The organism is Sinorhizobium sp. 22678 (assembly GCF_052044265.1).
Lineage (GTDB): Bacteria > Pseudomonadota > Alphaproteobacteria > Rhizobiales > Rhizobiaceae > Sinorhizobium > Sinorhizobium meliloti_A.
On the sequence record NZ_JBQEMS010000010.1, the window covers coordinates 54,974 to 170,316 of the forward strand.

The 115,343-nt window shown below is 61.0% G+C and carries 96 protein-coding genes, 7 tRNA genes and 2 pseudogenes (2 of these 105 running past the window's edge); 49 read left to right on the forward strand and 56 right to left on the reverse strand.

Features of this window, described 5'->3' with window-relative positions; translation table 11 throughout:
• On the forward strand, positions 1 to 116 hold the final stretch of the coding sequence (locus tag ACTJKL_RS16475) for a competence/damage-inducible protein A (protein WP_018094962.1). It extends 646 nt beyond the left edge of the window; only the last 116 of its 762 coding nucleotides appear in the window; the start codon falls outside the window, past its left edge; the stop codon is at positions 114 to 116.
• Positions 117 to 285: 169 nt separating this feature from the next.
• Positions 286 to 783, forward strand: a complete 498-nt coding sequence (gpt, locus tag ACTJKL_RS16480; protein ID WP_015007526.1) for a xanthine phosphoribosyltransferase — start codon at positions 286 to 288, stop codon at positions 781 to 783.
• 115 nt (positions 784 to 898) lie between these two features.
• Here the strand turns inward: gpt and ACTJKL_RS16485 are convergent, their stop codons facing one another.
• Positions 899 to 2,383 (reverse strand): NAD(P)H-hydrate dehydratase, encoded by a 1,485-nt coding sequence (locus ACTJKL_RS16485; protein ID WP_440853329.1) that lies wholly within the window; start codon positions 2,381 to 2,383, stop codon positions 899 to 901.
• A gap of 346 nt (positions 2,384 to 2,729) precedes the next feature.
• Here ACTJKL_RS16485 and ACTJKL_RS16490 point away from each other — a divergent pair, with 346 nt between their 5' ends.
• The 3 genes from ACTJKL_RS16490 to hspQ all read left to right on the forward strand — a co-directional run bounded on the left by ACTJKL_RS16490 (position 2,730) and on the right by hspQ (position 5,070).
• Complete coding sequence (locus ACTJKL_RS16490) at positions 2,730 to 3,068, forward strand: P-II family nitrogen regulator (protein WP_003528058.1); 339 nt, start codon at positions 2,730 to 2,732, stop codon at positions 3,066 to 3,068.
• Positions 3,069 to 3,150: 82 nt separating this feature from the next.
• The gene (glnA, locus tag ACTJKL_RS16495; RefSeq protein ID WP_100674228.1) at positions 3,151 to 4,560 is read left to right on the forward strand and encodes a type I glutamate--ammonia ligase; all 1,410 of its coding nucleotides are present in this window, start codon (positions 3,151 to 3,153) and stop codon (positions 4,558 to 4,560) included.
• 180 nt (positions 4,561 to 4,740) lie between these two features.
• Positions 4,741 to 5,070, forward strand: coding sequence for a heat shock protein HspQ (gene hspQ, locus ACTJKL_RS16500; RefSeq protein WP_003528052.1), 330 nt, complete (start codon positions 4,741 to 4,743; stop codon positions 5,068 to 5,070).
• A gap of 163 nt (positions 5,071 to 5,233) precedes the next feature.
• On the opposite strand, the gene ACTJKL_RS16505 is transcribed toward hspQ, so the two are convergent.
• Positions 5,234 to 5,863, reverse strand: a complete 630-nt coding sequence (locus ACTJKL_RS16505) for an invasion associated locus B family protein (RefSeq protein WP_100674227.1) — start codon at positions 5,861 to 5,863, stop codon at positions 5,234 to 5,236.
• Positions 5,864 to 6,182: 319 nt separating this feature from the next.
• Here ACTJKL_RS16505 and ACTJKL_RS16510 point away from each other — a divergent pair, with 319 nt between their 5' ends.
• Both ACTJKL_RS16510 and ACTJKL_RS16515 read left to right on the forward strand, forming a co-directional pair.
• Positions 6,183 to 7,997 carry an extracellular solute-binding protein gene (locus tag ACTJKL_RS16510; RefSeq protein WP_338283044.1) on the forward strand — a complete coding sequence of 605 codons (1,815 nt, stop codon included), beginning with the start codon at positions 6,183 to 6,185 and terminating at the stop codon, positions 7,995 to 7,997.
• A gap of 81 nt (positions 7,998 to 8,078) precedes the next feature.
• Positions 8,079 to 8,744, forward strand: coding sequence for a DsbA family oxidoreductase (locus ACTJKL_RS16515; protein WP_100674225.1), 666 nt, complete (start codon positions 8,079 to 8,081; stop codon positions 8,742 to 8,744).
• 98 nt (positions 8,745 to 8,842) lie between these two features.
• Here ACTJKL_RS16515 and ACTJKL_RS16520 read toward each other — a convergent pair whose 3' ends face one another.
• Positions 8,843 to 9,763: a helix-turn-helix transcriptional regulator gene (locus tag ACTJKL_RS16520; RefSeq protein ID WP_440853408.1), complete on the reverse strand. Its 921-nt coding sequence runs from the start codon at positions 9,761 to 9,763 to the stop codon at positions 8,843 to 8,845.
• A gap of 260 nt (positions 9,764 to 10,023) precedes the next feature.
• On the opposite strand from ACTJKL_RS16520, the gene ACTJKL_RS16525 reads away from it, so the two are divergent.
• The 5 genes from ACTJKL_RS16525 (at position 10,024) to ACTJKL_RS16545 (ending at position 14,181) form a co-directional block, all read left to right on the forward strand.
• Positions 10,024 to 11,466, forward strand: a complete 1,443-nt coding sequence (locus ACTJKL_RS16525; RefSeq protein WP_379941119.1) for a DUF1254 domain-containing protein — start codon at positions 10,024 to 10,026, stop codon at positions 11,464 to 11,466.
• Between the two features lie 98 nt (positions 11,467 to 11,564).
• Positions 11,565 to 12,815 carry an alpha/beta hydrolase gene (locus ACTJKL_RS16530; protein WP_440853330.1) on the forward strand — a complete coding sequence of 417 codons (1,251 nt, stop codon included), beginning with the start codon at positions 11,565 to 11,567 and terminating at the stop codon, positions 12,813 to 12,815.
• 172 nt (positions 12,816 to 12,987) lie between these two features.
• Positions 12,988 to 13,164, forward strand: coding sequence for a hypothetical protein (locus ACTJKL_RS16535; protein ID WP_018094971.1), 177 nt, complete (start codon positions 12,988 to 12,990; stop codon positions 13,162 to 13,164).
• Between the two features lie 4 nt (positions 13,165 to 13,168).
• Complete coding sequence (gene xth, locus ACTJKL_RS16540) at positions 13,169 to 13,963, forward strand: exodeoxyribonuclease III (protein WP_440853331.1); 795 nt, start codon at positions 13,169 to 13,171, stop codon at positions 13,961 to 13,963.
• Positions 13,960 to 14,181 (forward strand): hypothetical protein, encoded by a 222-nt coding sequence (locus tag ACTJKL_RS16545; RefSeq protein WP_029964259.1) that lies wholly within the window; start codon positions 13,960 to 13,962, stop codon positions 14,179 to 14,181. Before xth ends, ACTJKL_RS16545 begins: the two co-directional genes overlap by 4 nt.
• A 72-nt stretch (positions 14,182 to 14,253) precedes the next feature.
• Here ACTJKL_RS16545 and mfd read toward each other — a convergent pair whose 3' ends face one another.
• Both mfd and ACTJKL_RS16555 read right to left on the reverse strand, forming a co-directional pair.
• Entirely contained in the window at positions 14,254 to 17,769 is a 3,516-nt protein-coding gene (mfd, locus tag ACTJKL_RS16550) for a transcription-repair coupling factor (protein ID WP_440853332.1), read from the reverse strand.
• Positions 17,770 to 17,771: 2 nt separating this feature from the next.
• Positions 17,772 to 18,077 carry an FAD assembly factor SdhE gene (locus ACTJKL_RS16555; protein ID WP_338283042.1) on the reverse strand — a complete coding sequence of 102 codons (306 nt, stop codon included), beginning with the start codon at positions 18,075 to 18,077 and terminating at the stop codon, positions 17,772 to 17,774.
• A 116-nt stretch (positions 18,078 to 18,193) separates the two neighbouring features.
• Between ACTJKL_RS16555 and recG the strand changes: the two genes are divergently transcribed.
• Positions 18,194 to 20,299, forward strand: a complete 2,106-nt coding sequence (gene recG / locus ACTJKL_RS16560) for an ATP-dependent DNA helicase RecG (protein ID WP_440853333.1) — start codon at positions 18,194 to 18,196, stop codon at positions 20,297 to 20,299.
• 18 nt (positions 20,300 to 20,317) lie between these two features.
• Here recG and ACTJKL_RS16565 read toward each other — a convergent pair whose 3' ends face one another.
• The 5 genes from ACTJKL_RS16565 to ACTJKL_RS16585 all read right to left on the reverse strand — a co-directional run bounded on the left by ACTJKL_RS16565 (position 20,318) and on the right by ACTJKL_RS16585 (position 26,763).
• The gene (locus ACTJKL_RS16565; RefSeq protein WP_003537698.1) at positions 20,318 to 21,010 is read right to left on the reverse strand and encodes a DUF502 domain-containing protein; all 693 of its coding nucleotides are present in this window, start codon (positions 21,008 to 21,010) and stop codon (positions 20,318 to 20,320) included.
• Positions 21,011 to 21,028: 18 nt separating this feature from the next.
• Positions 21,029 to 21,526 carry a GNAT family N-acetyltransferase gene (locus ACTJKL_RS16570; RefSeq protein WP_100673227.1) on the reverse strand — a complete coding sequence of 166 codons (498 nt, stop codon included), beginning with the start codon at positions 21,524 to 21,526 and terminating at the stop codon, positions 21,029 to 21,031.
• Positions 21,523 to 23,349, reverse strand: coding sequence for a glutamine--fructose-6-phosphate transaminase (isomerizing) (gene glmS / locus ACTJKL_RS16575; RefSeq protein ID WP_100673226.1), 1,827 nt, complete (start codon positions 23,347 to 23,349; stop codon positions 21,523 to 21,525). The genes ACTJKL_RS16570 and glmS overlap by 4 nt, the downstream gene beginning before the upstream one ends.
• 243 nt (positions 23,350 to 23,592) lie before the next feature.
• On the reverse strand, positions 23,593 to 24,963 hold the full coding sequence (glmU, locus tag ACTJKL_RS16580; protein ID WP_018094979.1) for a bifunctional UDP-N-acetylglucosamine diphosphorylase/glucosamine-1-phosphate N-acetyltransferase GlmU: 1,371 nt from the start codon (positions 24,961 to 24,963) through the stop codon (positions 23,593 to 23,595).
• Between the two features lie 153 nt (positions 24,964 to 25,116).
• Positions 25,117 to 26,763 (reverse strand): Na/Pi cotransporter family protein, encoded by a 1,647-nt coding sequence (locus tag ACTJKL_RS16585; protein WP_100673224.1) that lies wholly within the window; start codon positions 26,761 to 26,763, stop codon positions 25,117 to 25,119.
• 351 nt (positions 26,764 to 27,114) lie between these two features.
• On the opposite strand from ACTJKL_RS16585, the gene ACTJKL_RS16590 reads away from it, so the two are divergent.
• From ACTJKL_RS16590 to ACTJKL_RS16610, 5 genes are read left to right on the forward strand one after another with little or no spacing between them, the layout of a single operon-like run.
• Positions 27,115 to 29,007, forward strand: a complete 1,893-nt coding sequence (locus ACTJKL_RS16590) for a peptidylprolyl isomerase (protein WP_440853334.1) — start codon at positions 27,115 to 27,117, stop codon at positions 29,005 to 29,007.
• A gap of 18 nt (positions 29,008 to 29,025) precedes the next feature.
• Positions 29,026 to 30,039, forward strand: coding sequence for an anthranilate phosphoribosyltransferase (trpD, locus tag ACTJKL_RS16595; protein WP_440853335.1), 1,014 nt, complete (start codon positions 29,026 to 29,028; stop codon positions 30,037 to 30,039).
• 9 nt (positions 30,040 to 30,048) lie between these two features.
• Positions 30,049 to 30,864 (forward strand): indole-3-glycerol phosphate synthase TrpC, encoded by an 816-nt coding sequence (trpC, locus tag ACTJKL_RS16600; protein ID WP_440853336.1) that lies wholly within the window; start codon positions 30,049 to 30,051, stop codon positions 30,862 to 30,864.
• Positions 30,864 to 31,358, forward strand: a complete 495-nt coding sequence (moaC, locus tag ACTJKL_RS16605) for a cyclic pyranopterin monophosphate synthase MoaC (RefSeq protein ID WP_440853337.1) — start codon at positions 30,864 to 30,866, stop codon at positions 31,356 to 31,358. The genes trpC and moaC overlap by 1 nt, the downstream gene beginning before the upstream one ends.
• Complete coding sequence (locus ACTJKL_RS16610; RefSeq protein WP_440853338.1) at positions 31,358 to 32,578, forward strand: molybdopterin molybdotransferase MoeA; 1,221 nt, start codon at positions 31,358 to 31,360, stop codon at positions 32,576 to 32,578. Before moaC ends, ACTJKL_RS16610 begins: the two co-directional genes overlap by 1 nt.
• A 59-nt stretch (positions 32,579 to 32,637) precedes the next feature.
• On the opposite strand, the gene ACTJKL_RS16615 is transcribed toward ACTJKL_RS16610, so the two are convergent.
• The 9 genes from ACTJKL_RS16615 to pcsA all read right to left on the reverse strand — a co-directional run bounded on the left by ACTJKL_RS16615 (position 32,638) and on the right by pcsA (position 42,850).
• Positions 32,638 to 33,228 carry a hypothetical protein gene (locus ACTJKL_RS16615; RefSeq protein ID WP_440853409.1) on the reverse strand — a complete coding sequence of 197 codons (591 nt, stop codon included), beginning with the start codon at positions 33,226 to 33,228 and terminating at the stop codon, positions 32,638 to 32,640.
• A 125-nt stretch (positions 33,229 to 33,353) separates the two neighbouring features.
• Positions 33,354 to 34,646, reverse strand: a complete 1,293-nt coding sequence (locus tag ACTJKL_RS16620; RefSeq protein ID WP_440853339.1) for a hemolysin family protein — start codon at positions 34,644 to 34,646, stop codon at positions 33,354 to 33,356.
• Positions 34,647 to 35,315: 669 nt separating this feature from the next.
• On the reverse strand, positions 35,316 to 36,065 hold the full coding sequence (locus ACTJKL_RS16625; protein ID WP_018094988.1) for a FadR/GntR family transcriptional regulator: 750 nt from the start codon (positions 36,063 to 36,065) through the stop codon (positions 35,316 to 35,318).
• Between the two features lie 176 nt (positions 36,066 to 36,241).
• Complete coding sequence (locus tag ACTJKL_RS16630) at positions 36,242 to 37,312, reverse strand: BMP family ABC transporter substrate-binding protein (protein WP_440853340.1); 1,071 nt, start codon at positions 37,310 to 37,312, stop codon at positions 36,242 to 36,244.
• Between the two features lie 46 nt (positions 37,313 to 37,358).
• A complete protein-coding gene (locus ACTJKL_RS16635; protein WP_018094990.1) occupies positions 37,359 to 38,279 on the reverse strand; it encodes an ABC transporter permease in 921 nt (306 codons plus the stop codon).
• Entirely contained in the window at positions 38,279 to 39,373 is a 1,095-nt protein-coding gene (locus ACTJKL_RS16640) for an ABC transporter permease (protein ID WP_100673214.1), read from the reverse strand. Before ACTJKL_RS16640 ends, ACTJKL_RS16635 begins: the two co-directional genes overlap by 1 nt.
• A complete protein-coding gene (locus tag ACTJKL_RS16645; RefSeq protein ID WP_100673213.1) occupies positions 39,363 to 40,949 on the reverse strand; it encodes an ABC transporter ATP-binding protein in 1,587 nt (528 codons plus the stop codon). The genes ACTJKL_RS16640 and ACTJKL_RS16645 overlap by 11 nt, the downstream gene beginning before the upstream one ends.
• Positions 40,950 to 41,093: 144 nt before the next feature.
• Complete coding sequence (locus tag ACTJKL_RS16650) at positions 41,094 to 42,071, reverse strand: quinone oxidoreductase family protein (RefSeq protein WP_100673212.1); 978 nt, start codon at positions 42,069 to 42,071, stop codon at positions 41,094 to 41,096.
• A gap of 53 nt (positions 42,072 to 42,124) precedes the next feature.
• Entirely contained in the window at positions 42,125 to 42,850 is a 726-nt protein-coding gene (gene pcsA / locus ACTJKL_RS16655) for a phosphatidylcholine synthase (protein ID WP_100673211.1), read from the reverse strand.
• A gap of 343 nt (positions 42,851 to 43,193) precedes the next feature.
• On the opposite strand from pcsA, the gene ACTJKL_RS16660 reads away from it, so the two are divergent.
• The gene (locus ACTJKL_RS16660; protein WP_338283025.1) at positions 43,194 to 44,405 is read left to right on the forward strand and encodes a UbiH/UbiF family hydroxylase; all 1,212 of its coding nucleotides are present in this window, start codon (positions 43,194 to 43,196) and stop codon (positions 44,403 to 44,405) included.
• Here ACTJKL_RS16660 and ACTJKL_RS16665 read toward each other — a convergent pair.
• Positions 44,373 to 45,335: an AEC family transporter gene (locus ACTJKL_RS16665; RefSeq protein ID WP_440853341.1), complete on the reverse strand. Its 963-nt coding sequence runs from the start codon at positions 45,333 to 45,335 to the stop codon at positions 44,373 to 44,375. The two genes, ACTJKL_RS16660 and ACTJKL_RS16665, sit on opposite strands and share 33 nt — an antisense overlap.
• Before the next feature lie 198 nt (positions 45,336 to 45,533).
• Positions 45,534 to 46,277: a cytochrome c biogenesis CcdA family protein gene (locus ACTJKL_RS16670; protein ID WP_026168597.1), complete on the reverse strand. Its 744-nt coding sequence runs from the start codon at positions 46,275 to 46,277 to the stop codon at positions 45,534 to 45,536.
• Positions 46,278 to 46,517: 240 nt separating this feature from the next.
• Between ACTJKL_RS16670 and ACTJKL_RS16675 the strand changes: the two genes are divergently transcribed.
• A tRNA-Lys gene (locus tag ACTJKL_RS16675) sits at positions 46,518 to 46,593 on the forward strand.
• A gap of 122 nt (positions 46,594 to 46,715) precedes the next feature.
• On the opposite strand, the gene ACTJKL_RS16680 is transcribed toward ACTJKL_RS16675, so the two are convergent.
• Positions 46,716 to 47,012: a hypothetical protein gene (locus ACTJKL_RS16680; RefSeq protein ID WP_100673208.1), complete on the reverse strand. Its 297-nt coding sequence runs from the start codon at positions 47,010 to 47,012 to the stop codon at positions 46,716 to 46,718.
• Positions 47,013 to 47,192: 180 nt separating this feature from the next.
• Here ACTJKL_RS16680 and ACTJKL_RS16685 point away from each other — a divergent pair, with 180 nt between their 5' ends.
• The 6 genes from ACTJKL_RS16685 (at position 47,193) to ACTJKL_RS16710 (ending at position 49,635) form a co-directional block, all read left to right on the forward strand.
• Complete coding sequence (locus ACTJKL_RS16685) at positions 47,193 to 47,438, forward strand: membrane protein (RefSeq protein ID WP_018094998.1); 246 nt, start codon at positions 47,193 to 47,195, stop codon at positions 47,436 to 47,438.
• Between the two features lie 379 nt (positions 47,439 to 47,817).
• Positions 47,818 to 48,123 carry a hypothetical protein gene (locus ACTJKL_RS16690; RefSeq protein WP_026168598.1) on the forward strand — a complete coding sequence of 102 codons (306 nt, stop codon included), beginning with the start codon at positions 47,818 to 47,820 and terminating at the stop codon, positions 48,121 to 48,123.
• Positions 48,124 to 48,142: 19 nt separating this feature from the next.
• Entirely contained in the window at positions 48,143 to 48,322 is a 180-nt protein-coding gene (locus ACTJKL_RS16695; RefSeq protein WP_275597898.1) for a hypothetical protein, read from the forward strand.
• Between the two features lie 158 nt (positions 48,323 to 48,480).
• Complete coding sequence (locus ACTJKL_RS16700; RefSeq protein WP_379941155.1) at positions 48,481 to 48,645, forward strand: hypothetical protein; 165 nt, start codon at positions 48,481 to 48,483, stop codon at positions 48,643 to 48,645.
• A 39-nt stretch (positions 48,646 to 48,684) separates the two neighbouring features.
• Complete coding sequence (locus ACTJKL_RS16705) at positions 48,685 to 48,948, forward strand: hypothetical protein (RefSeq protein WP_018095002.1); 264 nt, start codon at positions 48,685 to 48,687, stop codon at positions 48,946 to 48,948.
• A gap of 447 nt (positions 48,949 to 49,395) precedes the next feature.
• On the forward strand, positions 49,396 to 49,635 hold the full coding sequence (locus tag ACTJKL_RS16710) for a hypothetical protein (RefSeq protein WP_018095003.1): 240 nt from the start codon (positions 49,396 to 49,398) through the stop codon (positions 49,633 to 49,635).
• 73 nt (positions 49,636 to 49,708) lie between these two features.
• Here ACTJKL_RS16710 and ACTJKL_RS16715 read toward each other — a convergent pair whose 3' ends face one another.
• On the reverse strand, positions 49,709 to 50,008 hold the full coding sequence (locus ACTJKL_RS16715; protein WP_440853342.1) for a hypothetical protein: 300 nt from the start codon (positions 50,006 to 50,008) through the stop codon (positions 49,709 to 49,711).
• A gap of 217 nt (positions 50,009 to 50,225) precedes the next feature.
• Here ACTJKL_RS16715 and ACTJKL_RS16720 point away from each other — a divergent pair, with 217 nt between their 5' ends.
• The 3 genes from ACTJKL_RS16720 to ACTJKL_RS16730 all read left to right on the forward strand — a co-directional run bounded on the left by ACTJKL_RS16720 (position 50,226) and on the right by ACTJKL_RS16730 (position 52,576).
• Positions 50,226 to 50,627 (forward strand): DUF1236 domain-containing protein, encoded by a 402-nt coding sequence (locus ACTJKL_RS16720; RefSeq protein ID WP_100673203.1) that lies wholly within the window; start codon positions 50,226 to 50,228, stop codon positions 50,625 to 50,627.
• Between the two features lie 905 nt (positions 50,628 to 51,532).
• Entirely contained in the window at positions 51,533 to 51,940 is a 408-nt protein-coding gene (locus tag ACTJKL_RS16725; RefSeq protein ID WP_003530981.1) for a DUF1236 domain-containing protein, read from the forward strand.
• Between the two features lie 324 nt (positions 51,941 to 52,264).
• A complete protein-coding gene (locus ACTJKL_RS16730; protein ID WP_018095009.1) occupies positions 52,265 to 52,576 on the forward strand; it encodes a hypothetical protein in 312 nt (103 codons plus the stop codon).
• 214 nt (positions 52,577 to 52,790) lie between these two features.
• Here the strand turns inward: ACTJKL_RS16730 and ACTJKL_RS16735 are convergent, their stop codons facing one another.
• Positions 52,791 to 53,786 carry a GlxA family transcriptional regulator gene (locus tag ACTJKL_RS16735; protein ID WP_100673202.1) on the reverse strand — a complete coding sequence of 332 codons (996 nt, stop codon included), beginning with the start codon at positions 53,784 to 53,786 and terminating at the stop codon, positions 52,791 to 52,793.
• Positions 53,787 to 54,052: 266 nt separating this feature from the next.
• Here ACTJKL_RS16735 and ACTJKL_RS16740 point away from each other — a divergent pair, with 266 nt between their 5' ends.
• A complete protein-coding gene (locus ACTJKL_RS16740) occupies positions 54,053 to 54,700 on the forward strand; it encodes an outer membrane protein (RefSeq protein WP_100673201.1) in 648 nt (215 codons plus the stop codon).
• Positions 54,701 to 54,854: 154 nt separating this feature from the next.
• A complete protein-coding gene (locus tag ACTJKL_RS16745; RefSeq protein ID WP_440853343.1) occupies positions 54,855 to 55,118 on the forward strand; it encodes a hypothetical protein in 264 nt (87 codons plus the stop codon).
• A gap of 16 nt (positions 55,119 to 55,134) precedes the next feature.
• On the opposite strand, the gene ACTJKL_RS16750 is transcribed toward ACTJKL_RS16745, so the two are convergent.
• The 10 genes from ACTJKL_RS16750 to ACTJKL_RS16795 all read right to left on the reverse strand — a co-directional run bounded on the left by ACTJKL_RS16750 (position 55,135) and on the right by ACTJKL_RS16795 (position 67,035).
• Complete coding sequence (locus ACTJKL_RS16750; protein WP_440853344.1) at positions 55,135 to 55,992, reverse strand: PCC domain-containing protein; 858 nt, start codon at positions 55,990 to 55,992, stop codon at positions 55,135 to 55,137.
• Positions 55,989 to 56,750, reverse strand: a complete 762-nt coding sequence (locus ACTJKL_RS16755; RefSeq protein ID WP_440853345.1) for an SDR family NAD(P)-dependent oxidoreductase — start codon at positions 56,748 to 56,750, stop codon at positions 55,989 to 55,991. Before ACTJKL_RS16755 ends, ACTJKL_RS16750 begins: the two co-directional genes overlap by 4 nt.
• The gene (locus ACTJKL_RS16760; RefSeq protein ID WP_440853346.1) at positions 56,747 to 58,396 is read right to left on the reverse strand and encodes an acyl-CoA synthetase; all 1,650 of its coding nucleotides are present in this window, start codon (positions 58,394 to 58,396) and stop codon (positions 56,747 to 56,749) included. Before ACTJKL_RS16760 ends, ACTJKL_RS16755 begins: the two co-directional genes overlap by 4 nt.
• Positions 58,393 to 59,562 (reverse strand): acetyl-CoA acetyltransferase, encoded by a 1,170-nt coding sequence (locus ACTJKL_RS16765; RefSeq protein WP_440853347.1) that lies wholly within the window; start codon positions 59,560 to 59,562, stop codon positions 58,393 to 58,395. The genes ACTJKL_RS16760 and ACTJKL_RS16765 overlap by 4 nt, the downstream gene beginning before the upstream one ends.
• Complete coding sequence (locus ACTJKL_RS16770; protein ID WP_440853348.1) at positions 59,559 to 60,407, reverse strand: IclR family transcriptional regulator; 849 nt, start codon at positions 60,405 to 60,407, stop codon at positions 59,559 to 59,561. The genes ACTJKL_RS16765 and ACTJKL_RS16770 overlap by 4 nt, the downstream gene beginning before the upstream one ends.
• Before the next feature lie 3 nt (positions 60,408 to 60,410).
• The gene (locus ACTJKL_RS16775) at positions 60,411 to 61,214 is read right to left on the reverse strand and encodes an SDR family NAD(P)-dependent oxidoreductase (protein ID WP_275597888.1); all 804 of its coding nucleotides are present in this window, start codon (positions 61,212 to 61,214) and stop codon (positions 60,411 to 60,413) included.
• 108 nt (positions 61,215 to 61,322) lie between these two features.
• Positions 61,323 to 62,333, reverse strand: coding sequence for a TRAP transporter substrate-binding protein (locus ACTJKL_RS16780; protein ID WP_440853349.1), 1,011 nt, complete (start codon positions 62,331 to 62,333; stop codon positions 61,323 to 61,325).
• 48 nt (positions 62,334 to 62,381) lie between these two features.
• Complete coding sequence (locus ACTJKL_RS16785; protein WP_275597886.1) at positions 62,382 to 64,250, reverse strand: TRAP transporter large permease; 1,869 nt, start codon at positions 64,248 to 64,250, stop codon at positions 62,382 to 62,384.
• Positions 64,251 to 64,673: 423 nt separating this feature from the next.
• Positions 64,674 to 65,549 (reverse strand): MBL fold metallo-hydrolase, encoded by an 876-nt coding sequence (locus ACTJKL_RS16790; RefSeq protein ID WP_440853350.1) that lies wholly within the window; start codon positions 65,547 to 65,549, stop codon positions 64,674 to 64,676.
• Positions 65,536 to 67,035 (reverse strand): aminotransferase class V-fold PLP-dependent enzyme, encoded by a 1,500-nt coding sequence (locus tag ACTJKL_RS16795; protein WP_440853410.1) that lies wholly within the window; start codon positions 67,033 to 67,035, stop codon positions 65,536 to 65,538. The genes ACTJKL_RS16790 and ACTJKL_RS16795 overlap by 14 nt, the downstream gene beginning before the upstream one ends.
• Positions 67,036 to 67,134: 99 nt before the next feature.
• Here ACTJKL_RS16795 and ACTJKL_RS16800 point away from each other — a divergent pair, with 99 nt between their 5' ends.
• Both ACTJKL_RS16800 and ACTJKL_RS16805 read left to right on the forward strand, forming a co-directional pair.
• Positions 67,135 to 67,617: an Lrp/AsnC family transcriptional regulator gene (locus ACTJKL_RS16800; RefSeq protein WP_440853351.1), complete on the forward strand. Its 483-nt coding sequence runs from the start codon at positions 67,135 to 67,137 to the stop codon at positions 67,615 to 67,617.
• A 181-nt stretch (positions 67,618 to 67,798) separates the two neighbouring features.
• Entirely contained in the window at positions 67,799 to 68,965 is a 1,167-nt protein-coding gene (locus ACTJKL_RS16805; protein WP_440853352.1) for a BCCT family transporter, read from the forward strand.
• Positions 68,966 to 69,514: 549 nt separating this feature from the next.
• Here ACTJKL_RS16805 and ACTJKL_RS16810 read toward each other — a convergent pair.
• Together ACTJKL_RS16810 and ACTJKL_RS16815 are read right to left on the reverse strand one after the other, a co-directional pair.
• Complete coding sequence (locus ACTJKL_RS16810; protein WP_440853353.1) at positions 69,515 to 69,955, reverse strand: YybH family protein; 441 nt, start codon at positions 69,953 to 69,955, stop codon at positions 69,515 to 69,517.
• A 189-nt stretch (positions 69,956 to 70,144) separates the two neighbouring features.
• Entirely contained in the window at positions 70,145 to 70,309 is a 165-nt protein-coding gene (locus tag ACTJKL_RS16815) for a hypothetical protein (protein WP_018095026.1), read from the reverse strand.
• A 95-nt stretch (positions 70,310 to 70,404) separates the two neighbouring features.
• Here ACTJKL_RS16815 and ACTJKL_RS16820 point away from each other — a divergent pair, with 95 nt between their 5' ends.
• Entirely contained in the window at positions 70,405 to 71,199 is a 795-nt protein-coding gene (locus ACTJKL_RS16820; RefSeq protein WP_440853411.1) for a class I SAM-dependent methyltransferase, read from the forward strand.
• 172 nt (positions 71,200 to 71,371) lie between these two features.
• Here the strand turns inward: ACTJKL_RS16820 and ACTJKL_RS16825 are convergent, their stop codons facing one another.
• The 6 genes from ACTJKL_RS16825 to ACTJKL_RS16850 form a co-directional block, all read right to left on the reverse strand.
• Entirely contained in the window at positions 71,372 to 72,616 is a 1,245-nt protein-coding gene (locus tag ACTJKL_RS16825) for a calcium-binding protein (RefSeq protein ID WP_440853354.1), read from the reverse strand.
• A gap of 363 nt (positions 72,617 to 72,979) precedes the next feature.
• Positions 72,980 to 73,056 (reverse strand) — tRNA-Arg (locus ACTJKL_RS16830).
• 17 nt (positions 73,057 to 73,073) lie between these two features.
• A complete protein-coding gene (locus ACTJKL_RS16835; RefSeq protein WP_003530925.1) occupies positions 73,074 to 73,379 on the reverse strand; it encodes an ETC complex I subunit in 306 nt (101 codons plus the stop codon).
• 52 nt (positions 73,380 to 73,431) lie between these two features.
• Positions 73,432 to 73,508 (reverse strand) — tRNA-Pro (locus ACTJKL_RS16840).
• Between the two features lie 80 nt (positions 73,509 to 73,588).
• Positions 73,589 to 74,080, reverse strand: coding sequence for a DUF192 domain-containing protein (locus ACTJKL_RS16845; RefSeq protein ID WP_440853355.1), 492 nt, complete (start codon positions 74,078 to 74,080; stop codon positions 73,589 to 73,591).
• On the reverse strand, positions 74,080 to 74,658 hold the full coding sequence (locus ACTJKL_RS16850; RefSeq protein ID WP_003530922.1) for a cold-shock protein: 579 nt from the start codon (positions 74,656 to 74,658) through the stop codon (positions 74,080 to 74,082). The genes ACTJKL_RS16845 and ACTJKL_RS16850 overlap by 1 nt, the downstream gene beginning before the upstream one ends.
• 196 nt (positions 74,659 to 74,854) lie before the next feature.
• Between ACTJKL_RS16850 and ACTJKL_RS16855 the strand changes: the two genes are divergently transcribed.
• From ACTJKL_RS16855 to ACTJKL_RS16880, 6 genes are all read left to right on the forward strand, one after another.
• Entirely contained in the window at positions 74,855 to 75,295 is a 441-nt protein-coding gene (locus ACTJKL_RS16855) for a VOC family protein (protein WP_018095031.1), read from the forward strand.
• Positions 75,296 to 75,686: 391 nt separating this feature from the next.
• Positions 75,687 to 77,000, forward strand: a complete 1,314-nt coding sequence (locus ACTJKL_RS16860; RefSeq protein ID WP_440853356.1) for a D-Ala-D-Ala carboxypeptidase family metallohydrolase — start codon at positions 75,687 to 75,689, stop codon at positions 76,998 to 77,000.
• Positions 77,001 to 77,161: 161 nt separating this feature from the next.
• Positions 77,162 to 77,237: transfer RNA gene (locus ACTJKL_RS16865), tRNA-Glu, on the forward strand.
• A gap of 216 nt (positions 77,238 to 77,453) precedes the next feature.
• Positions 77,454 to 77,529 (forward strand) — tRNA-Glu (locus tag ACTJKL_RS16870).
• Between the two features lie 57 nt (positions 77,530 to 77,586).
• A tRNA-Glu gene (locus ACTJKL_RS16875) sits at positions 77,587 to 77,661 on the forward strand.
• 183 nt (positions 77,662 to 77,844) lie between these two features.
• A tRNA-Glu gene (locus ACTJKL_RS16880) sits at positions 77,845 to 77,920 on the forward strand.
• 73 nt (positions 77,921 to 77,993) lie between these two features.
• Here the strand turns inward: ACTJKL_RS16880 and recJ are convergent.
• From recJ to ACTJKL_RS16900, 4 genes are all read right to left on the reverse strand, one after another.
• The gene (gene recJ, locus ACTJKL_RS16885; RefSeq protein ID WP_440853357.1) at positions 77,994 to 79,796 is read right to left on the reverse strand and encodes a single-stranded-DNA-specific exonuclease RecJ; all 1,803 of its coding nucleotides are present in this window, start codon (positions 79,794 to 79,796) and stop codon (positions 77,994 to 77,996) included.
• 129 nt (positions 79,797 to 79,925) lie between these two features.
• Positions 79,926 to 81,248 (reverse strand): homoserine dehydrogenase, encoded by a 1,323-nt coding sequence (locus tag ACTJKL_RS16890; protein WP_100673182.1) that lies wholly within the window; start codon positions 81,246 to 81,248, stop codon positions 79,926 to 79,928.
• A gap of 80 nt (positions 81,249 to 81,328) precedes the next feature.
• Positions 81,329 to 82,546, reverse strand: coding sequence for an LL-diaminopimelate aminotransferase (locus ACTJKL_RS16895; protein WP_010969423.1), 1,218 nt, complete (start codon positions 82,544 to 82,546; stop codon positions 81,329 to 81,331).
• Positions 82,547 to 82,669: 123 nt separating this feature from the next.
• A complete protein-coding gene (locus ACTJKL_RS16900) occupies positions 82,670 to 82,975 on the reverse strand; it encodes a hypothetical protein (protein WP_018095035.1) in 306 nt (101 codons plus the stop codon).
• A gap of 211 nt (positions 82,976 to 83,186) precedes the next feature.
• Here ACTJKL_RS16900 and phaC point away from each other — a divergent pair, with 211 nt between their 5' ends.
• The 6 genes and pseudogenes from phaC (at position 83,187) to ACTJKL_RS16930 (ending at position 92,385) form a co-directional block, all read left to right on the forward strand.
• Positions 83,187 to 85,022, forward strand: a complete 1,836-nt coding sequence (phaC, locus tag ACTJKL_RS16905) for a poly(3-hydroxyalkanoate) polymerase subunit PhaC (protein WP_440853358.1) — start codon at positions 83,187 to 83,189, stop codon at positions 85,020 to 85,022.
• A 20-nt stretch (positions 85,023 to 85,042) separates the two neighbouring features.
• Positions 85,043 to 85,762 carry a DNA/RNA nuclease SfsA gene (gene sfsA / locus ACTJKL_RS16910; RefSeq protein WP_440853359.1) on the forward strand — a complete coding sequence of 240 codons (720 nt, stop codon included), beginning with the start codon at positions 85,043 to 85,045 and terminating at the stop codon, positions 85,760 to 85,762.
• A gap of 28 nt (positions 85,763 to 85,790) precedes the next feature.
• Positions 85,791 to 86,630: a type I methionyl aminopeptidase gene (gene map / locus ACTJKL_RS16915; RefSeq protein ID WP_003537051.1), complete on the forward strand. Its 840-nt coding sequence runs from the start codon at positions 85,791 to 85,793 to the stop codon at positions 86,628 to 86,630.
• Positions 86,627 to 87,271, forward strand: a pseudogene (locus ACTJKL_RS16920) (JAB domain-containing protein); the annotation flags it as partial. The gene map and the pseudogene ACTJKL_RS16920, both read left to right, overlap by 4 nt.
• Before the next feature lie 190 nt (positions 87,272 to 87,461).
• Complete coding sequence (locus ACTJKL_RS16925; RefSeq protein ID WP_440853360.1) at positions 87,462 to 88,703, forward strand: tyrosine-type recombinase/integrase; 1,242 nt, start codon at positions 87,462 to 87,464, stop codon at positions 88,701 to 88,703.
• A gap of 289 nt (positions 88,704 to 88,992) precedes the next feature.
• Positions 88,993 to 92,385, forward strand: a complete 3,393-nt coding sequence (locus ACTJKL_RS16930) for a TM0106 family RecB-like putative nuclease (protein WP_440853361.1) — start codon at positions 88,993 to 88,995, stop codon at positions 92,383 to 92,385.
• 116 nt (positions 92,386 to 92,501) lie between these two features.
• On the opposite strand, the gene ACTJKL_RS16935 is transcribed toward ACTJKL_RS16930, so the two are convergent.
• The 7 genes from ACTJKL_RS16935 to ACTJKL_RS16965 form a co-directional block, all read right to left on the reverse strand.
• Entirely contained in the window at positions 92,502 to 93,239 is a 738-nt protein-coding gene (locus tag ACTJKL_RS16935) for a hypothetical protein (protein WP_440853362.1), read from the reverse strand.
• A 34-nt stretch (positions 93,240 to 93,273) separates the two neighbouring features.
• Positions 93,274 to 94,386: a ScoMcrA-related endonuclease gene (locus tag ACTJKL_RS16940; RefSeq protein ID WP_440853363.1), complete on the reverse strand. Its 1,113-nt coding sequence runs from the start codon at positions 94,384 to 94,386 to the stop codon at positions 93,274 to 93,276.
• Between the two features lie 420 nt (positions 94,387 to 94,806).
• On the reverse strand, positions 94,807 to 97,845 hold the full coding sequence (locus ACTJKL_RS16945; RefSeq protein ID WP_440853364.1) for a toll/interleukin-1 receptor domain-containing protein: 3,039 nt from the start codon (positions 97,843 to 97,845) through the stop codon (positions 94,807 to 94,809).
• 108 nt (positions 97,846 to 97,953) lie between these two features.
• Positions 97,954 to 98,982, reverse strand: coding sequence for a hypothetical protein (locus ACTJKL_RS16950; protein ID WP_440853365.1), 1,029 nt, complete (start codon positions 98,980 to 98,982; stop codon positions 97,954 to 97,956).
• Complete coding sequence (locus tag ACTJKL_RS16955; RefSeq protein WP_440853366.1) at positions 98,979 to 100,013, reverse strand: toll/interleukin-1 receptor domain-containing protein; 1,035 nt, start codon at positions 100,011 to 100,013, stop codon at positions 98,979 to 98,981. Before ACTJKL_RS16955 ends, ACTJKL_RS16950 begins: the two co-directional genes overlap by 4 nt.
• A gap of 278 nt (positions 100,014 to 100,291) precedes the next feature.
• Entirely contained in the window at positions 100,292 to 102,949 is a 2,658-nt protein-coding gene (locus ACTJKL_RS16960) for a patatin-like phospholipase domain-containing protein (RefSeq protein WP_440853367.1), read from the reverse strand.
• 67 nt (positions 102,950 to 103,016) lie between these two features.
• Positions 103,017 to 104,918, reverse strand: coding sequence for a peptidoglycan-binding domain-containing protein (locus ACTJKL_RS16965; RefSeq protein ID WP_440853368.1), 1,902 nt, complete (start codon positions 104,916 to 104,918; stop codon positions 103,017 to 103,019).
• Between the two features lie 543 nt (positions 104,919 to 105,461).
• Here ACTJKL_RS16965 and ACTJKL_RS16970 point away from each other — a divergent pair.
• From ACTJKL_RS16970 to ACTJKL_RS16980, 3 genes are all read left to right on the forward strand, one after another.
• The gene (locus tag ACTJKL_RS16970) at positions 105,462 to 109,094 is read left to right on the forward strand and encodes a toll/interleukin-1 receptor domain-containing protein (RefSeq protein ID WP_440853369.1); all 3,633 of its coding nucleotides are present in this window, start codon (positions 105,462 to 105,464) and stop codon (positions 109,092 to 109,094) included.
• A 201-nt stretch (positions 109,095 to 109,295) separates the two neighbouring features.
• Positions 109,296 to 112,451 carry a hypothetical protein gene (locus ACTJKL_RS16975; protein ID WP_440853370.1) on the forward strand — a complete coding sequence of 1,052 codons (3,156 nt, stop codon included), beginning with the start codon at positions 109,296 to 109,298 and terminating at the stop codon, positions 112,449 to 112,451.
• Between the two features lie 159 nt (positions 112,452 to 112,610).
• A complete protein-coding gene (locus ACTJKL_RS16980; protein ID WP_440853371.1) occupies positions 112,611 to 112,901 on the forward strand; it encodes a hypothetical protein in 291 nt (96 codons plus the stop codon).
• Here the strand turns inward: ACTJKL_RS16980 and ACTJKL_RS16985 are convergent.
• The 3 genes and pseudogenes from ACTJKL_RS16985 to ACTJKL_RS16995 form a co-directional block, all read right to left on the reverse strand.
• A pseudogene (locus ACTJKL_RS16985) lies at positions 112,861 to 114,218 on the reverse strand (IS5-like element ISRsp18 family transposase). The gene ACTJKL_RS16980 and the pseudogene ACTJKL_RS16985 overlap by 41 nt on opposite strands.
• A gap of 473 nt (positions 114,219 to 114,691) precedes the next feature.
• Complete coding sequence (locus tag ACTJKL_RS16990) at positions 114,692 to 114,967, reverse strand: hypothetical protein (RefSeq protein ID WP_440853372.1); 276 nt, start codon at positions 114,965 to 114,967, stop codon at positions 114,692 to 114,694.
• Between the two features lie 6 nt (positions 114,968 to 114,973).
• Positions 114,974 to 115,343, reverse strand: the 3' portion of a protein-coding gene (locus ACTJKL_RS16995) for a LysR family transcriptional regulator (RefSeq protein ID WP_440853373.1). 521 nt of this gene lie beyond the right edge of the window; 370 of the gene's 891 nt are visible here — the last part of the coding sequence; its start codon lies beyond the right edge, outside the window — the gene reads right to left on this strand; its stop codon occupies positions 114,974 to 114,976.

Sequence of the window (115,343 nt, forward strand, 5' to 3'; positions counted from 1 at the left end):
TCTCGACGGATATCGTGATCCGGGCCCGCGATGCCGCGGTCCTTGGCGCCGCCGAAGCCGGGGTGATCGCGATGATCGAGGCGATAGGCAGCTCGCGCGAGAAAAACCAGCCCTGAACTCCTCGGCCGCGAAATCATCGCAGATCGCGGTGCTCGCGGCCGCACTGGCTCTTGCACTTTCGGCTTCATTGCCGCTATTGCATCAGGCATGAACAAGTGTCGGCGGCGTGGCCGTCGAACTGCAGCAACGCTTATCGCCGACAGTGCAAGAGAGCCGGAGTCCGCCATGTCTCTTCCCGAGAAAGCCTTTCCTGTATCCTGGGATCAGTTCCACCGTGACGCCCGCGCCCTGGCCTGGCGGTTGGCCGACAACGGACAGGAATGGCGCGCGATGGTCTGCATCACGCGCGGCGGCCTTGTTCCGGCGGCTATCGTCAGCCGGGAACTCAACATCCGGATGATCGAAACGGTCTGTATCGCCTCCTATCACGACTACGACACGCAGGGTCAGATGAAGGTGCTCAAGAGCATCTCACCTGAGATCGCGAAGGATGGGGGCGAAGGCGTTCTCATCGTCGACGATCTGACCGATACCGGCAAGACTGCCGCCGAGGTTCGTGCGATGCTGCCGAAGGCGCATTTCGCCGCGGTCTACGCAAAGCCGAAAGGTCGCCCCCTCGTCGATACTTTCGTGACCGAGGTCAGCCAGGATACCTGGATCTACTTCCCCTGGGACCTCGGTTTCACCTACCAGGAACCGATCGCCAAGGGCACCCGCGGCTAGCGCAGATCGTTTCACCGTTCATTAGCGTAGTGAAACACTTTAGCACTTTGAAAGTGGGCGATTCCCGACGGAAACGTTACACGCTTTCCTGGAAGTGTGCAGAACGCTCGGCGTTCTAAGCATTCTCTCCAAGCGGCGCTATGCACTCGACAAGGCTTTCGGCCGTTGCCGCGCGGCCGGCCACGATGCCTGCCTGGCCATGGCGCCAGACTGCGGCCGCTGCCGCCTCGAAGGCAGGCATTCCCTGTGCCAGATGGGCGCCAATGATCCCCGCAAGCACGTCGCCCGAACCTGCTGTCGCGAGCCAGGGCGGCGCGTTGACATTGACAGCGGCCCGGCCGGACGGCGCGGCAACGACCGTATCCGCACCCTTATAGACGATCACGGCATGGCTGAGCCTTGCTGCGGCCTGCGCCTTCTCGATCTTGGACAGCGCCGCATCTTCGGCGATATCCGGGAAGAGCCGGGCGAACTCCCCTTCGTGCGGCGTCATCACCACCTGGCCGCCCTCTGCCGCGATCCTGTCGAAAAGTTGCTCCCTGCCCTCTCGAAACGAACTTATCCCGTCGGCATCGAGCACCAGCGCGCGGCCGCAGAGCATGAGCACGAAATCCCGCGCCTTTTTACCGATCCCGAAGCCGGGTCCGAGAACGAAGGCATTCAGGCGTCTGTCCTTGAGCCAGGCGGCAAGGCCGGCAGTGTTGCTGATTTCCTTGAGCATGATGGCGGTGAGGTGCGACGCGTTGACGGCAAGCGCTTCCGTCGGCGAGGCAAGCGTCACCAGCCCCGCACCGGCGCGCAGGCCCGCGGCGGCCGATAGCCGCGCGGCCCCGGTCGAAACCGGTCCGCCGCAAAGCACGGCGAGATGGCCGCGCTTGTATTTGTGGGTCGCGGGATCCAGCGCGCCGAGGTGTCGCTCCCATAGCGCGGGCGTGTTGACGGTGAGATCGCCGGCTCTGTCCGCAACGAGCCTTGCAGGAATGCCGATATCGAAGATTTCAAGCGTGCCGCAGCGGGCGCGGCCCGGCATCAGCAGATGGCCGGGCTTGGCCGCCATGAACGTCACCGTGTGAGCCGCAACGAAGCTCAAGCCCCGGATTTCGCCCGTACGCCCGTCAATGCCGGATGGCAGGTCCACGGCGAGGACCGGTACTCCGCTCGCATTCACTTGCTCGATGATCGTTCCCGCCTCCTCCGGCACGTCGCGCGCAAGCCCCGCCCCGAAAAGTGCGTCGATGACGACGTCACCCGATTGCGGTTCGTAGGCGTCGAGGGGGCCGGGCACCAGCGCACAGGCATCGCGCGCCCGCGCGGCGTCGCCCTTCAGAATCGCCGCGTCCCCGAGCGCGAATACGGCGACGCTTGCGCCGGTTTCGGCGAGCGCCGCTGCGGCGACATAGCCATCGCCGCCGTTATTGCCGGGGCCGCAAAGCACGACAAAGCGCAATGCTTCGGGGTAAAGCCGCAAGGCGGCGGCCGATACGGCCGTTCCCGCCGAACGCATGAGCGAGAAGCTGTCGATCCCCGAGCGCGCGGCATCCTTGTCGACCTCTGTCATTTCCGCCGGGGTCACGAGGATATTCGAAAGCGCGTGAAGCATGGAAACGATCTAAGCCCGACCGAAAGCGCAAGACAAGAGCAGCGTTGACGGAAAGTGACGTGACTAAAAAATATGCAATTGCACACTATAAGTGCTCAAATAACATGCTTCGACCACGAAACGCAGCGATCATCCGTCGCGCACCGGTGTCGAACACTCAAAACCTCATAAAAAATAGGCAGAATGCCGTTGCAGAAGCCACTGCCCCATCGGCACCCATCGCGTTACCACTGGAAATTTCGCAATCTGCGCGTCATTCCGCTACAAAAGTGGCACGCTACGTGCATAGTGTGAGGCCAAGCGGGCAGAACCTGCTTTAAAGGGAGAAGCGGAGAGACATTTTCTCATGAAAAAGATCGAAGCGATCATTAAGCCTTTCAAGCTCGACGAAGTGAAGGAAGCCCTTCAGGAGGTCGGCCTGCAGGGGATCACCGTCACGGAAGCCAAGGGCTTCGGGCGGCAGAAGGGACACACGGAGCTCTACCGCGGCGCAGAATACGTCGTCGACTTCCTGCCGAAGGTGAAGGTCGAAGTGGTGCTGGCGGATGAAAATGCGGAGGCCGTGATCGAAGCCATTCGCAATGCCGCGCAAACCGGCCGCATCGGCGACGGCAAGATTTTCGTATCCAATGTGGAAGAAGTGATCCGCATCCGCACCGGCGAAACCGGTCTCGACGCCATCTGATCGCGTCCGGCGATCTCACCGATCCGGGGGCCGTCCGGCCCCGTTTTTCCAATCCTCGTCATCACACAGGGAATTGCAACAAATGACGACTGCGAATGAAGTTCTGAAGCAGATCAAGGAAAACGACGTCAAATTCGTAGACCTGCGCTTTACCGACCCCAAAGGCAAGCTGCAGCACGTGACGATGGATGTCGTCTGCGTCGACGAAGACATGTTCGCCGACGGCGTCATGTTCGACGGTTCCTCGATCGGCGGCTGGAAAGCTATCAACGAATCCGACATGGTGCTCATGCCCGATCCGGAAACGGCGCATATGGACCCGTTCTTCGCCCAGTCTACCATGGTCATCTTCTGCGACATTCTCGATCCGGTCTCGGGCGAAGCCTATAACCGCGATCCGCGCGGCACGGCCAAGAAGGCAGAAGCCTACCTCAAGGCTTCCGGCATCGGCGACACCGTCTTCGTAGGTCCGGAAGCGGAATTCTTCGTCTTCGACGACGTCAAGTACAAGGCCGATCCGTACAACACCGGGTTCAAGCTCGACAGCTCCGAACTTCCCTCCAACGACGACACGGACTACGAGACGGGTAACCTCGGTCACCGCCCCCGCGTCAAGGGCGGCTATTTCCCGGTTCCGCCGGTCGACAGCAGCCAGGACATGCGCTCCGAAATGCTGACCGTGCTGTCCGAAATGGGCGTGACGGTGGAAAAGCATCACCACGAAGTGGCAGCGGCGCAGCACGAGCTCGGCGTCAAGTTCGATGCCCTCGTGCGCAACGCCGACAAGATGCAGATCTACAAATATGTCGTGCACCAGGTCGCCAATGCCTATGGCAAGACCGCGACCTTCATGCCGAAGCCGATCTTCGGCGACAACGGCTCGGGCATGCACGTGCATCTGTCGATCTGGAAGGACGGCAAGCCTACCTTTGCCGGCGACGAATATGCCGGGCTTTCCGAATCCTGCCTCTACTTCATCGGTGGCATCATCAAGCATGCCAAGGCCTTGAACGCCTTCACCAACCCGTCGACGAACTCCTACAAGCGCCTCGTCCCGGGTTATGAAGCACCGGTTCTGCTTGCCTATTCGGCCCGCAACCGCTCGGCCTCCTGCCGCATCCCCTTCGGCACCAACCCGAAGGCGAAGCGCGTCGAAGTCCGCTTCCCCGATCCGACGGCGAACCCCTACCTCGCCTTTGCCGCCATGCTGATGGCCGGTCTCGACGGCATCAAGAACAAGCTTCACCCCGGCAAGGCCATGGACAAGGACCTCTACGACCTGCCGCCGAAGGAACTGAAGAAGATCCCAACCGTCTGCGGCAGCTTGCGCGAAGCGCTCGAAAGCCTCGACAAGGACCGCAAGTTCCTGACCGCCGGCGGCGTTTTCGACGATGACCAGATCGACTCCTTCATCGAACTGAAGATGCAGGAAGTCATGCGCTTCGAAATGACGCCGCACCCGGTCGAGTACGACATGTACTATTCCGTCTGATGCCGGAGCGGACGGCCCTCACAGGTTCTGTCCATGCAAGATGAAACGAAGAAGGCGGGTTTCATCCGAAGCCCGCCTTTTCAGTTCGACGCCGATGGAAGGCTCGCGACCGGAGGCGCGGACCTCTTGATGTTCCATATGCGACAACCCAGATAACTGTCTGAAAGGATGTGTTGCGTCATGAAACAAAGAAACGCCAAGTTTGAGATCGGACAGGTGGTTCGCCATCGGATGTTCCCGTTCCGCGGCGTCGTCTTCGACGTCGACCCGGAATATGCGAACACCGAAGAATGGTGGAATGCGATTCCGCAGGAGATCCGGCCCGAAAAGGACCAGCCCTTCTATCACCTGTTTGCGGAGAACGACGAAAGCGAATACGTCGCCTATGTTTCGGAACAGAACCTCGTTTCCGATGACAGCGACAGGCCGATCCGACACCCCCAGGTGGACGCTCTGTTCGAAAAGGCCGACGCCGGACACTACAAGCCGAAGGCCACCTATCAGCATTAGAGCGGAATGAGGAAGAGGTGCGTGCGGGTTGCTGCCGCATCCGCTCAGCGCCGGGCTGAAAACACGCAGAGTCGCCGCAACTTCGCCGGCGGAAGCAGGTACGAAAACGCCCGGCTCGGTGTGAACCGACCCGGGCGTTTTACCTATTCAGAGAAGCTGACGATTACTGCTGCTTGGCAGCCTTCTGCGCCTCTTCCAGCTTCTTGCGGGCGTCTTCTGCCTTCTTCTGCATCTCTTCCTGCAGCAGGCGCTGACGCTCTTCAAGCTGGGACTGCTCGATCGGCTCGCCGTCGAAAACGCCGGTGAAGCCTTCGAGCGTCATCTTGATGGGGTTCGGAGCGCGCTGGAAGTTGACGGAGGTGAAGACGACCTCGTTGCCCTTCTTCAGCTGCGCGATAAGCGCGTCGGAGAGCGGCGCTTCGGCAACGCACTTGTCCGGCATGCAGATCGCGTAGTCGAGCTTGACGCCCTTGCCGCCGTCGATCTGCATTTGAACGCCGGGCGGGATCATGCGCGCGGACGGTACGGAAACCTGCATGACCTTGCGATTGACCTTGCCGGAGACGGTAATGAGGCCGACGGCCGTCACCAGCTGGCCGTTATTGGCGGTGAGCAGGTTCTGGACGATGCAGACATCGTTGTCTTCCTGCTTGGTGCAGACCTTGAACCAACCCTGCGGCGGCTTGCCTCCCGCCTGCTGCGCGGATGCGACGTTCGGCGCACCGGCTGCTGCGAAAGAAAGCGCCAGCGCTGCCAATCCCGCGCGTGTGGTGAAGTTCGACTTGAAGATCATTGTGATTCCGTCTCCTGAAATCCGGTCACGGAACAGAGTTCCGCAGAGTGAGTATCGTCAGCCGCCGTTGTCCTGTTGGCCAAATGAGGCATTTGAATGGCCCCGATTCCGGAAACACCTGTTACATTGGCTCGTGCGGTTTATCCAGTGTTTGTTGCGATTTTGTGCAATCATTTGCTTTGAGCGGCCCTTTCGAACCGGCGAGGGATGTGGCAGGAGCCTGCTTTGTTCTTTTCCCGACCCGGCGCCGGTTGGAAATGCGCTCCCGCATTGATACCTTGCGCGGAATCGGCCTGTTGAATCCCCACGGGAGGTGAAGTTGCGCGCAGTTGTTTCCGGCCTGGTGATGCTCCTGGCGGCCAGCATGTTTGCCAATGGCGCTCTGGCCGCGCCCGTGCATGCGATCGCCATGCATGGCGAACCCGCCTTGCCTGCCGATTTCAAGCACTTCCCTTACGTCAACCCGCAGGTGAAGAAGGGCGGGAAGGTCGCCTACGGGGTCGTCGGCACGTTCGACAGCCTCAATCCCTTCATTTTGAAGAGCATGCGCACGACCGCGCGCGGCATGTGGGACCCGGGCTTTGGCAACCTGGTCTACGAATCGCTCATGCAGCGCTCGCAGGACGAGCCATTCACGATGTATGGCCTGCTCGCCGAAACCGTCGAATGGGACGATGACCGCACCTTCATCCAGTTCAACCTCAATCCCAAGGCGCGCTGGGCCGACGGCCGGCCGGTGACCGCCGAAGACGTGATCTTCACCTTCGAATTGTTGCGCGACAAAGGGCGCGCACCCTTCAGCAACCGCCTCTCCAAGGTTGCGAAGATGGAGAAGGTCGGGGAACGAAGCGTGCGCTTCACCTTCACCGAGGAGGCCGATCGCGAGATTCCGCTGTTGCTGGGACTTTCGCCCGTGCTGCCGAAGCATGCGATCGACGTCGAGACGTTCGATCGGACGAGCCTGGAGCCACCGCTCGGCTCCGGTCCCTACCGGGTCGCGGAAGTCAGGCCCGGCGAACGGATCGTCTATCGCCGCAACCCCGACTATTGGGCCAAGGATCTGCCCTCGAAGGTGGGCCTCGACAATTACGATGAGATCTCCGTCGAATATTTCCTGCAGGAGAACACCCTGTTCGAAGCCTTCAAGAAGGGTGTGGTGGACATCTACGCCGAAGGCAGCGCAACGAAATGGGCCCGCGCCTACGATTTTCCCGCCGTTCGCAGCGGCGGCGTGATCAAGGAAACGTTCAAGCCGAAGACACCGTCCGGCATGCTCGGCTTCGTCTTCAATACGCGCAGGCCGATGTTCGACAACATCAAGCTCAGGCAGGGGCTCGCTCTCGTTTTCGACTTCGAGTGGGTCAACAAGAATCTCTTCGACGGCGCCTATACGCGTACGCAGAGTTATTGGCAGAATTCGTCGCTTTCCTTCCTCGGGGTGGCGGCTGACAATCGTGAACTGGACCTCATGGGAGACGTGAGGGAGCGCATCAATCCGGCGATCCTCGACGGCACCTACCGGCTCCCCGTGACGGACGGCTCGGGTCGCGATCGCAATGTGCTCCGGGAAGCGGTGACGCTTCTTCGCGAAGCGGGCTACTCCATCAAGGACGGCAAGATGGTCGACGCCAAGGGTACGCCGCTCGCTTTCGAGATCATGAGCCAGAATGCCGGCCAGGAGAAGGTTGCGCTTGCTTATCAGCGGTTTCTCGCGCCGCTCGGCATCGCAGCGAGGGTTCGCACCGTCGACGATTCACAATATCAGCTGCGCAGCCAATCCTTCGATTACGACGTCATCATCAAGTCCTTCCCCTCGTCGCTCTCCCCCGGTCTCGAACAGATCAATCGCTGGAGTTCGCAAACTCGGGACAGGCAAGGCAGCGACAACTTCGCCGGCGTCGCCGACAAGGACGTTGATAAACTGATCAACAACATCCTGCAGGCACGCAACCCCGAGGATTTCACCGCCGCCGTTCGTGCGCACGACCGGCTCCTCGTCAACAATTCTTATCTTGTTCCGCTTTACCATCTCGATGCGCAATGGATTGCCCGGTGGAAGCATATCGGCCGGCCGACGACGGTACCGCTTTACGGTTATCAGTTGCCGAGTTGGTGGGACGAGCGTGTTCAGTAGGCAGGCACCGTTCGCTGATGCATTGAAAGATGTTTCCAGCCGGCCTATGTCGCAGTTTTGGTAAAGCGAAAGGCCGGCACCATGGAAACCGTCAATATCGATATCGTCTCGGACGTCGTATGCCCCTGGTGCTATCTCGGCAAGAATCGCCTCGACCAGGCGATCGCCAATGTCGCCGGCGAGATCAACGTCGCTATCCAGTGGCGTCCCTACCAGCTCAATCCCGATCTGCCGCCGGAAGGCGTCGACCATAAAGAGCACCTGGCGGCCAAGCTCGGCGGTCAAGCGGCCGTCGACGAGGCGCACCGGATGCTCGAAGGCCTCGGTGTGGAAGACGGCATCGCCTTCGATTTCGATGCCGTCAGGGTCAGCCCGAATACGCTCGATGCGCACCGGCTGATCCGCTGGGCCGCGACCGGCGGCGAAGCGGCGCAGGACCAGGTGGTGAGCCTGCTGTTCAAGGCGAATTTCGAAGAGGGTCGCAACCTCGGCGACCACGCCGTCCTCCTCCACATCGCCGAACAGGCCGGCCTCGAAAGGCCGGTTATCGCGGCTCTCCTCGCCTCAGACGCCGATAAGGACGCCGTAAGGCAGGAAATCGGCATGGCCCGGGAAATCGGCGTGACCGGCGTTCCCTGCTTCATCATCGAGCAGCAATATGCGGTGATGGGGGCGCAGTCGGTCGAGGTGCTGACCAGCGCTTTGCGCGAGATTGCGCAGATGAAGGCCGAGCATCCGGCCCACTGAGCTTGCGTAGAGAGCAAATTCCGCGTGGAACGGCGGCGTTTCACTGCATCGGGAGAACCTTCTTTTCCGCGGGGATAGCTACAGCCGGTCATTTCCGATCATTTCCGGAAGCGGGATGGCGCTACTCCCGTCCAGCGTTTGAACGCGCGGGTGAAATGCGCGGAATCACTGTAGCCCACCCTTAAGGCGATGTCGGTCATGCTATGAACACCTTCGCAGATCAGCCGGATTGCCTCACTGCGGCGCGTGTCATCAAGCAACTCTTCGAAATCGACTCCGCAAAACTTGAGGCGCCGCTGAAGGGACCGAGGCGACATGCCAAGGGTTCTCGCGACGGTCTCCAGTCCAAGCGCATGACCATCGGACAGCCTTTCGCTGAGCATCTTCGCCGCCTCTACCGCGGAAGCTAGGGCCTCTGTCGCCTTCGAAGGCCGAATTCCGGCGGTTTTGAGAGGAAAGTCGAGCAGTTCCCGATCGAACTCGATCATATCGTGATCGCATCCCGTTTCGATGTTGGACCCCAGGCACTCCTCCAGCGCCCCGTTTCCGAGCATCCTCGAAGCTGTCAGCCGAACCCTTATTGCGGAGGGTTCGCCGGCCATAAGCGGCACTTTGCGAAGTACCGCCAGGCTGCCGAAGATGAACTGCCGGGGATCGAACTCGTAACGGTCCGCGAAGCGGAAGACGATTCGAGCGGTTTTGCCTTCCGTCATGAAGCGTACCTCCGATCCGCGGTGGATCGTAGGCACATTGACGGTCGCGAGCGCGCATGCGGCGGCCACGTCTCTCGCCGCGAGAACCGATTGTCCCCACACGCCGAGATCGCGGAGTTCAGTCATGAAGCCGACATGCGCGCCCGCGAACGGGTCCGCCGCAACCTTCGCCAGCTCGTTGGCCATGTGAAAGCACTGGGCACGGGGAAGCCAGCCGTCTGCGTTCTGGAACACGTTCGGCGAGATGCCGAGGCGTTCGCAGAATTCGATTGCCGAGACACCGCGCCGGGCCAGATAGGGCGCAATTGGCAGGAAAGCCCTGATCCTGATCGAGGGTGCAGAATTCAACATTCGGGGACCAAACTTGGCATGAAAAGGCAAGACGAAATACACGCACTATAGCAGTATGCAACTTCGTTGGAAGTCTTTCGCGATTAAGTTGTCCATAGCAGAGTTCCTCCGGCGTTTTCGGGGTCTATTACCAACCTTATGGCGGCGTTACGCCGGGGTCTGCATCGACTGAGCTTGAAGCATTTCGTCACAAATCTATTTTTTCGGAGGGTACAATGAATATTACGCGCCGTGAGTTGACGGTGGCCGGTCTCGGCCTGATGGCAGCGGGCTCCATAGGTTCGCCGGCGACCGCCCGCGATGGGCTGGTCGCGAATTTGCCGGAGGGTCTCGACGAGTTTGCTTCGGCCGTGGAGGCTTACATCTATGCCTATCCTCTTGTGACCATGGAGATCACCAGGCGTGTGATCACCAACGTCGCCGAGACCGAAGGAACCCGAGGCCCGATGGGGCATATCATCAAGCTGCGCCGATACCCGGACGCCAAGTTCCGGGACGTGACGGCGCCCAACGCCGATACGCTCTATACGACCGCATTCTTCGACGTCGGTGATGAACCGTGGGTGGTCAGCCTGCCCGACCTGAACGATCGCTATGCCCTGTTTCCGATGTTGGACGGCTGGACGACCGTGTTCGACGTTCCCGGAAAGCGGACCACGGGCACGGGGGCACAGACCTTCGTGGTTACCGGTCCCGGATGGGAAGGCGCGCTCCCGGAAGGGGTCAAGCAATACAAGTCTCCGACGAGCATCGTCTGGTTGCTCGGGCGCATCTACTGCACCGGAACCCCAGAAGACTACGCCGAAGTCCACAAGCTGCAGGATGAAGTGAAGCTCTACCCCTTGAGCGCCTGGGGGAAAGACTGGACCGCGCCCAAGGGCAAGGTCGATCCGGCGATCGACATGAAGACCGCCGTTCGCGAGCAAGTCAACAAGATGGACGCCGTCGAATACTTCACGCTGTTCGCCGAACTCTTGAAACGGAATCCGCCCACCGACGCAGATGCGCCCATGGTGGCCAAGCTTGCTGAGTTGGGCATCGTTCCCGGCCGGGATTTCGACAAGACCAAGTTCGATCCAGCCTTCGCAAAGCGCGTCCCCGAGGTCGGTTTTGCGCGCATCATGATGCACTTCAAATTCAGCGATGGCGACGTTCAGGACATCGACGGCTGGGGCTTCACCACGAAAACAGGCATCTACGGCACAAATTATCTCCAGCGTGCCTTGATCACCGCGATCGGGCTTGGGGCAAACCGGCCACAGGATGCGATCTACCCCACCTCGCTGAAGTCCGACAGCGGCGTGATCAAGCGGGCATACGATGGATCCGAAAAATACCTCCTGACTTTCAAGAAAGGGCTTACGCCGCCGGTTTCGGGTTTCTGGTCATTGACCATGTATGATGCGGAGTACTTCTTCGTCGACAATCCGCTCAATCGCTATTCGATCAGCGCTCGGCAACCGCTCAAGGCCAATCCGGATGGCTCGATCGACCTGCTGATTCAGCATGAATCCCCCGGATCGGACATGGAATCAAACTGGCTGCCGGCCCCCCAGGGAAAATTTATCCTCATGATGCGCCTGTATTGGCCTGACGAGGGCAATCCCTCCATTATCGATGGTTCCTGGACGATACCGCCCGTGAAGAAGGTGAGTTGATGTCTGTATTGGGCGCTGAGAACTGGGAGCGGCGAATTGTTCGGTCGCCGCTCCTCTTCCTGCCGGCGTGAATACGGTATTTTACAGGAGTAATCGATTTGGCGCGGCACCTTACCCGGAACGCCAGGGGCGGCGTACCATCACGGCCGTCTTTGCCGTGCGCCTTGTGCCTGATGCTGCTCTCCGCATGTGCGGGCCGCCCGACAGGGGTGCTCGAGCCGGTGGCGGCCAATCCGTCGGCCACTCAAGTCGAGATGCTGGTCACCACCACCCGAGGCAGGGCGGAAAAACCGGGCGAGATGTTCAGCGGCGAGCGCGCGCTTAGCCCGACATTCGCAGACATCACCGTGTCTATTCCGTCCGACACAGTCCGCAAGGCCGGCGAAGTCGCCTGGCCGCGCAAGCTTCCACCGAATCCCGAGACGGATTTCGCAACACTGAAGGCTGAGGAAATCGACCGCGGTGCGGCCGAAAAATGGTTGAACAGCCAGGTGCGCAAGAGCCCGGACGGCAGTGTCCTTGTCTTTATCCACGGGTTCAACAACCATTTCGAGGATGCGGTTTTCCGTTTCGCGCAGATCGTCCATGACTCGGGCGCGCGCAGTGTCCCGGTGCTCGCGACATGGCCGTCACGCGGGAGTCTGCTGGCCTATGGCTATGATCGCGAAAGCACCAACTATACTCGCAACGCAGTAGAACGGTTATTCCAATATCTCGCGCGTGATCCCGAGGTGAAGGAAGTCTCGATCCTGGCACATTCGATGGGAAATTGGCTGGCGCTGGAGTCCTTGCGCCAGATGGCCATCCGCAATGACGGGCTGCCGGCAAAGTTCAGGAATGTCATGCTGGCGGCGCCCGACGTCGATGTCGACGTCTTCGGTTCGCAGATCACCGACATGGGCAAGCAACGGCCGCGCTTCACCCTCTTCGTCTCGCGTGACGACCGTGCGCTCGCCGTTTCCCGTCGCGTATGGGGAAATGTCTCCCGGCTGGGAGCGATCGATCCGGAGCAGTCGCCCTACAAGGAGGAGCTGGCGGCGAATGGGATTACCGTCGTCGACCTCACCAAAATCAAGGCAGGCGACAATCTGCACCACACCAAGTTCGCGGAGTCGCCCGAAATCGTACGACTGATCGGCAGCCGCCTGTCCAGCGGCCAGACCTTGACCGACAGTCGCCTGGGGCTCGGGGACCATATCGTGGCGGCGACCGCCGGGGCCGCCCATTCCGTCGGAACGGCCGCGGGACTGGTCGTTGCCGCTCCCGCTGCCCTCGTCGATCAGAACACGCGGCGGAATTACGTCCATCACGTCGAGTCACTCGCCGGACCATCCGGCGGAGTGAAATGAAACGCGGCCGACATTGCGTGCTGGGGAGAGCCAAGCGGGAGCCATATACTGCAACCCCATGTGGTCCACGCCGGACAAGCCGGATCACAGGAAAGCTTATGTCGCGGCGGCCAGTGGTAACTTTTCGGCTTTCCGTGCGTTCTGTCGGGCGACCTGACGAACGGAGGCAGTGATGTCGAAGCGCGAACTCATCGATACCGGGACCGACAAGCGCTACGTGCGGCGCGACGAAAGCGGGAAGTTCAAACAATCGGTGGATGTCGGCCGTTCCCTGTCTTCGGACAGGAAACAGAAGGCGAAACACGATGCCAAGCCCGGCCAGGGCGACAAGGGCGATCGCAAGAACTAGCTCCGTGAAGATCGCCACCTATAACGTCAACGGGGTGAATGGCCGTCTGGAAGTCCTGCTGCGGTGGCTGGAGGAGGCGTCACCCGACGTCGTCTGCCTTCAGGAACTGAAGGCACCAGACCCGAAGTTCCCCGTCAAAGCCATCGAGGCTGCCGGATACGGGGCGATCTGGCACGGCCAGAAGAGTTGGAACGGCGTGGCGATCCTCGCCAGAGACAGGGAGCCAATGCTGACGCGCAAGGGCCTGCCTGGTGATCCGGACGATACCCACAGCCGTTATATCGAGGCAGCCATCGATGGCATCGTGATCGGCTGCCTTTATCTGCCCAACGGGAATCCCTATCCGGGACCGAAGTTCGAATACAAGCTGGCATGGTTCCACAGGCTGACGGCCTACGCGGCAGAGCTGCTGGAACTCGACGTCCCGGTGATCCTCGCTGGCGACTACAACGTCATGCCGACGGAGCTCGATGTCTACAAACCGGAGCGTTGGGTGAACGACGCGCTGTTCCGCGTCGAGGTCAGAGACGCTTATCATCGTCTGCTTGGACAGGGCTGGACGGATGCCCTCCGGCAGCTTCATCCCCGCGAACGCGTCTATACCTTTTGGGACTACTTCCGAAATGCCTTCGTGAGGGATGCCGGCCTCCGCATCGACCATTTCCTGCTCAGCCCGGATGTCGCCAAGAGGCTTTCGGCTGCGGGGGTCGACAAGCATGTCCGGGGATGGGAGCACACAAGCGATCACGCGCCGGCCTGGATCGAACTTTCAGATGGAGCTGAGGAGCAAGGTCGATGACAATGAATGATTGGCGTGCCGATCTGCGCCTCGAACTGGAAAAACTGGTCGACGCCGCCGTCGTTGTCGGCGCGCGCCAACAGGATGTCTACGCCGCCATTCTTGACGAGATTGGACAGCTTCGGCTCGCCTACGAGCGAGACCCGGATCCCGCCGACTCCGTCAGCGAACAGGTCATCGAAGAACCGTCCAACAATTGGCCCGCCGCGGACGAATGATCGCAGCACGGTGTCGCCGTCCGGAACGGGTATACGAAATTGGTGGTCGCGATCAACCGCGCACACCTTTCCTCATCCGGCTCTGGCGAGCGCTGCAAGCTGCGTCATCACCATCGCGGCGCCGGAAAGCCGTTTCTCCGGCGTTGCGAGGTCGCGCTGGAAGAAGATGCTTTGGTCCGGACGGATCTTGGCGATTGTTCCCTGTTTCGCGATGTAGCCCACGAGTGCCGCGGGATTGGGAAATTCCTTGTTGCGGAACTGGACCACGACGCCCTTCGGTCCGGCATCGAGCTTTTCGACATTCGCCGTGCGGCAGAGCGACTTGACGTAGACGATCTTCAGAAGGTGCTGTACCTCCGTCGGCAGCGGCCCGAAACGGTCGATCAGCTCTGCACCGAAGCCGTCGATCTCCTTGAGGTCGGTCAGCTCGCCCAGGCGCCGATAAAGGCCGAGCCGCAGATTGAGGTCCGGCACATACTCCTCCGGGATCATCACCGGGGTTCCGACCGATATCTGCGGCGACCAGCCGGTATCGTGGATCTCCTCCTCGCCCTTGAGTTCGGCAACCGCCTCCTCGAGCATCTGCTGGTAGAGCTCGAAGCCGACCTCCTTGATGTGACCCGACTGTTCCTCGCCGAGCAGGTTGCCCGCTCCGCGGATGTCGAGGTCGTGGCTGGCGAGCTGGAACCCGGCTCCAAGCGTGTCAAGCGATTGAAGGACCTTCAGGCGTCGTTCCGCCGGCCCGGTCAACGTCTTGTTGACGGGAAGCGTGAAGAGCGCGAAGGCGCGGACCTTGGAGCGCCCTACCCGGCCGCGCAGCTGATAGAGCTGGGCAAGGCCGAACATATCGGCACGATGCACAATCAGGGTGTTGGCGGTCGGCACGTCGAGACCAGACTCAACGATCGTCGTCGAGAGGAGCACATCGTAGCGCCCTTCGTAGAAGGCGTTCATGATGTCTTCGAGCTCGGTCGCCGGCATTTGCCCGTGTGCCACGGCAACTTTCAGTTCCGGCACGTCGGATTTCAGGAAATCATGGATTTCCGGAAGATCGCTCACCCGCGGACAGACATAGAAGCTCTGGCCGCCGCGGTAGTGCTCGCGCATCAAAGTTTCACGGATCACCAAAGCATCGAAGGGCGAGATGAAGGTGCGCACCGCCATGCGGTCGACCGGCGGCGTCGTGATCAGCGACAGTTCGCGCACTCCGGTGAGGGCAAGCTGCAGCGTCCGCGGAATGGGTGTCGCCGAGAGCGTGAGAACGTGCACATCGCTCTTCAGCTCTTTCAGGCGCTCCTTGTGCTTGACACCGAAATGCTGCTCCTCATCGATGATGAGCAGGCCCAGATTGGCGAATTTGATCGACGAGCCGAGCAGCGCGTGCGTGCCGACCACGATGTCCGTCTTGCCATCGGCGACCTCTTTCTTCGTGAGCGCCAGATCCTTCGCGCTGACCAGTCGCGAGGCCTGCTGAATTCGGATCGGCAAGCCGCGGAAACGATCGGAGAAGGTCTTGTAGTGCTGCCGCGCAAGCAGGGTCGTCGGCACGACCACGGCGACCTGTACGCCGTTCATCGCCGCGATGAAAGCGGCACGCAGCGCCACCTCCGTCTTGCCGAAGCCGACATCGCCGCACACGAGACGGTCCATGGGCCGGCCGCGGCCGAGATCGTCGCGGACGGCATCGATCGAGTTCAATTGGTCCTCGGTCTCGTCATAGGGGAAGCGGGCGGCGAATTCGTCGTAGACACCGTCCTGTGCCGCAAGGACCGGCGCATGGCGCGTATGTCTTTCGGCAGCAATGCGGATGAGGCCGCCGGCCATATCGAGCAGCCGCTTTTTGAGCTTGGCCTTGCGCGCCTGCCAGGCGACACCGCCGAGCTTGTCGAGGACCGCATCGGTTCCTTCCGAGCCATAGCGCGACAGAAGCTCGATGTTTTCCACCGGGAGGAAAAGCTTGGCATCGTCCGCATAAACGAGCTCGAGGCAGTCATGCGGCGCGCCGGCGGCCTCGATCGTCCTGAGGCCGACGAAGCGCCCGATGCCGTGCTCGGCGTGCACGACATAACTGCCCTCGTCGAGACCGGTCACTTCCGCGATGAAATCCGCGCCTCGCTTGCGGCGCTTGGAGCGGCGAACCAGACGGTCGCCGAGAATGTCCTGCTCGCCGATGACGACGAGGTCACCCGTCTCAAATCCCGCTTCGAGGCTTAGAACCGCGGATGCGGCCTCGCCCGGCTTGAGCGAACCGATATCCGCGAGCGCCTTGACCGGACGGATATTGGCGAGACCATGCTCGGCCAGAACCTGAAGCAGCCGGTCGAGCGAGCCTTCGGTCCAGCCGGACACGATGACCTTGGCGCCTTTTGCCCGCTTCTCGGCGATATGCTTCACGGCCTGATCGAAAACGTTGGTGCGGGTGCCATCGGTATCGGCCTCGCCCGCCGGCTTGGCCCAACGCAGGCCCTGACGCGCTTCGATGTTCACGACCTGGCGGGCTTCGCCCTCGTGTTCGGTAAAGGGCGAGAGGCGGATCGCATTGCGATCATTCAGGGCTTCGCCGAAACCTTTCGCATTGAGATAGAGCATGTCCGGCGGCACGGGCTTGTAGGGCGTGCTCTGGGTGACCTGAGACTTGCCCGGCGAAGCCGAAGCGAGGCGGGCGTCGTAATAGTCGAGAACGAGCTTCGAGCGCTCTGCCGCGGCCTCGCGCGCCAGGTGGTCGGTGACGATGCGAAAGCCGCCGAGATAGTCGAAGACCGTTTCGAGCCGATCGTAGAAAAGCGGCAGCCAATGCTCCATGCCGGCATAGCGCCGTCCCTCCGACACGGCCTGATAAAGCGCATCGTCGCGCGTCGCCGCTCCGAAGAGAGAAAGATACTGCTTTCGGAAGTGGCTGATCGTCTCGGGCGTCAGGGATACCTCGCTCATCGGATTGAGGTCGAGGGAGCGGACCTGCCCGATCGTGCGCTGGCTTGCGGGGTCGAAGGACCGGATCGCCTCGAGCGTGTCGCCGAAGAAGTCGAGGCGCAAAGGCTCGCCGCTGCCGGGTACATAGACATCCAGGATGCCTCCCCGTACGGCGAATTCGCCCATCTCGCGCACGGTCGGGACCCGCTCGAAGCCGTTTCGCTCGAGCCGGGCGGCAAGGTCGTCCATGCGGATCTGGTTGCCGGGCCGTGCCGTGAAGGCCAGGCTTTCGATCACATCCTGCGGTGAGATCCTCTGCAGCGCTGCATTGATGGTGACGAGCACGATCGCCGGATGCGGTTTCCTGCGGTGGGCGATCAACGCGCTCAGCGCGGCGAGCCGGCGCGCCGAGGTGTCGGCGCTCGGCGAGACGCGGTCGTAAGGCAGACAGTCCCAACCGGGCAGCGTCAGGACCGGAATGTCGGGAGCAACGAAACCGAGCACCTGTTCCAGGTCGGCGACCTTCTGGCCATCGGAGAGGATATAGGCGACGGGTGCCCCGGCCCTGGCAAGTTCGGCGAGCACGAGCGCCTCGGCGCCCGTTGGAACCGGGCCGATCGTAATTTCCCGCGTCGCCGCAAGTATCTTCCTAGGGTCGAGGCCAGGTATCATCGTCATGTCTACTTCGTTTCGTGGCGAACCGGGGCGAAATCCGGGCGATAGGCAGCGATCCGGAAGAAGAGTTCGGTCGCATAACGCTCGGGCAGCGGTTTTTCTCCGGTGATCCAGCGGACGAGGTCGTTGTCCTCCTCCCCCATGATTGCTTCGAGTTCGTCGAGCTCCGCTTCGGACAAGGTGGCGAGCTCCGCCTCGGCGAACTGGCCGAGGATCAGGTCCATCTCGCGGATGCCGCGGTGCCACGCGCGGAAAAGAATCCTGCGCCGACGCGGGTCGAGATCGGCGCTCGTGCGCGAAATGCCGGTCATGGGATGTCCTTCCTGCCTCCGCCGCTCCGGCGGATCGAGATCATGGGCTCTATAAACGCTGGAAAGCGGGTTGTCAGCCTTGCCAAAGGCGGAATTATCGTCGCAATTTCATTGCTATGCGCCCTGCCCTGCTCGATCCGCTGTTTTCGCCCCTCGACACCTTGCCCGGCATCGGCCCGAAGACCGGCGAACTTTACGCGCGCCTGCTCGGGCGCGAGACGGTCGAAGACTGCCGCGTGGTCGATCTTGTCTTCCATATCCCTCATTCGCTGATCGATCGTCGCCGCCAACCCGGAATCGCCTATGCCCCCGATGGGTCGATCGTCACCATCACCGGACGTGTCGACCGGCACCAACCGGCTCCCGGCGGCAGATCGAACGCGCCCTATCGCGTCTTTCTCCACGACAAGACCGGCGAACTGGCGCTCACCTTCTTTCGCGTCAGGGGGAACTGGCTCGAGAAGGCCCTGCCCATCGATGAGACGGTGATCGTCAGCGGCAAGGTGGACTGGTTCAACGGGCGGGCTTCCATGGTCCACCCGGACTACATGGTCCGTGCGGCCGAATCGGAGAACATGCCGCTCGTCGAGCCTGTCTACGGGCTGACGGCGGGCCTGACCTCGCGGCCCCTTCGTAAGTCGATCGAGGCGGCAGTGGCACGCGTCCCGGACCTGCCGGAATGGCTGGATGAGGCACTTCTGCGCCAACAGGGCTTCAAGAGCGCCAAAGAAAGCTTCCAGCGCCTGCATGAACCGCGGGACGAAACCGATGTCGACGCACAGGCGCCCGCGCGCCGCCGGATCGCCTATGATGAGTTCCTGGCGGGGCAGCTTTCGCTCTCGCTGGTTCGCCAGCGATTGCGCAAAGTCGCCGGTACACCGATTCATCCGACCGGCCAGTTGAGCGGTCCGGTAATCGCCGCCCTGCCTTTCTCCTTGACGAAAAGCCAGTCGGCGGCCGTCGACGAGATCCTTGCCGACATGTCCGGAGCCGACCGCATGCTGCGGCTGCTGCAGGGAGACGTCGGCTCCGGCAAGACGGCCGTGGCCTTGATGGCGATGCTGGCGGCGGTGGAATCCGGCGGCCAGGCCGTGCTGATGGCGCCGACGGAAATTCTCGCGCGGCAGCACCACGCCACGCTTTCGCGGATGGCCGCGCCGGCGGGCATCACGATCGATATCCTCACCGGCAGGACGAAGGGCAAGGAACGGGACGCGATACTGGAACGCATTGCCTCCGGCGACACGCAGATGGTCATCGGCACACACGCACTCTTCCAGGACGCCGTGATCTATCGCCGGCTCGTCCTCGCCGTGGTCGACGAGCAGCATCGTTTCGGCGTGCATCAGAGGCTGCGGCTGACGGCCAAGGGGATATCTCCGCACATGCTCGTCATGACCGCGACGCCAATTCCGAGAACACTCGTGCTCGCCGCCTTCGGCGACATGGATGTATCCAAGCTCACCGAGAAGCCGGCAGGGCGCAAGCCGATCCAGACCGTCACGATACCGAACGAACGTACGGAGGAGATTGTGGAAAGGCTCGACGCAGCGCTCCGGCAGGGCAAGAAGGCCTATTGGATCTGCCCGCTCGTCGAGGAGTCCGAGGAGACCGACGCCATGTCCGCCGATGAGCGCTACCAGAGCCTTGCTCGACGGTTCGGCAAGGATGTCGGCCTGGTGCACGGGCGCATGGCAGGGCCGGACAAGGACGCCGTCATGCTCGCCTTCAAGAACGGTGAAATCCGTTTGCTCGTGGCCACGACGGTCGTCGAGGTGGGCGTGGACGTGCCGGATGCAACTATCATGGTCATCGAGCACGCCGAACGCTTCGGCCTTGCGCAGCTGCACCAGTTACGCGGCCGCGTAGGGCGCGGCGACGAAGCTTCGACCTGCATCCTTTTGTACAAGAGCCCGCTCAGCGAAGCAGGGCGCGCGCGTCTTTCGGTCCTGCGTGAAAGCGAAGACGGCTTCCTGATCGCCGAGGAGGACCTGAAGCTGCGCGGCGAAGGCGAGCTTCTCGGCACGCGGCAGTCCGGCACGCCGGGTTTCCTCATCGCAAGCCTCGAGTCGCATGCCGACCTCCTGGAGATGGCGCGCAAGGATGCCGCCTATGTCATAGACAGGGATCCGGAACTGACGTCGGAACGCGGTCAGGCGCTCAGGACGCTGCTCTATCTCTTCCGGCGCGACGAGGCGATCCGGTTCCTGCGGGCCGGCTGATCATCAACTCCCGGAACCTCATACGCTCTCCTGCTGTTTGATCGCACGCGGGGGCGCATTGGCCAGCGGGTTGTAATCCGGCGCAACGAGGCCTCCGGAGATCAGCAGCTTCGCAGCATCCTCGGCGCTCATCTGCAGAGGAATGATCTTGTCGCGCGGCACGAAGAGCAGGAAGCCGGCGGTGGGGATCGGCGTCGGAGGCAGGAAGACCGTCACCATGTCCATGCCGCGCTCGTCGAACCTGGCGGCGATCTCGCCCTTCACATCGGTGGCGATGAAGACCAGCGACCACAGCCCGGGGCTTGGATATTCGATCAGCCCCGCCCTCTTGAACGAGGACGACTGGTCCTGCAGCACGGTCTGGAAGATCTGCTTCAGCGACTTGTAGATGGAGCGGACGAGCGGCGTCCGGTTGAGGAGCGACTCGCCGAAGTTGATGATCGAACGTCCGACGAGGTTTGCGGTCAGGAAACCGACCAGGGTGATGACTACTACGGCGACGAGCAGCCCGAAACCCGGGATCGCGATCGGCAGATAATTATCGGGGTTATAAAAACTCGGCAGATACGGTTTCACCCATCCGTCGGCCCACTCGATAAAGGAGCGGACCAGCCACACCGTGATCGCCAGCGGCGCGCAGATGATAAGCCCGGTGAGAAAGTAGTTGCGCAGCCGGGCCGCGATGATGCCGCTTTTGGAACTTTCCGTCATGCCGTTGCCATCGATCCGTCAGTCCGCTCCGAAGGCGGGATGATAAGTGACGGTGCCGGAAACCAGTCCTCCCGACAAGGGTAAAGCCATGAAATATTGCGGCGCACAACCCGGAAAAACAAGAGCAGGCTCGTTGCGGAACCCGAATCTCTCGTAGAAGGCCGGATTGCCCGCGAGGACGCAGCCTGAAGCCCCCGCTTTGCGCAGCATGTCGAGCCCGCGCCGCACAAGTGCGCTCCCCGTGCCGCGTCCTTGCCGATCCGGTCGCACCGACACTGGGCCGAGCCCGTACCAGCCGACCGCGAACGGGGTGATCGTGACAGGCGAAAATGCGATGTGACCGATCACCTCGCCCTCTTCCTCGGCAACGAGGGAAAGCGTCATGGCGTCCTCGGAGCGCAGTCGGTCGATGATCCGGGCCTCCGTCTGGTCGCTATAGGGCTGCCCGGCGAAAGCCGCCTCGGTAATCTGCCGGATCGTCTCGGCATCGCCCGCGGTTTCCGGTCGGATGATCATTCGACCGTCACCGATTTGGCGAGGTTGCGCGGCTGGTCCACGTCGGTCCCCATGAAAACGGCCGTATGGTAGGCGAGAAGCTGGACCGGCAATGAGAAGATCATCGGCGCGATGATCTCGTCGACTTCCGGCAGCACGATCGTGTGCATCGTATCGAGCTTCGACGCGGCCGCACCTTTCTCGTCGGTTATCAGGATGATGCGGCCACCGCGCGCGGCCACCTCCTGCATGTTCGATACCGTCTTGTCGTAAAAGCGGTCATGCGGCGCGATGACGATGACGGGCATGTTTTCGTCGATCAAGGCGATCGGTCCGTGCTTCAGCTCGCCCGCGGCGTAACCTTCGGCGTGGATATACGAAATCTCCTTGAGCTTCAGCGCCCCTTCCATTGCCAGCGGGAAGCTGGTGCCGCGGCCGAGATAGAGCACGTCGTGGCATTTGGACAGTTCGCGCGACAGACTCTCGATCTTCGGCTGGATGCTGTTCAGCACCTGACCCATGATGCGCGGCATTTCGGCAAGGCTCTTTACGAGCGCTTGCTCCTCTTCGTCGCTGATCGTCCCGCGGGCCTTGCCCGCGCCGACGGCGAGTGCGGCCAGAACCGCAAGCTGGCAGGTGAAGGCCTTGGTCGAGGCGACGCCGATCTCAGGGCCCGCAAGGATCGGAAAGACGGCGTCGGATTCCCGCGCGATGCTCGACTCGCGGGCGTTGACGACCGCGCCGATCTTGAGGCCGTGCTCCTTGCAATATCTCAGGGACGCCAGAGTGTCGGCGGTCTCGCCTGACTGTGAGATGAAAAGAGCCGCCGACTGCGGCGACAGCGGTATCTCGCGGTAGCGGAATTCGGATGCGACGTCGATTTCGACTGGCAGGCGGGCATAGCGCTCAAACCAGTATTTGCCGATCAGGCCGGCGAGATAAGCGGTGCCGCAGGCAGAGATCGCCAGGCTCGGGATCTTGCCGAAATCGATGGCGTCGGAAATCGGAACGACACGATTCTCTATGAAATTGACATAGTGCCCGAGAGCATGGGCGATGACCTCCGGCTGCTCGTAGATCTCCTTCTCCATGAAATGGCGATGGTTGCCCTTGTCCACCAGAAAGGCAGCAGCCGTCGAAATCTGGCGCGGACGCTCGACGACATTGCCGTCGAAATCGAAGATATGGACCCCGGTCTTGCCGATGACGGCCCAGTCACCATCGATGAGATAGGTGATTTCATTGGTGAAGGGCGCAAGCGCGATCGCGTCCGAACCCAGGAACATCTCGCCGTTGCCGTGGCCGATCGCCAGCGGCGGTCCGTTGCGCGCCGCCATGATGGTCGACCGATCGTCTTCGAAAAGGACGGCCAGTGCGTAGGCGCCCTTGACGCGCTTCAGCATGGCATGCATCGCCTCGCGCCGCCCAAGGCCGTCCCGGCGAAACTTTGCCAGAAGATGCGCGACGACCTCGGTGTCCGTCTCCGTCTGGAATTCGGCGCCTGCTGCTGCAAGCTCGTCCTTGAGCTCGGCGAAATTCTCGATGATGCCGTTGTGAACCACGGCGACGCCTTCGGTGAAATGCGGGTGGGCGTTGCGTTCCGTGGGTGCTCCATGGGTTGCCCAGCGCGTGTGGGCGATGCCGATGGTGCCCGCCAGAGGCTCCTCTCTCAACCTGCTCTCGAGGTTGACCAGCTTGCCCTCGGCGCGCCGGCGCTGCAGCTTTCCCCCGTCGATCGTCGCGACGCCGGCCGAATCATAGCCGCGATACTCCAGGCGCTTCAATGCTTCGACCAGCCGCTCCGATACCGGCTGATTCCCGACGATGCCAACAATCCCGCACATATCCCTCTCCGCGTCTCTTCACGCCCTGCGGCGTATCAGCTCAAAAGTAACGACCACTGCATGTTTCCTCGAGTCGTACCGGCTCAAGGACAGGAATATGCAGCAACCCTAAAATGCCGCAGCGATCATTGCGCGTCTGGCAAGCGCGCGGCGCCGCAGGTGCCCGTTGAAAGCCTTGGTAGCGAAATTGCGTCGCGACGCAATCCGTTTTGATTTCACTTTCAGTTTCAATATTTAATGCGTCTACTCCGCGGCCTTTGCCCGCTTCCTGGCTGCCTTTTCCGCCTCGTAGCGCTCGCGCAATACGGGCGCCCTGCCGGGCTTGATGTCCTGGCGCGCACGGCCGAAAGCGACCGCATCCTCCGGCACGTCTTCCGTGATGACGCTTCCGGACGCCACGAGCGCCCCGTCGCCGATCGAAACCGGAGCGACGAGCGACGAATTGGAGCCTATGAAGGCGTTCGCGCCGATGCGGGTGACATGCTTGTTCACGCCATCGTAGTTGCAGGTAATGGTACCGGCGCCGATATTGGATCCGGCGCCGACGAAGGCGTCGCCGATATAGGTGAGGTGATTGACCTTGGCTCCGGCACCGATCTCCGCGTTCTTCACCTCGCAGAAATTGCCGACCTTCGACTTCGCTCCGAGGTCGGCGCCCGGGCGCAGGCGCGCGAAAGGTCCGACCGTAGCGCCGGCACGGACGTGAGCGCCTTCCAGATGGGAGAAGGCGTGGATGACCGCACCGCTTTCCACGCGCACGCCGGGCCCAAAGACGACGTTCGGCTCGAGGAGAACGTCCTGGGCAAGTGTGGTGTCCCATGAGAGGAAGACGGTCTCGGGTGCGATCATCGACACGCCCGCCAGCATCAGTTCGTGACGACGGCGCTGCTGCCAGAGGCGCTCGATATAGGCAAGCTCGGCGCGGGTGTTGCAGCCGGTGAGTTCTTCTTCGGGCGCTTCGACAGCGATTGCACGGCCACCGAGGGACCGCACGATCTCGACGAGATCGGTCAGGTAGTATTCGCCTTTCGCATTGGCGTTGCCGATCCGGTCCAGGAGATCGAGGGCCTTGCGGCCGTCGATCGCCATCAGCCCGCCATTGCAATAGGTGATGCGGCGCTCCTCGTCGGAGGCGTCCCGGTGTTCTCGGATGGCGACCAGCGCTCCATCCTTCACGATGAGACGCCCGTATCCGGTCGGGTCCGCCGCCTGGAAGCCAATCACCACGACGTCATCTCCGGCCGCAAGCCCGTCGCGGGCAGCCTTCAAGGGTGCGGCGGTGATAAGCGGCGTGTCTCCGAAAACAACGAGAACGTCGTCATAGCCTCTAGCGATCGCATCTCGGGCAGCAAGCACGGCGTGGGCGGTCCCAAGTCGCTCTTTCTGAAGAAAGGACGTGACGGCCACTTCGCCGGTAGCCGCCGCTGCAGACACGGCATCCGCATCGCGCCCGACGACCAGCGCCACATCGGAGATCGATGCACTCGCCAGGGCGTCGACGACGTGGGCGATCATCGGTCGCCCGGCAACCGGATGCAGCACCTTCGACATGGCCGATTTCATCCGCGTGCTCTCGCCAGCCGCCAGGATGATCGCCAGGCAAGTCCGTTCCATACTCTGATCTCCTTGATACCCTCTCGGGACATTTTTCCGACGCGGCGTCTCGCGCCTGCCCGCGCGCTTTTTGCGCGTTCCTATCAGCAACATATTGCGAGAACCATAATTCGCACAATCACGTCGCGTTAATCCGGTTCAAACCGTATGATATCAGCCCGGCGGCCGCAGACGGCTTTCGGTGAGCAGGCCGCTCTCCTCCAGAATGGGATAGGCGACGGAGGCGATGTGCGCGTTGATGCGCTTCAGGTCCCGCAGCATGTCGAGGTGCAGCGAACTGGTTTGCAGGCTTTCCAGAAGGCCATCACGCAACCGCTCCAGGTGGCGCTCTGCGGAGCGTTTCTCCATATGCCGCACGTCGACCTTGACCTCGATGAGATGACGCGCCAGGTCGGCATTGCGGGTGACGAAGATGGTCTGCGCGATGCGCAGATTGTCGATGGTGAGGTTAAAAAGGCCCTTCAGCTCCTGATAGCCATCCTCCGAGAACCGCAAGCCGCCCCTCACCTTCTTGGCGATCTGTTCACAGAGACCCTTTTCGATGATGTCGCCCATGTGCTCGAGATTGATGGCATAGTCGATGATCACGATCGAACGGCGCCCGTCCTCCTCGTTCAAGCCATCGCGGCCAAGCCGGGACAGAAAGATTTTCACTTCCTGCTGCAGGAGGTCGACCTGCCGCTCGATATTCTCGATATCGCCCAATTCGTTGACATCATTCTTGCTGAACGCCTCGGAGGCCCGCATCAGCATGACCTCGATCAGGTCGCCCACCCTCAGGACCTCTCGCGTAGCGCCGGAAAGAGCCATCACCGGCGTATCGAGCGCCGCCTCATCGAGGTAGCGCGGCCCGGTTTCGGCCGCTTCGTCGTCGGGGAAGAACCGGTTCATGGTGCGGGCGAGCAACCCCGCGAAGGGCCAGGCAACCATCGCCAGCACCAGATTGAACAGCAGGTGAACGTCGACGGGCAGGTTCTGCCGCGGCAACGGCAGGCTCTGCAGGAAGTCGGCGCTGGCGCCAACCGCCGGAAGGGCGATGAGACAGCCGATGCCGCGCACCACGAGGTTGCCCAGCGTGACCCGGCGGGCGGCCGGCGGCGAGCCGAGCGTGGTGATGACCGGCGGGATCGCGCCACCGAGATTGGCACCGAGCACCAGAGCGACCGTCAATACGGGAGAAAGTACGCCGGCGGATGAAAGCGACAGCACCAGCATGACGACGGCGAGGCTGGACGATGACGCAAACGCAAGACCGGCGGCAATGATCATCGCCACGGGCAAGGCGTTGTCGAGCATGCCGAGAAACGCTCCCAGAGCCTGGGATTGGCGCATCGGCTCGGTCGCCGTGCCGAGCAGTTCGAGCGACAGAAGCATCAGACCGATGCCCACGAGCGCGTAGCCGGCGCCCTGGCGCGCGCTCGACCGGCTCATGCGGTGGGTGGCCACGCCTGCGAGGATGAGCAGCGGCGAAAGCCATCCGATGCCGAGTGCGACGATCCAGGCCGTCATCGCGGTGCCGACATTGGCCCCCAGCAGCACGATCTGCGCCATCTGCGAACGGATGAGCCCCTTCTCGACGAAAGAGGCCGTCATGAGTGCCGTGGCCGTCGAACTCTGGAGCCCGAGCGTTGCGACGAGCCCCGTCGCAAAAGCCCGGAAGGGACCGTTCGTTCCGCGCGCAAGACCTGCGCGCAGGCGCGCCCCGAAGGCACGCGTCACCCCGTCCTTGACCAGCGACAGGCCGAAGAGCAGCAGCGCAACTGCACCAAAGAGATTGACCATCACGATCGTGGACTGCATGGAGGTGATTTCCCGTAATGGCCGACGGATCGAAAGTCCCGGTCGAGTATCGAAAAACGATTCCCAGCAGTTTGCCACAGTGGGGCGCGCTTCCAACGCCTAATTTGCAGCTCGCTTTAAGTTGCCGGCTAACAAATTCCGACATTGCCTTCGTCGTTAGCGCCTTTTGCAGCCTTTGCTCTTGAATGCCCCTGCAGCCCTGATGCGCGCTGTCATGGTGATGGGGTGGCAAGTTCAACTCCGCCGGCGGCAATTTGCGACGAACCGGCCTTCAATTCCTCTCTGGTTTGTTCTAAGGAACGAATTCATTCGGCGTAATGCCGACGCATCCCAACGAGGTTTTCTGCCCCCATGCTCGACTCCCTGAGAAACGCTGCCCAGACCCGGGTCGTCAAAGGCCTGCTGGCCCTTCTCATCCTCTCATTCATGGTGTGGGGTGGTCAGACGTTGATGGTGCCAAGCACTCCCAATGCTGTCGTTACCGTCGGCGACATCAAGGTATCGGCGAGCGACTTTCGCCTGGCTTACGAACGGCAGATCGCCCTGCTCTCGCGCCAGCTCGGTACGCCTTTGTCGCGCCAGCAGGCACAAGCCTTTGGCGTCGAGAACCAGGTCTACGCCCAGCTCGTCGCCGGTGCCGCCCTCGACCAGCTCGCTACCGACATGAATCTCGGTCTTTCGGAAGACAGGCTTGCGCGGCTGATCGGCGAAGACCCGGCCTTCCATGGCGTCAACGGGCAGTTCGATCGGCTGACATTTTCGAGCGTGCTGCGCAATGCCGGGCTGACCGAGCAGGATTACATCAACAACCGCAGCCAGGTCGCGGTTCGATCGCAGATCGTCGATGCGCTCACGGATGGTTACACGGCGCCCAAGGTACTCGTCGACGCCATTGGCAATTACCGTCACGAGACGCGCACGATCGACTATCTGCTGCTTTCCAACGCAAATATCGATGCGGTCAAAACGCCGGGCGACGAGGTGCTCGCGCCCTGGTTCGAAAGCCGCAAGGCGAACTATCGCGCTCCGGAATACCGCAAGATCAGCTACATCAAGCTGGAGCCCGAGGACCTGGCCGCACCCGACGCGGTAACGGAGGAAGAGCTTCGCGCCGATTATGAGAAGCGCAAGGAGAGCTACCGCACGCCGGCAACGAGGACGGTCGAGCAGCTCACCTTCCCGTCGCGCGAGGCCGCCGACGCCGCGGCCGCCAAGCTTGCGGCCGGCACGTCCTTCGACGATCTGGTCAAGGCCGAGGGCAAGACGTCGGCAGATGTACTCCTCGGCGACTTCACCAAGGATCGCATGCCCGACGCAAAGATTGCCGACGCAGCCTTTGCCGTTGCCCAGGATGGCGGCACCACGCCCGTCGTCGAAGGTGCATTCGGCCCGGTCATCCTGCGCGTAACCAACATCCGGCCCGATGCGGTTCGCAGCTTTGACGAAGTCAAGGAAGAACTGCGCAAGGAAATCGCCCTCGACGCCGCCCGCGAGCAGCTCGTCGGCCTTCATGACAAGATCGAAGATGAACGCGCCGGCGGCGTGACCGTCAAGGAGATCGCCGAACAGCTGAAGCTCAAGCTCGTCACGGTCGACGCGGTCGACGCTTCCGGCAAGGATCAAAACGGCGACGAAGTTAAGGACCTTCCGGAACCGCGCGCCCTTCTCCAGGAAGTCTTCAAGGCTGATGTCGGAACGGATACCCTTGCCGTCAATATCGGGCGCGACGGCTCCGCATGGTACGATGTCGAGGAAATCATTCCGGCCCGGGACCGGACGCTTGACGAAGTGCGCGACGAAGTGGCCGCCGACTGGACTGCGGAGCAGCAGCGCGCGGCACTGGCCGCCAAGGCGAAGGAACTCAAGGAACGCATCGAGAAGGGCGCCAAGCTCGCCGATATCGCAAGCGAACTCGGCCTTGTCGTCGAGACCAAGACCGGGCTGACCCGCGGGACCAACGATGCGAGTCTGAGCCCTGCCGCGGTGATCGCGGCCTTCGGCGGCCCGAACGGCCATGTCGCCAATGCCCCGGGGATCGGCGGCGATGGCCAGGTGCTCATGCAGGTTACATCGGTCGAAGAGAAAGCGCCTGCCGACGCCCTCGACAACGACAGCAGCCAGATCGAAGCGATTGCGCGCGCGAGCGGTGACGACATCCTGGATCAGATGGTCTCCACCTTGCAAACCGCCTACGGCGTTTCGATCAACCAGTCGCTTGCCGAAACGGCCCTGGCGCAACGGTGACGACGGAGAAGCGAACCCATGAGTGATTTGAAACCGTTCGTCGCGAAAGTCGCAGCGCGCGAGGCACTGAGTCGCGAGGATGCGCGCGCGGCCTTCGAGATCATCATGTCCGGAGCCGCCACGCCATCGCAGATCGGCGGTTTTCTGATGGCGCTCCGGGTGCGTGGCGAAACGGTCGACGAGATCGTGGGCGCGGTCGGCGCCATGCGCGCACGCATGTTGCCCGTGGAAGCGCCTGACGGTGCGATCGACATCGTCGGCACGGGCGGCGACGGTGCCGGTACCTACAACATTTCCACACTCGCCGCGCTGATCGTCGCGGGTGCCGGTGTACCGGTCGCCAAGCATGGCAACCGCGCGCTCAGCTCGAAGTCCGGAACGGCCGATGCGCTCTCCTGCCTTGGGGTCAATCTCGAGATCGGACCCGCGACAATCTCGCGCTGCATTGCCGAGGCCGGTCTCGGCTTCATGTTCGCCCAGCAGCACCATTCGGCCATGCGCCACGTCGGCCCGACGCGGGTGGAACTTGGCACGAGGACCATTTTCAATCTGCTCGGCCCCCTCGCCAACCCCGCCGGCGTCAGACAGCAGCTCGTCGGCGTCTATGCGCCGCAATGGGTCGACCCGCTCGCGGAAGTGCTCCGCGATCTCGGTTCGCAAAGCGTCTGGGTCGTGCATGGCGAAGGGCTCGACGAGATCACCACGACCGGCGTGACCAAAGTGGCGGCGCTGAAGGACGGCACGATCACCAACTTCGACCTGACGCCGGCCGATTTCGGCCTCGAACGGGTGTCGCTCGATGCCTTGAAGGGCGGAGACGGAGCCCACAATGCCGCTGCGTTGCAGGCCGTTCTCGACGGCGCGGAAAATGCCTACCGGGACATTTCCCTTGCGAATGCCGCCGCTTCGCTGATGATAGCAGGGCGCGCCAGGGACTTGTCCGAAGGCATGGCGCTGGCCCGGCAATCGCTTTCGAGCGGCGGTGCCAAGGTCGCCTTGCAGCGGTTGATCACCGTCTCGAACGCGGCTTGAGGAGAAGACATGACGGACATCCTGCGCCGCATCGAAGCCTATAAGCGAGAGGAGATCGCCGCTGCGAAAGCGCGCGTGCCGCTCGAAGAGTTGAAGGCGCGGGCCGCCGATCAGTCGGCGCCGCGCGGTTTCCACGCCGCGCTTGTGGCCCGGCGGGAAAAAGGCCAGTTCGGGCTGATCGCCGAAATCAAGAAGGCGAGCCCCTCGAAGGGTTTGATCCGGCCCGATTTCGACCCTCCGGAACTGGCGAAGGCCTATGCCGCGGGCGGCGCTGCCTGCCTCTCCGTCCTGACCGACGCGCCGAGCTTCCAGGGGGCGCCGGAGTTCCTGACGAAGGCACGCGAGGCCTGCCCGCTGCCGGCTCTGCGCAAGGACTTCATGTTCGACACCTATCAGGTTTTCGAAGCGCGCGCCTGGGGCGCCGATTGCATACTGCTGATCATGGCTTCGCTTGGCGACGATGATGCGCGCCGGCTGGAAGAAGCCGCGTTTGCACTCGGCATGGATGTCCTCGTCGAAGTACACGACGCGGAGGAGATGGAGCGAGCACTTCGCCTGTCATCGCCGCTCGTCGGGATCAACAACCGTAATCTCAGGACGTTCGAGGTCGACCTCGCCGTCTCCGAACGGCTCGCGACAATGGTTTCCTCAGACCGTCTCCTGGTCGGCGAAAGCGGCGTTTTCACCCACGAAGACTGCCGGCGCCTCGAGAAGAACGGGATTACGACCTTCCTGGTTGGTGAAAGCCTGATGAGGAAGGACGACGTGGAGGCGGCGACGCGCGCGCTGCTGACCGGCTCGGCAAATATCCTGGCGGCAGAGTGATGAGCGGGCCGACCCTCACCCATATAGACAGCGCCGGCGAAGCCCGCATGGTCGATGTCGGCGACAAGGCCGAGACGGTCCGTATCGCTGTCGCGGAGGGCTTCGTCAGGATGAAGCCGGAGACGCTGACACTCATTCGCGAAGGAATTGCCAAGAAGGGCGACGTGATCGCGACCGCCCGGCTGGCGGGCATCATGGCCGCCAAGCAGACATCCAGCCTCATTCCGCTCTGCCATCCCTTGATGCTGACGAAAGTGTCCGTCGATATTACGCCGGATGACGCCCTTCCCGGATTGCGGGTCGAAGCGATGGCGAAGCTGACCGGACGGACGGGTGTCGAAATGGAGGCGTTGACCGCCGTCAGCGTAGCCTGCCTGACGATATACGACATGGCCAAGGCCGCTGACCGGGAAATGGAGATCTGCGGGGTGCGGCTGGTCAGCAAGTCGGGCGGGCGTTCCGGCGATTATCACCGCGGGGGAGAGATGCGCTGATGTCGCTTCTTTCGGTCGAGGAAGCACTTCAGAGGATTTTGGCCAGGGCCAATCCGCTGCAACGGACGGAGCGCGTTTCGCTGCATGAATGCCTCGGAAGGGTGCTCGCCGAGAACGTAGCGGCCAAGCTGACCCACCCCCCTTTCGACAATTCCGCGATGGATGGTTATGCCGTCCGCTACGAGGATATCTCCGAAGTCGGAGCGGAGCTCTCCGTTATCGGCCAGTCGGCCGCAGGACACCGTTTCCGCGGCGAGGTGAAAGGCGGGGAAGCCGTACGCATCTTTACCGGCGCGCCGGTACCTGCAGGCGCCGATACCGTCATCATTCAGGAAGACACGGAAAAACTGCCGGACGGACGCATCCGCACCCTGTTTGCGCCGGCAAAGGGCCGCCACATCCGTTTGGCGGGCCAGGATTTCCTGGCAGGTGACGTCGCGCTTTCCGCCGGAAGCGCGCTCGATGCCGGCCGCCTGACGCTCGCGGCCGGGATGAATCATCAGGACCTGCCGGTTTTCTCGCGAACCAAGGTTGCAATCATCGCCACGGGCGACGAATTGTTGCCGCCGGGAAGTACCCTCGGCCCCGACCAGATCATCGCTTCCAACAGTTTCGGGATCGCTGCGGTTGCCCGCGAAAATGGGGCCGAAGTTCTTGATCTCGGCATTGTCGGCGACGATCGGACGGCGATCGCCAGCGCCGTCGCCAAGGCACAGGCAGCCCAGGTGGACGTGCTGGTAACACTCGGAGGAGCCTCGGTCGGCGATCACGATCTCGTCCAGTCGACGCTTCTCGGCTGTGGCATGACGCTGGACTTTTGGCGCATCGCCATGCGACCGGGAAAACCGCTGATGGTCGGCGATCTCGACGGCGTCACGGTGCTCGGCCTTCCCGGAAACCCGGTTTCGAGCCTCGTCTGCGCCCTGCTCTTCCTCGAGCCTTTGACGCGCAAGCTTTCGCATCTTCCGCCCCGTTCGAGACTGGTCGATGCACGGCTTGCCGCAACGCTACCGGCCAATGACCGGCGCCAGGATTATATACGTGCCCGCCTCACGCTCGAGGCGGACGGTTCGCTCGTGGCGCATCCCTTCCCGCGGCAGGATTCGTCCATGGTCAGCGTTTTCGCGCAGTCCGACGGGTTGATCGTGCGGCGACCGGGTGCTCCCGAAGCCGCAAGCGGAGAGCCATGCAGGGTTTTCAGGCTCAGAGATCCTGCCTGACTTGCGTTGGACCTAATTGAAATGCCCTCGAGATCGGCGAAGAAGGCTGGAGAGCTGAGCTACGGCGCCCTGCTCGCGGGAGGTTTTTCCTGCGCCGCTTTCCGAAACAACAAGGCCGATGCGACCCAGAGCATTGCGAACAAGGCATTGACGCCAAGGACCTCCAGCGGCGGACTTGCCGGGTAACCCATCCCTGCGGCTACCGCGACCGCGGCGACCAGCGCCTGCGCGAGCGCGGTTGCGAAGAAAGCGCGTGCCATTCCGGCCGGCTGAAAGCGCGCAATGAAGGCGCTGATGATGCCGAACGCCAGCACCCCGCCATAGAGGAGGTTGGCGGGGTCATCCTCGGTCCCGATGATGCCGACCGCGAGATTCGCCCACACCAGGAGGAATGCTGTCGCCAGCGCAAGGCCGATGGCTGCGCGGTATGCGTTGCCGGCAGAGAACCTCGCCGACGCCTCGTAGACGCCGCCTGCGGCGATCAGCATGGCTCCGAAGACAGCGAAATCGGCGACATCCCAGGCCACTTCCTCCGTGACTTGCATTGCGAGCAAGGGCAGCAGCATAAGCGCTGCGGCCGCGCCCCACGCCGCTCTCCTCCAGAGTCTCCCGCGTCCCTTACGATTTTCCGCCTTCGCCGCCATCTGGATCGCCCGCGCGCATTTACCTCGACTACTTCCAAGCGGATCGCGGTGATTTTAGGTCGGATCGACCTGAAATCATGAATGTGATCGATTCCGATGAGTCGAGACGCGGGATGTCGCGGAAAACCGCGTCATGAAAGTGTTTCACCGGCCCGGCTGACGAGGATCTTGTCGATGCGTCGGCCGTCCATGTCGATCACCTCGAAGCGGTAGCCGTGGGCCTCGGCGGTGTCGCCCTCCTCCGGAGTCTTGCGCAACTGCTGCACCAGGAAGCCGGCTATGGTTTCGAAATCGCCGTCCGCTTCGATTCCATCGATGCCGATCTGGAGGTGAATTTCATCGATCGGCGTCCGTCCGTCTACGATATAGCTGCCGTCGTCGCGCTGGCGAATGAGAGCGTGTTCGGAATTATCATAATTCGACGGGATGACGCCGACGATTGCCTCCAGGATGTCGGCGGTGGTGATGATCCCCTCCGTGCTCCCGTATTCGTCGACAATCATCGCCATATTGATGCTGGACGACTTGAAGGCTTCGAGAGCCTTCAGACAGGAGGCCGTCTCCGGCAGAGTAAGAATGTCGCGGACATAATCGCGGATGTTGAAGGGCGCGGCCGGCGCAACATTCAATATTTCCTTGGTAAGGACCGCGCCGATGACATCACCCGATGGGCCGTCGATGACCGGATAGCGGGAATGGCCGAATTGCCGGATCTTCTGTCCGATCGTCTCCAGGCTGTCGTGAACGTCGATGAAACCGACCTCTGTGCGGTGGGTCATGATCGATTTGACGTTGCGATCGCCGAGGCGGATGATTCGCCGCAGCATCTCGTGCTCGCTCTTCTCGATGGCGCCGCTTTCGACGCCTTCCGCCATGATCGCCTGCACTTCCTCTTCGGTGACGCGATCGGCATCCTCCGGCCTCATGCCCATGAGCCGCATCGCAATAGAGGCCGCCGTTTCGAAAATAAAGACGACCGGCGCTGCGATACGGGAAAGCAGCGCCATCGGACCGGCGACGAACATGGCCAGCCCTTCCGGATTTCGCAGCGCCAGCTGCTTGGGGATGAGCTCGCCGATGACCACCGACAGAAATGTAATCAGCGTGACGACGAGTGCGACCGCGACGGTGTCGCCGTAAGGGCTGATCCAACCGATGTCGTTCAGGAACGGAGCAATCTTTGCCGCGATGGTCGCGCCGCCATAGGCGCCCGCGAGGATGCCGACAAGGGTGATGCCGACCTGCACCGTCGACAGGAACTTGCCCGGATCCTCGGCGAGCGTGAGCGCGGCCTCCGCGCGCCGGTTACCCTGCTTCACCATCTGACGAAGCAGCGGCTTGCTTGCCGAGACGATTGCCATTTCCGACAACGCGAAGAAAGCGTTGATCAAGAGCAGAATGAAAATGACAAGAAGCTCGAACATAGTCTCCGGTTCACCGTTGAAGAAAAGGCGGCCGCGCGACTGCCCGCTTCCCAGATAGGCTAAGCCGCATGGTCGGGCAAGGCCACCAGCAGGATTTCACGGCCGGGCACCGGAGCCTGGATCGCGATGTTCTGAGGTCGGCTCGACCTAAAAGCATGAACGTAAGTTAGAGCGGGAAGTCCGAGCGGCGTCTCATAAGACGGGCGGCGCTGTAGGAACGTATCGGAGGACTGCAATCTCTCCTCCCCTCATCCCTGTGCTCGTCACAGGGATCCAGCAGCGCCGCGTCTGCGGCGCGGGAAGCGCTCTTTCAGCCCAAGGACTTGGTCTGGCTGGATTCCTGTGACAAGCACAGGAATGAGGGACCGCGGATGTGCGGCTACTACAACTTGCGCTTGCGAATAATGCGAGGGAATGTTCAACCTGTGACGCAATGAAACGCGCGCCGAGGCGTCGCACCTCTCTATCCTCATCCCTGTGCTCGTCACAGGGATCCAGCAGCGCCGCGTCCGCGGCGCGGGAAGCGTTCTTTCAGCCCAAGGACTTGGTCTGGCTGGATGCCTGTGACGAGCACAGGAATGAGGAAGTCAAAAAAAGCGCGGCGGGTGTCCCGAATCTCAACAGGCCTTAGAAGGCCGCTGTCTTGTCAAAGTGTTTGAGGGCCTTCGGTCAGGCTTCTGCACCGCCGCCGCTTAGCGCCTGACGGATACGCGCACGCCCTACCTTGATCACGTGCTCCATCGCCAGGCGTGCAGCCGCCTCGTCGCGTTTGCCGATCGCCTCGACGATGCGGATATGGTTGCGCGCAACTTCGTCGATGCCGCCCTTCTCGGCTGTCGGCGAACTGAGCTTGAACACGCCGACAAGGGCTGCCTCGATCAAGCCCCCGACGGTACGTAGAAAGGGATTGCCGGATGCTTCGATGACCGAGAGATGGAACTTGAGATCCGCTACGGCGAGGCTCTCGGGGGTGTGATTCGCCTCGCCCATGGCGACGGCGAGCCGCATCATCCCCGCGATTTCCGCATCCGATGCGTTTCTTGCCGCCAGTGCCGCAGCATGGGTCTCGAAGGCAAGCCGTACCTCGCTCAGATGGTAGAGAAAGTCCTCATCGACGCCGCAGGCGAAATGCCAGGTGAGAATGTCGCTGTCGAAGAGATTCCATTCCTTTCGGGGCGTGACGCGCGTGCCGATCCGGGCGCGCGGAACGATCATGCCCTTGGCGGCAAGCGTCTTCATCGCTTCGCGCAGTACCGTCCGCGAGACGCGGAAACGGAGCGCCAGTTCAGGATCTCCGGGGAGAATGCTGCCGACCGGGAACTCGCCCGAAACGATCGCCTTGCCGAGCTGATCCACGACCTGTGCATGGCTCGTCCGCTTCGGCGTGCCGGATATCACGGTCTCAAGCACGCTCTTCAACCACTCCTCCCCAGGGAAACTCCTCATCGTCAGCGTGATTCTTGCCGGCGACGATCAACACTAGATCGAATAGACGATTCCTGAAAGGCCTGCGGAGAGTTGCAGGCAGGCCGTCGGACTATAGAAAACCCCGCGCACGAGGCGCGGGGTTGCAAGGCCGTGCTTCGGGCGTTCGACTATTGCGGCAGCTTGTCGTCTACGCCTTCGACATAGAAGTTCATGCCGAGCAGCGTCGCGTCGTCGGCGGTCTCGCCCTCTTTCAGCCACGGGCTGCCATCCTGCTTGTTGAGCGGACCGGTGAACGGCTTCAGTTCGCCGGACTTGATTTTCGCCTCCGTCGCTTCCGCCATCGCCTTCACGTCATCGGGCATGTTGGTGTAGGGCGCCATGGTCAGGATGCCGTCCTTCAGGCCGTCCCAGCTCGAAGTCGTCGACCATGTTCCATCGAGGAAGGCTTTGGTGCGCTTCACATAGTAGGCGCCCCAGGTATCGACGATCGCAGTCAATTGCGTCTGCGGGCCGGCGGCAATCATGTCGGATGCCTGACCGAAAGCCTTGATACCGCGCTCGGCTGCGACCTGCATCGGCGCGGTCGTGTCGGTATGCTGAGTGATGATATCGACGCCCTGGTCGATGAGCGCCTTGGCGGCGTCCGCTTCCTTGCCCGGATCGAACCAGGTGTTCGCCCATACGACCTTGATCTTGAAGTCCGGATTGACCGCCCGGGCACCGATGACGAAGGCGTTGATGCCCATCACCACCTCGGGAATCGGGAAGGAGGCGATGTAGCCGGCAACGCCCTTTTCCGACATTTTCGCGGCGATCTGGCCTTGGATGTAGCGGCCTTCGTAGAAACGGCTGTTATAGGTGGCCACGTTCGGCGCGGTCTTGTAGCCGGTCGCGTGCTCGAACTTCACATCCGGGAATTTTCCGGCAACCTTGATCGTAGCATCCATGAACCCGAAGGACGTGGTGAAAATCAGACCACAGCCGGAACGCGCCAGGCGCTCGATCGCGCGTTCGGCGTCCGGACCTTCCGGCACGTTTTCCAGGAACTGCGTTTCGATCTTGTCGCCGAGTTCCTTTTCGAGCTCCTGGCGGCCGATGTCGTGGGCCTGGGTCCAGCCGCCGTCTGTCTTCGAGCCGACATAGATGAAGCAGATCTTTGCCTTCTCCTGAGCGCTTGCAGCCGGCGCGATACCGAGCACGGCGACGGTGGTTGCGAGGGCGACGAGTAGTTTTTTCATTTTTAACCTCTGTCGGTTTGAGAAATGTCCGTCTGGCTGTTGTTCTTCACCGGTCCGGCACAAACGGCTTGCCGAGCGATGCCGGCGTATTGATCAGGGTCATGCGCCGGTTATGCGATATGAGAATGAGTACGACAATCGTCGCGAGATAGGGAAGCGCAGTCAGGAACTGCGAGGGAATGCCGATGCCGAAAGCCTGCGCATGAAGCTGGCTTATCGAGACGGCTCCGAAGAGATATCCTCCGGCGACCACGCGCCAGGGCCGCCAGGAGGCAAAAACCACCAATGCCAGCGCGATCCAGCCGCGGCCGGCCGACATGTTCTCCACCCATTGAGGCGTGTAGACGAGCGACAATTGCGCGCCGGCAAGTCCGGCGCAGGCGCCGCCGAACAGAACGGCCAGGTAGCGGGTGCGAATGACGTTCACGCCGAGGGCGTGGGCCGAGGCGTGGCTGTCGCCTACCGCCCGCAACTTCAACCCCGCACGGCTCCGGAACAGAAACAGATGGACGCCCACCACGATCGCAACCGACGCATAGAATATGGCGTCCTGCCGAAACAAAAGCGGTCCTACGACCGGTATCTTCGACAGGAGCGGAATTGCAATCGGCTGCAGCTTGATACCCTGCATCCCGAGAAAACTTTCTCCGACCATCCCGGAAACGCCGAGCCCGAGGAGCGTGAGCGCCAGGCCGGTCGCTACCTGGTTGGCAACGAGCGTCAGCGTCAGGAAGCCGAACAGCAGCGAAAAAACGGCGCCGGCAGCGATGCCGGCAAGAATTCCCACATAGGGCGAGCCGCTGAGCTGCGTCGCCGCGAAGGCGCAGACAGCTCCCATGATCAGCATGCCTTCGACGCCGAGGTTGAGCACGCCGGACCGTTCGGCGACGAGCTCGCCCAGGGCGGCGAGGACCAGTGGCGTCGCAGCCGTGATGACGCTTAAGAGGATTGCTTCGACTATGCCCATCAGTGCGCCTCTTCCGTCTTGACCGCTGCGAAGCGATCCCACACCAGCCTGATGCGATAGTGAATGAGCGCGTCGCACGACAGCACGAAGAACAGCAGCAGCCCCTGGAAGACGCGCGTCACCTTGTCGGATACGCCGATCGAAAGCTGCGCGGCCTCACCGCCGAGATAAGTCAACGCCAGGACGAGACCGGCGGCCACGATTCCGAGCGGATTGAGCCGGCCGAGGAACGCGACGATGATGGCGGTGAAGCCGTAACCGGGCGAGATCACCGGACGCAGCTGCTGCATGGCTCCACTCACTTCCGAAATGCCGGCGAGCCCCGCCAGCGCGCCGGAAAACAGCATCGAGAACCAGATCATCCTGCGCGAGGAAAAGCCGGCAAATCGCCCTGCCCGCTCGGATTGGCCGAGAACGGTGATTTCGAATCCCTTCAACGTATAGCGCATCATGAACCACACCAGCACCGCCGCGATGATCGCGAAGGCAAAACCCCAATGCGTACGCCCCGAGGCGAGCATTTCGGGAAGGACAGCGTCCGTGCCGAACGTTCGCGTTTCCGGGAAGTTCATACCTTGAGGGTTGCGCCAAGGGCCACGCACGAGCCAGTCGAGAAAGAGCTGGGCCACATAGACCAGCATCAGACTCGTCAAGATCTCGTTCGTATTCATATGCGCCTTCAGGAAGGCCGGTATCGCGGCGAAGAGCGCTCCACCGAGCATGCCGAGAAGCATCATCAGCGGCAGTATCAACGGCGACTGCCAATCGTAGAAGAGTACCGGGAGGGCCGAGCCGGCGATTGCGCCCATGATGAACTGCCCTTCTGCGCCGATGTTCCAGTTGTTGGAGCGGAAGCAGACGGAGAGCCCGACGCCGATCAGGATCAGTGGCGCCGCCTTGATCGCGAGTTCGTGCAGCGACCAGACCTCGCTCAGCGGCTCCACGAAGAAGCTGTAGAGCGCGGTCGCCGGATTCTTGCCGAGCAATGCGAACATCACGCCGCCGAAGATGATGGTCAGCGCAAAAGCGATGAACGGCGAGAGGATGGAAAACAGCGTCGAGGCCTTCGCGCGCTTTTCAAGTTCAATGCGCATGCGCTGCTCCCGTACCTTCCGCCCCGCCTTCCGATCGGCCATGCATGCCACCCATCAACAGGCCGATCTTTTCGCGCGAAAGTTCACGGGCCGGATAGGGATCGGAGAGACGCCCGTCGCTTATGACGGCAATCTCGGTCGCCACTTCGAATATTTCATCGAGGTCCTGACTGATGACAAGGACAGCGGATCCCGCTTTTGCGAGATCGACCAAGGCCTGACGGATACGGCTCGCCGCTCCGGCGTCGACGCCCCAAGTGGGCTGGTTGACGACGAGCACGGCCGGCTGACGGTCGAGTTCCCGTCCGACGATAAACTTCTGCAGATTGCCGCCGGAGAGTGATCCGGCCGGCGGATCCTCGCCGCTCTTGCGCACGTCCATCGCCTCGGCAATCCGCTTCGTCGCCGCCTGGACGGCGCCGTGGCGGATGATCTTCAGTGCGCCGCCGCCGAGAAAAGCCCGGCGATCCGATTGGCTGCGCGCGAGCACGAGATTGTCGGAGAGCGACAGCGCCGAGACCGCGGCGTGCCCATGGCGCTCCTCCGGCACAAAACCGGCGCCCATCAGACGGCGGGCATTGATGTTTCTGGTCCCCACCGGCCGCTGGCGGATCTGGATGGCATTGTCGTCGGCGACCGGATATTCGCCCGACAGCGCATCGAAGAGCTCGCTCTGCCCGTTGCCGGCCACACCGGCGATCGCGAGCACCTCGCCTGCCCTGACCTTGAGACAGATGTTCTTCAAGGAGACCGCAAAGGGCGTGCGCGCCGCGACGGAAAGATGCCGCGCCTCCAACTGCACGTCGCCTCTGGTGCTCGTTCCCTCCGGCGTCACGACGGCAACGTCGCTGCCTACCATCATGCGTGCAAGAGAGGCGGGCGTTTCCGCGCGCGGATCGCAGGCGCCGGTTACCTTGCCGTGTCTCAGCACCGTCGCGCGGTCGCAGATGCGCTGCACTTCCTCGAGACGATGGCTGATATAAAGGACGGAACGCCCCTCCGATCGCAATTTCTGCAGCGTCTCGAAAAGGCGGTCGGCTTCCTGGGGCGTCAGCACCGAAGTCGGTTCGTCGAGAATGATGAGCTGCGGGTTCTGCAGGAGAGCCCGGACGATTTCGATCCGCTGCCTTTCGCCGACCGAGAGATCGGCGACATGCGCCTTCGGATCGAGCGGCAGGCCATAGATGCGCGACAGCCGTGACGCTTCCTCGGCAACCCGGGCAAGCGAAACCGACCTGTCCATCGAAAGGGCGATATTCTCGGCGACCGTCAGTGCCTCGAACAGAGAGAAATGCTGAAAGACCATGCCTATGCCGAGCCGGCGGGCGTCGCTCGGGCTGCCGATGCGAACATTCGACCCCTGCCACATGACCTCGCCGGCGCTCGGCGCGAGCACGCCGAACAGCATCTTCACCAGCGTCGACTTTCCCGCGCCGTTCTCGCCGAGCAGCGCGTGGATTTCTCCGGGTTCTATCTGCAGATCGATTGCATTGCAGGCCGCGAACGAGCCGAACAATTTCGTAAGGTTGCGAACGGCCAGCAGCGGGCCGCTCGCGGTTTGTCCCTTTTCAGGCACGCTGCCCTCTTCCCCTCTTCGATCCCCGCTCGCCATACTGCACGTTCCTTTGATCGTACCCGATCAATCGACAAGAACCTGCAGCCACGTGAAGACTACGGCGACCTTCGCGTCCGATAAGACGCCGGCGCCGTAAGGCCTCTGTCAGGGAATCAGCAATGTCGTTCCACTTGTTTTTCTTGTTTCGAGATCCGTATGCGCCCGACCGGCTTCGGCGAGCGGATAGGTCTGATTGATATTGATACGCACTTTGTTGCTTTGCACAACATCAAACAGGGAATTTGCACATGCCTCCAGGGCCGGCCGGGTCGCGACATACGTGAAGAGCGTCGGGCGCGTCGCATAGAGCGCGCCCTTCTGCGCCAGGATACCGATGTTGAAAGCATCCACCGGCCCGGAGGAATTGCCGAAGCTGGCCCAGAGGCCGCGCGGCTTCAGGCAGTCGAGCGAGGCCGGATAGGTGTCGCGCCCAACGGAATCGTAGACGACATCGACGCCGCGCCCGCCGGTCAAGTCCTTGACGCGCTCCACGAAATTGTCCGTGCGGTAGTTGATGACGTGGTCGTAACCATGGGCAAGAGCCAGATCGATCTTCTCCTGCGATCCGGCTGTTCCGATCACCGTCGCACCAAGTGCCTTGGCCCACTGCCCCGCAATGAGCCCGACGCCGCCGGCGGCGGCGTGAAAGAGCAAGGTCGTCTCCGGGCCTACCTTGAAGGTCTGGTTGAGAAGGTATTGCGCGGTCATGCCCTTGAGCATCATCGCAGCCGCCGTCTCCAGGCTGATTCCGTCCGGCACCTTCAAGAGTTGCGAGGCGTCTACGTTGCGCTCGCTGGCATAGGCGCCGTCAGCGGATGCATAGGCGACGCGGTCGCCGACCGAAAACATGCTGACCCCATCGCCCACCGCAGTCACTACCCCGGCGCCTTCCTTGCCCGGAACGAAGGGAAGTCCGGTCGCCGACTTGTAAAGGCCGGTGCGAAAATAGACGTCGATGAAGTTGAGGCCGATCGCCACCTGCCGGATCTGCACTTCGCCGGGTCCGGGCGCCGCAAGCGTCACGCCCTCCATCTTCAGAACTTCCGGTCCGCCAAGTTCGCGAACGACGATCGCCTGTGCCATGTCCAACTCCTAATCGATTGCGATGATTTCGGGCCGAGCCTGACCGATCGCGCTCAGGCACGCCCGAGTTTCGGGAATATCTGCAGTATGAAACCGATGACGTAGAGGTAAAGCCCGGTTGCCACGACGCCCACCACAACCCAGGGCGGGGTCTTGAAATGCAGGAGCAAGGCATACATGCCGAGCACCGACCAGATGAGAAAGACGCCGAGATTGAGCGGCCTCAGCCTTTTCACACGCACCGGATGCAGGAAGTTGATGGGCAGGAACGTCAAAATCACGGAGAGGAAGACGACAATCGATGCAGTGACTTCGCTCGCCTGGATCACAAAAAGGGTGAAGACGACCATGTTCCAGACGACCGGAAATCCGGAGAAGAAATACTCATCCGTCTTCATCCCCATATCCGCATAGTAGATAGCGCTCGAAACCACGATCGCTCCGGCGGCCACGAACGACCAGGGTTCGCCGATCATGCCGCTCTGGTAGAGCGCGAAGGCCGGCAGCAGCACATAGGTCACGTAGTCGATGACGTTGTCGAGCGTATCGCCGGACCAGTTGGGCAGCACCTCCTTGACCTGGACCTTGCGGGCGATCGGCCCGTCGATGCCGTCGACGAGCAAGGCCAGACCGAGCCACCAGAACATGTCGACGAAGCGGTGCTCTGCCGCAGCGACGACGCCGAGAAAGGCCAGGAACGATCCGGACGCTGTAAGGATATGCACGGAAAAGGCGCGGATTTCCGCGTAAGGAACGCGTCTGTAATTGAAGAACTTCATGTGCGAAGCCGCCCTGTCCCTTGTCCCGGTCCCTCTGCGCCGCCAGTCAGCCGCTATTTCAGCACCGGCACCACTTTGGCCGTAATATGCACCGTTTGCCGAGCATCGCCAGCAAATTCCAACCGTTCGCCGCTTTGAGGCGGTATTGTCCTGTGGACATGCGGCGCATGCCCCTGCGGTGATTCTGCCCATTTATTTCAATGGGGTAAGCGGCTAGAACTAAAGCATGTCGCCCGAAGCTGTGGGCACGAACTGCACGCTGAAGGACTTCGGATGAACGCGGGCACTTCAGGCTGCAATATCGAGACGAACGCGGGCAACCGCACGGGAGGGCCTGTCGGCCATGGATCACTATGACATCGCAATAATCGGCGCGGGGCTTGCCGGCTCGTTGGCGGCCATCGCTCTTGCACGCGAAGGTCACCGTGTTGCGCTCGTCGGCCCGCGGCCTGCCATCGCCGACGGCCGCACCACCGCGCTCATGGACCAGTCGATCGAATATTTGAGGAAGCTCGATCTTTGGGATGAGGTCGAGCCGCTGACGGCACCACTGGTCGCCATTCACATCCTCGACGGGACCAGGCGGCTTTTTCGGGCGCCCCCGGTCAATTTCCGCGCCTCCGAAGTAGGCCTCGAGGCTTTCGGCTACAACATTCCGAACGCGCCCTTCCTCGAGATTGTGGAAAGGCACGAAGCGGAACTGCCGACGCTCGAGCGTGCGACCGCCGCGGCAACGAGAATCGACATCGACGGCGCAGAGATTCGGATCGGCCTTGGCGATGGCCGCTCGATCACTGCCGATCTGGTGGTCGGCGCCGACGGGCGACGCTCGGCCGTGCGGGAGGCGGCCGGGATCGGCGTTCGCACCTGGTCCTATCCCCAGGCTGCTATCGTCCTGAATTTCAGCCATGAACTGCCGCATCAGGACGTTTCGACCGAGTTCCATACGGAAAGCGGTCCGTTTACGCAGGTGCCGCTTCCCGGCAATCGCTCGAGCCTCGTCTGGGTCCGGAAGCCTCGCGATGCCGAGGAGATGCTGACGCTTGCACCGGATATCCTCTCGCGCACGATCGAGGATCGAATGCAGTCGATTCTCGGCAAGGTCACGACAGAGGGAATGCCGCAATCATTTCCGCTTTCCGGCCTTTCTGCCCGTCGTTTCGGCAAGGGTCGCGTCCTGCTCGTCGGCGAAGCCGCCCATGCCTTTCCACCGATCGGGGCCCAAGGGCTGAACCTCAGTCTTCGCGACATCATGACCCTTGTCGATCTCGTCGGCCGGCCAACCGGCAGCCGCCTGCCGGCAGACACAGGCGACCGCTTCGATGGACGGCGGCGCGCCGATATTCTCAGCCGTACGGCGAGCGTCGACCTGCTCAACCGTTCGCTGCTCTCGAATTTCCTGCCGGTGCAGGCCTTGCGTGCGGCCGGCCTGCATCTCCTCTCCTCTGCGGGCCCGTTGCGCGGACTTTTGATGCGCGAGGGAATTCATCCCGGCAGCGCGCTGCAGGCATTCAAGGAGGGCTTACGAGAACAGATCCGCCGGAAGAGCGCCTGAGCGTATGAGGTATAACAGCCCGGTGACCGTCGCGACGGAGAGCAGCGTCGTGATGAGGATCGTCGCCGATGCCCGCTCCTGCCAGACGCCGTATTGTTGGCCGATCACGAACACATTGGTTGCGGTCGGCAGCGAAGCGAGCAGCACTGCCGTCTGTACCCAGATGGGATCGTAGGCACCGCCAAGGCTGAGCGCCAGATACATGAGCACCGGATGAAGCACGAGCTTTGCCGGAACGATGTAACCGATCTCCGCGGGAATACGCTTAAGCGGGCGCAGCGCAAGCGTGACCCCCATCGCAAACAGGGCGCAAGGCGCCGCCGCTTGCGCCAGGTAGTCTATCAGCCGCTGCAGCGGCAGCGGGGCTTCGAAAGAGAGAAAAGCCGCGGCGACGCCGGCAAAGGTCGACAGGATGAATGGATGAAAGGCGATCCGGCGCGCAATGCCGAGCGCGAGGACTGCAGGCTTCTGCTTGCTGCCTCCCGCAGCCGCCATCAGCGCCGGAGCGACGGTGAAATGCGCTGCATTCTCGAAGCAGAAAATCAGCGCCACCGGAACGGCCGCCGTCTCCCCGAGAGCCAGCAGCGCCAGGCCGGGGCCCATGTAGCCGATATTGCCATAAGCACCGGCGAAGCCCTGCATCGTCGCCTCGGCAACCGTATTGCGGCGAAGGAACAGCCCTATGGCGAAGATCAGAGCAAAGACGACATAGGTCGTGCCCACGCTGGTCAGGATGAAATCGGCACGGGTAAGCTCCTCCACCGGCGTGCGCGATACCAGCTTGAAGAAGAGCGCCGGCAGCGCCAGGTAGACGATGAACGTGTTCAGCCAGCCCATCGCCTCGCCCGGATGGTCGACGAGGCGCGCCGTCAGGTAGCCGAGAAAGATGAGGCCGAAGAACGGCAGCACCAGACCCGTGATTTCCGCCATGATCTCCCTCGCCGCTGCTGGAGCGCTTCCAGGAAAAGTGTGTAGCGGTTTTCCGTCCGGAAGTGCGTTGTTTAAAGACTCAGCGCTTCCAGGAAAAGTGCGTAGCGGTTTTCCGTCCGGAAGTGCTTTGTTCGAAGACTCAGCGCGTCCGGGAAAAGTGGGTGACGTTTTCCGCCCGGAAGCTGTAGCTGGGCGTGCTTAGCCGATTTGGGAGAGAATTGGGAAGGTCTGCTGGAACCAGATCGCGACGGAACTGACGAAACCGAAGAGGAAAGCAAGGCCGGCGGCGACGAGCAGAGCGCCCATCAGCTTTTCGATGAGCCCCAGATGGCGGCGAAAACGCGAAAGAAAACGCATGAAGGCACTGGAAAAGCCCGCCGCGATCCAGAACGGCACTGCGAGCCCGAGCGAATAGATCGCCAGCAGAGCAGCGCCGTCGGCGACCGTATCGCGCGCGGCGGCAACACCCAGGATGGTGCCCAGCACCGGGCCGATACACGGTGTCCAGCCGAAGGCGAAGGCAAGACCCATGACATAGGCTCCAGACAGGGTCGCCGGCTTGCCACCCTGGAAACGTGCCTCGCGGGCAAGCAGGCCGATCCGGAAGACCCCGAGGAAATGCAGTCCCATGACGATTATGATGATCCCGCCTATGCGCGAAAGAAGATCGAGATGCTGCCTGAGCAAAAGACCGATCGAAGAGGCGCCTGCCCCGAGCGCCACAAAGACCGTCGCAAAGCCGAGCGTGAAGAACAGCGCCGCCGGCAGGACGGCCCTGCGCGTGCTTGCGGTTGCCACGGCATTTCCGTCCCGGAACTGGTCGACGGAAACGCCTGCCATATAGCACAGGTAAGGCGGCACCAGGGGCAGCACGCAGGGCGAGAGAAAGGACAGAGCACCTGCCAGAACGGCGGTCCAGATGGAAATATCTGCAATCGACAAGGTATCAGAACTCCGGCACTCGACTTGCCGCCTTCTTACCCGCATGTATGGAGCGAAACCAATCACCTTTTGGCGATCATTTTGACGCACCGAGCCATGGCCGCACCGACGGGGACGGCCGCGCACAGGGCCGCTCGCTTCGAACCCATAATGATGGTTTAGTGCAATTTTTGGGTTGACCGGCGCAAAGCCTGCGTGCATATGTCCGGCCACTCCGCCGGGCCTGCAGGCCCGGCATGGGAGCGCGTAGCTCAGCCGGTAGAGCAACTGACTTTTAATCAGTAGGTCCAGGGTTCGAATCCCTGCGCGCTCACCATAAAAAGACAATCAAACAACGCTTTGCATGATCTTTCTAGCTTTACCCTCGCCTTCCGCCACCGGCCAGCTTGGCGTCGGCATCAGATCACAGCTTGCATTAAGCCTCGCGTCGGCGAGCCGCTAGAAATTCAAGTAAATATTGACGCTCGGTCGACGGTTGTAGCGGTAATCGTCACGGTAGCCGTAGCTCTGGGTGTAGTCATAGCGTGGGAAGCACCTGCCGTAGTAGCGGCATGAACGCCAAGCCTGCCGCCTGTTCCAATGGCTGTCTCGCCAGTTGCGTCGGTGGTCGACCTGCTCAACCGCGCCCGTCTTCACCTGCTCTGGCCTAGGCACGAAGATCGGCGCGGCTCTCGCAGGCAAGGCGAAGGACGCAGCCAAAACTGCGGCTGTGAGGGCCGACAAAAACTTTCTCATGAAGGGATCCTCCTCGGTGCGGATGAGATTGCACCGTGGAGGCTGAACTGCTGATGAATGGGTGCGTTGATGGTGTCCTGCTAAATCGAATCTACGCAATGCGCAGATCCGGTCGGTTCACTGATATCCGGAACCTCCCCGCCGGTCGTCGGTTCCTCCTTCCCCAGCAGGAGAAACAACATGGCCAAAGACGAACTGAGCGCCGGCTTCACAGGGACACCGACCGAACCGCCCACTGGTGTCCGAAAGGTAGCGAAGACAGCCACCGACGCAGTGAGCCGCGAGGCTAACGCTGTGGTGGCCGGCGCCGCAGATCACCCATACACAGCAACCGGCCTGGCGCTCACAGTCGGCGCCCTCGCCTTCGCAATCGGCTACGTTATGGGCCGATCGTCAATCGACAACGGACGGAGTTACTGGCGGTAGATTACCGGCCGGCACTCCTGGTGCGGGCGCAGATGGTGACCGCGCTGGCCATTGGAAACTGTAGCTCTGATTGGCCCTAAAACGCTTTGCGTCGCCAGGACGCGTAACTCAGCCAGTCGCGCTCGCGGCGGCTGTTGTTGAAGCGCTTGCCTGCCATGGCGAGGTTTGACCAATGGCTCGTGCCGCCGTCAACGCGGCGATGCAGATGTTCCACAGAAGCCACCTGAAGTACCTTCCAGCGCGCGCGTCCATCGCTGCCTCCGTGGTCGTCGCTTTGATCTGTCGACGCGTCGCCGAGTCTATCGTGGTGATCTCTTGCGTTTGCCGGCGGCCTGGGCGAACCTCTGATTCCCATTTCCTGAACTGGCATGTGAAACCGATGAGCAGCAAAATTTTTGAAACCTTGACCGGCATGTACTTTACGGTCGACGCCGCCGATGGGAGTTACTCCACCGGTCAAGTGATCCGGCTCGCTGCCGAGGGGCTCTATTTCGTTCGGTTCGACGGCAACGAGGTGACATTACCCCTGGAACTCGTGACCGTCGGCGAGATGCTGGACACCACCGAAGAAGAGTACAAGCTCTGGCGGTTTTTCGACACGATCGAGGAACGTGACACGTGGATCGAATGGCTGGACGCGCCGTCTAAGCCGCGGGTCATCTCGCTTGTGAAGCCGACCAAGTAACACGTTCGAACCTGTGACAATGGCCAATATCGATCAGATAATCATGTTTGGCGCCGGTCTCTGGATGACAGCGGCAGGTTTTGGCTTCGTCCAGACGAATACTCAAGTGCCGTGGCTCGTTCAACTCACAAGGCATTTTCGCTGGATGGGGCCGTTGTTGACCGTTATCGCTGTGGTTCTGCTGTTTGCCCCAAGTTAGCAACATGATTTTCCGAATGGCCGTAGAAGATGGGACGAAGAGTTGAACTGATTGCGGTGGCAGTGATCATCATCTCCGCCTTTGTGCTCGTTTGGCTGCTATTTGTCTTCAGTTGAACGCTGAAAAGATCAGCATGGCGTGGTCTGGAGCAAGCGATATTGAAGCGTAACGTGCGCGCCATGAGACTGCTCGCCCTGGCGGCCATTCTGATCGCAGTGCTGCTGCTGTTCCTGCTCGTATCCGGCATTGCCGATGTCCCCTGTCAGGACGGCACCTGGGACCCGAACAGATATACCTGCGTACATACAGGGGTGACGTCATGAAGGCTGCCCCTCGGCACTCCCACATGCTATAAGAGATCGATGACCGAAAACGAACAGCAGTACGAGTTTTCCGAGTTCTCCGGCGAATTTGTCGATGACGACATCATGGTCACCATCGGCATATACCGCCCGGCCGGCACCAATGCGGACTGGACGCTTGAGGTCGTCGATCAAGAGGGATATTCGACCGTCTGGGATGATCTGTTCGCTACCGATCGCGATGCTTTCCAGGAATTTCTGGCGACCGTCCATCGCGACGGGATACGCAGCTTTCTCGATCAGTCGATCCGCACCGTCCATTGACGCTGCATTCCGCGCGCCTGGATGATTGGCATTGGTCCGATGCCGCTGATGTGATCAGGAGGCGGAAAATCGCGCTTGATGTAAATGTGCAAAAGCGCTTTACCTGCCTATGTATTTTGAAGAGGCGTACCGGAATCGCGGAATCAGACCTTTCTCGCTGATGAAACCGCAGATAGCGTCTCTGCGCAGCTGCATTCCGGCTGCGTCCCCGAGTCCAATGAAGGCAACTGGATGAGGGCTTGCCCCGCCATCGTGCGGGGCTTTTTCGTGGCCATTGGTACTGCTCGGACAGCCGACTTGAGACAGCCGCACACCGAAGCGTTGGCTCTCCCTCATGCCCATAAGGATGCGGTCGCGACCACCGTTTCTAGCCCATTTTAGTCAGAGAGTAAGCATTGCGCCTCGAAATAGGTTGTGCTGTGATTCGCACTCAACCGGAGTGCTGCCATGTTCGATAATGAAGAGATCGGTATCCCCTGCCCCGAGTGCGGCCATGAGACCAGTAAGCCCGTCGCTTGGGTGAAAGCGAACGACGAACTCCCTTGCAGGAGATGTGGGACTGCCATCGTGTTGGAGAATGAAAAGCACTTGCTCACGATCGAGCAAGTCGCTCAGAACATGACGAAACTCAGACGATCGCTTGCAAAGTTTCGTAGGAATGCCCGTGGTGCGCGTTGGCACCGGTGACATCCATCCGCCGCGAAAGAAATCCCTCCCCGAATGCGCTTCGAGGAAGGACTAGCATCCGTGTGAACCGTCGCTAGAAATTGAAGTAGATCGTCACGCCCGGCCGCCGATGGTAGCGGTAATAGTCTCGATAGCTATAGTGCCTGTAATGGCGGGGATAGCACCTGCCGTAGTAGCGGCAGGAACGCGAAGCGTAGCGTCTGTTCCAGTGGCGCTGCGTGCGCCAATGGCGATGGCGCCGGTGATTGACCTGCTCGGCAGCGTCGGTCTTCACCTGCTCCGGCACAGGCACGAATATCGGTGCGGCGCTTACCGGAAGGGAAAAAGGCGCAGCCAGGACTAAGGCTGTGAGGGCGGATAAGAGCTTTTTCATCATCGACTCCTTCTCGCTGCCTATGAGCTTGGGTCATCATGCCTGAACCGCTGATGAACGAGCCTTACTCAAGAAAATTCACTATCAAGGAAATATATCCCCGAAGTCCGCACGATTAATCGGGAAATCGTCCGACATTGAGTCGGACTAAAGTCCAAGGAGTGGAACCGCTTGCTTATTTCCCCGTTGAGTGACGAGTTCAACGAGAGGAGATGCTATGAAGAAGCTCGTATTTATTACTGCGACTGTCGCGCTCATCGCCAGCGGTGCTGTCGCGCAGCAAGCCGACGGTACCAACGCGGCAACCGGCATGGTCGGCGGTGCCGCCACCGGCGCCATTCTCGGCGGCCCGATCGGGGCCGGGGTCGGCGCGGTGGTAGGCGCCACGCTCGGCGGCGCACTCACGCCGCCTCCCCCCGAAGTGGTCACTTATGTTCAGCAGCAGCCGGCACCGCCATCGGTCGTCGTTCAGCAGCCGATCGCAGTCGGCAAGCCTGTTCCCGAAACGGTTATGCTGACGCCGGTCCCGCAGAATCCGACCTATGCATATGCGGTGGTCAATGAGCAGCGTGTCATCGTAGAGCCGAAATCGCGTACGGTCGTTCAGGTCATCAACTGACCTGACGGCGGTGAGAGTGGCCCTCGCAGGCTCGGTTTAAGGCCCCAGGCCGGCCCCGCGTTTATCGCCGGCCTGGAACTTACCCGCGGCGTGGCCGTTCACTCGTGAAGAAAGGAGTTGATCGATGAATCAGATTATCTACCTCGTCGGCCTCGTTGTGATCGTGATAGCGATCTTGTCGTTCTTCGGCTTGAGCTGAACTGAGAAGATCGGCTCCATGGCGCGGCCAGCCGATCCCGGCTTTTCCGCAGCTTCACCAGGGATCCCGCGGATTTATTCGCAGCGGCGTACCGGAAACCGAGATTCAGACCTTCCCACCCGTTCGGCTCAGAGATAGCGTCCGCGTCGTAGCTGCATTGGAGCTACATCTTTCCCCGCATTTCGTTTGCCAAGCGGATGCGTGCCTGCCCCGCCATCGAGCGGGGCTTTTTTATCGCCGTAACTCCACGTCCCGCCGCAGCTTCCATGCGTGCGCGGTTTGCGGCGGATGCGGCCGTAGACGCAGACAAATCACTGATCTGCCGGACTTTGGTCCCTGGGTCATAAGGCTCTTGGCCGGCCAAAGGTCCGATACGCTGGGCTGCCGACTGCGATATTGTTCGCATGAAGGCTGCAACTAATCCATCGGCGATTGTAGCAGAGAGATCGGGAGGTCAAAAGCCAGCCGCCGCTGGACGGCGGACCCCGCGAGTGGCCCCAGAGCGGTGTCCCAGTAGTCCCTTCGGGCAGCGTCGCTCTGGGGCTTTCCCAAGGCGCCGGGTCGTGCCTGCAACTCCCCCGCCGTCACGGTATATTTCACCAAAGTAACGTATCGTTACTATATATCGATGCTCAACTGTCAGTAAGATCAGGAACAAATTGGACGATTCGTCGTTCTATCATCGTATATCAAGGGAGTACGATAGATGAACGCCAAGATCTTTATTGTTACCGCGATCGCAACGGGCATCTTTGCCGCGCCCGCTATTGCGAACGACACTAACCAAGGTGCGGTGACGGGTGCCGCTGGCGGAGCCGTTACCGGCGCTATTGTTGGCGGTCCCGTCGGCGCTGCCATCGGTGGCGCGGTCGGCCTCGTCGCCGGCGCGGTTATCGCTCCTCCGCCGCAGCAGGTCGTAACCTATGTGCGACAGCAGCCGGTTCCCGCCGATACCGTTGTGCTGCAGGAGCGGATCGCCGTCGGTCGTCCGCTACCGCGGACCGTGGCTCTGACGCCCGTTCCAGAGAACCCCTCCTACGCGTTCGCCGTGGTCAACAACCAACGCGTGATCGTCGACCCAAGAACCTACACGGTCGTCCAGGTCGTTCAGTAAGAGGCATTGGAGCGGGATGAGGAAAAGTCTTTGCGCTTTTCAACCGCATCCCGCTCCAATTTATAGATCATGTTCATGATCCTGGTCGACACGGCCTGAAATCACCGTGATCCAGAGCATTTCCGCGCTTGTTCGGTTCGCGGAAATGCTCAAGCTCTCGTTTCCGCGCATTTGGGTGGTGTGGCACATACACATCGCTTTTCAGCAAAAACTGATTCATGTAAAATTGCTGCTTCCTTCCGAATCGGAATCGCCCTCTATCGAGGGGAACTAAGGAATCATCCCGCCGTTTCCCCCTAGGTTCGCTTCCGGAGGGCTGCCACCATGTTTACCGCTTTGTTGATTGCCTCACTCGCGGCGCCTTCGAGTCTCGTCTCGGCCACCGCGACGGTCGATGATCTCCAGTCCGACTTCGAAACTGCCGTGGCCTGCCGGCAGATAGACGGCAGGAACGTATGGAAGGGTGAACTGGCCTATTACATCCAGTCCTATGTCTACGAAGGCGATGCAGCCGCTTCGGCTGACCGCGCCGACATGGCTGATGCCGTGCTGCCGGAGGACAACGAACCGGAGACGGTCAAGGAATTCGAAGAGGCCTGCTCACTTGCCGGGTCGACCGGACACGCACGAAGGTGACCGTTTTGGCGCAAGTCGATTGCCCTCTCGATCACTACAGCGGCCGTTGCGCGTCTCGTAAGACGCGCGGCGCTGTACAGGGATGAGAGCAGCGCCGCGTCTGCGGCGCGGGAAGCGTTCTTTCAGCCCAAGGACTTGGTCTGGCTGGATTCCTGTGACAAGCACAGGAATGAGGAAAACAAAGCCGCGGCGGCTATCCGGATTTCAACAGACCTCAGCCTGATGCGTCCGGTGTAACGCCTGCGCCACGTGCACTGCGCATTTTCAAAGCGCTCGTCCGGTATTCGCGGCGATAGGCGCGCGAAAAGGCGGAGAGACTGTCGAATCCGCAACGCAGGGCGATGTCACGCATCGGAATTCCGGTATCACGCACGAGCCGGTGGGCGACCTGCAGCCTGAGGCGCAGGTAATAGGCGCCGGGACTCGTCGAGAGGCCTTTGGCGAAGAGCGTTTCGAGCTTGCGCTGCGAGACGGAAAGCCGGCGCGCCAGCGCCGCGACCGTCATCGGACGTTCGAGCGTGCGCTCCATGAGCCTGATGGCCGCGGCAAGCTCCGGGTCGCGTGCCTCTATGCGACCGAGCGAAACGAAAGGCTGGACATCCGTCGGTCCGTGCATCTGGTCGTAGACGAAAATGCTCGCGACATCGAGCGCCAGTGCGGGCCCGAGCCTCTCGGCGACGAGATGCAGCATCATGTCGAAGGTCGGCGACGCGCCGCCTGAGGTCCAGTATTTGCCGTCGATCACGAAACGGTCGCCGATCACCTCCAATTCGGGAAACGCCTGGCTGAAATCTTCGAGTTCCTCCCAATGGGCCGTAGCCTTGCGGCCATTGATGAGCCCGGAACGGCCGAGCAGCCAGCACCCGGATTCGACGCCTGCGACGATGTCGAAATGTCGCGCACATTCCTGCAGGGTCGCGAGAAAGCGCTTGCCGGCGTGCCTTTGAAGATTGAACCCGCCGATGATGAGAAGAAGATCTCCCACGACGGGCAAGGTGAAACTTCCGTCCACGGCAATCGGGACGCCGCAGGTCAGCATCACCGCCTGGCCGTCGGCGGACAGCAGCCGCCAGCGGAAGACCTCGTGCCCCGCCACTCGATTTGCCGCGCGCATCGGATCGAGGACCGAGGCAAAGGACATGATCGACGATTCGGGCAGGACGACCACCACGACCTCAATCGGCGATTGTGCAGAACGGTTCGCAATCATGCGCGTAACGTCAAATTTTATGCGCAGTATGTCAAATGGCAAACGAGCGTTAGGGCATTATCGACCGGCAATCGATCTCTTCGCGGGCATTTGCAGGCCCGCTCGGAGATGATGTTCCCCTTTTTCCGCTACTTTCGGAAGGGCCGGCCGGAACGAACCGCCGGCCCTCTTTCTTTCCCCGGGCGGGCGGTTCGAAGGCGTTGTTTTTCGCAGACTCGCTCCCGATATGTTGCTAATCTCTGCCGCAACAACAGGAGGCATCTGTGATGATCAGAAATGTGCTTGTTGCAGTCTTCGGGGCTTCGCTGCTCGGGGGAGCGGCCCATGCAGCCGATTTGGCACAGGCACCGGAGCCGGCGCCGACGGTCGAGACGATATCCAGCTTCGTATGGACGGGCGGTTATCTCGGCCTGCAGGGCGGGGGTGGCTGGTTGAACAGCGACCTCAGCGTCCCCGGCGGCAGCGCCTCCGAAAAATTCAGCGGCGGCCTCTTCGGCGCCTTCGCCGGCTACAACTATCAGCATGGCGACTGGGTCGTCGGCGTCGAGGGCGATGTCAGCTACAACTGGAACGATGAGACCGTCACCGTCTTCGGATCCAACACCGAAACCGGGACGGATGTTTCCGGATCCGTGCGCGCCCGCCTCGGCTACACCGTAAACGACCGGACGCTGATTTACGGCACAGGCGGCTGGGCAGTAACGCGCGGCTTCGTCGACGTCGCCGGCGCGCCCAAGGAAAAGGAAACCTTCAACGGCTGGACCATCGGCGCAGGCGTCGACTACGGCTTCACCGACAGCGTCTTCGGACGCGCGGAATATCGTTACAACGATTTCGGAGACAAGGATGTGGGCGGCGTCGACGTCGACCTCGACCAACACCAGTTTACCGTCGGCGTCGGCGTGAAATTCTGATCGCCGCAGGAGTTTCGATCAAGGACCCGGCAATCGCCGGGTTTTTTCTGGAGGCATATCGGCTCCGATATGAGAACGCAGCAGGCATCAGGACACGGGTTGCGGAAGCGGGATGGGATGTAACCGCGCCCGCCGAAACACACGGGGAGGAAGGATGGGAAGATTTCTGGAGTTCTTGGGCGGTGCGATCGTCATCGGAACGCTGGTTTTGCTGGCGCTGACACTGGTTCCCTCTCCCGACGTGAAAACCCTCGTCGCCGTCCTCCCCTGGGCCTTTCCGGCGATTGCCGGCGGCCTCCTCCTCGTCGCCTTCGGCGCGATGCTCGACCACCTTGCCGCCATACGCTCGGCGGCAGACCGGCAGGCCGATATTTTCCAGCAATTGCTCGAGCGGCGAAACACAACGAAGAAGGAATGAGGATCGCCCTCGACCGTCACCCTTCGACGATCAGCACCTCGAACGTTATGCAAACGGCGTCAACGCCGTAGGCTATCTCACCCTCGAAAATGGTGCATTCCGTATCGACGATCGCGATATCGAGCTTCGCTTTGGCCTGTCCGCTCCGATCGGGTGAAAGCGTCCCCTTGCGAATGAGCAATTCCGAAGCGGCCGATTCCATGACCTGGCCGTCGACGAACGTGCAGCCGACGAGGCTGCCGATGCCGTGCAACGTCGCCCGTTCAATTCCGTGCTCGGCTGCCGTGCGCTCGATCGCCGAATGGATCGGTTCGTTCGGCTTCAACCGGCAGAGAACGGCGCGCCGCGGAGTGATGGGCGGTGCGGCGGCATGAGGCACAGGCGTGAACAGACGGAATCGGGTCTCGCTGTCCTCCAGCTGATCCATAATGGCGCCCGACAGTATCCAGGCTTCCGCCTCCACCGGTTCGGCGAATTGCGAATCCTTCGGCATCACGTGCCCGGCCGCGCGGAAACCGTCCTCGTGCCGCCAGACACCATGGCCGTGCAGGAACGGCTCCCCGTCGCGCCGGCCGAACGTCATGACCAGATCTTCGATGGGCGCGCGGCCATCAGGCGCATGTATGTCGCTGTACCAGGCGGCATGAAGGCCGTCATGCGAGAGAGTCGGTGCGACATAGGCAAGCGGCGCAAACGCACCGCCCCTGACCTCTACGATCGCGCTGTCGCAGCCTTTTTCAGCGAGCACCTCGTGGACGGCTTCGAGCACGCTCCGGCCCGGTTTGAAGGTCAATCGCGTCTTCTCGGCGTGGCACCCGAGGGAGATCACCCTCGGCGTGAACGGCGCACCGGGTTGCCGGAGACTCCGCATCATCGTCCTTTCAAAGCCAGACCGGCGTTGACGAACCCTCCATCGACCGCCAGCACCTGGCCGTTGATATAGCTCGCCTCCTCCGAGATCAGGAACGCCGCGCTGGCCGCGATTTCGCGCGACGAACCGTAGCGGCGCTGGGGGATGCGCTCGTGCCATTGCGCACGCACGTCATCCGTATGGACGGCACGCGACAAAGGCGTGTCGATGGCACCGGGAGCGATGGCATTGACGCGAATTCCATCCTGTCCGAGCTCGGTCGCGAGAATGTAGGTGAGCAGATTGACCGCGCCTTTGGAGGCGCCGTAGGCGGCGCGTCCCTTGTTGCCGACAAGACCCGATACGGAGGAGATGTTGACGATTGCACCGGGCGTGGCCGTCGCCAGCCAATGACGCGCCGCCTCACGGCAGACGATGAACGTGCCGGTCAGATTGACGTCCAGAATGCGGCGGAAATCGTCGACGCTGGTCTCGACGGCAGGCCTGTCGATCGCGATGCCCGCAGAATTGATGACCGCCCGCAGCGGTGCCCTCGCCGCCGCGGTCTCGATGGCCGATGCGACCTCCTTTTCATCCGTGACGCTGCAGGCGATTACCTGCGCGGGATCGATCGGGATCGCGCGACATGCGTCCGCCAGCGCATCGGCATTGCGATCCACCAGATAGACCCTCCAGCCGCGGCCGTTCAGAAGCCTCGCTATTTCGAGGCCGATACCGGATGCTCCTCCCGTGACGAGTACGGATTTCATTCCATCGCTCATGGGGCGGCACTCCTGCGGTCCCCGATGCCAACGGAACCGATGTCCAGTTCGCCGCGCCGTTCGAGTTCCTCACGGATAAGCTTCTTGGTGATCTTGCCATAGGCCGATTTTGGCATTTCGGACCAGAACACGATCTTCTTCGGAAGCTTGTAGCGGGCAATCTTCCCGTCCAGCCATTCCCTCAGAGCCGCCGCGTCGGCCGACGCACCGTCACGTGCGACGCAAACCGCGATGCCGACCTCTCCCCAGACCGGATCGGGAACGCCGACGATCGCCGCCTCGCTGATATCCGGATGCATCAGGAGCTTTTCCTCGATCTCGCGCGGATAGACGTTGGACCCGCCCGAAATGAACATGTCGGAGGCGCGGCCGGTGATGTAGAGGAAGCCTTGCGCATCGACATGGCCAAGGTCGCCGGTCCGAAACCAGCCGTTGCGAAACGCTTTGGCGTTGGCCTCTGGGTTCCGATAGTAGCCGGCAAAAACCGCCGGGCCGATCACGCAGATCTCGCCGGTCGCGCCCGCCGGGACTTCGTTGCCGTCGTCGTCCTGGATCTGCAGCTGCATGCCCGTCCGCTCGAAACCGCAGGTGCCGATACGCGCATCCGGGTCATCCTCCGCGCTGTGGAAGGCGGGAGGCAGGACGGTGATCGCTCCCGTCACTTCGCCGAGCCCGAAATACTGCACCAGGACGGCGCCGAGCTTTTCCAGCGCCTTTTTCTGATCGGCACGGTACATCGGCGCGCCGGCATAGATGACATAGCGCAGCGACGAGTGGTCGTACCGGTCGACGGACGGGTCCTCGATGAGCAGCTTTACGATAGTCGGTACGGCGAAGAGGTTGTTGACCCTCCATTTTTCGACGAGGGCCCAGAACTGCGGTATGTCGAGCTTCTCGAACGGCAAGAGGATCGTGGTTGCGCCCCGTGCGACCTGGCACAGCTGATGGATCCCGGCGCCGTGCGACAGCGGCGCAACGACGATCGACCGGTCGCGATGGGTCGTAGCCGGAAAGAGATCGCCGATATGATTATTGATGACGAAGGCCATTTGCCCGTGCGTCAGCACGGCAGCCTTGGGGCGGCCGGTGGTGCCGGACGTATAGAAATACCAGCATGGATCATCGCGATCGACGGCAACGGGCGAAATCGACTTTCCAAGATTGCGCGCAACGATCGCGTCATAGTCTTCGCCGACCCGTGACGCGCCGATCGGGATGCATGATCCGATCTGCTCGCCCGCAGCCCGACATGCTTCGGCATGGGGCTCGAAGGCGGCCTGAAATATCACCAGCCTGGCGCCGCTCGATTGAGCCAGATAGGCGACCTCCTCCGGCAGTTGGCGGAAATTCGTGGGAACCCAGACCGCACCTGCTCTGAACGCCGCAAACATGGACTCGAACATCTGGTTGCAGTTGGCGGAGTGGACGAGAATCCGGTCTCCTTTGCGCACGCCGAACTCATGGACGAGCGCATATGCCATGGCGTCGACCCGCGCCTCCAGCTCGTTCCAGCGCCACCGGTGATCGCCGTGAACGAGGGCGATCTCGTCCGGATTGCGTCTCGCTGCCTGCGAAAGGAAATTGCCGAGGTTCATGACTCGCGTCGAAACGGGGGTGACGCCGCCCTGCGGTTCGTTGCTCGTCATTTCGCCCGTTCCAGGATGGAGACATAGTTTGCGACGGCAGCGCCGCCCATGTTGAAGATGCCGGCGAGACCGGCGCCGGGGATCTGCATTTCGCCCGCCTCCTCCATAAGCTGCATGGCGGAAATGACATGCATCGAGACCCCCGTCGCGCCGATCGGATGACCCTTGGATTTCAAGCCGCCGGAGGGGTTGACCGGCAGGCTTCCGCTCCTGGTGGTGGTTCCGTCGCGGATCGCACGGTAGCCTTCGCCGGGTGCGCTCAGTCCCATCGCCTCGTATTCGATCATCTCGGCTATGGTGAAGCAGTCATGCGTCTCGACGAAGGAGAGATCGTCCAGCATGGCGCCGGCCATGGAAAGTGCCGCTTTCCAGGCCCGCCGTGGCCCGTCGAATTCCAGCATGTCCCGGCGGCTGAGCGCAAACACGTCGTTGACGTGGCTGCGGGCCCGGAAGGCGATTGCCCGCTGCAGCGTCGCAGCCGTGTCCGCGTCGGCGAGCACGAGGGCGGCCGCCCCGTCCGAGACGAGCGAGCAGTCGGTGCGGCGTAAGGGGGCCGCGACGATCGGATTCTTCTCCGAAACGGTGTTGCAGAACGCGAAACCGAAATCCCTTCGCATATGCGCGTAAGGGTTGGCTACGCCGTTTTCGTGGTTCTTGGCCGCGATCATCGCAAGTTCCTCGGAACGGTCGCCGTAACGCTGGAAGTAATGCTGTGCTATGCGGCCGAAGACGCCGGCAAAGCCCCCTTCCACGTCGCCTTCCTCTTTCCGGTAGCTGCCGCCCAGAAGGATATCGCCGACTGCTGCCGTCGAAACGGCGGTCATCTTCTCGGCACCGATGACGAGTGCGATGCGGCCGCGGCCGGCCTCGATGAAATCCATCGCCGTATAGATCGCCGCCGAGCCTGTCGCGCACGCATTTTCAAGCCGCACGGACGGGACGTGAGCAAGCGCTTCGTCGGTCATGCCGACAAGTGAGGCCTGAAACTCCTGCTTGGAGAAGCCGCCGTTCATGACTCCGACAAAGATTCCGTCGACATCCGAGGCGGCAAGACCGGCATGTGCAAGTGCCGGCGCCGCGACCGCGGCCATCAGCGCCTCTGTGTCCGCGTAGTCGGTCTTGCCGAACTGGGAGTGGGCCCAGCCTACGATCTGCGCCTTGGTCATCTGGACAATCTCCTTTTGAGAGGTCTTGCAATAGAGGCCATGTGTCGCGTCCCGCGGTCACGGAACTGCTCGGCGAGCTTGCTCTCGATGCGTGACGCTTCCTGCCTGAGAAGAGCTGCCAACTCGCTCTGCCGCGGCTCCTGCATGCGGCTGTCGATGGCGGCAATGCTGATGGCTCCGGCGACGCCGCCGCCGGGATAGCGGATTGCGACGCCCACACCCCAGGAGTTGGTGAGGATAAGGCCGGGATTGACCGCATAGCCCTGAGCGCGGGCAAGCTCGACGCGGCGGCGCAGTTCGTCCGGCCCAAGCATCGGAAACTGCTCCTCGAGCACGGCGGCATTCTGGTCCAGAACGGACGAAACCTCCTCGTCCGAAAGAGCCGCCAGCATGGCCAGAGAGCCGGCGCCGACGCCCAGCGGATGCACGAAGCCCGCCTGGAGTGCGTGGGTGCGGATCGGAAAGCTCCCCTCCTCCCGGTGGAGACAGACCGACGACGCTCCGCGGCGTACGGAGAGAAAGCAGGAGTCGCTGGTCTTCTGCGCCAGGCGATGCAGGCTTTCCGTCGACAGGCGCAGGAGCCCGTGCCGGCTCGATGCGAGGGTGCCGAGCACATAGGCTTCTTCACCGACATAGTAGCGCCGGTCGCGGTCGTCCTGCTCCAGGAGGCCGGCCCTGATCAGGGCAAGCAGGAGGCGGCGAACCGTTGGTTTGTTGAGGCCGCTCTGCTCCACGACGGCGCTCAGAGACATGCCGTCCATCTGGCGGCCGACCAGCGACAGGAGCTTGGCCGCACGATCGACGCTTTGCGAACCGGTCATGTCCCTGTCGGCCGCATCGCCCATGTTTCAGTGTACCCCCATGATCGTGCAGCTCTGGCCGCCATCGACCGGCAGACAAACGCCGGTAATGAATTTCGCTTCGTCGGAGGCAAGGAAAAGCGCTGCATTGGCGACATCCCAGGCATCGCCCATACGCCCGCCCGGAAGCGCCGCGTTGCGGGCTGCCACCATTTCCTCGGCGGAGGCGTATTGCGAGGAGATCTGCTTGTAGATCAGAGGCGTGTCGATCAGGCCGGGGACGACACAGTTCGCGCGGATTCCGTGCGGCGCATATTGAGCCGCGATCGCGACCGTCGCCTGGTTGACCGCCGCCTTCGTCGCGTAATAGGCGAAGTAGGGATAACCGGTCCACCGGATGCCTGCGAGCGACGAGATGTTGACGACGGCGCCACCGCCGGCTTCGATCATGTGCGGGATGACAGCCTTGGCGGTGCGGAACACCGAGCCGAGATTGAGATCCACCGATTGCTGGAACTGCGCTTCCGACAACTCGACCGGTCCGCCCATATGCGTGACGCCCACATTGTTGTGCAGAATGGAAATGGTACCGAATGCCTGCCGTGCGGCCGCCACCGCCGCTTCGACAGATGCGAGAGCGGTGACGTCTGCGGCGACGGCTAGGGCCTGGCCGCCTTCCGCCGCTATGATTGCCGCCGTTTCCTCGGCTGCCTCCCTATCGACGTCGACACAGACGACCTTGGCGCCCTCACGCGCATAAAGCACGGCCGCAGCCTTGCCGTTGCCCCAGCCGGGGCCGGAGGAACCCGCACCGAAGACGATTGCCGATTTTCCCTTGAGACGGTCTGCCAATTCGAAACCTCGGAAGGCGCCATGCGCTCGTGGAAGAACGCGCCGCGTCGCTGCATCGGTCGGCGAACGGCCGGGTGAAAGGCCGCCCGCCTCGTCGTGCTCAGGTGGTCAGCCGAGGCTGGTGCCTACGGCCTTTTCGAGAATGGCCCAGGCCTCGTCGCCGAATTTTCCCTTCCATTCGGCGTAGAAACCCGCCGATCTCAGCGTCTCCCGGAAAGCTGCCTTGTCCGGGTCGGTGAATGTCATGCCACTCTGGGTGAGCTGCTCGCGTACCGTGTCGTTCACCTTGGCGGTATCGGTGCGCTGTGCGATGGCCGACTCGTTGAGATGTTTGGCCGCAATCTCCCTTATGTCTTCCGGCAGTGTTTCCCAGGCCTGCTTGTTCGCCAGCATCCAGAAACCGTCCCACATATGGTTGGTCATGGCGCAATGTTTCTGCACCTCGTAGAGCTTGGCGGTCGAGGCGATTGCCAGCGGGTTTTCCTGGCCGTCCACGGTGCCGGTGCTGAGCGCCGTGTAGACTTCCGCGAAATTGATCGTGGTCGGTGCAGCGCCGAAGGCGGTGAACATGGATTGCCAGAGCGGGCTCGGCGGAACGCGGATCTTGAACCCCTTGAGGTCCTCCGGGGTGTTGATCGGCTTGGTCGAACTGGTGATCTGGCGAAAGCCGTTGTCCCAGATCTTCTCCATGGGCACGAGGCCCTTCTTCTCGATTTCGCCGCGCGCATAGGCGCCCAGCTCTCCGTCCATCGCCTTCCAGACGGTGTCGTAGTCGGGGAAGGCAAAGCCGATGCCGCTGATGGCAGCGTTGGGCACCAGGGTCGAGAGAATCAGCGGCGAGAGCGAGAAGAACTCGGTTGCGCCGTTGCGAAGCTGCGAAAGCGTTTCGGTGTCGTTGCCGAGCTGACTGCTCGGGAAGATGTTGATCTTCAGGCGGCCGCCCGTCTCCTCCAGGATCTTGTCGGCGGCTTCCTTCAGGCGAATGTTGAGCGGATGGGTGACCGGCAGGTTGTTTGCCAGCTTATAGGTGAAGTCCGCGGCATGGGCCTTGGTGCGGATCGAAGCCCAAAGCGCAACTGCTCCAGTGCCGAGCAGCATCGTTCTACGGGTTATTTTCATCGCTCTGTTCTCCTCCTGATCGTCGATGATGAATATGGGATGGCGGGCTCACAGCAATGCGAGCGAGAACCACGGCACGGCGGCGATCAACAAGAGGCCAAGCACCATCGCGCCGATATAGGGCCAGATCGCTCCCATGGCTTCGTCGGGCGAAACGTTGCCGATCTTGCAGGCGATGTAGAAGCCGATGCCGATCGGCGGTGCCATCAGTCCGACGTTCATCGCGGTGACGATGACCATGGAATAGTGGACGTCATGGATCCCCATCGCACGCGCGATCGGAAACATGATCGGCGCCAGGAGCACGATCGCAGGGAGGCCTTCGAGCACGCAGCCGAGCAGCATGAACAGGGCGATCGAGACCAGCATGAAGGTGAACCATCCACCCGGCAGGCCGCTCATCATATCGGTGAGCTCGAAGGCGAACCCGGTCTGGGTGAGCGCCCAGGCCATCGCCGCGGCGGTACCGAGGATCAGGAGGATCGCACCGCTCATCGCGGCGGTCTCGACCAGCATCCGGTAGGTCCGGCGCATGCCGATGCCGCCATAAAGGACAGTGCCGATGATGAAGGCGTAGACGACCGCGATGGTGGAGACCTCGGTCGCGGTCGCCGCACCGCTCGCGACCGCGCTGCGGATGATGAACGGCAGTACCAGGGCCGGCGCCGCGATCAGGGCCGTGCCGCCGATGTGTTTCAGCGACGGGCGCACGACGCCGTCGACATTTTCTCGGGCCGCCTTGATGCGTGCAAGCGCGGCAAGCGCGACCAGCAACACGAGAGCGATGGCAAAACCGCTGGTAAACAGAGCGGCGATCGAAACGCCGGCCACAGAGCCGAGAACGATCAGCACGATGCTCGGCGGCACGGTGTCGGCCATGGCGGCCCCGGTCGCGAGCAGCGCTATCATTTCCTTCGGCTTGTGACCCCGGCGCTTCATCTCCGGAAACAGCGCCGGGGCAACCGTCGCCATGTCCGAGACTTTCGACCCGGAAATGCCGGACACGAGAAAGAGCGAGCCCAACAGAACGTAGGACATGCCGGCCTTGACGTGGCCGAGCATCGAGGCGAGGAAATCGACGATCGCCTTGCCCATTCCGGTCGCGTCCAGAATGCAGCCGAGAAGCACGAAGACCGGGACCGACAGCAGAATGAGGCTGGACATGCCCTCGTCCATGCGGCCGATCATGACGACCAGCGGCATCGATGTCGTGAAGGCGAGAAACAGAAGCGTCGCGATGCCGAAGCAGAAGGCGATCGGAACGCCCATCGCGAGGCAGATGGCAGCACCGCCGACGAGAAAGATCAGAATGTTGCCGTTGCCGAACGAGCTGAGCGCAGGCGTCAGCAACCAGAGCACCAAAGCGACCGCGAGCACGAATGCCACGGCCAGCACCACGTCGAACGGCTTGGCGGTTCTGATCAATTGAGCGACGGCCAGCAGCACCATCAGGACCATGCCGACTGCAATGGCCGCGGCACGATAGCCCGCCGGGATGTTCAAGGCCGACGAAGTGATGTCCATTTCGCCGGCGGCATAGGTGTAGGCTGCCGGCAGCAGGACGAGAAGGAACGCCATGATGGCGACCATGCCGAGCGTTTCGGTGAACTGCCGGGCCCTTTCGCCGAGAGCATTGAGAAGAATGGTCAGCCGCAGATGCTCGCAACGATCGATCGCGATCGCCGATCCGAGCATGGCCAGCCACAGGAAGGCGATGGATGCGGCTTCATCGATCCAGACGATCGGTCTCGACAGGCCGTAGCGAAAGGCTACGCCGGTAAGCAGCATGGCGATGATCGCCACAAGCAGAGCGGCGGACAACGCTTCGACGGGGCGCATCAGCCGCGAACCCGGCCGGGCCTCCATCGTCTCGGCGAGCACGGCGAATTCGGACACGCCCTCCGTCGTGGTGGTCATCGGCTTCCTCCCTTACGAACCGTTCGATCACCTTGCGCGCCAGCCGCGCGAATCGCGGCGGGATGAACGACGTCAAAGCTCCTCCCGGAGGTGTCGTCCGAAGAAAATGGGTGCATCGGATCGACATTCCAGATCGTCCGTCGCCCTCCAAAGCAAACGTTCGATCAGGTCCATTTTGTAGGTGAAAGGAAACCATCAAGCAACACGCTGAACTAAACCGTTGTATATGAGAGATATTCCTCGTTCAGTGAGGTCCATAATGTGAACCTCATTGTGTCAGCGCGGAACAAGCGTAAGCCCCGTGGTCGCCTGGTGCGAATCGCCTCGCCACCGCATTTGCACGGATCGAGCACCCGCGTGTGGAGCCCTGCCGCGGGTCCCCTTCGCCCGGTTTGCGGCGGACGAAGGCCGTCCCTGTCCTCGTCATTCCCAGACGGCACCGGGAAAGGCGTTCAGCGGTATCTTGAGGTAGCGGCGGCCATTATCCTCTGCGTCCGGCAGTTCTCCGCCGCGAATATTGACCTGCAGGGCATGCAGAATCAGCTTGGGCATCGGTAAGGTCCTGTCGCGCGCCTCCCGCAGATTGACGAAATCCGCCCGTGTTTTTCCGGCGACATGCGTATTATTAGCTTTCTGTTCCGCCACCGTACTTTCCCACAGAGCTTCACGGCCGCCTGGCCGATAGTCATGTCCGGTGAAGAGGCGGGTCTCGCCCGGAAGGGCAAGAATGGCCTCGATCGAGTTCCACAGGCTCTCGGCGCTGCCGCCGGGAAAATCCGCGCGGGCGGACCCGCTGTCAGGCATGAACAACGTGTCGTGAATGAAGGCCGCATCGCCGATGATGTAGCTGATCGACGCTAGCGTATGTCCAGGCGAGTGCAGTACGCGGGCTTCGAGATTCCCGAGTTCGAACATATCGCCGTCGCGAAACAGCCGATTCCACTGCGAACCGTCACAAACGAAATCCGGCCAATTGTAGATTTGTTTCCAGATCTGCTGCACGCCTTTCACGTGCTCGCCGATGGCAGTGGGCGCCCCCGTTCGATCCCTGAGGTAGCGTGCCGCCGAGAAATGATCCGCATGCGGATGGGTGTCCAGTATCCATTCGACACTCAAACCCTGCTTGGCCACATGATCGAGAATGGCGTCGGCATTCGTCGTCGCGGTGGAACCCGATTTCTGATCGAAGTCGAGCACCGGATCGATGATCGCGCATTTTCCCGTTTCGGGGTCGGCCACGACATACTGAATGCTGCACGTGGCCGCGTCGTAAAAGGCAGCTACATCAGGCCTGTGCATGTGCCCTTCCCTTCTCGGCCGCTACACGAGGGAAGAATATCGCACGTGCCGGATCGAAGGCGTAATCCCGTTCGAACGCCGGAGCGTCGGCAGCCAGTTTTGCGACGGAATCGAGGATGAATTTCACCTTTTCGTCCGAGAGCAGAACGCTGAAATTCAGCCGCGTGAAGCCGGGCTTCTTTATTTCGTCGCCGGCGAGAATGGCTTGGCGCATCTGCTCTGACTGCTGCGCATCGATCGACAGCAGCCTGTGAACATAGGGCCCGGCGCAGGCGCAACCGCCACGGGCCTGAATACCGAACCGGTCGCTCAGCATGCGAGTAACGAGTTGCTGGTGCATATACCCCCCTTTGCCGTCGCGGATGCGGAAGGAAAAAATCGGTAGCCGGTCCAGCGCCGGAAGACCAAGTATCTCCAATTGTGGGACATCCTTCCATGCGGAAAAGGCACGAACCGTAAGCTGGCGATTGCGCCGCGCCATTTCCTCCAATCCGATGGCGTGCTTGACGACAAAGGCGAGGGCTGCCCGGATGTCGCCGACGACGTTCGGTGTCCCCGCCTCTTCGCGGGCTTCGAGGCTGTCGCTGTAGTCATGCGTCTCCGGCGAGACGAATTTCACCGTCCCGCCGCCCGGCCAGGAAGGTTTGCTCGTGGCCAAACCGTCGCGCCGAACGATCAAAATGCCGGAAGCGCCAGGGCCGCCAATGAACTTGTGCGGCGAGAGAACGATGGCGTCGATCTCCGTAGAACCGCTCGGCGACACCGAAATAGGTACATAGGGACCGGCACCTGCATAGTCCCAGATCATCTTGGCCCCGGCCGATTTCACCAAGTCGGTAATCGCCGCGACGTCGCTGGTGATTCCCGTAATGTTCGAGGCTGCGGACAATGTACAGATAGTCAGGTCGCAAGGTCCGCTTCGCAGAGCCTGATCCAGAAGGAAAAGGTCCGGGCCGCCCTCGGGCGATTCGGTCAGCTCGACGATTTCCGCCCCGCTTTCGCGCCAGGGCAGTATGTTGGAGTGGTGCTCATATGGACCGATGATGACCCGCACGGTCTTCCCTGCCGCGATCGCTTCGGTGACGCCGAACAGTTTGACGAGGCGGTTCAGCCCCGAAGTCGCGCCGGAGCCGGTAAAGATGACCGCATGTCTCTCGTCCGCTCCGCAGCACTCGGCGATCAACGCCCGCGCCTCCCTTCGCATGCGGGTCATGAACCCGCCGCAGTAGGAAGCCTCGGTATGGCTATTGGCATAAAATGGCAGGACTTCCTCGAGGATGAAGCGTTCAACCGTTCCAAGCGCCCGGCCGGATGCAACATAGTCGGCATAGACCAGGTTCCTGATGCCGTAGGGGCCTTCGATCCGCGACTTGGCCCCGACCAGATCATCCCGCAGGAAGTCTATAAGATCGCCGCGGTCCAGCCCTCGGCGAAACCGCTCGAGAGGCGTGACGTTATCTTTCGGCTCATGGCGGACAGCTTGCACGATCACCTCCCGAGGCTTGAATGTTGACATCGATTGTATTCTGCCGCACCGTCGAAATGTTCACCTATTTTCTGCAGTTCCTCTCGGGTTTTGTGTCACATGATCGAATCTCAAGCCAACGTCGATGGATTCGATCTGAAGATTCTGACGGCTCTGCAAAAGGATTCGAACCTCTCGCAGCGCGAACTGGCCGAGAAGGTAGGGCTGTCGCAAAATGCCTGTTGGCGCCGTCTTCAGCGGCTTCACTCGATCGGAATGATCCGCGGGTCCCATAGCGATATAGATATCGGCGCCTTGGGCCTCGATCTCATCGTGTTCGTGATGATTCGCACCCGACATCACTCCAAGGAGTGGAGCGACGGCTTCAGGGCACATGTCGAGAGACTTCCCGAAGTGATCGACTTTTACCGCATCGGCGGAGAATGGGACTACCTGATCAAAGTCGTCACCAGAGGCATGTCCGGCTATGACGCCTTTTATCAGAAGCTCATCACAAATTTCGACCTCGCCACGGTGACGGGCTTTTTTTCGATGGAAGCGATCATCAACAACCGTCCTGTGGATTTGACACGTCTCCGGTGAGCCTCTCGAATTGCGGACTTTCAGGGCCATTTTCGATCGCTTGCGGCTCGAAACGGCTGCGGTGCGCGTCGTTCACGATTAGCGCCGCGTCGTTCATGGACATTTGAAACCGGCATGCTTGTGGCCTCATGCCGCTCCCGCCGATCGGATGCGGCGGGACGACAAGAGGGGGAGATCTGCCGTGAGCTACATCATCAGCACCGCCTATGCGGCGGTCCTTCTCAGCGCCGTCTTCGTGATCGTCCGCTGGGGCAATGTCTACTGCCGCGGGCAAACGCCCGTCGGCATATACACCTTCGTGGCGCTGCTGTTCACGGCTGGTCTCGATATGGGCCTGGTCATGCTCCCCCTGACCGAGTTTCCCACCTATGCGGCCGATAGCGCCTATGGCTTCACCAATCCGCTCGCCATCGAGTTCGGCATGTGGGGACCATTGGTCTGGATGATGTACTTCCTCTCGGCCTTCTATTTCGTGGTGCTCGAACCGCGACTCAAGATCTTCGAGATCGCGGCCGTCAAATGGGTCTACAATCTCACGGTCATCGCGACATGCGCGTTCACCTGCTATCTCTTCCTCACGGCCTTGCCGAGCTATATCGAGGGGATCTCGATGCCGGCGCGCTGGGCTATCGTCGTCGCCGTCATCGCGGCGTCCGTCTATTCGAGCAGCAACGTCAATTTCATGAAATGGCTGGCGGTCACCTCGACATGGATGTTCGTGACCCTGGCTTTCGCGGCCCTTTTGGCAGCCGCCTTTTTCTACAGCAATACAGGCCTCGGCGGGCTCGTATCGAATGTGGGCCTGCTGTCGGACTATTTTGCCAACTTGAACCGCTTCGTCAGTCCGATCACAGAATATCACGAGTTCTACCTCTTCTGGTGGTTCTCCTGGAGCATTATGATCGGCCAGTTCGTTTCCATGTTCGTCGGAGGGCTGAGGACATGGCGGCTGGCGGTTGCCATGATCCTCCTGCCTTCGATCCCCTTGGCGGTGTGGTTCGCGGTGCTTTACATCTATTTCCAGCAGCAGATCGTCATTCCGACGTGGTTGAACTGGTTCATGGTCACGGTCGGCATCATCTTCGTCGTGAATTCGCTCGACTCCCTGATCCGTCTCTACGGACTTAATCTCGGCTGGACGAAATCGCGGCTCGGCGCGAGAGCATACTACCCGCTGCACTTCCTTCTTCAGCTCGGCCTGGTAATGGCCTACCAGTTCACGCCGTTCAGGATCGAATGGGTGGGCGTGATCGTGATCGGCATTTACGCGGCGATCTACGCGCTCATTTTGCGCCACCACGTTCATGTTCGGACGGCATTGAACGAGGCGCGGAGCACGGCCGCCTAAGGCTAGGGCCCTTCCAGGAGAGATTTGCTCGGCCGTGCTTTCGAGCAACTGGTGGAAGAGCGTCAGGTACCCAACTGCGGCGACCAGGCGGAGATACTGAAAAAACTGACGCTGCATTCCTGAATGCCGCGCGTGGCAAGCGACCGGCCGGGACGGAACGCAGCCGTCCGGAGCATTCGCGGGATAACTGTGTGCCGTCCGGTGTCGAGATGCCCGGTTGCGGAGGAACAGGCCTGATTCAAATAAAATTAACCGTGACAGGCATCGGTGACCTTCTTCGTCGATGTTTGCCCCGGTTTGCTCGCATTCAGCTTGCCATGATGGGGGATGGATAAAGCGGGACTCGCCTTTCTGGTGCTCATACTCGTGCTCATCTCTATCGTGATGAGCATACTTGCCGTCGAGCGGGAACCGGAGGCGCCGCCTACCGGGTCGATCATCGCCCCGGCGGTCGGAACCCGTCGTGGCTGCCGGCGGCCCCAAAGAAGCCGAAGGCCATTTGCAAGATAGTTCACTATCCCTCTTGGCTTCCCGGGAGACGTGGATCTGTCAGTTGAAGGTGTGCACTCTGAGTTTCAGGCTGCCGTCTGCCTGTTTCTCAAAGACATGGGTTGCCACCCCAGCCCATGGCTGATCGGCACCTTTGGCGTCTTTGCCCTTGGCCGACCATTTCGCTGTGCCGATCAGCAGGTTGCCCTCGCCTTGCGCCTCGATCAATTCAAGCTTGTGACCCGTCACGCCCATGCCGAAGATTCCGCCAAAGAATTTCTCGACGCCGGCGGGCCCCTTAATCACGTCATGGGTGGCAGGCAAGAATATAGCGTCGTCCGTGTAGAACGCCGCGATGGCTTTTGCGTCCGCATTGTTGAATGCTGCGTCCCACGCCGAGTAGGCGGCCTTTATGTCGTCGCCGGGGTCGGCCTTGGCAGAGGCGAGCGAAAAGAGGCAAATGCCGAACGCGACGAACATGGCAGTCAGAAGTCTAGCCATGGCATCCTCCCAAAAGGATGGCGGCATGGAATATAGATGCCGTCTTACAGAAGAATACGCTCCGATTGTCGGGGTGTTAACCTACCCATTCGGGTGGCGATGATTGGGCTGATTTCGAAGCAGGGTCGCTGGGCCGTCGGCTTCCTTTGTGACCGGATAAGGTCGAAGCCTGCCCCAACGAAGCGCCGCTTATGGCATGCTCGGCGGCGCGATGAACTGGTAGTACGCCCACACCAGGACCAGCCCGGCTATAACGGCAAGCCAGGTAAGCGCCTTCCGCCGCACTGGAGCGACCGCTCTCGGCTGCGGCTTCGATTTCCGTCGCTCAAATTTAATGATCTTGTCGTCGCTCATGTGGTCCTCTTCTCAGCGGTGGACGTAGTATCATACTGTTGCCGGCTCGTTCGAAACAAACATGGACAAATCGTATCCCCAAAAAGGAGCACAGCGTGACCCAGTTATCGGAGGCGGACGTTGCGGCCCGATGGAACGACAATGCCGATCAATGGGCACATGATGTTCGACAGGGTTACGATACCTATCGAGACCTATTCACGCTCCCGGCATTCCTGGCCTTCCTTCCCTCAATCAGCGGCTTGGACGTGATCGACTTCGGCTGCGGCGAAGCTTCCAATACGAGACGGTTCGCCGCAATGGGCGCTCGCATGACCGGCATCGATCTTTCGGAGCAGATGATCTGCCATGCTCGCGCTATTGAAGAGCAGCAGCCGCTCGGCATCCACTACGCGATTAAATCTTATAGCCAGAACACCGGTTTCGAGGATGCCTCCTTCGATGCCGTCGTCTCAACCATGGCATTGATGGATGGGCCGGACTTCCCAGCCGCCATGCGGGAGGCATTCAGGTTGCTGCGCCCCGGCGGGTTTATCGCCTTCAGCATCCTGCACCCCTGTTTCATCACTCCCGGGTTGCGATGGCAGAAGGAGGGCGACGGGAGGGCGACGGGGCTGGTGGTGTCGCGCTATTTCGATCAAACCAATTTCGTCGAGAGATGGCGCTTTGGCGACCGACCGAGCGACGATGACGTCGTGCCGTTTGAGGTGCCACGCTTTCCCCGCACTATCGGCGAATATCTCAACGGCGTCGCTGATGCCGGGTTTCGTATCGTCGAAGTCCGCGAGCCGCAGCCGACGGCGGAGGCATGCGAGCTCGCACCTCGTTTCATCAGATGGCGCGATCTGGCCGCATTCCTGCTCATGATCCGGGCCGAACGTAGTGCGTGACAGGTCACGCGCCCTTGCAATCGGACGGATCGCTAGAGAGCCCAGCTATCCAGCCATTCTCGTTGCCGCAAACGAACTTCGGCGGGGACCTTTGTCAATGCTGGAGAAATCTGGGATGCGTCACAGACGGGATCGAAAGAGGGCCGCTTTGGCGGCACCCCCTTTTGAGTGCTTATGCAAAGATGAAGTCTGCGCTCGAGAAACTGGTAGCGGTGATAACGCCGTTCTGATCGTCAACGAGAACTGAAAACTCGCGTCCACCGGAATCAAAGCCCTTCACCAGCACGTCACCGCCAGCGGTATCGTACGCGTAGATCGTACCTGCCGCGCCAGTATTGGAATACAATTTAACCCCAAGCTTCTCGATGACAAACATGTCGAGACCATCCTGAAAGTCCATCACCGAATCCCGATCAGTCAGTACCGTCGGCCCTCGAAAGACAAAGCGGTCGGCGTCGGCTCCGCCCCAGAGTACGTCCCTTCCCCCATCGCCGGAGATTGTGTCTTCGCCAGCGTCGCCATAGAGGGTGTCATTTCCCGCCCCGCCGACCAGGCGATCATGACCGTTGCCGCCACTCAGATCATCGTCGCCGGCGCCGCCTGTGAGAATGTCATCTCCGTCATCCCCGAACGCCCGATCGTTGCCCGCCCCCACGGAAATTCTGTCATTGCCTCTACCGCCATACGCTTCATCGGTCCCCCCTTCCGAATCCAACACATCATTGCCGTCGCCGCCGTCCAGGTAATTGTCACCGTTACCGCCATCGACGATGTCGTTTCCGCTCCCGCCGTACATACGGTCGTTCCCCGACTGGCCCTTAAGGGCGTCATCGCCGCCTTCGCCATAGATTATATCATTGCCTGCGCCGCCGCTGACCGCCTGCTGCGTCAATTTCCCAGTTGCAGGGTTCACGCGGTTATTGAAGCCGTCATTTCCCGCGCCAGCGAAGATGATGTCGTCACCATCACCAGCATCAATATACTCTTCGCCATTGCCACCGTGGATTACATCGTTACCACGGCCACCCAGAAAGTGGTCATGGCCTTCACCGCCATGCAACGTGTCGTTACCATCTCCACCATCGGAAATGTCGTTTCCTCGTCCGCCAAAGAACGTGTCGTTCCCAGCCCCACCTTTGAATCGATCGTCGCCATCGCCACCTTCGGCATAGTCATTCCCGGCGCCGCCCTCGATATAGTCGTTGCCATCGCCACCGTAGAGTTTATCGTCGCCGAGACCGCCGTAGAGATAGTCGTTGCCGGCGCCGCCCTCGACATTATCGTGGCCATCGCCACCGTAGAGCTTATCATCGCCCTGCCCGCCGTAGAGATAATCGTCGCCTGCATAACCCCAAATCTCGTTGTTGCCAAAAAGACCACGGATGATGTCGGCCAAGCTTGTTCCGCGTAAAAGCATTCTATCCCCTCCGGGTGGGCGACGGCGGAGCGCTCATGACGTAAGTAAGCATAGCGCTACCTGCCAAGTTTCTAAGGCCTCAAACCGAAAGAGACTATTCGGGCGGATGGACTAGACCACTTGGTTGATATGGCCAGTCCTGATTTGCGGACAGAGTCCTATAGCCGCCGACGAGAGCGTAACGGCTCATGAGTTGATGGCGATGTAAGGCTGGGCTCGACTTGCAATGGCCGAGATCTACACGAAAGAAGCGGAAAAAAAGCGCCAAGGCAGCCTCGGAATGCCTTGCGAACAGAATGTAGGTCGCACCTATGACCCCGACCGGTCGCACCTGAACGAGAATCAATGACTTAGAGGGTGGTTTGGCGACCCCTGCAGGACTCGAACCTGCGACAACCTGCTTAGAAGGCAGGTGCTCTATCCAGCTGAGCTAAGGGGCCGTCTAAGCACGTGAGCCTCAATGGGTCCAGGGCTGCATCCGGTTGAAACGGAAATTGTCCGAATAGGAAACATTCTTGCGAGCCGCATCCTTGGGCGCGATCACGCGATACTCGATGCCGTTGCGCTCGGCATAGGCGATCGCCTGCTCAGCACTCTCGAAGGTCAGGCGAACCTGCTGCCGGGTGTCGGCGGAACTCGTGTAGCCCATGATCGGGTCGATCGTGCGCGGTCTTTCCTGATCGAACTCCAGCACCCACAGATGCGTCTTGGCCTTGCCGGACTGCATTGCTGTCTTTGCGGGGCGATAGATCTTCGCGGACATTGTTCTTAACAGCTCCCGTTGACCAAGAGATCAATGTTTTCACGTGATTGGATGGTCGGAGTGGAGAGATTCGAACTCCCGACCCTCTGGTCCCAAACCAGATGCGCTACCAGACTGCGCTACACTCCGCACCACGAAGGCGGAGATACACGCTTCGCCCTGCGGCTGCAACAGCAAATTTCGAGGCTGGCGCGGAGCCGGCGAATGCTTCAGTTCGCCCGCTCCGCTGCCGGAAGTCCCGCGCCTTCGAGCCTGTCGCCGGGGCTGATGCCGAGTCGCTTCACGGTTCCGGCGTTAAGCTCGAGCACGTAGGCCACCGGTTCCCTGGAATCGATAATGGCTTCGGAATGCGGAACCGCGTTCTCATGGATGGTACGGATGACGCCGTCATGCGCGATGAAGAGCATGTCGAGCGGCAGATAGGTGTTCTTCATCCACATCATCACCGGCCGCGTCTCGCCGAAATCGAACAGCATGCCGTGATCCGGCGCCATCTGCCGGCGATACATCAGCCCCTGCTCCCGCTGATCCGGCTGGGTCGCGAGCTCGACGGTAAGGTCATGCGTGCGTCCGCTCGCCGTTATCAGCCGCACCCGCTCCTTTGCAAAGGAAACCTCGGCCATGGCCGAGGCAACGAGCAGCGACAACAAAAAAAGCGCCGTCAGGGCGCTTCTTGCAGCTATGCCGACGACTCCGGGCATCAGTGCGACCGCGTGGTCGGCGTCGGCCCGTCGGGATGGATCTCCGCAGCCATCAGGCCCTTCTCCCCGTCCCCGAAGCGGCAGAGTACCACTTGGCCGGGCCTCAGCTCCGTCAGGCCAAAGCGGCGCAGCGTTTCCATATGCACGAAAATGTCTTCGGTGCCCTCCCCGCGCGTCAGGAAGCCGAATCCCTTGGTTCGGTTGAACCACTTCACGAGCACACGTTCGAGGCCGCTCGTCGGTGTGACTTGAACATGCGTTCTGACCGGTGGCAGCTGGGAGGGGTGAACGGCCGTCGATTGGTCCATCGAGAGGATGCGGAAGGCCTGGTAGCCACGATCCCGCTTCTGAATGAGAGCGACGACCCGGGCACCTTCCAGAACGGTCTGATATCCGTCGCGTCTGAGGCAGGTCACATGCAGCAAAACGTCCTGCATGCCGTTGTCCGGAACGATGAAGCCGAATCCCTTGGCGACGTCGAACCACTTTATGACCCCGGTAATTTCGATGAGATCAAGCGCGTCGTTACCGAATTCGCCATTATGGATGACGTCTTTCGAAGATGTCCTGTCAGCCATTCTCGCAGCCCCTCGTTACGCGCAACACTTCGATACGGTTAACTGATTCTTATGGGCCAGAATAACATCGTCCCGCTGCGCGTGTGCAAGCCCCTCGACATATTTTGACCTGAGACGTTTATAGGCATGCAGCCTTGCGTCTGGCTTGCCGTCGCCTCACTATACGCCATCTTCCACGAAACAGGGACATTCTCCAATGCGGTATCTGCATACGATGGTTCGCGTCAAAGACCTCGACCAGGCTCTTCATTTCTATTGCAAGCTTTTCGGGCTCCAGGAGATTCGCCGATACGACAACGAGAAAGGCCGCTTCACGCTCGTTTTTCTCGCGGCGCCCGGCGATCTCGACCGCGCCAAGGGGGAAGCCGCGCCCTGCCTGGAGCTCACCTATAATTGGGATTCCGAGGAATATGCCGGCGGGCGGAATTTCGGCCACCTCGCCTATGAGGTCGACGACATCTACGCGTTCTGCAGGGATCTGATGGACAACGGCGTTACGATCAATCGCCCGCCGCGCGACGGCCACATGGCCTTCGTCCGGTCGCCGGACGGCATCTCGATCGAGATCCTGCAGAAAGGCGAACACCTGCCGGCTCAGGAACCCTGGGCTTCCATGGCCAATACGGGTGTCTGGTAAGCCTCGCGCAATTGCCACCGGCTAATCGTCAGCCGTCGCCGGTCCTGCCGAGCGGCGCGGCACCGGCGGGCGCAAGAGGATCAATAGAACAGCGGATGATCTTCGGGCCCGGCTATTGCCGGGCTTTCGCTTATATTTTGCGAAGCTGAAATAGGTTGGTGCAGGTTTACAAAACACGCGGCGTTCATTACCTTGCCGCGCAGACGTTGAAACGGGGCTCTGCTTCGTCGTCACTTGCGGGGATAGCCCTATACTTGCCTGACCTTTCCCGTGGGGAGCCTAGCGCCCTCCGCGTGAAATTGTTGTGCCGTTCCGGAGCGTATCCGGAATCGGAACGTGTTGTGTGCGGGGTGCAAAGCAACCCGCATGCACGGAGAGCGGGGAAAAGGCGTTGCAACATCTGGAACCAGGATACAGTCTCCTGACGATCGGACGCGCCGCAGCATTATCCGTATCGCTTCTGGCACTGGCTAGCTGTGTGTCGGCAGTCGCCGACGATGAGACGATCAGCCCGCACAATTCCCAACAGGTGGCGGAAGCAGCGCCGGCCGCATCCGAGGAGACGATGCGGGACGAGCAAGAGGCTGGCGCCGGCGCGACGGCGCAGGTGCCCGACGGTGAAGCGGGCCAGAACAGCGCCGCCATGCAGCCCGGTCTGGCCATGCGGGGCACTGCGCTGCGCGCGACAACATCGAGCATCTACGGGCAATCGCCGCCAGGACCGTCCGCCGAGGCGCGGCCGGACCCAAGCAGCCAGCCGACGGCAGCACCGTCGGCCGTCGCATCGCCGACGATGAATGCCAAGGCCAATAGTCTCTTCAGCAACGGACAGTCCGAGGCTCAACCGGTGATTCAACCGCAACAGGGCGCGGCAGGCGAAGCTCCCGCGACAAACGAAGCGATTGCTGCCGCAACGCCGGCAGCCACCGGCGAAAGCGATACGCCCGCGGCCGTTCCATTGCCTTTAAGCGCGCAGGCCGCATTATCAGGTGCTACGGCGGCCGCCCTGAAGCCGGTCGAAGTCGCCTCGCGAACGCCGGCGAATGCCGCCCAGCCGGCGGGCTCCGACCACGGTGAGAAAGAGACTCAAGAGACGAAGAAGACCTGGAGTCTCGCAAGCCTGTTTGGGCCGAAGCGCAGGGAAAAACAGCGGGCCGAATCGACACGCGCTGTGCCGGCAGGCGAGAAGAAAACGATTACCGCAAGCAATGCGGGACAGCCGCAGGTCGCTTCCCTCGCCTATACGTCACTGCCCGGCGTCAATATGAACCCGCTCTTCAGCATGGAACACGAAGCGCACGAGGCTGACGAGGACGACGCGCCCGTGGAAGTGGCGAACCTCTCGGGCCTTGCCCGACTCACGCCGAGCGGCCTCATCCTGCAAACGGAGAAGGTGGAGACAGGCTGTTTCAAACCGCAGCTTCTCGACATCCTGAAGACGGTGGAAGGTCATTACGGCCGCAAAGTCATGGTCACCTCGGGCCTGCGCGCCATCAAGGTCAACCGCAAGCGCCAGTCCCTTCATACGCGCTGCGAGGCGGCGGACATCCAGGTGGCGGGCGTCAGCAAGTGGGAGCTCGCGAATTTCCTGCGCAACGTTCCCGGCCGGGGCGGCGTCGGCACCTACTGCCATACCAACTCCGTCCATATCGACATCGGTCCCCAGCGCGACTGGAACTGGCGCTGTCGCCGTCGCAAAGGCTGATCGGCGATCGCTCCCTGTTAACAAGGCCCATCGTGATCAGCAGTGATTTTTCCCGGAAAAAATGAAAACTGCCACTTGCGGGAATCCGAAGCCCTCTCTATAAGCCGCCTCGTCTTACAGCGACTTGCGTCTTTTCAGATGCGCAAAGGTTGCTGCAGCAGGCGCCCATCGTCTAGCGGTCTAGGACGCCGCCCTTTCACGGCGGAAACACGGGTTCGATTCCCGTTGGGCGTGCCATTTTCTCTCTTATACTTGTGGATACTTCGCCTTGTATGTGGATGGGACGTCTTTGCTTTGCGTCACCATAGGATCGAGTTGACCTGCGCGGATCTCTTGCCGAAAAAGCAAAATAATCGCCTCTGATCACTTGCATGAATCCGATGCCCTCTCTATAAGCCGCCTTGTCTTACAGCGACTTGCGTCTTTTCAGAGGCGCCAGGCTTGCTGCAGCAGGCGCCCATCGTCTAGCGGTCTAGGACGCCGCCCTTTCACGGCGGAAACACGGGTTCGATTCCCGTTGGGCGTGCCATTCCACCTCTTTTCTATTTCATGTTTTTCATAGTATGGTGCTGATCGTCACCAGCAGGCGCCCATCGTCTAGCGGTCAGGACGCCGCCCTCTCACGGCGGTAACACGGGTTCGAGTCCCGTTGGGCGTACCATTTCCTCACCTTGCGCGCGCAGCATTTCGCTTCCGAACAGCGCTTGCGTCTGCACCCGCTCTTTTCCCAGGAAAAATCGAAATTTACCGCCCGCGGTCTCTTGCGAGAATCCGAAGCGCTCTCTATAAGCCGCCTTGTCTTACAGCGTGTGCGCCTTTCAGACGCACAAAATCGCTGCAGCAGGCGCCCATCGTCTAGCGGTCTAGGACGCCGCCCTTTCACGGCGGAAACACGGGTTCGATTCCCGTTGGGCGTGCCATTCCTCTTCAAAGTCTTTAAGAAAAGTCCGTAAGTCTCTGAGTCCGCTACACCCGTTCGCTCCGCCTCGGCGTTTAATTTGCTTTCGCCGCGTCCGTCACGCGCAGTTGAACCTTGCGTGTCCCCTGCCACAGATCCGCTGACACGGAACCCGCGACATGAACGGTGGCGCCGCGGTTGCCGAGCAGGAAATCGCCGAGCGGCGTCTCCGTCGCGCGGAAGGCGATGCCTTCCATGCGGCTGCCGTCCTGCCCCTCGAGCGTCACCTTCACGTGGTTGGCCCCGACCTGACGGCTATCGCGCAGTCGATGTTGCGGGAAGGCAAAGAGCGGCTGCGGATGGCCGGAGCCATAGGGTCCCGCCTGGTCGAGAAGATCGACGAGGTCGAGCGTCGCCCCGGCCGCTGCCAGTGCGCCATCGACCTTGAGCGTTTGGACGGCGACGAGATCGCGAACGGCAGTTTCGGCGCGCTCTTCGAAGAATTGCCGAAGCTGGCCGAGCTTACCGCGCTCTACCGTCAGCCCGGCGGCCATTGCATGTCCCCCGCCTTTGACCAGCAGGCCGTTGTCGACGGCCGCACGGACGAGCCGCCCCATGTCGAAACCGTTGATCGAACGGCCGGATCCGGTTCCGCGGCCGTTCGGATCGAACGCAATCGCAAAAGCCGGCCGGCGGAATTTCTCCTTGATGCGTGCCGCAATGAGGCCGACGATCCCAGGGTGCCAGTTCTGCCGGGCAGTGACGATCACCGACGCGCCCTCGCCCGTTCCGTATTCCGCCAGCACCTCGGCTTCCGCCTCCGCAAGCATCGCCGCCTCCATCGCCTGGCGATCGCGATTGAGTTCATCGAGCTGGGTGGCGATGATTTCCGCCGCCGCGGCATCGTCGAGGGTCAGCAGACGACTGCCGAGCGCAGCGTCGCCGATTCGCCCGCCGGCATTGATCCGCGGGCCAAGCAGGAAGCCGAGATGATAGGGCGTCACGGGTCCGCCGATCGCCGCCTTGCGCAAGAGTGCGGCGAGACCCGCATTGCCCATGTGCCGCGCGGCAAGCAAGCCCTTGACGACATAGGCCCGGTTCAGGCCTTTGAGCGGAACCACGTCGCAGACGGTCGCAAGCGCCACCAGGTCGAGCAGCGACAGGAGGTCGAAGGATGCCGCGCGCGGGTCGCCCCTGAGGCGGAGCACGCGCAATGTATTGACCAGTACCAGATAGACGACGCCCGCAGCGCAGAGATGGCCCTGCCCCGACAGGTCGTCCTCCCGGTTGGGATTCACCAGGGCGTGACACGGCGGCAGCACCGAGCCGACCTGATGGTGGTCGATGACCACGACATCGGTCCTGCGCTCTGCCGCCACCGCCAGGGCTTCATGGCTCGTCGAGCCACAGTCGACCGTGACGATCAGTTCGGCGCCCCGATCGATCAATTGATCGATCGCCTGCGGGTTCGGACCGTAACCCTCGAAAATGCGGTCGGGAATATAGATCTCGGCGGTGATATCGAAATGCCGCAGGAAACGCGCCATGAGCGCGGACGAGGCCGCACCATCGACATCGTAATCCCCGAAGATCACCACCTTCTCGCGGCGACGAATGGCATCCGCGAGCCGCTCGGCCGCCTTGCGGCCGTCGGTCAGGGTGTCGGGGTCAGGCATCAGTGCGCGCAACGTCGGCTCGAGGAATGCCGAGGCGTCGTCCAGTCCGACGCCGCGCCCGGCAAGCACGCGCGCGATGAGTTCGGAATAGCCGTGGATCTGACTGATGGCCAGGGCACGGTTCTGGCCCGCCTGATCGAGGCGCGATACCCAGCGCTGACCGCTGACCGAGCGTTCAACGCCGAGAAATGCCCGCTGGATCGGATCCGCCAAAACGTCCATCTGTCTACCCGCCCGAAGTCCCTCCGTTCTTAGCGAAGATTTCGGCACTGAAAAACCGGCGTGGGTGCAGTTCGGCCCGCAAGTCGCCGGTCGCAGCGGCTTCTCAACAGATTTGATGAGGACGCGCGGTCACCAGGCCTTCGGACGCTCGATCCTGATAACCTGCGGCTCGCCGACGAGATAGCCCTCGCTCTTGATCGAGACGATCGCTTTGCGGACGGAAGCCTCTGATGTCGCATGCGTGACGAGGATGATCGTCTTCGGCTCGGCCGGGTCGGCATAGTGCTTGGAATGCTGCATGATCGATTCCAGCGAGATGTCGTTTTCCGCCATGTGCTTCGCCACATTGGCGAAGACGCCCGTGCGGTCGACCACTTTCAACCGGATGAAATAGCCGCCCTCATGGCTCTGCATCCGGGCGCGCTTATAGGGCAACAGCGCCTTCGCCGGACGGCCGAATGCCGGCACGTGCTGCGCGCCGGGTCGGCTCTTGGCGATGTCGGCGATATCGCCGAGCACGGCCGATGCGGTCGCGTCCCCGCCAGCGCCCGGGCCCACCATCAGAAGCTCTCCAAGAATGTCGGATTCGATCGCAACCGCATTGGTCACCCCGTCGACCTGCGCGATGACGGTGTCGTGAGGTACCATGGTTGGATGGACGCGCTGCTCTATGCCGCTATCGGTTCGCTGGGCGACTCCGAGAAGCTTGATGCGGTAACCGAGGTCGGAAGCCGCCTGGATATCTTCGATCGAGATGTTGGTGATGCCCTCGAGATAGATGTCGTCGGCAGCAATCGCGGTGCCGAAGGCAAGGCTCGTCAGGATCGAGAGTTTGTGCGCGGTGTCGTTGCCCTCGATGTCGAAGGCCGGATCGGCCTCGGCATAGCCGAGCCGCTGAGCCTCCTTGAGGCATTCCTCGAAGGAGAGACCCTCCCTCTCCATCTTCGTCAGGATGTAATTGCAAGTGCCGTTCATGATGCCGTAGACGCGCGAGATCGTGTTGCCGGTCATCGACTCGCGAAGCGCCTTGATGACGGGAATGCCGCCGGCGACCGCAGCTTCGTAATTCAGAAGTGCGCCATGCTTCTCGGCAATTTCCGCCAGTTCGACACCATGTGCTGCCAGAAGCGCCTTATTGGCGGTCACCACATGGACGCCGCGCGTGAGCGCCGCCTTCACGCAAGAATAGGCCGGGTCTCCGGCGCCGCCCATCAGTTCGACAAAGACGTCGATGTCTGCTTCAGACGCCAGGGAAACTGCGTCGTCGAACCAGGCGATGTCCGAAAGCTTCACGCCCCGATCTTTCGCCCGGTCTCTTGCCGCTACGGCCGTAATCTCGATCGCCCTGCCGCATGTGGTCGCCATCGTCTCATGACGATCCTGGAGAATCCGCACGAGCGAGGCACCGACGGTCCCCAAGCCCGCAATGCCGATTTTGAGGGCATCTGCCATAGCAAGTTCCTAACACGTAGAGGCGCCCCGCCAGACCAGGCGGGGCAATTTGGGTGCGGAAACGGGCACAGCCCGGCTCCTTACCGATGTGCGTTGAGCGAGATGACGTTGTGCATCGTCTCGTCCGCCGAAGAAAGGAAGCGCTTGATATTGCGCGCGGCCTGGCGGATCCGGTGTTCGTTCTCCACCAGAGCGAGACGAACATAGTCGTCTCCCTGCTCGCCGAAGCCGATACCCGGAGCAACGGCGACATCCGCTTTCTCGACGAGAAGCTTGGAGAACTCGAGCGAGCCGAGATGGCGGAACTTCTCGGGGATCTTCGCCCAGGCGAACATCGTCGCCGGCGGCGGCGGAACCTCGAAACCGGCCTTGCCGAAGCTTTCCACCATGACGTCGCGGCGCCGCTTGTAGATGGCGCGTACCTCGGCGATATCGCTGCCGTCACCGTTCAGTGCCTGCGTTGCAGCTACCTGGATCGGGGTGAATGCGCCATAGTCCAGATAGGACTTCACGCGCGTCAGCGCCGCGATCAGTCGCTCGTTGCCGACGGCGAAGCCCATGCGCCAGCCGGGCATGGAGAAGGTCTTCGACATCGACGTGAATTCGACGGTCACATCGGTTGCACCCGGCACTTCCAGAACCGAAGGCGGCGGCGCGTCGTCGAAGTAGATTTCCGAATAGGCGAGATCCGACAGCACGATGATGTCGTGCTTCTTCGCAAAGGCGATGACATCCTTGTAGAAATCGAGCGTGGCGACCTGCGCCGTCGGATTGGACGGGTAGTTGAGGATCAGCGCCAGCGGCTTCGGGATCGAGTGCCGGACCGCACGCTCGAGCGGCGGGAAAAAGCTCTCGTCCGGCTCGACCGAAATCGAGCGGATGACGCCGCCTGCCATCAGGAATCCGAAGGCGTGAATCGGATAGGTCGGATTCGGGCAGAGGACGACGTCGCCGGGTGCGGTGATGGCCTGCGCCATGTTGGCGAAGCCTTCCTTGGAGCCGAGGGTCGCGACGACCTGCGTCTCGGGATTGAGCTTGACGCCGAAGCGGCGTGCATAATAGGCGGCCTGCGCACGGCGCAGCCCGGGAATGCCCTTCGACGACGAATAACGATGCGTCCGCGGGTCCTGGACGACTTCGCACAGCTTGTCCACGATTGACTGCGGGGTCGGAAGATCCGGATTGCCCATGCCGAGGTCGATGATGTCAGCACCGGCCGCTCGCGCGCTCGCTTTCAAACGGTTGACCTGTTCGAAAACGTAGGGCGGCAAACGCCGGACTTTATGAAACTCTTCCATCTCCAGACCTCATTTGGCGCGCGTCTTTGCAGCCCTTGGGCTCTTCGCTCGACATGCGCGGGGTGAACGGCCGCCATCGCGGCCATTCAACGCTTTGCGGCCAAAACACGAGAAAGGCAAGCGCTAATTCTCGATCTGTTTCAGCGTGTCGGCACCGTGCTGCTCGGCCAAAAGCTGCAATTCCTTCAGGCGACGCCGGTACTCGGCTTCGGAGATCGCGCCGGACCGGCGCTGCCCGGCAAGTGCGGTCAACTGCCCCTGCATGTTCAGCGCCTCCTCATTGGTCATCTGCTGCATGGCGGCGGGCTTTTGACCGTAAACCGAAGGATAGGTGGCAAGGTCCGCCGTCGAATTGCAGCCCGCGAGCACGCCTGCGAGAATCAGTGCGGACATCCAAGAAAGCGAACGCTGTTTTCCGACGGCAAGCATGCTGGCGATGACCTCTGTTTCTGCGGCGCAACGATGCGCTACAGCGCCGCGCGTCTCCCGGGACGCACAAAGGTCGCTGTAGCACTTTGATCTGCTGCATGTTTTTGTCCTTCGACCGGCTACGATCACGGGAACATGCAGTAGCCCTTGTAATCATTTTCGGGCAGAATGTAAAAATACAAAACAAACAAGATGCTGTGGAGGACGCCGGGTGACAGCAGAGAAGGCTGAGGGCGCTACGGGCTTTGCCGGCTTCGACCCGAAATCTGTCGAGCCCTACATCGTCAAGGATCCCGAAAGCCTGGCCATCAACATGGCTCGTGCGGCAGAGCAGCTCGGAAAAGCCGCTTCTGCATGGCTCGCCCCGCGCGAAGCGGGCGAGAAGACCGATAGTTTCGCCGAGCCCGTCTCCGATATGGTCAAGACGCTTTCCAAGGTCTCGGAATACTGGCTCTCCGACCCCCGGCGGACACTCGAAGCCCAGACTCATCTTCTCGGCAGCTTCTTCGATATGTGGTCGCGGACGCTCCACCGCATGGCCGGCGAGGCCGTGGAGGACCCGGCTAACCTTCAGCGCAACGACAAGCGCTTCGCCGACGAAGACTGGGTGAAGAATCCGTTTTTCGACTTCATCCGCCAGGCCTATTTCGTCACCTCCGACTGGGCGGAGCGCATGGTGAAGGACGCCGAGGGCCTTGACGATCATACCCGCCACAAGGCGGCCTTCTACGTTCGCCAGATTGCCAGCGCTCTTTCCCCGACCAACTTCATCACGACCAACCCGCAGCTCTATCGCGAAACGGTGGCTTCGAGCGGCGCCAATCTCGTGAAAGGCATGCAGATGTTGGCGGAAGACATAGCCGCCGGGCGGGGCGAGCTTCGGCTCCGCCAGACGGACACCAGCAAGTTCGCCATCGGAGAGAACATCGCGATCACTCCGGGCAAGGTGATCGCGCAGAACGATGTCTGCCAGGTGCTGCAATACGAGGCGAGCACCGAGACCGTGCTGAAGCGGCCGTTGCTCATTTGCCCGCCCTGGATCAACAAATTCTACGTGCTGGACCTGAACCCGGAGAAGTCCTTCATCAAATGGGCAGTCGACCAGGGCCACACGGTCTTCGTCATCTCCTGGGTAAACCCGGACGAACGCCATGCCTCCAAGGACTGGGAAGCCTATGCACGCGAAGGGATCGGTTTCGCGCTGGATATTATCGAGCAGGCAACCGGCGAGCGTGAAGTCAATTCTATCGGCTATTGCGTCGGCGGGACGCTGCTCGCCGCCACCCTGGCGCTCCATGCCGCGGAAGGCGACGACCGCATTCGCTCCGCGACGCTCTTCACCACGCAGGTGGATTTCACCTACGCCGGCGATCTCAAGGTCTTCGTGGACGACGACCAGATCCGCCACCTCGAAGCCAACATGAGCGCCACCGGCTACCTCGAAGGCTCGAAGATGGCGTCGGCCTTCAACATGCTCCGGGCTTCGGAACTGATCTGGCCCTATTTCGTCAACAATTACCTCAAGGGCCAGGATCCCCTGCCCTTCGACCTGCTCTACTGGAACTCCGATTCGACGCGAATGCCCGCGGCCAACCACTCTTTCTATTTGCGCAACTGCTATCTCGAGAACAGGCTCTCCAAGGGCGAGATGGTGCTTGCCGGCCGCCGCGTCTCCCTCGGCGACGTAAAGATTCCGATCTACAATCTCGCGACGAAGGAGGACCACATCGCGCCGGCAAAGTCGGTTTTCCTCGGCAGCAGCAGCTTCGGCGGCAAGGTGACCTTCGTGCTCTCCGGCTCCGGGCACATCGCCGGTGTCGTCAACCCTCCCGCCCGAAGCAAGTATCAATACTGGACGGGAGGCGCGCCGAAAGGCGACCTCGAGACCTGGATGGGTAAGGCGAAGGAAACGGCCGGGTCGTGGTGGCCGCATTGGCAGGGCTGGGTCGAACGGCTCGACAAACGGAGGATCCCGGCGCGCAAGGCCGGAGGTCCGCTTAATTCCATCGAGGAAGCGCCCGGCTCCTACGTGCGCGTGCGCGCCTGACCGCAGAGAGTGCAATCCCCTTGAATTTCCCTCGCCCGCTCGTCCCTGCGACGCTTGTGCAGCGTTACAAACGCTTCCTCTTCGACGCTATTCTAGCCGATGGAACGGCAATCACGGGTTCATGCCCGAATACCGGCTCGATGCGTGGCCTGACCACACCGGGCTCGCCGGTCTGGCTCTCGGAACACGACAGTCCGACGCGCAAGTATCGCCACATGCTGGAGATCGTCGAGGCGGACGGCACGCTGGTCGGCATCAACACCGGATTGCCGAACCGGATCGGCGAAGAGGCGATCATGGCCGGACAGGTGGGCGATCTTCACACCTACGGCACGCTCCGGCGCGAGCAGAGATACGGCCGCAACTCCAGGATAGATATTCTGCTTAGTGATGCGGAAAAGGGCCTCGCCTATGTCGAGGTGAAGAACGTCCATTTCAGCCGCGTCCGCGGTCTCGCCGAATTCCCGGACAGCCCGACCCAACGCGGTGCGAAACATCTCGAGGAACTGGGCGATATGGTCGAGGCGGGACACCGCGCGATCATGCTCTATCTTATCCAGAGAGGCGATTGCAGTCGCTTCCGCATATGCCGTGAGCTCGACCCGGTCTATGCTCGTGCTTTCGAAAGGGCGAGCGCACGCGGCGTCGAGGCCTATGCGGTCAAATGCGCGGTATCGCCGGCGCAAATCCTGGCGGCAGGACCGATCGTAGTGGACGAACCGGTCCCTGCTGTTTTATGAAAATCGCCTGAAACAACGGAAATCTGGAATGGTAACTTACATCGAGGCCGACGCGGCTCCCTACAAGAACACCGGTGTCATTCGACTTTACGGGCCGGAGGGGTTTGAAGGCATGCGCAAGGCCTGTCAGGTGACCGCGCGCTGCCTCGACGAGCTCGTGGCGCGCGTGAGCCCGGGCGTGACCACGGACGAGATCGACCGCTTCGTCTTCGAGTTCGGCATGGACCACGGCGCGCTCCCTGCAACCCTCAACTATCGCGGCTACACGAAATCCTCCTGCACCTCGATCAATCACGTGGTCTGTCACGGCATCCCCAACGACAAGCCGCTGCGCGAAGGGGACATCGTCAACATCGACGTGACCTATGTGGTCGATGGGTGGCACGGCGATTCAAGCCGGATGTATCCCGTCGGAGAGATAAAGCGTGCCGCCGAGCGCCTGCTGGACGTAACGCATGAATGCCTGATGCGCGGCATAGCGGCGGTTCGCCCGGGCGCGCGCACGGGGGCAATCGGCGAGGCGATCCAGGCCTATGCGGAAGCCGAGCGTTGTTCGGTGGTTCGCGACTTCTGCGGTCACGGCGTCGGCCGGCTCTTTCACGACGCGCCCAATATCCTTCACTATGGCAGCGCCAATGACGGGCCGGAGCTCAAGGAAGGCATGATCTTCACGATCGAACCGATGATCAATCTTGGCCGCCCGCATGTGAAGGTCCTCTCGGACGGATGGACGGCGGTTACGCGCGATCGATCCCTGTCGGCCCAATATGAACACACGGTGGGCGTCACGGCGGACGGCTGCGAGATATTCACGCTCTCACCGGCCGGCCTCTTCAAGCCCGGCATTCACGTCGCGGGCGACGCGTGACGAAGACCCCGCCCGCCGAACCCGACGACCTTTTCGACGCCGCGGACGAACGCCGGTTTTTCCAGCAGAAGCCGCCCCGCGAGAGCCACGCAACCGCGCCGGCGCCGGCAACCGATACGCACTATCACGGCCATCGGGACCGCCTGAGAGCCCGCTACCGCCAACACGGGGATGCGGCGCTGGCGGATTACGAACTCCTCGAGCTCATCCTCTTCCGCCTCATACCCCGCCGCGATACCAAGCCGATCGCCAAGGCGCTGCTCGACCGCTTCGGCACGCTGGCTGGCGTCTTCGGCGCTCCCTTGCACCTCCTTCAGGAAGTCAAAGGCGTCGGAGAGTCCGTCGCGCTCGATCTCAAGCTCGTCGCGACCGCCAGCCACCGCATGCTCAGGAGCGAATTGCGCAACAAACAGGTTCTGTCCTCCTGGAGCGCCGTGATCGACTATTGCCACGCGGCGATGGCGCATGAGACGAAGGAGCAGTTCCGCATCCTTTTCCTCGACAAGCGCAACACGCTGATCGCCGACGAGGTTCAGCAGCAAGGAACGATCGACCACACGCCCGTATATCCCCGCGAGGTGGTCAGGCGCGCTTTAGAGCTTTCCGCTACCGCCTTGATTTTAGTGCACAACCATCCCACTCGCACTTTTTCACTCACGCACAATCACGCTTCTACCCATTGAATCATATATATTTTCTGGCTTGTCGTAACGCCGGATACGATGGCATATTGGGGTCGGTTTTCGGAGGGATCGAGCACCCTTCTGACCCCAGTCGGCGACCCCACAATCCCGTCTGGCGACCCCACCTCAAAGTCGATGGGAGAGCCCAGTGCCTAGCCTTACGGATGGAGAAATACGCCGCGCTCTGAAACAGGTTGAACAGAGCGGAAAGCAGCTGAGCCTCGTCGATGGTGAAGGCCACGGCACCGGCCGACTCGTCCTGGTTATGAAGCCGATGCCAACCCGCGTCACCGCTGACTGGATGGCCCAGCAATGGCGCGATCAGAAACGGATCAAGAAAAAACTAGGATCTTATCCGGCAATGACTCTGAGCGAGGCACGGAAGGTTTTCGATCGTGACTTCGCCCATATGATCCAGAAGGGCCGCAGCATCAAGATCGCTGGCGATACTCGGCCCGGTACGGTGGCTGATCTCTTCGAAGCTTATGTCGCATATCTGAAAGATTCCGGAAAATCGTCTTGGAGGCAGGCTGAAAAGGGTCTTAACAAGATTGCTGACACCCTCGGTCGCAATCGCCCCGCTCGCGACATCGAACCGGACGAAGTCACCGAACTCATCCGCCCCATCTACGAACGCGGGAAACGATCGATGGCGGATCATGTCCGAAGCCACATCCGCTCCGCCTACAGCTGGGGCATGAAATCCGAACATGATTATCGCGCAGCCTCGGCCCGGCGCTTCCGGCTCGTCTACAATCCCGCGGCCGGCATTCCGACCGAACCAAAAAACGTCGGCACTCGCTGGCTCGATGAGGAGGAATTCCTGAGGCTCTACCGCTGGCTCGAATGCCCTGATACGCCAGTTCATCCGCCTTACACCCGCGCTGTAAGAATTCTTATGTTGACTGGACAACGCGTCGAGGAGATCGCGCGACTGCATGTCGATCAGTGGGATGCCAGGGAACGCATCATCGATTGGTCTAAGACGAAGAACGGGAAACCGCATGCCATTCCAGTTCCCGAGATCGCAGCCGAACTCATCGAGTCGATCAAGCCCAACGCCCACGGGTGGTTCTTCCCTTCCGCGATGGATCCGTCCAAGCCGGTTAGCCACGGAACGCTTTACTCATTCATGTGGCGCCAGCGGAATCGAGAAGTCATCCCCCTCGTTACCAATCGCGACCTGCGCCGGACCTGGAAGACGCTTGCCGGGAAGGCTGGGCTGTCGAAGGAGATCCGCGATCGAATTCAGAACCACACACTCCAGGACGTGAGCTCCAAGAACTATGATCGGTGGAACTACATGCCGGAGAAGCGCGCTGCGATGAAAAAATGGAACGCCTTCGTTAGAACGCTGCTAAGCAAGAAGCGCTCTAAACCAGTCGCTTGATACAAGGTGCTCAGTTCCGCCCGAATTCCGGCCATGACCAGGTGACCAAGACCGCAAAAGATTGGTCGAAGTTGCAGGATTCGATATCCCACTGCCGTCCTCTCTGCGTGGACTCGAATGACCAGGAAATCTCGATCCATGTCGCATAGCTACTTCGATCGTAGTCGAACATAACGGGATTACAACACGATCGAGTCGTCCGTCGTTGTGCGTTAGACTCCGCCCGCGTAGGGCGGACTGGCAATTCGACAACTCTTAATATGCGTCCTATAGTTGCAGGATGCAGCGAATGGGCACCGAACTCATCCTCAGCGCTCACGATCTGGTCGGGCATCTGAACTGCCGTCATCTCACCGAGCTGGACCTTCGAGTCACGGAAGGTTCGCTCGCAAAGCCGGCCCGTTGGGATCCGCTCCTCGAAACCCTCAAGGAGCGAGGGCTGAAGCACGAGCACGAGTTCCTCGAGCACCTGAAAGCGCAAGGCTTCGAGGCAGCAGCGATTGCAGGCGTCGACGTTACGGACGCGAGTATCGCGGCCACGATGGAAGCGATGCACGCCGGTCGTCAGGTCATAGTACAGGCCGCACTTCGCGATGGCCGCTGGATCGGGCGGGCGGACGTACTGCGTCGGGTCGAAATGCCGAGCTTGCTTGGACAGTGGTCTTACGAAATTATCGATACCAAGCTTGCCCGCGAGACCAAGGGCGGGACAGTGCTTCAGTTGAGCCTCTACGCAGATCTTCTGAAAGCGATGCAAGGCGTCGCACCAGAGTTCGTGCATGTCGTGGTGCCCTGGTCCGACTTCGCGCCCCAGACCTTCCGCGTCGCTGACTACGCCGCGTTTTTCAGAAAGGTGCGGAAGGCTACCGAAGAGGCGACGGCTTCAGGACGCGCCGATCATTACCCGGACCCGGTGGAGCATTGCGACATCTGCAGGTGGGCGGAACAGTGCGACACTCGACGTCGAAGGGACGACCATCTATGCCTCGTGGCGAATATCTCCAAGACGCAGATCACCGAACTGCGTAATCATGGAGTGGCTACGACGAAAGCGCTGGCCGAGCTTCGTTCCCCGATGCCCTGGAAACCAGACCGCGGTTCTCCTGCGAGCTTCGAAAAGGCGAGCGCGCAAGCACGGATACAGGTGCAGGCCCGGGAAGCCGGCGAAACGCGATACGAGCTCCTCGACGTGATCCCCGGCACCGGGCTCTGTCGACTGCCTGAACCGGCAGCCGGCGACATCTTCTTCGACATCGAAGGCGATCCGTTCATCGGGGAACACGGGCTCGAGTACCTGTTCGGTTATCACTACCGCGACGAGGATAACCAGGTTGTCCGCGTTGCGGATTGGGCACTTGACCGAAGTTCCGAGAAGGCCGCCTTCGAGCGCTTCGTGGACTTCGTCACCGAGCGCCGCAGGCGATTCCCCGACCTGCACATCTATCACTTTGCGCCGTATGAGCCTGGCACGTTGAAGCGTCTCATGGGCCGATACGCCACGCGCGAAGCCGAGGTGGACAACCTGCTGCGCGGCAATGTCCTGGTCGACCTCTATGATGTCCTGCGCAATGCTCTACGGGCGAGCGTTGAAAGCTATTCGATCAAGAAGCTCGAGCCTTTCTACGGATTCGGTCGATCCACACCGCTAAGGGAAGCGAACGTTGCCCTCTCCGCGCTGCAAGTGGCGCTGGAACTCGATGACGCCCCATCGATCACGGACGCTACCAAGGCGGTGGTGGCGGCCTACAACGATGACGATTGCCGGTCGACCGAAGCCCTGCGGGACTGGCTCGAACGGCTCCGTGAGGAAGCGATCACCTCGGGCGCCGTTATCGACCGCCCAGTTGCTGAGGAAGACCGGCCAAGCGAGAGCGTTTCCGAGCGCGACGCGCGCGTCGGTGAACTTATCGAACGGCTGACACACAATGTTCCTGCCGACGTGGCGGAAAGGACAGCCGCAGAACATGGCAGGTGGATCCTCGCCCATAGCCTGGATTGGCACCGCCGCGAGGCGAAAGCAGGCTGGTGGGAATACTTCCGGCTTAGCGTTCTGACCGCGGAGGACCTCATCGACGAAAAAGCCGGGTTGGGCGGGCTAAGGTTTATCGGCACAGTAGAGAAGACAAAAAGCGGTATTCCGACCGACCGATACGAGTTTGAACTGCAGGATACAGAAATCCGGGACGACGACGAACTCCGCACGATCGGCGGAGACTCGTTCGGAAAAGTCGTCGCGGTCTCCCAGGATGCCCGCACCATCGACGTGAAGAAGACTTCGAAGACGGCAGGTCTCCATCCCACAGGCGTGTTTGCCCACACTCTGATCCGGACGCCTGAGCAGGAAAACTCACTGTTACGACTAGGCGAGTATGTGGCCGACCACGGCATAGACGGGAGCGGCTTATACCAGGCCGCGCGCGACCTCCTTATGCGTCATCTCCCTGGCCCAGCTGGGCCGCTGCACGTCGATGGCGAGGACACCCTTGCGTGCGCCGTCCGGGTCGCGCCACTGCTGCAAGGCGGGGTGCTTCCGATCCAGGGGCCGCCTGGGACAGGGAAGTCTTTTACGGCGGCGCACATGATCTGCACCCTCGTCAAACAGGGAAAGCGGGTCGGGATCACCGCCAACAGCCACAAAGTCATCCGCAACCTGATCGACAAGACGATCGAGGTCGCGAAAAAAGACGGAATCAAGATCCAATCGGGTCAGAAGCTCTCTTCGAAGGCTGAGGACACCGACGATATCCGGTTCTATAGGGACAATGCGCAGGCAGTGTCGGCGATGGCGACCGGCGATGTTCAGCTGATGGGGGCGACATCCTTTTTCTGGGCCCGCGAGGATGCCGCCGGCAGCGTTGACGTGCTGTTCGTGGACGAAGCTGCGCAGATGTCGCTTGCGAATGTGCTGGCAGTCTCGCAGGCTGGGCCGACACTCGTCCTCCTTGGCGATCCGCAACAACTGGAACAGCCCACCCAAGGTACTCACCCGGACGGAACAGGTGTATCAGCGCTTGACCACCTTCTGCGGGGCCAGAAGACGATCTCGCCCGAACAGGGTCTTTTCCTCGAGGAGACGTGGCGGCTCCACCCCGACATCACCGCCTTCAACTCGGAACTGTTCTACGAGAGCAAGCTCCAGTCAGAGAAGGCGTGCAGAGTCCAGGCCATCGCCTCCACCGGGCCGTTTACAGGAACGGGCCTGCGCTATGTCCCTGTCCTTCATTCCGGCAACCAGTCGCGCTCCATCGAAGAGGCAGTGGTGGTCGAACAAATTGTAGGATCGCTGCTCGGTTCGGAAGCGCGTTGGACGGACCGCAAGGGTGCCATCAAGCCTCTAGCTTTAGAGGACATCATTATCATCGCCCCTTACAACGCGCAGGTATTCGAAATCCAAAAACGCCTCCCCAACGCCCATGTCGGGACGGTCGACAAATTTCAGGGCCAGGAGGCCCCGATCGCGATCTACTCCATGGCCACGTCCAGCCATGCGGACGCGCCGCGCGGCATGGAGTTTCTTTATAGTTCCAACCGTTTGAACGTCGCGGTTAGCCGCGCGAAGTGCATGGCCATCCTTGTCGCGTCGCCACAGGTTTTCGAGGCTGAATGCAAGACGCCGCGCCAGATGCAGTTGGCCAATGCGTTCTGCCGGTATCTTGAGATGGCGGAAACGATCGAACTCTGACCAAGTGGTGCGCTCGCAGGCGGGTAGTGCTCCTGGGGGACACGGCGCTCAGCCGATCCAAATCGAGAGAATGCCGATGATGCGCCCAAAAACTTGGCCGCTGCCCGACCACGGGTCTACCGCGAAGCGGCGGCTGCAATCGACGGAAGCGAACCGATTTCCAGCCTTTCCCGGATTGTCACAAGCGATATGAGGTCCCACGACAGGAAGTGATCAAAGCGAGCGACGTTGGGCTTTGAAACCCGGGCGACTAATTCGGCTTCGTTCGGGCCCGCGCCGTTGGCCAGACCACGAACGAATTCCTCCACGCCCTCGACATCGCATCCCTGCAGCTCTATGGCGTGTGCCAGCTGCGTCGTCTGGAAATCCTTTGCCTGGAACGCGACCGACAGCGTGCTCAGTTTTCTCGTGCCGACCCATGGGAAAACCAGGACGCCATCCCCGAAGCCTATGATCGAGCGCCGATCGAGTCCAAGCTCGATGAACGCGTCACGCGCGCTTTCGAGCATCCTTGACGCCGTCCGGTCGACGTAAGGATACGTCTCCCTGGAACCCAGAATTCGCCTCATGGTCGAGACGATGTGGTCGTGGATGCTACCGCCCTGCCCTGAAAAATACGGCGGCTTTCCGCCGCGGGAGGGCCTCACGGTTATGATCCTTGCCGCGTCGTCGATTTCCAGAACCTTCCATCGACGTCCGGCGAAGATCAGGGTCTCCCCGGGCACAAGCGGAGAATCCAGAGGATAGCTTCCCAGCGTGCGGGTCTCATGAACAATGCGGTATTCGCGTTCTGTCGCGAACACCGGATAGAACTCGTGCGACTCGGTGATCTTCTCACCGTTCTCCCCGATCATGAGCAAGCCTTCGGGTGACTGTTCGATGAGCCTGTTATCCGGCGACGCCATGCACCGTAACAGATCGGCGAACAGCGACCGATCGACGGCCTTGCACTACGCGATGGCAGTCGGCGCAAAGGCACTGAAGATCGCTCAATTTGGTTCTGCCGCCCTCCCCCATGTCGCCAATGCGGGTTTGGCTGTGGTGAACTTCGATACAAGCCTCACCAACTGGTGCCCCGAAGACTTCGATTGGATCCAGGCCGCATCGCTCGCAGTACAACCGTCCATGGCGACGGATAAAGCTCACCTTCTTCGCGCGCGACAAGCCAGGAGCCCGCTCGCGTTTGAGATGCATGAGGAGTTTGGGCCGCCCTTCGGCCCACTCCCGATCATCGTTCGACACCGGCACGGATGAATTGTTCACTGGCGCACCCCGCCGGGCGATCTCGAAACCAGCAGCCTGAAGCGTCCGATGGCAGCGACTTGCAATGCCTCCGGTGAAATGCTCAGGCAAGATCTCTCGTCCGAGAGCAAGCTTGGCCGCTAAGCCAAAGACGGCCTTTGGTGGCAGACGGATGCCGTCGTCCGCAATCAGATCAAAATCTCGAGCTTCTCCGAATGGATGAACGTCCTGATTGACTGCCAGCCACTGTACAGCCTCCCAAACGTGTTCAGCGGTTATCGCGTCCAGCAGTTGCGCAGGCAGCCGTCCATGAGCTCGTGGAAGCATCGGAACTTCCTTAAGCCCAAGAACAAACGCCAGCTCTTCGGCCGATGTGACACCACCAAGCCGAACCCGAACCTTCTTCACTCGGCTACCGCCGTATGGCGCATCAGCGGGGCGTCCGAAAGACTGCATGCGGGCTGACATAACCCGAAATTGTCCAAGCGGATCACTTGTAAGGTCCTCTCCATCAAGAATGATTCGCTGTTCACGAGGAAGGTGAAGCACTTCATCGCTGTCGATCCAGGCACCGTCGAGACGCAGGCCCGCGTTCGCGATACGCTGAAGAAGCAGGCGCAGTGCAGGTCCGTAATCTAAATTTCGCGCACCCGGCTGTCCGCGCTTTCCTCCGCGGCTATGGAAAACGAACTCGACCCCTTCTAGTTCAAGGTGCGCATCGAGTGGGGCACCGTCGTCTTTCAAGACCTGATAAGTCATAACCGCTCGCATCAAAATATATCCACCGGATTCTAACGGGGGCGTAGCAAACATCCTCGTTTCCAGGAACCGGCTGCAAGATTTTCGAAAGTCCCATTAACGTGTCTTTGATCTACGACACCCGAAGCAAGGTTTACTATTCAACGCGACGGACGGTTGCGGGGAGATGGTGCTTGCGGGAGTGGGAACCATCTCGCAGCTTCGGGCACCTTGTCAATCGGCGCTGAATTTTGACCCCGCATCGACATCCAATACGTGATGGATTGACTCAAAAGACGATCTTAGAAAGAGGGCTTGCGCCATGGCGGTCTAGGCGCCGTCCTCGCCGAGGTCGCTCGCCTGCCCATGACCTACGCGCTTACACAGCTGTTCTCCTTGTCTTGATTTGACCATGGCGTCGACCGGACATCGACGGGGTACCTAGCGACTCCCGTCCCCCGCGCCGAAACCGCACATGCGATCTGGAGGACTGCTAAATCGCGACTCCAGCTCCGGGAACCGCGCGCCCATCCAATCGACGGCCTCCTCGAGCGTTTCCGGCGCGCTGGCAAACCGTCTTCGTAAGCCGGAAAGAAGGACTTTGGTCGCTTTGCCACTAGCGGTCGGGTACTTAAGTACTTCTATTAAGCTCGTCACGTGCTGGGCCGCGGACTTTTTGTGGAGAAGCTCATCAATGACTTCCGCCCAATGTGTGGCTTCAAACTCATCGTTGGACTTCAAAGTCCAGTAGACCTCCTCAAAATCATCACCAGTCCTTGAAAGGTTTTCACACGCAAAAATGAGCACCTTTGATAACTGCTCATCTGATAGTCTAGACGCGAGCACCTTGAGGACCTCAATGAGAGCGAAGCGTTGATCCGATTTCGCCTGACGTTTCCTGAGAAAGTCATCGATTTTTTTTATAGCCACGAGGAGGCGGTCAACTATGACTTTGGTCTGCTCAGCCGTCGTTTTGGTAGGAAGTATTCCGACTGCTTCGATAAGGACTCTCATTTGCTTGTTATCCGCACCGGTAATGGCGGCTAGGCGCGGGTTCAGTACTTTGGAGGTCTGTTCCGTCGTTAGGGCCCCGGCCAAGGAAGCCAACCCTCCGATCAGTGATCGAGACGCAGTTCCGTTTGGAATGGTTTCCATCACCGGAAGAAAGCGCTCGAGAATGATTTCGGCCTGCCTGGAGGTTGGCTTGGCGTCAAGGATAGCCATCGCTTCAGCCTGGACAGCGAGATCATGAGGATAGCTTGCGGCTTGGATTTCCCTGATTAACGAGTCAAATGCTACTGTTTCCTGCTCGGAATTGAGTTTAAATGGTAGCTCCTTAATCGTTTTGATAAGTGCATGAAGGTCATATGGTTCCTTATTAACTTTGACCACGCTCAGAAGTCTATCAACAATACTCGCGGCCGGTCGCGGCTGCAAACGCGGATACAGCTGGACTATAACTCCGGCAAAGTCGGCGTCTATCCGGACAGCTCCAAGCAGAGAATCAATGACCATCTCGCTCTGTGTATCAGAGAGCTGGGTCTGAAGCGCAAGGATGCTGTCAACAATTAAGCTAAGTCGAGGAGCCGATAACTGGTTTTTGATCCTCGGCTCTTCCTGAATCTCCTGAGTTTCGTCCTGTAAAGCTTCAATGAGGCGATCAAGAATATTGGGTACCTCGCTAGACTTGAGCCTGAGCGCCACTGACTGTACCGCGCGGCCGAGCGCCAAGCGCTCCGAATCACGATCAAGCCTTGCAACTCTCAACGCAGAAACAAAGGAGTCGAAAATATTGGTAGCCTGTTCAGGCGTAAGTTTGACAGGTAGGGACCCGATCGCATCCATCAACTGGGCCAAGCGGGCGGGGCGATCGTCGTGATGGGCTTCGTCGTTGCTCTCGACAGCGGCGAAAAGTCGGCTGAGAACGACCTCGGTTGTCGATGGGCCCATTTGCTCAGGCAGTCCCGTAAGCGCCCTGACGATCGCGAGATTCTCATCGATATCGGTCGCGACTTGTAATGCGCTCAGCAGCGCTTCCCTGGCAATCCGAGCCTCGTCGGACCGCAGGCGAGATGACAGGCCTTCCAGGAGCCTTGAAAGTTCAACGCGCCGCCTGGAATCGGTTTGCGCCTCTATGGCTTCCAATAGGGAGGCCATTGTGGACGCCGCTTCATCAGGTGCCAATCTGGGTGCAAGAGCCGCAACGACATTAAGGTGGCCATGCCATTGTGACGGATCAACAGGCTGTTGAAGGGCGGTAGTGGTGCTGGCCACGTATTTCGCGGCTTGCTGTGGTGTAAGCTTTGGACCTAGGGCCGTAATCGCCCTGCGGAATTCAAGCTCAATAGGTATCGAGTCAAATAGCGCTACTGCTCGCTCGGGCGGCAGACGCGGAGCAAACACCGTAAACAAGTCAACAAGCGAATCCCGCTTGTCGGTGGGTGCCCGCATGGCCTTTAAGATTGCATCAAGGACGATACTCGCCTGTTCCTCATCGATTTGCAGCGGCACCTTTCGCGCAACAGTCGCGAGGCCGCGCACCTGATCTGGATCTAACGGTGCACGAATCGTCTCGACAATACTATCCACGGAGACCTTCGCTTTCGGAGACTTCCCCAGCCCAGCCGTCCGCGCAATCAGCTCCGTTCTTGCGCCAACTTTTCTGATATTGCTGTCCCGCTTGAGTTGCGACCAAAATTCCTGAAATAGCGGCGGGTCTGACGCTGCGATCGTCCAAAGCGCATCGGTCTCGCCGGGACGCAGTTCAACGGTGGAGAACTGCAACTTGTTCCAGAGTGCGGTTGCGGCGGCTTCTCGTGCGGAAAGCCTGTACAGGTAGAAGCCAAGTGTCGCACCGGCTATCAGTCCGGAAACCAAAACCACGGCCGCCGCCACGGCACGATTGCGATGCCGCCGCTGGCGTACAGCTTCACCTGTAATCTGATCAAGACTCACCCCTCGAACCGCCGCAGCTACCTGAGCTAGCCCGCTCGTGAACACGGGAAGCTGTAGATCGACAGGATCGTTCTCGGCCAAGCCGCGAAGGTCGACGTACAGCGGAAGCGAATTCAATCGCTCAAGGATCTCTCTGGGGATGCAGTCCGTCGCAGCCGGATCCAGTCGCTGGTGATCATCTGTTGGCGCGATCTTGCCAGCGAGAATAACGAAGATCAGTTTCTCTGGCCCACGATGGTCGAGCCACCAGTTCAACTCTCGGCGCACCCATCTCGAAGCCGCCGCCTCCGGCGAGGCCAGGTAGACTAATGATCTACTTCGGGAAAGAGCCTCTTTGATCGAGCCCCAGAGGTCGGGATTGGCTGCGAGATTCGTCGTGTCCCGGAACACGCGAAGCGCACTTATCTTGTACCAGGGACGTGCGAAGCGTCGGAGGCCGCTTTCGATAGCCTCTGCGATCGCTCTATGAGGCTGACGTCCGCTGTAGGAGATAAACACATCAAAAGTTGCGATAACGTATCTCATGTGTGGAACGGCCTTTTGGTGCTAGACCCTGGCCCCAAAAACGCGGCAACCCGGCTGCCGGCGATCGAAAGCTACAAGCGGAACAGCCGCAAGTATAAATCATCCAATTTATGCAGGGAGCTGCTGAAATTTCTCTGTCGCAACAAGTCCCTTACGCACTAGTGTCACAGCAGTCTTAATATCTCGAGTCTTCATTAAGCTCCGCGTTTCTTCGTCGCTAAGTCCTGTACGAAGAACGGCTGATGGCTTCGTCCTCGCTTTTTTTACGAATGTGAACAGTGAGTCGAGAAGAGCTCCCGTAGTTCTCGTCCCTGCCGGGATGGGAAAACCATTTGCGATCTTGAGTAATGCCGCGAGTTCGGAATTGCGCTCCTTGAGCCACTCTAAAGTCAATTCCTTGGGACGCTTGCTCCCCGTTGCCAAAATTGCGTCTGACAGCACCTCAGCGGCGCCGCCAAAACCCCCAAGAATGTAAATCGGACGCTCGTGCTCAAGAGTCACTAATGCTTCCTCGAACAAACCCGGCAAGAAGCCTGAAAAGCTGTCCAGCTTTCCACCAAGCAGAATTCGTGCATTGACCGGCGGTATATACTCGGGAGACAACACGTCCGGGATAGAAATCGACATGCCGGTCATCATGAGACGTCGCATGGCGCTCAATGTGACCGCCGCATTGAATACCGCCTGCGGGGTGTTGCCGGCTGCATCCTCGTCTGCAACGAGATCCGGGGCGGTGATTCCAGCGTCCTGTTGAGTCACGCGTACTATCCGGCAAGTATTGACCCATTGCGCCTCGACCGATCGAGAAATCTTCAGATAGTGCGGCCATGCTGAATGATTGTAGAGGGTTCCAATTTGGAGGCTCGTATCAGGCCCACCTATGCTGTTATCCTCCTGTTCGTCGCTAATCATGCGCAGCAGATCGTAGGTAAAGTTGTCTTCCGTTTCTCTCCAGTGTCCGCCATAGGCTAAGCTCGCGCCTTGTCGCAGTATCGACCTTGCCAATCTCCTGAGAAATTCCCGGAGGTGTTCGAGGCCCAATCCCCTCGCGAGTAGGTTCTCGCGCTGATACGAGACAGAAAAGGCAACGACAGTCAGCTGTCGCGTCGAAGAACGATGCTTCCTATGACTGTTCACAACAGGGCCTCTTCAAACGACTTGAACGTCAACTGCGGAAAGAACTCATCAAGGATGTCGAGTTCCAAACCAGAGAGGCCGCGCCCGGGATAAAAAATGTCATATGGCTCGCGCGATTGGACCGCGGGAATATGAAGCAGCGTGGTCGGGTCGGGTAGCCAGTTTATGATGATCTGGTTTTCGCCTTGCGGCACCGAAGCGCCAAGGGCCGCATGGAACGAGGCAAGCATCACGTCTCGAATAACAGTCGTGACGACAAGCTCCTCCAGACTTTGGTCCTCATCATTCCACCGGATTGCAGGGCTGTTACCAAGCTCCGGTATTCCGGACGAAATCTTGTTTCCATCCATCGCTTCCACGACTAACGACGGATGCAGCCGCCAGTGCTGGACGCAATTGGCCGAATCGCCTTCGAGCCGCGGCCGCCGGAAGAGCGAGAGCTCCCGACGACACCACGGCCGGCTCGCATATCGGGTGCTGCGGACGGCGATCAGCGCAGCAGTGTCAGATGATCCAAGACTCTGCTCAATAACTTGAGCAAACCCTGAGCCAAATGCTATGTCGTTTTCATCATAGAATGCCGCGAGCTGCGTTTGGGTATAGATATAATCTCGCAGTCGCCGCGCTGGTGTTTTGCCGTCCGACTTCGCGTGACTGAGAAAAATCGTGACCTTTGGCAACGATTCGAAAGGCGGCGGCGATCCGCTCGCCAGCCCAGATGCCGCCCTCGGTAACATCACGCGACACATCGCTTCAGTGACTTGCTTCAGGAGCGAACGAACAACCTCCTCGAATGCAACTTTATAATGGTCGCAATCTGGCGCAGGCAGTGGCAGGCCGGTCGGCCGCAAATAGTTCATTTTCCTGACTGACGGAGGCATGTTGTATGCGCTTGCATCCAGTGCAATGGGCCAGACGACCCGGCTCACGGACGCGCTTTGCAACACGAGCTGATCAAGCCAGTGTCGCCAGGCAAAATCGGCGACCATGTTCTCATCGACGATCGCCAAGACGAGTTGGAGATTGCTCACCTTTTGCCTCGATGTGCGTTCCGCTGCCATACGGGATTCGCCAGGCAGCGGAGGCGGTAATCCATTGGGCTGGGCTTCGGGGGCCGCCAAACTACGATAAAACACCTCGGGGCCGAGACCATTCCCCGGCCGAAGCCATAGAAGGATTTGTCGAGCGAGAGCCTCACCCAGCGGACAATTCGGATGCCACAGAATGTACACTTCGGGGATAGGCGCGTTTTGTGTCTGGTCCATATCGTGACCACCATGAACAAAATATGACTCGGCTCACTCCTGTCCTACGGCACCGCCGCGGGTTCGCTGCCTGTCGCAGGGGCGCGTACGTCCAACAAGCTGCACCCCAGTTCCTGAAACCAGCCCTCAAGCTTGACGTTGCGCCCGAGCGTGCCTGTAATCGCAGGGAGAAACATCTTCTCGCCGATGTGCTCGCCGAGGGCTCGGTATGCCTCGAATTGAGGCTCTGAGAAGAACTGGTCGGCGGTGGAGTGGTGCGGGAAGGACGGCTCATCAAGCTTGTAGCGTCGGAGAAACTCGCCCTCGTTGCCCGTCAAAGAGAGCTTCAGGTAGGCGAGATAACCGATCTCTTCCTGAGCGTCCTGCTGTCCGGCCGGATAGATGATGCGGCAGAAGTGGAAGTGGGACCTGCTGAAGCCTGCATGGCCCAACCGTAAATCGTCGAGATCCAATTCGAGCACGATGCCGTGGTCGATGTATGCTAGCCTCTGCAGGTTCGCAAGCGCATGGAAAGTCATTTGCGGGTCGTTCTCGCCATCGATCGCGACGATGAAACGGCACCGCCGTCGCAGCAGCTCGTACACCCCAAGGTTCTCAATGTGCCCGCCGTCAGACAGATTGATGAACCGGCCGCATTCGTCCGCTGTCGCGGTGAGCTCACGAAAGAGATGACTTATGCCGGGACCGTGTCCAGCCCTCGAATTGGTAGCGGGATTCCTCAGCCAGGCACCGAGTCGCAGGTTGAGGACCGTTAGCCAGAAGCTTGCGTAGCGAGTTGTACGAAGTCCCATCTGCGGAGCCACGGCGGCCCCGGACAGCGCCATTGCTGTCCCAAGATCGAGACTGGGATTTAGCTTCTCCCATTCTTTGGTCGAGGCATACGTGAGAACTGGCGAGCCAGTGGCAACGGGAGTGATCGCGAATACGTCTGAAAGCCGCCCTCTCATGGAGGGGTTGTTCGAGCCGGGCAAGTTTAAAGCGCAGTTTATTATGGGAAAAGGCGCAAGTTCCGGATTGAACTCGCTCAGACGGATGGGCTTGGCGGCGGCCAGTGACTTCTCGATGAGGAACGCCGCCGAAAGCTTCGCCCGATAATACCCGTGCAGGGATGTAGAGTTTATATCCAAGGCAAACCAGAGATAACCAAACAGGGCGATCACACCCAGGAACGCTGCCGTGGCCAAGCGTGGCCCAAGGGCAAAATAGGCGTTGAAGGCCATCACCTCTAGGACGACGAATAAAGCCACGGTCAAAAACGTCAGCAATACAGGTCGAACTTTGATGATTTTGGCGAGCAGTGCTCCAGCCAGCGCGGAGCCCGATGCGAGCGCAGTCAGCAATGCGGAAATCACGGTCGGTTTGGAAGCGTCGTCAGCCACCGCGTGGTAGAGACCAGTAACCCACCCGCTGAGCGGCTGCCACGCTGTATGCACCGCGCCCAATGCGACCCACACGATAGGCAGAAAAAAAATGACACCGAGCGCGGCCATCCAGAAGTGCGGAGCTTCCGCCGAGCCGCGGACCCTGCGCACCCATGGAATTACGAGGAAAACTGCTGCCAGAAGCAACGGCGACAGGAGTGCGGCCCAATAGGCCGTTTCGCTGGGGATAAGCAACCGGAGTGCGAAATCGGCATACGCGAAGCCAGCGGCGAGCAAAGCAACAACCAGGAGATTAATGAAAACGCCGTGCGCCTGGGCCATCGCGACCCCCAGTCGCTCCCAGAATGATCCGGACAGGTAGCTCGCGCCTTGCCGGATCCGCCGAAGGATCTCAGACTCCCCCTCTTCGCGCGAGAATGGCAAGTCGGTACCTCTGAGGCCAACTATCGAGCGGCTTCCGGGAGGTGCTTGCGGTTCGCCCCCGAGCAGCTGGGTCAGGAACGCCCCTGCATAACCTCCCCCGGAAACGGTTGAAAGGTAGTCGAATTGATGCAGGAGATTTCGCTTGGCCAAAGATACCATCACGCCCAGTGAAAACGTAGCACTTCGGATGCCGCCGCCAGACAGAGCTAGTCCCGCTGCCCACGATTGCTGTGTGTCCAAGCCGTAGTTTGATCGGCGCCCCACAACAGCCGCCCTCTCGTCCTCTGCAAACCTGCTCAGTTCGTCGCCGGGCTTTCTGCAGCCCATCGGTCGCCATACGACCGACCGCGCCATTTCATCATTTATCGACTGTATATTCGGCCGCTGGACCCGCGGAGCCTTGATGATGTAGCCCGCGTCCGCCTTGAGAAGCTGAAGCATTTGGTCGAGCTCGATCAGGGCGGCCTGAACGCCCTTGAGCTCGGCTCTGAATTCGTCGCTATTATCCAGAGCCCTGAGCGCCCCGGCAACGCTTCTGGGATGCCACTTGGCCGTGAAGGCGCGCACGCTCGAATTGAGAACATGCCAGACGAGAACCTCAAAGGTACTACAGCCACGGTTGGCCTCGGTTATCGTCCGCGCCCGCCCAAATAGCTCGAAAACGCTCGTCAGAGTGCGCTCCTCGACCCCTTCGCTGTAGCTGAGAGGCTGAGTGGCGATTCGCGAAATCAGTTCAACGTGCAGCGCGTGGGCTGCATTGCAGTCAGCATCATTAGGCTGCCAGCGGCGCTCGCCATAGGCCTCAAAGAAATCAACGCCGAACGCACTGTCGTCTGAAAGTCGCAAGCTAGCGAGAGCTTCGCGCCAAGTCGCTGCGCCATCGCCGATGTCCTTCATCGCAGACTCCAATCGTCTCGAGCGGGTCATGTCACGCGCCCTGTGGCTCCGTGACCTGACTGTCAATTCAGGCTTTTGCTTTCCCCGACGCGTTGGCGATTCCCCCGAAGAGCGCGCGGGCAGCGCCCAGTATCGCGCCAAACCCATTCGTGGCGCCGAAAACACCCGTCAGGATCGGTACCAAGGTCGCGAGCGTACCCGTCTGTGTCGGCTGAGCTCCCATGCCGAATGGCGTTCCGAGAATCCCCAGCGCCTGCAGGATCGTAGTGATCCCGAGGCCTGCTACGCTCAGTTGTACACTCGGTCTCGACACAGCAGGCTGTTGCGGTGATTGAGGCTGGTCCGTCGTCCGGGTGTCATCGGCTCCAGATAGCGGCTTTCCGGTGATCCTTTCATAGAGGAACGGGATCAGAAGCGTCGCAATATCCGGCGGCGGCTGTGGTGATACCTGCGGCTGCGCTACCGCGTCCGGGCCTGGTGTCGCGGGCTTTCCGGTCACCAGCACGTTTAGCAACTCGGAGGAATCCAGTTGTTTGCCCGTGAGCGCCGATTGCAACAGGAGCGGCAACAGCAGGGTCACCAAGTCTGTGGCTTGGCTGGGCTTGGCGGAATCGATGGCCATCGGTTTCTCCTTCGAAAGCAGCGTCAGGGCGAGAACCAGCAACAAGAGGGGATTGCGAGCCACGGTCGCGCGGATGCCATTTGCCTGTGTGTCGGACACAACCTGACCCGATGCCTGCCCCTTCTCAGGACTCAGCGATATATCCAGTGCCTCCGCGGTTTCGGGGCCGACCGAGCCATCGACCACCAAGCCCTCCGCCTCCTGGAAGGCTGCCACGGCCGCTTGAGTCCGCGGGCCATAAACGCCGTTGACTTCACCCGGATTGAAGCCTTTGGTCGCCAAGGCACGTTGAATTCTGACGATGACCTCCTTGTCCATGTTCGGGGCGTTGGGTTCGTAAACGAGTTGAGGTGGCGCGACCTTCAGGGCCGAAGGGGTATCGTACGATATGCCCGGTATGAGAATGCCAGTGTGCCACACTCGACCGTGGACGGTGTCGGCTATCACTCCGTAGCGCTGGCCCTTAGCCTCGACAGTGCCTCCCTTGCCATCGCACAAGGCGATGTGACCCATCTTGCCGGGCGCCGGAGGATAACGAAGCACGATACCGCCAACCGTTGCGGCCGCCTCCTCCACCGTCACGCGTATGCCAAGTTGCTCAACGTCGCGCTTCCAGGCGCCTGTGTACGCGTCGGCTTTGGAAGGACTCACATGGTTGTCATCGCACCCGTAGAGACCACCGAGTTCCTGATAAACAAGCCAGGAAACAAACTCTGCGCAATCCCACGGACCTTTCCAGGCGGCGTCATCCTTCGGTACCTGAACGTTGCGGTACTCCTCGCCAATGTGCTCTCGCGCGCGCCTGAGCAATCCGGCACCCGTCTTTGCCCCGGCGGGAATGTGAATCTCAGACGCGGCCGGGAGTCCATTCAAATAGGCATCAGCACTTCCCGCCTTGAACATGCTATGCGCTTGCCGCCATTGCTCCTCGGTCAGATTATTGCCACGGCCTGATTCACGTCCGGCTATCGCCTTGAGAAGCGCCACGGCCGTGGCCGGATCGTCGAGAAGCTGTTTTGTCAGCGTACTGTCCGGATCATGGCCGGGAATTCCGAACCCATGTGCACCAGTCCACTTGGTTCCGGCAGCGCCGATCGTCATGCCTGTATATTTTCGATAAAGCAGGTCGAAGTTCGCCGCGGCGCCATTCACCGGAGACGGGAAGCGCGCGATCTTATGCCCCCCACCGATGATCCCATATCCGGTCTGGCCGAAACTCGCCGCCTCGACGCTCGGATACTGCGCGCCGGGATTGTTGTACCGGAAGGAAGCCGGCATGGGGCCAGAGATATCAGCTCGCGCGGTGGCGGTTGAAGCATCTGTGGACCTGCCGATTGCACTGACCATTTCCGCCTCCTTCAGGCGCTCGCGTGCAGAATCCGGTCGATCACGTCGGCGCGCGGAGCGGCGCTCCGAACGGATCGGTGGGAGTACTGATTTGCGCGTATTTCTCAATGCTACTTCCTGCCGCTATGCAATTGCGACAGTCCGCCCCCGGTCGGTCATGGGCCCCTCCCCCGAGCAATGGCGAAAATAAATATATTTCAACCCATGGTCGTCACAACGTCAAGTGCTAATTTAGCAGTCTGATCATCGGTACCTGCTTCGCCGCAAACGAGGTTCTTCCGGTCGGGTTACACTGCAGGTCTCTCGCGGACTTTCCCGGAGCCCGATTCCGATCAAATATCTGCCGAGGCACAGGCTTGCTGATGGGATCATACGGAGGAACGGGGATGGCCTGTCTGATCGATAGCCGAAAACCGGTGAACATGGTTTGCCGTATAGACGACTTGGAGAAATTGGTGGACAGCAAGCCGGCGACGTTGTCTCCCGGCGAAGGTCCGTGACATGGGCGTCCGGTTGGCCCAATGGATGGCATGGCTGCGCGGCGTGAAATCGAACCCGGATGGACGCTATGTCGCATTCATCAGCTACCGCAGCAGCGGCGCAGATCAGCGCGAGGCCGCTTGGCTACAGACGGCGCTCGAAACGTACAGGTTGCCCGCTGCCGTGGCGAAACGCCTGAATCGGCCAGCACGACTTGGACGATTGTTCCGTGACGCGGAGGAACTGCCGGCCACCCCCAATCTGCGCGCGCGGCTCATGTCGGCACTGGAGCGGTCTGACAACCTTATCGTCTTGTGCTCGCCGCGCGCCAGCGCCTCACATTGGATTAACAGCGAAATCGAGCAGTTCGTGACTCTCAACCGCGGCAACCGGATCTTCGCTGTGCTGATGGAAGGAGAACCAAAGGACGCATTTCCATCATCACTGCTGAAGCGCAGCCGGGTGGCGGCACGAAACGTCAACCAAGCGATCGCCCGCCCTGACGAACCATTGGCGGCCGATCTGAGGCCGGTTGTGGGCCTCTCGCAGAGCCAAGTACGACGCACGGCGCTGCTCCGCTTGGTCGCCGGCCTGCTTGACATCGGATTTGACGATTTGCGTAATCGCGATGCCCAACGTCGCAACCGCCGCCTAGCCGTGCTCGCGGCGGCCGCGTTCACGGTGCTTGCCGTTGTCTCAGGTCTGGGCGTCTTGAGCGAAATCAACCGACGCGAGGCTGTGGCTCAACGGGCCCGCGCCATCCACAACCACGCCGAGGCGCTGGCTCGGCTGGGCGACGACGACATGGCCAAACGCCAGGTCTTCGACGCGGAGTTCGACTTTGCCTCCTCACTGGCCGTGGAGGACCAGCCGCTAGTGCGCGAAAAGTTGCTACAAGCGAGAAGCTGGGGCATTCGTCGTATCTGGGAAGCACCGTCCGCGATGGGTGGTAGTGCTATCATTGCGGCCTCCGACGGGCGCAGTGTTGTTGCCGGGCATGTTGATCAGGTCATCCGAGAATATGACGTGGTCACCGGGCTGTTGTTGGCCTCGTACCCAGGCCTCATGGGGCAAATCACGGCCCTGGCGCTTTCGCCGGACGGAAAGCGACTGGCGGGAGGCGATAATACTGGCCGCATCTTTGTCTTTGACAGGTCGACTGGAAGAATCATCGAACGTGACGAGGCAGGGGAAGCGGCGGTGATCGCCCTGACCTTCGACGCCAGCAGTGCGATTTGGACCCTCTATGCCGACGGGCAGCTGGTACGCACCGCAGACGGCACCCGCAGTGCTAAGGTCATATCGGCCACCCGGATCGGAGCGGCGATTCTGGAGCCCGAAAGGGGCCGGGCGATTGCGGGTGATGCAGCCGGTTTCGTACGCATCTTTGACATACACACAGGTGCCGAAACAGCTGCCTTCAAGTCCGATACCCTTCCCATAGGAGCGCTAGCGATAGACTCCTCCGGTCAGCACTTGGCCACCTGGGGCTCGAACTTGGACGTGCGTGACCGCGATATCAGGCCGATGAGGGTCCGGCTTTGGCAACTGGCCGATAACACCCACCAGCAAGAATTGCCCGATCTCGGGGCTCCCGGCGACCTGCAATTCTCGCCGGATGGCGCTGTGTTGGTGATCGCCACCGAGAAGGGAGTCGTCACCTGGGAGATCGCCACCCAGCAGCTCACAACGATGCCATCGGAAGCGGTCAAGGCTGTTGCCTACCCTCCACAGGGAAGTCCGGTCTTCGCCATTGGCGATCGGCTGACGCGCCTCGATGGACCACCTCTGCGTCCGGTACCCTGGACTACTGGTCACTCGCGCTCCATTCAGGCGGTCGATTTCTCTCCGGATGGCGGCGAACTCGTAACCGCCGGACTGGACGACGCGGTGCGAATCTGGGACGTGGCACACGGAACCGAGCGAGAAGTGATCATGGTGCCAGAACGCATGATGGGCATTTCATATACGGCCGATGGTCGCACGCTGATCGGTTGTACCTTCGGCGGATCCGTGTTGCTCTGGGACCGGTCGAAGCCGGTCTCGCCAAAGCGGATCGCCTCAAACACGGTCGGTACTTCCCAATGCGCAAGCTACAGCACCGGTACTGGTCACTTGGCGGCAATCGTAAACGGGGACGTGCGCCTCCATACGCTCGATGGCGAGCCCCAGTCGCTCACGGCTGTGACGGACGGGAACGCGGGAGCAATAGCCTATTCCCCAGACGGCCTGCAACTCGCCGTGGTTGACCAGAGTGGTGAGCTTTCCATCTACAGCGACGGATATGCCGGACTCACCGACCGAGTCCGATTTGCACCGCGCGTCAGCGCCCGGCCGTCACTCGCTTGGGCACCGAATGGACGCATGATGGCTTTGGCCGGCGGCAGGCTACTGCTGATTTGGAGCACAGACGAGCCGCAGCGGCCAGTTCATCAGGTAGTCCTGCCGGGCGACGTGTACTCCCTCACCTTCAGTCCAGATGGTCAACGGATCGTGGCGGCAGGCTATGCCGATGTGGTGGTCGTCAATCCGCTGGAGGGCACGGTGTTGGCGCGGATCAATCCATACCAGGTATTCCGGCAACACCTCAGCGCCATCCGCGTCGATCCGACCGGCACGCGTTTAGCGGTCGGAGCCGACGGCGGGATGCTCCAACTCTACAGCCTCGAGGACGCCCCCGAGGTTAAGACCCTTCGGCCGCCTGACCGGATGCCGGGCGACGCTTCCTTCACCCCGGCAGTGGCGTTTTCGCCCACAGAGTCGCTGGTGGCCACAACGAGCTACGATAGGAGCATCCGCTTGTGGAATCTCGAAACCGGTCGTGCCGTCGATAAAATTGGCGGAGATTATACGCGTCAGCACGCCCTACAGTTCACCGCCGACGGACGGCATCTGATGGCAGGCTCGGAGGATGGAGTTATCCGAACCATCGACGTTCGGACGCAGGCGGTCGAAACAGTGCGAGTCATAAATGACCAGCCCGTACATCTGCTTACCCGGTCCCAAGATGGGACACGGCTCGCCTTCGCAACCCGCGATTCCGGCGATGACATTCGCTCGATCACCACCGTAACCGTGTGGAACAAGGCCACAGGAAAGGCCGAAGCAAAGCTGCAGGGCCATCGACGCGAGCTGCTGGCCCTGGCGTTCCATCCCCGCCTGCCGTTGCTTGCGTCCGCCTCATACGACACCACTGCACGGTTGTGGGACCTCAACCATCCCGGACAGTTCAGAGAATTGGCCGGCCATGGCGGGTCAGTGACCTCCGTGGCGTTCAGCCGCGACGGACGGTTTGTCGCCACAGCCGCACGAGATGGCTATGTCCGTGTCTTCGACGGTGAGCGCACGACGCCGATAACTACTTTGCGTACGGCTGGACGCTATGTCGAGGCCGTAGCCTTCTCCCCCACCGAGGATCTCCTCATGGCCAGCGGCGACGGCGGCACCTACTTCTGGGAGACTGAGCACTGGACGCGCCTACCCAAGCTGGTCGGACACGAGGATGGCTGGGTTCAGACTGCCGCGATCGACCCCACTGGCCGATGGCTGCTGACTACGTCTCAGGACGCCTGGATGCGGCTATGGGACCTCAAGGCACTTGCGGCGTTCAGGCGAGCGCCACCCGCTAAACTCCTCGCCGACACGATCGCTCGTACAGGCCGCCGGCCGCTCAATCCGACTGATCCGCAACCTTGAGTCAGTCGCTATGGACTTCTGCTCGGAGGAATTTTGGATGTTAAAGAAGCGTCTGCGCAGCCGTCACGTATCGACAGTGTATTCTACACCGTGTGGTTATCTAATTCGCAATTCCACGCAACAACCGTCCGAAATCCTGACCTATACGCAACGAATTGCAGCTATTTAGCTTTCTCACTGGGACCAAATCAGAGATTAATCTTGGACACTCTCGCAAGTGAAAATGAAAATACACCACTGAGCTATGACGCGTTCGGGTCTCACGCAACAGATCCCGACGGAAATCTTTTACGGGCAGTAGAGTCGGTTATCGAAGGGTTTCACAAGCGCGCCCATATTCCGAAAGCGTATCTGCGCGAGCTTCAGCTGTGTGTAGACGGCAGAGACTTCGTCTTTCCCCGAAGAAAGAGGAACGAAACCGCCGATGCGATCGAGCCTGTAATCAGGGCGTACCAACGCCGCTCGCGCTCGCTTGTGGTTTTTTGCGGCCCGGACTCACGCGATCACCCATGGATCAACAAGGAGATCGAATGGTGGGACGAGGAACGGCCTGACGGGCCGGTCTACTTTGCCCTCACGCATGGCGGCGATCCTTCCGATCGTGAAGCGATCATGCCGCCGGCGCTGCTTGCCCGGGGTGGTGGCGATACGCCCGTCTTCTTCGATCTGCGCGGGTACTATCGACGACAGAGTCCACTTCGAACGTTGATGGCACCTTGGCGCATCGGTGATCGCGAACGGGCGTTGCGCGCCGATGCGCGACGGTGGAGATCGGTGCGCTCCTTTGACGAGGAAACAATGAAGCTTGCCGCACGCCTCGTCTCCGACGCCAGCGGCAATGCAATTTCGATTGCGGACCTGGAAACAGCCTACGCTAAGGGTGAGCGCGCGGCCAAGGTCAGGCGTCACATGATCGCGGGTCTCGCCGTCGCTGCTTTCGGTGGGCTCGCCTGGTTCGCGGTCGACGCGCTGCAAAGTGCGGTAGAAGAGCGCCAGCACCGTACCGTCGCAACCTGGACGCAACAGGCCGAGGTTCTTTCAGCCTCACCCGGCCCGCAGATCCTGGATGCGCTGATCTACTCAGCAAGTGCCGTGCATCAAAGCGACAATCCGGAGGCGCGCCGCGTTCTGCTGCGCCTCATCGCCAACCTTCTACCCATCGATAACAGTTTTATCCCTGCCGCTGGTGTCGAGCGCAGCGGAGAGCAGACCCAGATCGCCGCCCTATTCGGGGACGATCGGTGGTTGGCAACCGGCGGACGCGATGGGATCCTGCACGTCGCCGATGCGCTGACCGGCCGGAACAATGCAAGCATCGCTTTGGAGACCACGCGCATCCGCAGCATCATTCCCATCGAGGGCGGCAAAATGCTGGCGATTGGCTCGGATCGCGGTATCCGCCTCGTCGAATTCAAGGTGAGCAACGGTTCTCCGAGCCTCAAGATGATCGCGAGCGCGCTGGAAAAGGAAAGGATCGGCGGCCTTGCGCTGGACGCAGACGGCGCCCTTTTCGCTGGAACCTTCATCGGCGACGTTTGGCGGGTCAAAGTTGACCAACTGTGGGCTGGCAAAAAACTGCCAAGCGGCCCCTTCCTCCAAGTCGTCGACCCGCGACCGGACCGGCATGGAGTCGCCGTCGGCATATTCGGCTTGGCAGTGCGCGGCAACAGACTGATCGTCGCGGGTATCGACGGGGTGCTGACCATCTACGATCTTGCCCGATCACCGGGCACGATCCTGTCGCAAATCGTTCATCCCAACGCGATCTTCGGGATGGATGTCACGCAGGATGGCAATGCTATAGCGATCGCGGACGATGAAGGCATGGTGTCCGTCTACAATGCGGACCTTGGGCCACCACGGGTGGCCCGCCTCAGGGCACCCGATCCGGCAAGCACCGCGGCGATGCCCGATGGCAGGTGGTCAGCGGCAAAGCCAGACGACGTGCCGGTGGTCGCGATCTCCTTCGACCCAACGGGGTCGATCGTCGGGGTAGCTGGCCATGATCGCACCGTGAAGTTTCTCCTAACGGACAGCCTCGAGCCCATCGGCATGCTAGTCCATAGCGCGGCGACCCGCGGGGTCGTGTTTTCTCCCACCAGCGGGGCGGCTTTCACGTTCGGCGACGACGGCGTCGTCTTCGCCACGAGACCACTCAGCCAGAACGGCGAAGTCCGACTGGGCGGCGTGGAGGGCATTGTTACGGCGCGGGGCAATTCGATCGTCGGCTATTGGACCGAAGGCAACGACAACAACAGCATGGTGAACGGTCTTTTGCCCGGACGGTTTCCCCCTGTGGAACGGCTGGGGCAGAGTGATCCAAGCGCCTGGGACGGATTGGCGGTCGACCAGAACGTCTTCGCCATCCGCAAGGTGGGTTCGACCCGGGTCGACCTGTTCACATTCACGCGCACCGCGGAACTGCCCTGTGGCGGCAAGGGGCTCGTGCATCCCAATGATGTCGACGACGTCCAGATCGTGGAACGGTTGCTGCCAGGGACACGCGAGGGCCAACTGGCGACGGTCGCAACCATCCTTGGAACGGAGAATAGCGTAGTGAGGCTGTGGAACGCGCAAAGCTGCTCCTCCGACTGGACCCTTCCCTATAAGGGCACGAGCTTTCTTGCCGCGACGGCCGCGGGTGCCGTCGCGGTTGCCAAAAAGGGCAAGCGGATCGACCTCTACGAGCCCGAAATGTCGCCACCGTCGGTAGCGCGCACAATCGAGGCCGACAAGGAGGTGAGCGCCTTGACCGTTGGCCCTAGCGCGCAGAGGGTCGCGTTCAGACTTGGTGACGTCGATACCTGCTTGTGCGTCTCCGATCCGAACGCACGTCACAAAGGCACCACCTGCCCTGTGAGAACGACCGCCTACGACTGCCGCCGGCTAGAGACATCGGGAAGGTTCACCGCGAGATTAGAGATGTCCCCGTCGGGGAACCACTTGTTGCTGTTCTCTGGTAGTAAGATTGCACTCGCAAGCGCTGAGCGGGATTGGGCTGTCGTGCCGGTGGCACCGCAACAGACCCGTCCAATTGGGCCTCCCCTCGCGTTCTCTTCCGACGAAAACCTGCTCGCGGTTCCCGCTGGTGACACTGGCATTCGTGTTCTCGATCCGCGCACGCTGGAAACGAAAGCTTTGTTGCCGACACCCAGCCGGGTGATGAGGCTTGCCTTCCTCGAAGACGGCAGTAATCGATTGATATCTGTGGATGCGAAGGTCATGCGGATCTGGGATTGGAGCAAGGCGTCGTTGATCGAGAAGGCTTGTCGGAGGTGGCCAGAGGGCACACAAGCGGAGCACCGCACCGGCGTGCCGCCGGCCGCCACGCGCAGGGAAATCTGCGGCTCGCCTTGACCGGTGCTGTGGCCACGAACGTATGATGTCACTGTCCAGAGCGACCGAGCTCAGCACGCTTGTTCAACCGCCGAGATGGAGGACTGAGCAGATGCGAAAAGCGCGAGTACAGCGGAGGCAACGATACCAATCTGCTTCGCAAGCCGCATAGGCAGGAAGGTGGTCGCTTTCAAGTGGCACAACGCATCCACTGAAAATGACGGCGTTGTAGAACACTGCTACGAAAATGATCGCCAAGGCGCCTTTCGTCAGGAAGATCTCGTTGCGATGACCTGCCGAACATGGTGTCAGAGCAATTCTAATGGTGGTTTCCAGGCGATTCGCGGGATGAAAACGAAAATAGCAAGTACTGACGACTTCATCGACCAAGTCAGTCGTCTCGAATTCGTCGATCGTGAAGAACTCGCATTCAGGCAGTTTGCTGCGGCATTGGTCGGCTCTGGAACGTGAGGAAGAGTGCGGCGAACAGACACAAAAGTTGCCTGAACCATCGCAGCAGGAGGGAGAAGTTGTATCCGGCGGCGGCCAGAACGGCATTGACGGCATCCCCCTGTTCGCCAGCGAGATAATTCCGGTCCATTCTGTGTTCGCTCTTGAGGTGTCCAATGACGGGTTCGACCGCCGATCGTCGTCGCATCTGGCGTTTGATGGCGGGCGTGATGCGGCGCTTCTGACCGCTGGTGAAGACCCTCAGCTTGTGACTTTCGGGAGCATTATGGCCGCGGTATCCAGCATCGGCCAGTATGCGGGAGAGCTCGTTGCCGATCATCTTTTCCATATCCGGAATGACGGTCGCGAGCGTGTGGCCGTCGTAGGGATTGCCGGGCAGCGCCGTCGCGTGCAGGGCGAACTGCCCGCCCTTTGAACGATTCAGTGTCGTGGCCACGGACACCTTCACTCCGAACTCATAGGCTTGTGCGCCTTGCCTTTACCAATGCACTCGACTTCGTCGGCATGCAGGCTGTAGATCTTGCGGCCACGCTGACGTTGCCGCTGCGCGATGACCGTTTTTGCCTGATAGAGCGACCATTTGAAGATCGCGTCGAGTTGTTCGTCGCCGGCGATCTGACGCTCGATGTCGCGAACGGTCCGGCCGAGATAGGTCTTCAACTTGCGCAACGCCTTGCCGGCCCGTTTGAATTGCTTCGCATGAGCGTAGCGCTGGTGCTGGATCAGGGCGAATTTACCGACCCGAAGATAGGTCTGGCGCAGGTCGAGCCCCATTTTCTTCGCCAGCCGCACCAGCCGTTCGCGCGTCCGGTGAATAAGCTTGGCATCCGTCGGGAACATGACGTTCTTCGGTTGAACGGTCGTGTCCACGATCACCTGCCGCGTATCCTGCGGCTTCATCGCGCCTGTCTTGACTGCCACGGCCAGGCTCTCCTGCAAGAGCGCGGCGATCCGCTCCTCGCCCATGCGCTGCCGCCAGCGCGTCATCGAGGAGCGGTCGAACGATAGTTCGTGCCGAAAGAACTCCTCGCCGCACAGGTACTGAAAATAGGGGTTCTCCACCCAGCGCTCGCACAGCGCCTCGTCCGACAGGTTGAACGTGTGCTTCAGAATGGCCAGCCCCGCCATCAGCCGCGTCGGCAATGGCGGCATGCCCGCTCCGTCCGAATAGACCGTCCCAAAGCGGGCTTCCAACACAGGCCAGTCGATAGCCTGCGCCAGACGCACCAGTTCGTGCTTCATATTGATGATCTGGTCGAGCCGGGATCGGAATAAATCCTGTTCACCCGTTTGGCGCCGTTCGCGTGGTTTACCCATTCCTGGCTCTCCGATTCACCGCGATAAACCCAGTGAATCACGCTTCGCCAACCAGGCAAACCTCAAACTGATTTTGCAAGGAAACAGCCCGTTCGGCGGCTGTTTCCTGCAATTAGAAAATCTGCAGATCCTTCGATTCTTCCGTCAAATCAGCGGCTTCCGAGTTCTTCACGGCCGACGAATTCGACGCTGTGTTCAACCCTTATAGCGATCATTGTACCGATTTCGATTGCGTCGATGCGGCTGCGATCACGACAAACATCCGATTGGCTTTGGACGCGCAAGAGAAGGGTGTGCAGTCCCTTTGGATTGCGCGTGACCTCGGTTATCGAGGCGGTCGACGAACGGGCCTTGCTTTGACCGATGAAGTGCATCTGTCGGCCCACGCGAACTCTCTGGTGGCTCGCGACGCCGCGCCGTTGTGTGAGGCGCCGCTCGTCCTGGTCGGCCGTGACGGGAGACGGAGGGTGGTGCTAGAGCTCGGCCGCCGGCGCGATCATGCCCTGGGGCGCATCCCGGAACCGATCGAGCCAATCCGGCCGGCTGATCTCGTGGAAGTTCGCCGCGTCTTTGCCGAACTCATTGGCGCGGCTAAGACCATCGCCCGCGATCTCGGCAATCTCGCCGGCGAGCTCTGCGCGGCGCTTGAGGCGAAGCGCCCGGCGCGCGACATATTGATCTTCTGTGCCACCGCGTCGACAATCACCGCGAAGCCGTCCGCGTCGGGCTGGATCGGTCGTGGTGAACACTCTCTGCTATATGGTGGCATCGATTTTCGTGGCAGCGAAGCGTTCGCGAAGCCACTTCGCGGCTGGCCCGCAAGCCCGTTGCTTGTGCCAGATCATTTCCAGTGCCACGGGAAATTGGCCGTCACCAAACTGCAGCTTCGGAGTGACGAGATATGGTGCATGGGGTGAATATGCGATAACGTGGTCAGGAACAAGCGCCCAGCCGATACCTTGCCTGACCAGCTGCAATATGACCCATTGACTTTCGACCCACCAGACCTCTGCGGCTGTTCGCAATCGCTGTTTTTCCGGCCCCTCGTTCCGAACGGCAACCATGATCTGCCGATGGCGCTTGAGGTCCTCCCAGTCCACGTGAGCGTTCGCCAGCGGATGATCC

Excerpts from the sequence above, each read along its gene's own strand:
- ACTJKL_RS16710 (WP_018095003.1), top strand. The coding sequence starts at position 49,396 with ATGTTCGATAATGAAGAGATCGGTATCCCCTGCCCCGAGTGCGGCCAT.
- ACTJKL_RS16765 (WP_440853347.1), bottom strand. The coding sequence starts at position 59,562 with ATGACCAAGGCGCAGATCGTAGGCTGGGCCCACTCCCAGTTCGGCAAG.
- ACTJKL_RS16900 (WP_018095035.1), bottom strand. The coding sequence starts at position 82,975 with ATGCTTGCCGTCGGAAAACAGCGTTCGCTTTCTTGGATGTCCGCACTG.
- ACTJKL_RS16610 (WP_440853338.1), top strand. The coding sequence starts at position 31,358 with ATGTCGCTTCTTTCGGTCGAGGAAGCACTTCAGAGGATTTTGGCCAGG.
- ACTJKL_RS16735 (WP_100673202.1), bottom strand. The coding sequence starts at position 53,786 with ATGATTGCGAACCGTTCTGCACAATCGCCGATTGAGGTCGTGGTGGTC.
- ACTJKL_RS16825 (WP_440853354.1), bottom strand. The coding sequence starts at position 72,616 with ATGCTTTTACGCGGAACAAGCTTGGCCGACATCATCCGTGGTCTTTTT.
- ACTJKL_RS16960 (WP_440853367.1), bottom strand. The coding sequence starts at position 102,949 with ATGAAGGACATCGGCGATGGCGCAGCGACTTGGCGCGAAGCTCTCGCT.
- ACTJKL_RS16755 (WP_440853345.1), bottom strand. The coding sequence starts at position 56,750 with ATGAGCGATGGAATGAAATCCGTACTCGTCACGGGAGGAGCATCCGGT.
- ACTJKL_RS16505 (WP_100674227.1), bottom strand. The coding sequence starts at position 5,863 with ATGATCTTCAAGTCGAACTTCACCACACGCGCGGGATTGGCAGCGCTG.
- ACTJKL_RS16785 (WP_275597886.1), bottom strand. The coding sequence starts at position 64,250 with ATGACCACCACGACGGAGGGCGTGTCCGAATTCGCCGTGCTCGCCGAG.
- ACTJKL_RS16620 (WP_440853339.1), bottom strand. The coding sequence starts at position 34,646 with ATGTTCGAGCTTCTTGTCATTTTCATTCTGCTCTTGATCAACGCTTTC.
- ACTJKL_RS16850 (WP_003530922.1), bottom strand. The coding sequence starts at position 74,658 with ATGGCTGACAGGACATCTTCGAAAGACGTCATCCATAATGGCGAATTC.
- ACTJKL_RS16930 (WP_440853361.1), top strand. The coding sequence starts at position 88,993 with ATGGGCACCGAACTCATCCTCAGCGCTCACGATCTGGTCGGGCATCTG.
- ACTJKL_RS16515 (WP_100674225.1), top strand. The coding sequence starts at position 8,079 with ATGGAAACCGTCAATATCGATATCGTCTCGGACGTCGTATGCCCCTGG.
- ACTJKL_RS16690 (WP_026168598.1), top strand. The coding sequence starts at position 47,818 with ATGAGCAGCAAAATTTTTGAAACCTTGACCGGCATGTACTTTACGGTC.
- mfd (WP_440853332.1), bottom strand. The coding sequence starts at position 17,769 with ATGACGATGATACCTGGCCTCGACCCTAGGAAGATACTTGCGGCGACG.
- ACTJKL_RS16635 (WP_018094990.1), bottom strand. The coding sequence starts at position 38,279 with ATGGGCATAGTCGAAGCAATCCTCTTAAGCGTCATCACGGCTGCGACG.
- ACTJKL_RS16800 (WP_440853351.1), top strand. The coding sequence starts at position 67,135 with ATGATCGAATCTCAAGCCAACGTCGATGGATTCGATCTGAAGATTCTG.
- trpD (WP_440853335.1), top strand. The coding sequence starts at position 29,026 with ATGAGTGATTTGAAACCGTTCGTCGCGAAAGTCGCAGCGCGCGAGGCA.
- ACTJKL_RS16630 (WP_440853340.1), bottom strand. The coding sequence starts at position 37,312 with ATGAAAAAACTACTCGTCGCCCTCGCAACCACCGTCGCCGTGCTCGGT.
- glmU (WP_018094979.1), bottom strand. The coding sequence starts at position 24,963 with ATGGAACGGACTTGCCTGGCGATCATCCTGGCGGCTGGCGAGAGCACG.
- ACTJKL_RS16695 (WP_275597898.1), top strand. The coding sequence starts at position 48,143 with ATGGCCAATATCGATCAGATAATCATGTTTGGCGCCGGTCTCTGGATG.
- ACTJKL_RS16725 (WP_003530981.1), top strand. The coding sequence starts at position 51,533 with ATGAACGCCAAGATCTTTATTGTTACCGCGATCGCAACGGGCATCTTT.
- glnA (WP_100674228.1), top strand. The coding sequence starts at position 3,151 with ATGACGACTGCGAATGAAGTTCTGAAGCAGATCAAGGAAAACGACGTC.
- pcsA (WP_100673211.1), bottom strand. The coding sequence starts at position 42,850 with ATGAAGTTCTTCAATTACAGACGCGTTCCTTACGCGGAAATCCGCGCC.
- recG (WP_440853333.1), top strand. The coding sequence starts at position 18,194 with ATGCGCCCTGCCCTGCTCGATCCGCTGTTTTCGCCCCTCGACACCTTG.
- ACTJKL_RS16490 (WP_003528058.1), top strand. The coding sequence starts at position 2,730 with ATGAAAAAGATCGAAGCGATCATTAAGCCTTTCAAGCTCGACGAAGTG.
- ACTJKL_RS16685 (WP_018094998.1), top strand. The coding sequence starts at position 47,193 with ATGGCCAAAGACGAACTGAGCGCCGGCTTCACAGGGACACCGACCGAA.
- ACTJKL_RS16845 (WP_440853355.1), bottom strand. The coding sequence starts at position 74,080 with ATGCCCGGAGTCGTCGGCATAGCTGCAAGAAGCGCCCTGACGGCGCTT.
- ACTJKL_RS16935 (WP_440853362.1), bottom strand. The coding sequence starts at position 93,239 with ATGATCGGGGAGAACGGTGAGAAGATCACCGAGTCGCACGAGTTCTAT.
- ACTJKL_RS16680 (WP_100673208.1), bottom strand. The coding sequence starts at position 47,012 with ATGAGAAAGTTTTTGTCGGCCCTCACAGCCGCAGTTTTGGCTGCGTCC.
- hspQ (WP_003528052.1), top strand. The coding sequence starts at position 4,741 with ATGAAACAAAGAAACGCCAAGTTTGAGATCGGACAGGTGGTTCGCCAT.
- ACTJKL_RS16660 (WP_338283025.1), top strand. The coding sequence starts at position 43,194 with ATGGATCACTATGACATCGCAATAATCGGCGCGGGGCTTGCCGGCTCG.
- map (WP_003537051.1), top strand. The coding sequence starts at position 85,791 with ATGGTAACTTACATCGAGGCCGACGCGGCTCCCTACAAGAACACCGGT.
- ACTJKL_RS16585 (WP_100673224.1), bottom strand. The coding sequence starts at position 26,763 with ATGCAGTCCACGATCGTGATGGTCAATCTCTTTGGTGCAGTTGCGCTG.
- ACTJKL_RS16640 (WP_100673214.1), bottom strand. The coding sequence starts at position 39,373 with ATGCGCATTGAACTTGAAAAGCGCGCGAAGGCCTCGACGCTGTTTTCC.
- ACTJKL_RS16745 (WP_440853343.1), top strand. The coding sequence starts at position 54,855 with ATGGGAAGATTTCTGGAGTTCTTGGGCGGTGCGATCGTCATCGGAACG.
- ACTJKL_RS16895 (WP_010969423.1), bottom strand. The coding sequence starts at position 82,546 with ATGGAAGAGTTTCATAAAGTCCGGCGTTTGCCGCCCTACGTTTTCGAA.
- ACTJKL_RS16570 (WP_100673227.1), bottom strand. The coding sequence starts at position 21,526 with ATGATCATCCGACCGGAAACCGCGGGCGATGCCGAGACGATCCGGCAG.
- ACTJKL_RS16590 (WP_440853334.1), top strand. The coding sequence starts at position 27,115 with ATGCTCGACTCCCTGAGAAACGCTGCCCAGACCCGGGTCGTCAAAGGC.
- ACTJKL_RS16535 (WP_018094971.1), top strand. The coding sequence starts at position 12,988 with ATGTCGAAGCGCGAACTCATCGATACCGGGACCGACAAGCGCTACGTG.
- ACTJKL_RS16770 (WP_440853348.1), bottom strand. The coding sequence starts at position 60,407 with ATGGGCGATGCGGCCGACAGGGACATGACCGGTTCGCAAAGCGTCGAT.
- gpt (WP_015007526.1), top strand. The coding sequence starts at position 286 with ATGTCTCTTCCCGAGAAAGCCTTTCCTGTATCCTGGGATCAGTTCCAC.
- ACTJKL_RS16750 (WP_440853344.1), bottom strand. The coding sequence starts at position 55,992 with ATGATGCGGAGTCTCCGGCAACCCGGTGCGCCGTTCACGCCGAGGGTG.
- ACTJKL_RS16485 (WP_440853329.1), bottom strand. The coding sequence starts at position 2,383 with ATGCTTCACGCGCTTTCGAATATCCTCGTGACCCCGGCGGAAATGACA.
- ACTJKL_RS16665 (WP_440853341.1), bottom strand. The coding sequence starts at position 45,335 with ATGGCGGAAATCACGGGTCTGGTGCTGCCGTTCTTCGGCCTCATCTTT.
- ACTJKL_RS16565 (WP_003537698.1), bottom strand. The coding sequence starts at position 21,010 with ATGACGGAAAGTTCCAAAAGCGGCATCATCGCGGCCCGGCTGCGCAAC.
- ACTJKL_RS16855 (WP_018095031.1), top strand. The coding sequence starts at position 74,855 with ATGCGGTATCTGCATACGATGGTTCGCGTCAAAGACCTCGACCAGGCT.
- ACTJKL_RS16810 (WP_440853353.1), bottom strand. The coding sequence starts at position 69,955 with ATGGCTAGACTTCTGACTGCCATGTTCGTCGCGTTCGGCATTTGCCTC.
- ACTJKL_RS16720 (WP_100673203.1), top strand. The coding sequence starts at position 50,226 with ATGAAGAAGCTCGTATTTATTACTGCGACTGTCGCGCTCATCGCCAGC.
- ACTJKL_RS16945 (WP_440853364.1), bottom strand. The coding sequence starts at position 97,845 with ATGAGATACGTTATCGCAACTTTTGATGTGTTTATCTCCTACAGCGGA.
- ACTJKL_RS16705 (WP_018095002.1), top strand. The coding sequence starts at position 48,685 with ATGACCGAAAACGAACAGCAGTACGAGTTTTCCGAGTTCTCCGGCGAA.
- ACTJKL_RS16555 (WP_338283042.1), bottom strand. The coding sequence starts at position 18,077 with ATGACCGGCATTTCGCGCACGAGCGCCGATCTCGACCCGCGTCGGCGC.
- ACTJKL_RS16780 (WP_440853349.1), bottom strand. The coding sequence starts at position 62,333 with ATGAAAATAACCCGTAGAACGATGCTGCTCGGCACTGGAGCAGTTGCG.
- ACTJKL_RS16730 (WP_018095009.1), top strand. The coding sequence starts at position 52,265 with ATGTTTACCGCTTTGTTGATTGCCTCACTCGCGGCGCCTTCGAGTCTC.
- ACTJKL_RS16740 (WP_100673201.1), top strand. The coding sequence starts at position 54,053 with ATGATCAGAAATGTGCTTGTTGCAGTCTTCGGGGCTTCGCTGCTCGGG.
- trpC (WP_440853336.1), top strand. The coding sequence starts at position 30,049 with ATGACGGACATCCTGCGCCGCATCGAAGCCTATAAGCGAGAGGAGATC.
- ACTJKL_RS16525 (WP_379941119.1), top strand. The coding sequence starts at position 10,024 with ATGAATATTACGCGCCGTGAGTTGACGGTGGCCGGTCTCGGCCTGATG.
- ACTJKL_RS16760 (WP_440853346.1), bottom strand. The coding sequence starts at position 58,396 with ATGACGAGCAACGAACCGCAGGGCGGCGTCACCCCCGTTTCGACGCGA.
- ACTJKL_RS16965 (WP_440853368.1), bottom strand. The coding sequence starts at position 104,918 with ATGGTCAGTGCAATCGGCAGGTCCACAGATGCTTCAACCGCCACCGCG.
- ACTJKL_RS16790 (WP_440853350.1), bottom strand. The coding sequence starts at position 65,549 with ATGCACAGGCCTGATGTAGCTGCCTTTTACGACGCGGCCACGTGCAGC.
- recJ (WP_440853357.1), bottom strand. The coding sequence starts at position 79,796 with ATGGACGTTTTGGCGGATCCGATCCAGCGGGCATTTCTCGGCGTTGAA.
- ACTJKL_RS16650 (WP_100673212.1), bottom strand. The coding sequence starts at position 42,071 with ATGGCACAGGCGATCGTCGTTCGCGAACTTGGCGGACCGGAAGTTCTG.
- ACTJKL_RS16890 (WP_100673182.1), bottom strand. The coding sequence starts at position 81,248 with ATGGCAGATGCCCTCAAAATCGGCATTGCGGGCTTGGGGACCGTCGGT.
- moaC (WP_440853337.1), top strand. The coding sequence starts at position 30,864 with ATGAGCGGGCCGACCCTCACCCATATAGACAGCGCCGGCGAAGCCCGC.
- ACTJKL_RS16715 (WP_440853342.1), bottom strand. The coding sequence starts at position 50,008 with ATGAAAAAGCTCTTATCCGCCCTCACAGCCTTAGTCCTGGCTGCGCCT.
- ACTJKL_RS16815 (WP_018095026.1), bottom strand. The coding sequence starts at position 70,309 with ATGAGCGACGACAAGATCATTAAATTTGAGCGACGGAAATCGAAGCCG.
- ACTJKL_RS16940 (WP_440853363.1), bottom strand. The coding sequence starts at position 94,386 with ATGACTTATCAGGTCTTGAAAGACGACGGTGCCCCACTCGATGCGCAC.
- glmS (WP_100673226.1), bottom strand. The coding sequence starts at position 23,349 with ATGTGCGGGATTGTTGGCATCGTCGGGAATCAGCCGGTATCGGAGCGG.
- ACTJKL_RS16835 (WP_003530925.1), bottom strand. The coding sequence starts at position 73,379 with ATGTCCGCGAAGATCTATCGCCCCGCAAAGACAGCAATGCAGTCCGGC.
- ACTJKL_RS16545 (WP_029964259.1), top strand. The coding sequence starts at position 13,960 with ATGACAATGAATGATTGGCGTGCCGATCTGCGCCTCGAACTGGAAAAA.